The organism is Paenibacillus sp. MSJ-34 (assembly GCF_018918005.1).
In the GTDB taxonomy this organism is placed as follows: Bacteria; Bacillota; Bacilli; order Paenibacillales; family Paenibacillaceae; genus MSJ-34.
Window position 1 is genome coordinate 1 of record NZ_JAHLPR010000030.1, and the last position, 85,340, is coordinate 85,340.

General features: G+C 51.5%; 79 protein-coding genes and 1 riboswitch. Of the genes, 58 read left to right on the forward strand and 21 right to left on the reverse strand.

Annotated elements, in window-relative coordinates; all coding sequences use genetic code 11:
* The first annotated feature begins 183 nt into the window (after window positions 1-183).
* Both KQI79_RS15835 and KQI79_RS15840 read left to right on the forward strand, forming a co-directional pair.
* A complete protein-coding gene (locus tag KQI79_RS15835; RefSeq protein WP_216539210.1) occupies window positions 184-1,392 on the forward strand; it encodes a hypothetical protein in 1,209 nt (402 codons plus the stop codon).
* A gap of 67 nt (window positions 1,393-1,459) precedes the next feature.
* Window positions 1,460-2,089 (forward strand): SAP domain-containing protein, encoded by a 630-nt coding sequence (locus KQI79_RS15840; protein WP_216539211.1) that lies wholly within the window; start codon window positions 1,460-1,462, stop codon window positions 2,087-2,089.
* 180 nt (window positions 2,090-2,269) lie between these two features.
* On the opposite strand, the gene KQI79_RS15845 is transcribed toward KQI79_RS15840, so the two are convergent.
* On the reverse strand, window positions 2,270-3,292 hold the full coding sequence (locus KQI79_RS15845) for a hypothetical protein (protein ID WP_216539212.1): 1,023 nt from the start codon (window positions 3,290-3,292) through the stop codon (window positions 2,270-2,272).
* Window positions 3,293-3,676: 384 nt separating this feature from the next.
* On the opposite strand from KQI79_RS15845, the gene KQI79_RS15850 reads away from it, so the two are divergent.
* Window positions 3,677-4,114, forward strand: coding sequence for an NUDIX domain-containing protein (locus KQI79_RS15850; protein WP_216539213.1), 438 nt, complete (start codon window positions 3,677-3,679; stop codon window positions 4,112-4,114).
* A 76-nt stretch (window positions 4,115-4,190) separates the two neighbouring features.
* Here KQI79_RS15850 and KQI79_RS15855 read toward each other — a convergent pair whose 3' ends face one another.
* Complete coding sequence (locus KQI79_RS15855) at window positions 4,191-5,402, reverse strand: hypothetical protein (RefSeq protein ID WP_216539214.1); 1,212 nt, start codon at window positions 5,400-5,402, stop codon at window positions 4,191-4,193.
* A 160-nt stretch (window positions 5,403-5,562) separates the two neighbouring features.
* On the opposite strand from KQI79_RS15855, the gene pepT reads away from it, so the two are divergent.
* Entirely contained in the window at window positions 5,563-6,795 is a 1,233-nt protein-coding gene (gene pepT / locus KQI79_RS15860; RefSeq protein ID WP_216539215.1) for a peptidase T, read from the forward strand.
* Between the two features lie 736 nt (window positions 6,796-7,531).
* On the opposite strand, the gene KQI79_RS15865 is transcribed toward pepT, so the two are convergent.
* From KQI79_RS15865 to KQI79_RS15900, 8 genes are all read right to left on the reverse strand, one after another.
* Window positions 7,532-9,484 (reverse strand): GTP-binding protein, encoded by a 1,953-nt coding sequence (locus tag KQI79_RS15865; RefSeq protein WP_216539216.1) that lies wholly within the window; start codon window positions 9,482-9,484, stop codon window positions 7,532-7,534.
* A 42-nt stretch (window positions 9,485-9,526) separates the two neighbouring features.
* On the reverse strand, window positions 9,527-11,500 hold the full coding sequence (locus KQI79_RS15870; RefSeq protein WP_216539217.1) for a tetratricopeptide repeat protein: 1,974 nt from the start codon (window positions 11,498-11,500) through the stop codon (window positions 9,527-9,529).
* Between the two features lie 233 nt (window positions 11,501-11,733).
* On the reverse strand, window positions 11,734-13,380 hold the full coding sequence (locus KQI79_RS15875; protein WP_216539218.1) for a response regulator: 1,647 nt from the start codon (window positions 13,378-13,380) through the stop codon (window positions 11,734-11,736).
* Between the two features lie 37 nt (window positions 13,381-13,417).
* Window positions 13,418-14,743, reverse strand: coding sequence for an ABC transporter substrate-binding protein (locus KQI79_RS15880; RefSeq protein WP_216539219.1), 1,326 nt, complete (start codon window positions 14,741-14,743; stop codon window positions 13,418-13,420).
* Window positions 14,740-16,473 (reverse strand): cache domain-containing sensor histidine kinase, encoded by a 1,734-nt coding sequence (locus tag KQI79_RS15885; protein WP_216539220.1) that lies wholly within the window; start codon window positions 16,471-16,473, stop codon window positions 14,740-14,742. Before KQI79_RS15885 ends, KQI79_RS15880 begins: the two co-directional genes overlap by 4 nt.
* 79 nt (window positions 16,474-16,552) lie before the next feature.
* Window positions 16,553-17,404 carry a carbohydrate ABC transporter permease gene (locus KQI79_RS15890; protein ID WP_216539221.1) on the reverse strand — a complete coding sequence of 284 codons (852 nt, stop codon included), beginning with the start codon at window positions 17,402-17,404 and terminating at the stop codon, window positions 16,553-16,555.
* A complete protein-coding gene (locus KQI79_RS15895; RefSeq protein WP_216539222.1) occupies window positions 17,401-18,354 on the reverse strand; it encodes a carbohydrate ABC transporter permease in 954 nt (317 codons plus the stop codon). The genes KQI79_RS15890 and KQI79_RS15895 overlap by 4 nt, the downstream gene beginning before the upstream one ends.
* Window positions 18,355-18,476: 122 nt before the next feature.
* Entirely contained in the window at window positions 18,477-19,844 is a 1,368-nt protein-coding gene (locus KQI79_RS15900) for an ABC transporter substrate-binding protein (protein ID WP_216539223.1), read from the reverse strand.
* A gap of 216 nt (window positions 19,845-20,060) precedes the next feature.
* Between KQI79_RS15900 and KQI79_RS15905 the strand changes: the two genes are divergently transcribed.
* Both KQI79_RS15905 and KQI79_RS15910 read left to right on the forward strand, forming a co-directional pair.
* Complete coding sequence (locus KQI79_RS15905) at window positions 20,061-21,401, forward strand: GH1 family beta-glucosidase (RefSeq protein WP_216539224.1); 1,341 nt, start codon at window positions 20,061-20,063, stop codon at window positions 21,399-21,401.
* Between the two features lie 134 nt (window positions 21,402-21,535).
* Window positions 21,536-21,859 carry a hypothetical protein gene (locus tag KQI79_RS15910; RefSeq protein ID WP_216539225.1) on the forward strand — a complete coding sequence of 108 codons (324 nt, stop codon included), beginning with the start codon at window positions 21,536-21,538 and terminating at the stop codon, window positions 21,857-21,859.
* A 443-nt stretch (window positions 21,860-22,302) separates the two neighbouring features.
* Here the strand turns inward: KQI79_RS15910 and KQI79_RS15915 are convergent, their stop codons facing one another.
* Window positions 22,303-22,965, reverse strand: coding sequence for a DUF4097 family beta strand repeat-containing protein (locus tag KQI79_RS15915; protein ID WP_216539226.1), 663 nt, complete (start codon window positions 22,963-22,965; stop codon window positions 22,303-22,305).
* Window positions 22,966-23,158: 193 nt separating this feature from the next.
* Between KQI79_RS15915 and KQI79_RS15920 the strand changes: the two genes are divergently transcribed.
* The 16 genes from KQI79_RS15920 to purD all read left to right on the forward strand — a co-directional run bounded on the left by KQI79_RS15920 (window position 23,159) and on the right by purD (window position 42,622).
* On the forward strand, window positions 23,159-23,314 hold the full coding sequence (locus tag KQI79_RS15920; RefSeq protein ID WP_216539227.1) for a hypothetical protein: 156 nt from the start codon (window positions 23,159-23,161) through the stop codon (window positions 23,312-23,314).
* A 23-nt stretch (window positions 23,315-23,337) separates the two neighbouring features.
* Window positions 23,338-24,111, forward strand: a complete 774-nt coding sequence (locus KQI79_RS15925; RefSeq protein WP_216539228.1) for a MerR family transcriptional regulator — start codon at window positions 23,338-23,340, stop codon at window positions 24,109-24,111.
* The gene (locus tag KQI79_RS15930; RefSeq protein WP_216539229.1) at window positions 24,108-24,764 is read left to right on the forward strand and encodes a GAP family protein; all 657 of its coding nucleotides are present in this window, start codon (window positions 24,108-24,110) and stop codon (window positions 24,762-24,764) included. Before KQI79_RS15925 ends, KQI79_RS15930 begins: the two co-directional genes overlap by 4 nt.
* 65 nt (window positions 24,765-24,829) lie before the next feature.
* Window positions 24,830-26,971: a DNA topoisomerase III gene (locus KQI79_RS15935; RefSeq protein WP_216539230.1), complete on the forward strand. Its 2,142-nt coding sequence runs from the start codon at window positions 24,830-24,832 to the stop codon at window positions 26,969-26,971.
* Window positions 26,972-27,073: 102 nt separating this feature from the next.
* A riboswitch (purine riboswitch) is annotated at window positions 27,074-27,174 on the forward strand.
* Between the two features lie 556 nt (window positions 27,175-27,730).
* Window positions 27,731-28,216 carry a 5-(carboxyamino)imidazole ribonucleotide mutase gene (purE, locus tag KQI79_RS15940; RefSeq protein ID WP_216539231.1) on the forward strand — a complete coding sequence of 162 codons (486 nt, stop codon included), beginning with the start codon at window positions 27,731-27,733 and terminating at the stop codon, window positions 28,214-28,216.
* Window positions 28,213-29,388, forward strand: coding sequence for a 5-(carboxyamino)imidazole ribonucleotide synthase (purK, locus tag KQI79_RS15945; protein ID WP_216539232.1), 1,176 nt, complete (start codon window positions 28,213-28,215; stop codon window positions 29,386-29,388). The genes purE and purK overlap by 4 nt, the downstream gene beginning before the upstream one ends.
* Window positions 29,381-30,676 carry an adenylosuccinate lyase gene (gene purB / locus KQI79_RS15950; protein ID WP_216539233.1) on the forward strand — a complete coding sequence of 432 codons (1,296 nt, stop codon included), beginning with the start codon at window positions 29,381-29,383 and terminating at the stop codon, window positions 30,674-30,676. Before purK ends, purB begins: the two co-directional genes overlap by 8 nt.
* A gap of 30 nt (window positions 30,677-30,706) precedes the next feature.
* Window positions 30,707-31,585 carry a phosphoribosylaminoimidazolesuccinocarboxamide synthase gene (locus tag KQI79_RS15955; RefSeq protein WP_216539234.1) on the forward strand — a complete coding sequence of 293 codons (879 nt, stop codon included), beginning with the start codon at window positions 30,707-30,709 and terminating at the stop codon, window positions 31,583-31,585.
* A gap of 931 nt (window positions 31,586-32,516) precedes the next feature.
* On the forward strand, window positions 32,517-32,762 hold the full coding sequence (gene purS, locus KQI79_RS15960) for a phosphoribosylformylglycinamidine synthase subunit PurS (RefSeq protein WP_216539235.1): 246 nt from the start codon (window positions 32,517-32,519) through the stop codon (window positions 32,760-32,762).
* Between the two features lie 2 nt (window positions 32,763-32,764).
* Window positions 32,765-33,457 (forward strand): phosphoribosylformylglycinamidine synthase subunit PurQ, encoded by a 693-nt coding sequence (purQ, locus tag KQI79_RS15965; protein WP_216539236.1) that lies wholly within the window; start codon window positions 32,765-32,767, stop codon window positions 33,455-33,457.
* Entirely contained in the window at window positions 33,435-35,681 is a 2,247-nt protein-coding gene (gene purL, locus KQI79_RS15970) for a phosphoribosylformylglycinamidine synthase subunit PurL (RefSeq protein WP_216539237.1), read from the forward strand. The genes purQ and purL overlap by 23 nt, the downstream gene beginning before the upstream one ends.
* Window positions 35,666-37,144 carry an amidophosphoribosyltransferase gene (gene purF, locus KQI79_RS15975; protein ID WP_216539238.1) on the forward strand — a complete coding sequence of 493 codons (1,479 nt, stop codon included), beginning with the start codon at window positions 35,666-35,668 and terminating at the stop codon, window positions 37,142-37,144. The genes purL and purF overlap by 16 nt, the downstream gene beginning before the upstream one ends.
* A gap of 727 nt (window positions 37,145-37,871) precedes the next feature.
* The gene (gene purM / locus KQI79_RS15980) at window positions 37,872-38,915 is read left to right on the forward strand and encodes a phosphoribosylformylglycinamidine cyclo-ligase (protein WP_216539239.1); all 1,044 of its coding nucleotides are present in this window, start codon (window positions 37,872-37,874) and stop codon (window positions 38,913-38,915) included.
* The gene (purN, locus tag KQI79_RS15985) at window positions 38,915-39,562 is read left to right on the forward strand and encodes a phosphoribosylglycinamide formyltransferase (protein WP_216539240.1); all 648 of its coding nucleotides are present in this window, start codon (window positions 38,915-38,917) and stop codon (window positions 39,560-39,562) included. Before purM ends, purN begins: the two co-directional genes overlap by 1 nt.
* Window positions 39,563-39,785: 223 nt before the next feature.
* Window positions 39,786-41,333 carry a bifunctional phosphoribosylaminoimidazolecarboxamide formyltransferase/IMP cyclohydrolase gene (purH, locus tag KQI79_RS15990; protein WP_216539241.1) on the forward strand — a complete coding sequence of 516 codons (1,548 nt, stop codon included), beginning with the start codon at window positions 39,786-39,788 and terminating at the stop codon, window positions 41,331-41,333.
* Window positions 41,334-41,356: 23 nt separating this feature from the next.
* Window positions 41,357-42,622, forward strand: coding sequence for a phosphoribosylamine--glycine ligase (purD, locus tag KQI79_RS15995; protein ID WP_216539242.1), 1,266 nt, complete (start codon window positions 41,357-41,359; stop codon window positions 42,620-42,622).
* A gap of 38 nt (window positions 42,623-42,660) precedes the next feature.
* On the opposite strand, the gene KQI79_RS16000 is transcribed toward purD, so the two are convergent.
* The 5 genes from KQI79_RS16000 to KQI79_RS16020 are packed head-to-tail and all read right to left on the reverse strand — an operon-like array spanning window position 42,661 to window position 44,434.
* Window positions 42,661-43,068, reverse strand: coding sequence for a spore germination protein GerPE (locus KQI79_RS16000; protein ID WP_216539243.1), 408 nt, complete (start codon window positions 43,066-43,068; stop codon window positions 42,661-42,663).
* 13 nt (window positions 43,069-43,081) lie between these two features.
* Window positions 43,082-43,261 carry a spore gernimation protein GerPD gene (locus tag KQI79_RS16005; RefSeq protein WP_216539244.1) on the reverse strand — a complete coding sequence of 60 codons (180 nt, stop codon included), beginning with the start codon at window positions 43,259-43,261 and terminating at the stop codon, window positions 43,082-43,084.
* 6 nt (window positions 43,262-43,267) lie between these two features.
* A complete protein-coding gene (gene gerPC, locus KQI79_RS16010; protein ID WP_216539245.1) occupies window positions 43,268-43,918 on the reverse strand; it encodes a spore germination protein GerPC in 651 nt (216 codons plus the stop codon).
* Window positions 43,919-43,971: 53 nt separating this feature from the next.
* A complete protein-coding gene (locus tag KQI79_RS16015) occupies window positions 43,972-44,202 on the reverse strand; it encodes a spore germination protein GerPB (RefSeq protein WP_216539246.1) in 231 nt (76 codons plus the stop codon).
* 1 nt (window position 44,203) lies between these two features.
* Window positions 44,204-44,434, reverse strand: a complete 231-nt coding sequence (locus tag KQI79_RS16020) for a spore germination protein (protein ID WP_216539247.1) — start codon at window positions 44,432-44,434, stop codon at window positions 44,204-44,206.
* A gap of 178 nt (window positions 44,435-44,612) precedes the next feature.
* On the opposite strand from KQI79_RS16020, the gene KQI79_RS16025 reads away from it, so the two are divergent.
* Window positions 44,613-45,062, forward strand: a complete 450-nt coding sequence (locus KQI79_RS16025) for an alpha-crystallin domain-containing protein (RefSeq protein ID WP_216539248.1) — start codon at window positions 44,613-44,615, stop codon at window positions 45,060-45,062.
* 8 nt (window positions 45,063-45,070) lie between these two features.
* Here KQI79_RS16025 and KQI79_RS28035 read toward each other — a convergent pair whose 3' ends face one another.
* The gene (locus tag KQI79_RS28035) at window positions 45,071-45,193 is read right to left on the reverse strand and encodes a hypothetical protein (RefSeq protein ID WP_290370038.1); all 123 of its coding nucleotides are present in this window, start codon (window positions 45,191-45,193) and stop codon (window positions 45,071-45,073) included.
* Window positions 45,194-45,404: 211 nt separating this feature from the next.
* Between KQI79_RS28035 and KQI79_RS16030 the strand changes: the two genes are divergently transcribed.
* Together KQI79_RS16030 and KQI79_RS16035 are read left to right on the forward strand one after the other, a co-directional pair.
* Entirely contained in the window at window positions 45,405-46,232 is an 828-nt protein-coding gene (locus tag KQI79_RS16030) for an alpha/beta hydrolase (RefSeq protein WP_216539249.1), read from the forward strand.
* A 125-nt stretch (window positions 46,233-46,357) separates the two neighbouring features.
* On the forward strand, window positions 46,358-46,591 hold the full coding sequence (locus tag KQI79_RS16035; RefSeq protein WP_216539250.1) for a hypothetical protein: 234 nt from the start codon (window positions 46,358-46,360) through the stop codon (window positions 46,589-46,591).
* 79 nt (window positions 46,592-46,670) lie between these two features.
* Here KQI79_RS16035 and KQI79_RS16040 read toward each other — a convergent pair whose 3' ends face one another.
* Complete coding sequence (locus KQI79_RS16040) at window positions 46,671-47,198, reverse strand: DoxX family protein (RefSeq protein ID WP_216539251.1); 528 nt, start codon at window positions 47,196-47,198, stop codon at window positions 46,671-46,673.
* Between the two features lie 250 nt (window positions 47,199-47,448).
* Between KQI79_RS16040 and KQI79_RS16045 the strand changes: the two genes are divergently transcribed.
* From KQI79_RS16045 to KQI79_RS16055, 3 genes are all read left to right on the forward strand, one after another.
* Window positions 47,449-48,531: a DUF3048 domain-containing protein gene (locus tag KQI79_RS16045; RefSeq protein WP_216539252.1), complete on the forward strand. Its 1,083-nt coding sequence runs from the start codon at window positions 47,449-47,451 to the stop codon at window positions 48,529-48,531.
* 139 nt (window positions 48,532-48,670) lie between these two features.
* A complete protein-coding gene (locus KQI79_RS16050) occupies window positions 48,671-49,282 on the forward strand; it encodes a DUF47 domain-containing protein (RefSeq protein WP_216539253.1) in 612 nt (203 codons plus the stop codon).
* An 81-nt stretch (window positions 49,283-49,363) separates the two neighbouring features.
* On the forward strand, window positions 49,364-50,365 hold the full coding sequence (locus tag KQI79_RS16055) for an inorganic phosphate transporter (RefSeq protein ID WP_216539254.1): 1,002 nt from the start codon (window positions 49,364-49,366) through the stop codon (window positions 50,363-50,365).
* A gap of 118 nt (window positions 50,366-50,483) precedes the next feature.
* Here the strand turns inward: KQI79_RS16055 and KQI79_RS16060 are convergent, their stop codons facing one another.
* Window positions 50,484-51,020, reverse strand: a complete 537-nt coding sequence (locus KQI79_RS16060; protein WP_216539255.1) for a hypothetical protein — start codon at window positions 51,018-51,020, stop codon at window positions 50,484-50,486.
* A 224-nt stretch (window positions 51,021-51,244) separates the two neighbouring features.
* Between KQI79_RS16060 and KQI79_RS16065 the strand changes: the two genes are divergently transcribed.
* The 6 genes from KQI79_RS16065 to KQI79_RS16090 all read left to right on the forward strand — a co-directional run bounded on the left by KQI79_RS16065 (window position 51,245) and on the right by KQI79_RS16090 (window position 55,702).
* Window positions 51,245-51,535 (forward strand): YerC/YecD family TrpR-related protein, encoded by a 291-nt coding sequence (locus KQI79_RS16065; protein ID WP_216539256.1) that lies wholly within the window; start codon window positions 51,245-51,247, stop codon window positions 51,533-51,535.
* A gap of 2 nt (window positions 51,536-51,537) precedes the next feature.
* Window positions 51,538-52,383: a sirohydrochlorin chelatase gene (locus KQI79_RS16070; RefSeq protein ID WP_253298193.1), complete on the forward strand. Its 846-nt coding sequence runs from the start codon at window positions 51,538-51,540 to the stop codon at window positions 52,381-52,383.
* Between the two features lie 14 nt (window positions 52,384-52,397).
* Window positions 52,398-53,300 carry a diacylglycerol kinase gene (locus KQI79_RS16075; RefSeq protein WP_216539257.1) on the forward strand — a complete coding sequence of 301 codons (903 nt, stop codon included), beginning with the start codon at window positions 52,398-52,400 and terminating at the stop codon, window positions 53,298-53,300.
* Between the two features lie 78 nt (window positions 53,301-53,378).
* Window positions 53,379-54,923, forward strand: a complete 1,545-nt coding sequence (gene rlmD / locus KQI79_RS16080; RefSeq protein ID WP_216539258.1) for a 23S rRNA (uracil(1939)-C(5))-methyltransferase RlmD — start codon at window positions 53,379-53,381, stop codon at window positions 54,921-54,923.
* Window positions 54,924-55,052: 129 nt separating this feature from the next.
* Window positions 55,053-55,301 carry a hypothetical protein gene (locus tag KQI79_RS16085; protein WP_216539259.1) on the forward strand — a complete coding sequence of 83 codons (249 nt, stop codon included), beginning with the start codon at window positions 55,053-55,055 and terminating at the stop codon, window positions 55,299-55,301.
* Window positions 55,302-55,405: 104 nt separating this feature from the next.
* The gene (locus KQI79_RS16090) at window positions 55,406-55,702 is read left to right on the forward strand and encodes a hypothetical protein (protein WP_216539260.1); all 297 of its coding nucleotides are present in this window, start codon (window positions 55,406-55,408) and stop codon (window positions 55,700-55,702) included.
* A gap of 36 nt (window positions 55,703-55,738) precedes the next feature.
* Here KQI79_RS16090 and KQI79_RS16095 read toward each other — a convergent pair whose 3' ends face one another.
* The gene (locus tag KQI79_RS16095; protein ID WP_367398207.1) at window positions 55,739-56,434 is read right to left on the reverse strand and encodes a helix-turn-helix domain-containing protein; all 696 of its coding nucleotides are present in this window, start codon (window positions 56,432-56,434) and stop codon (window positions 55,739-55,741) included.
* A gap of 174 nt (window positions 56,435-56,608) precedes the next feature.
* Complete coding sequence (locus KQI79_RS16100; RefSeq protein ID WP_253298194.1) at window positions 56,609-56,878, reverse strand: helix-turn-helix domain-containing protein; 270 nt, start codon at window positions 56,876-56,878, stop codon at window positions 56,609-56,611.
* Between the two features lie 470 nt (window positions 56,879-57,348).
* Between KQI79_RS16100 and KQI79_RS16105 the strand changes: the two genes are divergently transcribed.
* The 24 genes from KQI79_RS16105 (at window position 57,349) to KQI79_RS16220 (ending at window position 85,250) form a co-directional block, all read left to right on the forward strand.
* Entirely contained in the window at window positions 57,349-58,485 is a 1,137-nt protein-coding gene (locus tag KQI79_RS16105) for a stalk domain-containing protein (protein WP_253298195.1), read from the forward strand.
* Between the two features lie 88 nt (window positions 58,486-58,573).
* A complete protein-coding gene (locus KQI79_RS16110) occupies window positions 58,574-60,520 on the forward strand; it encodes a stalk domain-containing protein (protein ID WP_253298196.1) in 1,947 nt (648 codons plus the stop codon).
* A 516-nt stretch (window positions 60,521-61,036) separates the two neighbouring features.
* On the forward strand, window positions 61,037-61,771 hold the full coding sequence (locus KQI79_RS16115) for a hypothetical protein (protein WP_216539263.1): 735 nt from the start codon (window positions 61,037-61,039) through the stop codon (window positions 61,769-61,771).
* A gap of 17 nt (window positions 61,772-61,788) precedes the next feature.
* On the forward strand, window positions 61,789-62,739 hold the full coding sequence (locus tag KQI79_RS16120; protein ID WP_216539264.1) for a DNA adenine methylase: 951 nt from the start codon (window positions 61,789-61,791) through the stop codon (window positions 62,737-62,739).
* Window positions 62,740-63,797: 1,058 nt separating this feature from the next.
* Window positions 63,798-64,487 (forward strand): hypothetical protein, encoded by a 690-nt coding sequence (locus KQI79_RS16125; RefSeq protein WP_216539265.1) that lies wholly within the window; start codon window positions 63,798-63,800, stop codon window positions 64,485-64,487.
* A 209-nt stretch (window positions 64,488-64,696) separates the two neighbouring features.
* The gene (locus tag KQI79_RS16130) at window positions 64,697-65,389 is read left to right on the forward strand and encodes a hypothetical protein (RefSeq protein ID WP_216539266.1); all 693 of its coding nucleotides are present in this window, start codon (window positions 64,697-64,699) and stop codon (window positions 65,387-65,389) included.
* Window positions 65,390-65,693: 304 nt separating this feature from the next.
* Window positions 65,694-66,290: a recombinase family protein gene (locus KQI79_RS16135; protein WP_216539267.1), complete on the forward strand. Its 597-nt coding sequence runs from the start codon at window positions 65,694-65,696 to the stop codon at window positions 66,288-66,290.
* Window positions 66,291-66,679: 389 nt separating this feature from the next.
* On the forward strand, window positions 66,680-66,922 hold the full coding sequence (locus tag KQI79_RS16140) for a hypothetical protein (RefSeq protein WP_216539268.1): 243 nt from the start codon (window positions 66,680-66,682) through the stop codon (window positions 66,920-66,922).
* Window positions 66,922-68,460: a recombinase family protein gene (locus tag KQI79_RS16145; protein ID WP_216539269.1), complete on the forward strand. Its 1,539-nt coding sequence runs from the start codon at window positions 66,922-66,924 to the stop codon at window positions 68,458-68,460. Before KQI79_RS16140 ends, KQI79_RS16145 begins: the two co-directional genes overlap by 1 nt.
* A 353-nt stretch (window positions 68,461-68,813) precedes the next feature.
* A complete protein-coding gene (locus KQI79_RS16150) occupies window positions 68,814-69,641 on the forward strand; it encodes a ParA family protein (protein ID WP_213411716.1) in 828 nt (275 codons plus the stop codon).
* Window positions 69,589-70,533, forward strand: a complete 945-nt coding sequence (locus tag KQI79_RS16155) for a ParB/RepB/Spo0J family partition protein (protein WP_216539270.1) — start codon at window positions 69,589-69,591, stop codon at window positions 70,531-70,533. The genes KQI79_RS16150 and KQI79_RS16155 overlap by 53 nt, the downstream gene beginning before the upstream one ends.
* An 83-nt stretch (window positions 70,534-70,616) precedes the next feature.
* Complete coding sequence (locus tag KQI79_RS16160; protein ID WP_213594294.1) at window positions 70,617-70,787, forward strand: hypothetical protein; 171 nt, start codon at window positions 70,617-70,619, stop codon at window positions 70,785-70,787.
* A gap of 30 nt (window positions 70,788-70,817) precedes the next feature.
* On the forward strand, window positions 70,818-71,909 hold the full coding sequence (locus KQI79_RS16165; RefSeq protein WP_216539271.1) for an SAF domain-containing protein: 1,092 nt from the start codon (window positions 70,818-70,820) through the stop codon (window positions 71,907-71,909).
* A gap of 9 nt (window positions 71,910-71,918) precedes the next feature.
* Window positions 71,919-72,641, forward strand: coding sequence for a hypothetical protein (locus KQI79_RS16170; RefSeq protein ID WP_216539272.1), 723 nt, complete (start codon window positions 71,919-71,921; stop codon window positions 72,639-72,641).
* Window positions 72,642-72,680: 39 nt separating this feature from the next.
* Window positions 72,681-73,529 (forward strand): CpaE/TadZ family protein, encoded by an 849-nt coding sequence (locus KQI79_RS16175; RefSeq protein ID WP_216539274.1) that lies wholly within the window; start codon window positions 72,681-72,683, stop codon window positions 73,527-73,529.
* Complete coding sequence (locus KQI79_RS16180; RefSeq protein ID WP_216539275.1) at window positions 73,526-75,394, forward strand: P-loop NTPase family protein; 1,869 nt, start codon at window positions 73,526-73,528, stop codon at window positions 75,392-75,394. Before KQI79_RS16175 ends, KQI79_RS16180 begins: the two co-directional genes overlap by 4 nt.
* Complete coding sequence (locus KQI79_RS16185; protein ID WP_216539276.1) at window positions 75,384-77,447, forward strand: hypothetical protein; 2,064 nt, start codon at window positions 75,384-75,386, stop codon at window positions 77,445-77,447. The genes KQI79_RS16180 and KQI79_RS16185 overlap by 11 nt, the downstream gene beginning before the upstream one ends.
* A 72-nt stretch (window positions 77,448-77,519) precedes the next feature.
* Window positions 77,520-77,999 (forward strand): hypothetical protein, encoded by a 480-nt coding sequence (locus KQI79_RS16190; protein WP_054819771.1) that lies wholly within the window; start codon window positions 77,520-77,522, stop codon window positions 77,997-77,999.
* 72 nt (window positions 78,000-78,071) lie between these two features.
* Window positions 78,072-78,461 (forward strand): hypothetical protein, encoded by a 390-nt coding sequence (locus KQI79_RS16195; protein WP_216539277.1) that lies wholly within the window; start codon window positions 78,072-78,074, stop codon window positions 78,459-78,461.
* 10 nt (window positions 78,462-78,471) lie between these two features.
* The gene (locus KQI79_RS16200) at window positions 78,472-79,020 is read left to right on the forward strand and encodes a hypothetical protein (RefSeq protein WP_216539278.1); all 549 of its coding nucleotides are present in this window, start codon (window positions 78,472-78,474) and stop codon (window positions 79,018-79,020) included.
* A complete protein-coding gene (locus tag KQI79_RS16205; protein ID WP_216539279.1) occupies window positions 79,007-79,984 on the forward strand; it encodes a hypothetical protein in 978 nt (325 codons plus the stop codon). The genes KQI79_RS16200 and KQI79_RS16205 overlap by 14 nt, the downstream gene beginning before the upstream one ends.
* Before the next feature lie 101 nt (window positions 79,985-80,085).
* Window positions 80,086-81,177 (forward strand): copper amine oxidase N-terminal domain-containing protein, encoded by a 1,092-nt coding sequence (locus KQI79_RS16210; RefSeq protein WP_253298197.1) that lies wholly within the window; start codon window positions 80,086-80,088, stop codon window positions 81,175-81,177.
* A gap of 3 nt (window positions 81,178-81,180) precedes the next feature.
* Window positions 81,181-84,693, forward strand: coding sequence for a DUF5704 domain-containing protein (locus KQI79_RS16215; RefSeq protein ID WP_216539281.1), 3,513 nt, complete (start codon window positions 81,181-81,183; stop codon window positions 84,691-84,693).
* A 62-nt stretch (window positions 84,694-84,755) separates the two neighbouring features.
* Window positions 84,756-85,250 carry a hypothetical protein gene (locus KQI79_RS16220; RefSeq protein ID WP_216539282.1) on the forward strand — a complete coding sequence of 165 codons (495 nt, stop codon included), beginning with the start codon at window positions 84,756-84,758 and terminating at the stop codon, window positions 85,248-85,250.
* Window positions 85,251-85,340 lie beyond the last annotated feature (90 nt).

The window sequence follows — 85,340 nt, forward strand, 5'->3', positions numbered from 1 at the left end:
ACGTTGTCGACAAACATAACGATAGGATGATAGTGGGATGCTGACAAGTGTCTCTTTTTTGCATCTTAATTCGGCATTTTTACGCTGCAATATTAGGCATTTCTATTATGCAATAAACAAGCGGTTAGTCAAACTTTCGATGTGATGGGGGACAAACCATTTCATGTCAGTGGAATTTTTCAAGTGGAGTACCTTCAAAACGCAAAAGTCCAATTGTATGTAGATTTTATTAATGAAAATGGAGGATTTATTGGGGCTGATATTACAGAATGGAAAAGCACAGACGGTGGAAATATAACATTGTCTAGCCACGGAAAGGTTCCTTCCGCTGCGACCAAAGCAATAATTTACGCAATTCTGCGAGCCACGGAAGAGCAAGGAGCAGGAACTATCTTTGTCGATTCCATTCGATTTAGCTATGAAACCGATACAAATCTTTTATATAATCCGTATTTTGACTCGGATTTTAATCACGATATTTCAAGAGGGTGGAACAAAGCGGTTTGGACTACCGGCACTTCTCAATTTGAAGTCGCTCGCTTCGGCAACAACAACGCGCAAAAAATCGTCGCCTCCGCAATGAAAAGGAACGAGATGGTAGCTATTAGTCAAACCATTAAAGCGGAAAAAGAAAAAGATTATACTATAAGCGGGTTATTTAAAATCGATCAGTTGCAAGGATCGAAGGTTCAACTATACGTTGACTTTATTAATGAAACAGGGGAATTTGTGGGAGCCGACATAACGGAATATGAACATCTAACGTATGGACAGTTTATCGTATTGTCCAATTCCGGAAAAGTTCCTGAAGATGCAGAGAAGGCTATTGTGTATGCAATCATTCGCGGAATTAACGACCAAGCCTCTGGAAGTATTTATGTCGATTCGCTTCATTTCCAATATACCGTCGAACCGAATCTGTTATCAAATTCCGAGTTCAATATTTATCCGGGTGGTGACGAAATTGCCGACGCTTGGGATAAAGGAACATGGGGGGCTGACAATAGCGAGTTTCAAGTCCAGTTGGTTGACGGACAGCATTTACAAAAGATAATAGGCACCGGAATTGACAAAGACGGGGTGGTGGCCGTTTATCAACAGCTTAAAGTAAATGAGTTGGAAAATTTTAAAGTTGGGGGCTCATTTCATATACCTCATTTGGAGCGCTCGAAACTGCAATTATATGTGGATTTCTATGATGCAAATAATCAGTTCATTGGGGCAAATATTACCGAACATCTACATCCTACTCTTGATTATATTCGTTTGCAAAATCAAGGACAAGTACCGGAACATGCGGTAAGAGCCACTGTCTATGTCATAATTCGTGGGGTGGAGGATAAGGCTTCTGGAACTGTAAATGTTCATCAGGTTAGCTTTAGATATGTATGAGTAATCTAGAGGGATTCGTTTTGCTTAGAAGGTTAAGTTCTTTTTGGGTATATGGAGGTATACAGTAATGAACGACAGCAATCGTCCTGTTTTTTCGCTGAATATAACGGTACAAGAGTTCGACAATCACTATTGGTACAAGACGGAATTGATTGATATTTGTCGCCGCTGCCGTCTCCATGTTTCGGGAACAAAGGGAGAGCTGGAAGCGAGAATTCGCAATTTGCTGAAGGGGGAACGAGTCGACGATGCCCGCCGAGCGGCCGCAACCCGACGGCAAAGCCGGCAATTGCAAGAAATCACGCCGGAGACCAGGCTCATTCCCGAAGGATTCAAGTTTAATCGTCAGGCGAGGGAGTTTTTTGCCGCTTATTTCAAGCGGGACAAGTTTTCGTTTACGAAAGAAATGGCGGCAGCGCTGCGTGAAGCCGAACGCAATGACGATCACGACATGACGGTTGCCGATCTGATCGCGGTCTATGAAGGAAAGAGGCGCGTCGACAATCCTGACGAGTCAAGCTACCAATGGAACCGTTTCGTGCAGGATTTCAATCGGGATCCGCAGTCGAGACAGATCGGCCATAACCGGATGCGGATTGCGGCGGAATTATGGAAGCACGTACGGGACAACCCGGGGGACAAACGGTATTCCCCGGAGCTTTTGACCGAATATTTGAACCGCTCGCGCCAGACATGAGGACTTGATCCAAGGAAGCCATTACATCCGATTGAGTTCCCTTCGCATGATAACCATAGAGTTTTAGACTAACATTTGAGTTAGCGCGGCAAAAAACAACCGTCCGAGACGGTTGTTCTCTTCAACCACGAGGGGAATAGCTTGATTTAAATCATAGTTTGCAATCGATGCTCTCCTTTCTTATTTTAATTTCCAGGATAGGACTATTTTCTCGAATTCATTTTCGTTTAGTTCATCAGACTGATCGGCTTCGATGAAAATAACGGTTTCGTCTAAAAAAATGTAGCAATATTGTTTGATTACCGATTTCGATGTTTCTGTTTCGATACCGGATACATACGAGATGTTGGCGGGATGGCCATGTATCTCAACATCCTTCGAATCTATAACCTTTAATTCGGAATAATAATTTCGCTGCAAATTCATCTTGTCCAAGAACGCCTGCCTATCTTCGGCAAGAACGGTTTGTTGAAGATTCGTGACACCTAGAGCAGGTTCGCCTGCAGGAACAGGGAACACACCGCCTTTACTGTATAGCTCCAATAAGCCGTATTGTTTTGACAGCTTCCAATCGGTTGGCAAGTCAAGCGAATAGTATGTATCCGATTCGGAGGATGTACCCACCCATCGGAAGGAGGCCAGCATGTTAGTAATTTGATCTTCAATGAGGGTAAATTGCTCTTCCGGAGCGGCTACCTGGATTTGTCCTATTTTTTGCTCCTCACTTTCCAGTAGATAAATCCATTGCGTATACGAGAACCCATCCTTAACGAGACTGCATTTGAGGAGAAGCGCCCGGGCTTTCTTGGCAGTATGTAATATCTCTTTTGAAACGAGCTCTAACCCTTTGGTTTGCAGCGTGTCTGCGGTGAACAGATTGTCAAAATAGTTAATGGCTTGCGTTCCATCAGGTACGGGAAGTTCCATGACCAAAATACTGGTTTGGTGGGTTAGGCTCTCATAACTGACAAATCCGCTTGCTTGCTGAAAATCACCCACTGGAGCAAAGCTCAAGGATGTTCCCGGAATGGTCACATATCCGTCTTCTGGTTCAGCCTTCGTTTCTTCCATCTGGACAAGCGTTACGGGTTTTTCCGAAGCAGCCGAACCGGAATTGCTGCTGTCGCCGGTAGTGGCGGGAGATGAGCCACAGCCTACTAATAAAGATAATAAAGCAATAAGTGTCATTACCTTGTTGTACACGAGATTCCGCCTTTCATAATCATCATCATATTTGGATGGTAAAGATGCTTCTACAATATATCGGAAAGTAACAGTCGACTTTTGATACTTGTACCAGGCGGGTAGAGTGAAAGAAAGTAGAGGGTTTTAAAATGGTTTACCGGGTATTCATGCCATAGGTTGAATTTCGGTTGCCTTTTCGGTAATATAAAACATGAACTGGAAAACTGCAGCTAGGGTTCCGCCGTTGTTGCTTGCGGGTCTGCGACCGAGGGCTGCATCTTTTGCGCCATGCAAAAGGCACCTATTGACATAAAAGGTCCGAGGGGAAAGGTTCAGCGTATTTGTGATGCGTTGAAATCTTTCTTCTCGGATTTTTGTTATTTTAGAGGAGGCAGGAGAGGTATGAAAATCGATGAAATTCGGCCGGGCGTGGCCGTGATCGTGATGGACGGGAACAATCGGGTATTGCTGCAAAAACGTTCCGACGTTGGGTTATGGGGAATCCCGTCGGGTCATGTGGAGCCGGGAGAAACGGTGGCCGAAGCCGCGGTGCGGGAAGTCCGCGAAGAAACGAATTTGCATATACGTATTTTGAAGCTAATAGGCGTTTACTCCGAACCGAGTTCTCAAGTGTTTGTTTATCCGAACGGGAGAACGGTACATTTTGTAACGACATGTTTTTTAGCCGATATCGTAGGGGGAGAGCTTCGCTGCAACTCTGCGGAATCGCTGGACGTCGCATTTTTCCCTGTAACCGATTTGCCTTCAGGGCTGCTGAATATGCATCCTAGATGGTTGGAGGATGCGCTTGCGCATTGTGAACGAGCCTTTATTCGTTAAGTATCGGCGGTCATGGCGAGGCAAAAAAAGGGAGGCTCATCGGCCTCCCGCATGCCGCTAATACTAGCGGCTTCTCTTATTCATTCCATTCGATCGTTTGCAATTCCTTCGTTGTGCCGTTGAAAACCGCTAAACGGCCGTTCCCCAACCATAATGCCCGGATATCTTGGAGACCCGACACGCCAACGATCCACTCCAGCGGATCGGCAGCGGCGATCCGGAATCCGTTGTTTTTGTCCAACCAGGAATAGAAATAGCCGTCGGCCTCCAGACTCATATACCGCTGGTCCCGATCGACAAGCGATTGAACTTTTTTGCCGTTCTCGATTTTATATACCGCTTGTTGCTTGTAATCGTAGTCGAACAGATGGCTTCCCGTCGCCTTATAAGGCGTGAAACCTTCGGATTTCGCCACCCACTGCTGCTTGCCTTGCGGGGAGTAAGAATAGAGCTTGAACCATTCCGCGCCGTTCAACCGTTTGGACATCATCACCGCATACGAGCCGTCCTCTAGGAAGAACGTGTCCCAATACGACTCGTTCGGATATTTGGCTTGGGCGATCAATTTGTTCTGTTCGTTTTTCAAGCTGACAGTGACTTCGAATCCGCCTTTTGCGTTTTTGGAAGTAACGTAGACGTATTTGTTATGGCCGAATTGCTGCAATGTCCCGGAAGCGGTTTTGGACTGGGCGAGCTTTCCTTCCGAATCGTAATAGCTCAGCTTGGAAGAACCGCCAGTACTGTAAGCGACGAGCAGCGTTCCGTTCGGCATGATCCAATAGTTCCATGCGAAGAAGGTGCCTTTGGTGGGCAAGGGGTGAGTAACATGCCGCGTAATGGCGCCGGTCTGCGCGTCGACGGTATGCAGACTCATCGTCTTCTTGTCTTTCGTTTCCGTTTCCAGCAAAATTTCGCCGTTCGCCTCCACTTTTACGGGCGTTCTCTTGATATTATATTTGGTACCGAACGAGGTACGCCATTTCGTTTGGCCTGTGTCGATCTCCACCGCTTTGAAGAGGAGCTCCTCCGCTTCGGTTTCATAGGCAACGATGAGCAGCTTGCCGGACGGGTCTTTAAACCAGCCCAATAAATAATAGATTTCCGATTGCTGCAAGTTCCATAACTGCGAGTAGGATGCAGGCTGCCATTGCCCCGATGAAGCCGGCACTTCGATGGCGATCTCTTCCGTATCTCCGGGTAGGGTGGCGTGAACGGTTTGACCGGCGGCTGGCAGAACCAACAGTATAGATAGCGCCAAGGCAAAACATTGTGATATCCATTTGTTCATTTTCGATCAATCTCCTTCCGTATCAGCTATGCTTACATATCGGCATGACGCAGGTCTAATTGAATAGATCGAAATGGTTCCGCTTAGGATCCGGTGGAGTATTGCAGCATCGTTCGTGTTAATATATAAAGAGATAAAAAGCGACTGGAGTGATGATGCATTGAAAAACGAGATCATTCAACGGTTTACGACCTATGTCAAAGTCGACACGCAGTCCAATGACGAGAGCGATGCTTGTCCGACTACGCTCGGGCAGCTTGAACTGGCGCGCATGCTTGTGGATGAATTGCAAGAGATCGGCATGGAAGAGGTGACAATGGACGAGAACGGATACGTTATGGCCACCTTGCCCTCGAATACGGAGAAAGATGTGCCTACGATCGGGTTTCTGGCCCATATGGATACGGCGACCGATTTTACCGGGGCGGGCGTGAATCCGCAAATCGTCGAGAACTATGACGGAAACGATATCGTTCTGAACAAGGCGCTCAATGTGGTGCTGTCGCCGCAAGATTTCCCGGAATTGGCAGGGTACATAGGCCATACGCTCATTACGACCGACGGAACAACGCTGCTCGGAGCGGACGATAAAGCGGGGATCGCCGAGATTATGACCGCGATGGCGCATCTGATACGGCATCCCGAGATCAAGCATGGCAAGATTAGGGTCGGCTTCACGCCGGACGAGGAGATCGGAAGAGGTCCGCATCGCTTCGACGTGGCCGCTTTCGGCGCCCGTTACGCCTATACGATGGACGGGGGACCGCTCGGGGAACTGGAATATGAAAGCTTCAATGCCGCCGAAGCCAAAATTACGGTCAAAGGGAAAAACGTGCATCCCGGAACGGCGAAAGGCAAAATGGTAAACGCCGCCAAAATCGCCATGGAACTGCACGGCAAATTGCCTGCGCAGGAAGCGCCGGAATATACGGAAGGCTATGAAGGCTTCTATCATCTAGTCTCCATTAGCGGGAATGTAGAAGTGACGCAGATGCGCTATATTATTCGCGACTTCGACAGGGAAAAGTTCAACGGCCGCAAATCTTTTATGGAAAAGATCGTCGCAGACCTGCAAACGGCTTACGGTGCGGAAAATATCATCTTGGACATGAAAGATCAATATTATAACATGCGGGAAAAGATAGAACCGGTCAAGGAAATCGTCGACATCGCTTATGAAGCGATGCAAAATCTGGGCATTCGCCCGATCGTTAACCCGATTCGCGGCGGCACGGACGGTTCGCAGCTTTCGTATATGGGGCTGCCGACACCGAATATTTTCACCGGCGGCGAAAATTATCACGGCAAGTTCGAATATGTGTCGGTCGATAATATGGTCAAGGCGACGAATGTCATTATCGAAATCGCGAAACTGTTCGAACAGAAGGCTTGAGCGCTGTTTGCCGCAAGAGGCGAGCGCCGTGACGGCGAAGGGAGGGGCTGTTCCTTTTAGGGGGCAGCCTCTTTGCTATGGGCGGTCTGTGCCGCGAGGGCATGTGGCACGGGATGTTGTGCGTGGGGGGAACTGCGTGGCGGGTTGAAGGCTCAGCGCGTAGGCGTGCGTGTGATACGTGGATCGCAGGCTGGCAGGACTAGCGGCGAGGTGTGGTGCGGGACGTTGGACGCGTGGGCAGAGTGCCGCGAAGCGCCGCAGGTTCGAGCTCTCGTTCGGGAGTAGCTGCAATTATCCATTTAAATTTATAAAAATAGGGGGCCAACGTGGTAGTAACTGCAAAAATCCAGTTATTTCCGGGCGTTTGTGCCATTTTGTCGATTTAGCGAGGGTAGCAAATGGATATTTGCAGTAATTTCGCTCGAAATTGTCCCGATCCGGAAAAATAGATGGAAAATTGCAGCTACTGGGTGTGGTGCGACCAATAGTGCTGGCGTCGAGCATAATGTATATTAGAGTAACGTCGAACGTGTACGTCCATTATCGTAACACCGAGCATGTGCGTGGATTAACAATTATAGCGAACATGTGTACATTAGAGCAACACTGAGCATGTGCATACATTAGCGTAACATCGAGTATGTGAGCGCATTAGCATAACATCGAGCAAGTGCCTCCTATAAGCGGCAATGGTGCCTCCACCCTTGCCGCAACGCCGCCCGCTCCCCGAAGCGCGCTAACAGTGCATATGGCGCTCCGCTTCGTCCCACGGCACGACATACCCTTGTCCCTTCGAGCAGAAGATGGACGAGGACGTGTACGCCGGGTCGGCGTCTTTGTTGTACGCTTTCCTCGCGATCACTTCCTCCGGGTTATGGCACTTGCCGTAACCTCCGAACGCCAGCCGGATCGAGCCCTTCCCTTGCGTAAACGAAGCGAGCTCGGCGCTATAACGGATAAACGTGGCGACCGGAACTTTCCCGGTAATGACGGCTTTGCCGCCGGAGAACTCGGGCGGATCGAACGTGCCGTGCGCCTTCTGCATATCTGTCATGACCCTTCCCATATCGTCGGCGTCGACTCGTATTTTCACATCGTAATAGGGTTCGAGCAGTACGTTGTCCGCTTGCTCCAGCCCTTGCCGCAGCGCGCGGAACGTCGCCTCCCGGAAATCGCCCCCGCTCGTGTGCTTGTTATGCGCCCGGCCTTTCAACAACGTAATGCGCATGTCCGTGACCGGCGCTCCCGTAAGCAGCCCGTGATGATCGCGCTCATGCACATGCTGCTCGACCGCATGCTGATAATTGACCGTTAACACGTCGGGGTGGCAGTTGTTCTCGAATACGATTCCGCTGCCGGGCGGAGCGGGCTCCAGCCTTAGATGCACCTCGGCGTAATGGCCCAGCGGTTCGAAATGGCCGCAGCCGGTCACAGCGGATGCGATCGTTTCCTTATACAATATTTCCGGCGTATCGAACGACACGTCGATATGAAACCGCTCCTTGACCACCTGCTCCAGCACCTCGAGCTGAATGACGCCCATGACATGAAGGTGAATTTCCTGCAAATGCTCGTCCCATACGACACGGAGGGAAGGATCCTCGGCATCCAGCAGACGGAAGCATCGCAGCACTTCCTTCGGGTGCAAGGAAGGAGGATAGACGACTTTCGAGACAAGCGTCGGTACGATCTCGTACACCGCCTGTTGCCGCAGCGCGCCAATCCCGTCGCCGATCGAGACGGCCGACAATCCGGTGACCGCGAATAGCTGTCCGGCTTCCACCCGATCCGTGTTGTCATATTTATGGCCGTTATAGATTCGAATGGATGTCACTTTCTCCGCGATCGCCTGCTCCGTTCCTGCGGCGCTGACGATTTCATCCCGGATGTGCAGCGTGCCGCGCAGCGCTTTAATAAAAGCAATGCGGGCGCCTTGTTCGTCGTGGCGGATTTTGTAGACCAAGCCCGCAAAATCGCCCTGATTCGAATAATGGCATACCGTCCAACGGTCGAGCTGCTCCAGAAACTCCGCAATGCCGATATCCAGCAAAGCGGAGCCGCAGGCGCAAGGAAACAGCCGCCGTTCGTTTACCATGCTCTTCATCGCTTCCAACCAGGCATCCCGGTCATAAGCCTCTTCCATATATAGCTCCAGCAGCTTGTCGTCGCGCTCGGCGATGAATGCGATCAATTCGTCGTCCATGCGTCCATCATCGTTCAAGGAGGCGACATCGCACACATCCGGGGTCAAGTTCAACCGGATCTCATCCGTCACCCGCCGGACATCCGCCCCGATCCGATCCGTCTTGTTAATAAAGAACAAAGTCGGCACCTTATGCTTGCTTAACAAATGCCAAACCGTCTCCGTATGGCCCTGCACGCCTTCGACCGCGCTTACGACAACGATCGCGTAATCCATCACTTGGACGGCCCGCTCCATTTCCGCGGAGAAGTCGACATGTCCCGGCGTGTCGATCAGCGTATAGGTTTTGCCTTTATAGCGCATTTCGGCCTGATCCGCAAAGATCGTAATGCCGCGTTCCTTCTCGAGTTCGTGTCCGTCCAGGAAAGATTGGCGGTCGTCTACCCGTCCCCGGGTTCGAATGCTGTTCGTATGAAAGAGCAACTGCTCGGCCAACGTCGTTTTGCCTGCGTCCACATGGGCGAACATGCCGATCGTAATGTTCATGGGAGACACCTCGTACCTCGTAGTGAATGATGATGTATAAAACTAGTTCAAATACCGTCCGGTTTGGCTGTACATTTCGGATAACCGGACCGAGGCCGTCTCAATGACGTCTTCGTCCAGCCCGTTCAACTCGCGCAACTGCTCCAGCTTCCGCTCAAGCGGCGTTGCGGCGTCGAGGTATAGCCCCCATTGCACGAGACAATCGATGCACGCTTCGAATTCGATCCGGTTGAAATGGATATAAGCTTTATAGAGATATGTCCGGGCATGGAAGGAATCGATAGACAGTACGCGATTGAACATTTTGAGCGCAAGATCTTCTTCCGCCATGCTGTAATAAATGAGCCCCAAGTTATAATAGCCGCCGATCGAATCGGGATGCATGCGAATGAAGTCTTCGGCGTCCGACTTCGCTTCCTCGTACCGGTCCGACAAGTAGTGAATATATCCTCGAAGACTGTACAGAATCGAATAGGAAGGATCCGCCTTCAAGCCGGCGGTGCAATCTTCGGCCGCCTGGTCAAGCTCGTTCAATTCAAGACGGCATTCGGCGCGTGCTTCATAGAGAGCCGGATCGCCGGGATTCAGCTCGATCGCTTTCGTAAACGCCTCTGCGGCAAAATCCCATCGCTCCATCGCTTTCAATACGTATCCCATCGCCTTCCGGTAATAAGCCGTCTCCGGCAATTCGGCATCCGCCGCGGCGGCTTCCTGCAAGTCGACCCAGGCTTCGTCATATTTATCGAGCTTATAATACAGATAGCTTCTTTTCATGAAAACTTCCGCATCGGCCGATAGCTCCAATGCCCGCGTATAGGAGGCGACGGCTTGAGATTCCCGTTCCAACGCATGATAGATTTCGCCTTGCTGGACATAATTCAGCGGGTCGTCATCCTCCAGTTCCAGCAGCCTTTGGTTCACAGGCAAGGCTTCTTCGTATCGCTCCAAGCGGCAATACGAATCCGCCAGCCAGTAGCAGGCGACCGGGGATTCCTCGAATTTGCCGTTCAATTCGAGCAACACCTGCAAGGAACGCTCCTCTTGCTCCTGTCGACGGTATAGCAGCGCTTTTTCATAGTAAGCCTTGAGCAAGCCGGGGTCCGCTTCCAGCGCCCGATTCAAGTCCTGCTCGGCCTCGTTCCATTTGTCGCTCAGCCGATGGAAAATTCCACGCTTCAAGTACAACTCCGCCACGCCCGGGTAAAGCCGGAGCGCTTGGCTGATCGCGTCGGCCGCCAGATCGAATTCCTTCTTTTGCGCGTATAGATCGGATAAATCCATGCGGAATGAATAGGAATTGCGGATTTGCTGCCGAAAAGTTTGGAACGCGCCGTAGCTGTAATTCGTTTTTTGGATGAGCAAGGAGAGGCCGTGATCGGGCTTGGATTCGAATACATCCGCCATTTCGATTCCTTGGAGCAAATAGCGGATCGCTTCGTCCACTTCTCCGGCGGCGTCAAGCGCTCTGGCCATCCCCAAATAATAAACGGGAATATCCCTTCCGGCATACGACAAGGTTTGGCGGAAGGCGTCGACCGCTTCATGAAACTTGCCGCTCTCGTAATAGACCATCGCCAATTCGTAGTACGTCGTGACGACCGTATCCTCGTCTTCCCGCTTGATGCTTTCGTGCAAATCGCGGACCGCTTCGTCGTATCTGGCCAAATCGCGGTACGTAATGCCGCGGGTATACCAGGGCAAATACGAATCCGGTTCCCGCTTGATCACTTCGTCCAAATCGAGCAGCGCTTCCTCTTTCCGCCCCATTTCGCGGAGAATATGCGCTCTTCTCTCGTAAGCCGATATGGCGTTCGTTTGCTCGATGACGGCTCCGATTCTTTGCAGCGCCTCTTCGGGGCGATCGAGATTATGCAAAATTTCCGCGATCTCAAGCTTTTGCCAAAGGGCTGTCGCCTCCGATTCCCCCTTCAAGTAATATTTTGCGGCCAATTCGATCTTCTTTTTGCGAAAATAACGCTGTCCCAACCGGACATACCATTTTTTGACGAATCCCATGTTGAACACTCCTATGTATTGGTGGGAATCCTTTCCCAAGGTCAATTTTGCGGCATACTTGCTTGAACAGCCTCATCAGTTCGTTTTACATCATAATATGCTAACAGATCATAATGATAATATCGACAACTATGTTGTAATTTTTTTGCGCATAGGAGATGTTCGTGCAGATTCGAAATCAACCGAAGCAAAAGAACCGCCCTGCAGCGCGCGCTGCCTGACGGTTCTTTGTTTCAAGCGCCCGGGCGGTTCGGCCCGGTTTCGCTGCCGTTCGAACGTTTCGCCCCCGCATGCTTCTCCCGATATTCGGAGGGCGTCATGCCGACGAGCTTCTTGAACACTTGGGTGAAATAGCGCGGGTCTTGATACCCGACGAGCGGTGCGACCTGAAACACCTTCACTTCCGAATGGAGCAAAATAAAACAAGCTTTGTCCATGCGAACCCGCGTTACATATTCCAGGAAGGTGCAGCCTGTCGCCTGTTTGAATAAGGTGCAAAAATAACTGCAGCTCATCTGCGCCAGTTCGGCCACCTCTTCGATGCCGATATCCTGCTGGTAATGGGTCTCGATATACCGCTTGGCTTTCCCGATCATGGCGGCTCCGTCTTCCTTGGAGCGGGATGCCGCCGCAAGGCCGATCCAAACGGAGAGGCTCTTCTCCAAGATGCGAATCATCTCTTGCAGCGTTGACGCCTGTTCCAAGTCGATATAAGCTTCGTACAATACGTCGTTGGGGACGGATGGAATGAGCGCGAACTGCCGCTGCGCGATGACGGCTATTTCGAACAATATTCGTTTCGCCGTTTCCTTCGTCGCTTCCGAGCGGATCAAATGATCGTACACATTGTGCAACGCGCGTTTGGCTCCGGCTTCGTCCAATAGTTTGACCGCATCGGTTAAACGCTTCTCCTCGGCCGCCGGATAGGCCGGCGCGATCGCCCCGCCCGGGTTGTCGGCCTCATGGACGAAAACCTGCTGCATACCGTCGATAAATTGCCGGTATAATGCGTGTACGGCTTGCCGGTAGCAAGTTCGCAATTGTTGGAAACCGGTATGGGCGCGGCTCATGCCGACGGAGCAGGTTAATTTGGCATTGGTCTGCATCGCCTGGACGATATCCCGCCCCAGCTCGCGCTTTTCGTTCAACGGCATCTCCGGAAACAACAGCACCCATTCCCCGCTATAATACGGAAATACGGTGAAACAACCTTTTTGCGACCCCAATTCCTTCAAAATGTTGTCCGCCGCGAAATACCATAACCGCTTTTCTTCCGCTTTCCATCGGCCCGATACCGATTGCATCCGGTCCAACTGCACCAACGCGAGAAAGAAAGGGGTCTCCAGCATATCCAGGTTCGCCCCTTCCTCCAAAATCGGCGAAGGCGCCTGGCCGTCCATCATTTCCGTATACAGCCGCTCCTGGGCGATGGCGGACAGCCGTTTTAAGGAATGGCGAAGCTGTTCTTGCCGCATCCTGTGGATATGGTATTCGTCCAACTCGAGCTTCGCTTTCCGAACGATATTCTCCAACTCTTCATGGTCGATCGGCTTGAGGATATAATCGAACGCGCCGAAGCGCAAAGCCTCCCTGGCATATTCGAATTCCCCGTAGCCGCTCACCACGATGAAAATCGGTTCTTTCCCTTTATGATTCTTCATCGTCTCTCGCATAAAGGCGATGCCGTCGACGATCGGCATCCGGATATCGCTAACGATCAGATCAGGCGCAAGTTGCCGCGCCGCGTCCAATGCTTCCTTGCCGTTGCGCGCTTCGCCGACGATTTCCATTCCCCAGTCCGCCCAAGGGATCGCGATCTTCAAACTTTCGATAATGATCGGCTCGTCGTCCACGAGCAGTACGCGATACGTACGCTCCATGCCGCACCCTCCTTTCTCTTCCGCAAGCCGCCTTGCCTTACCGGCTGCTCCTCAATCTCCAGTAATTTTGCGCCGCTTGCTCAAGCTTCTTTAGTCCTTCGTCCGGCTGCAATCGCCGATCGACGATATCGGCAACGATATGCAGAAACTTCTGTTTCACTTCCGGCGGCAGCATATTGTCGTAAGGAACGAATTTGGCTTCGGTTTGTTCCGTCAGCCGGATGACCTGGCTGAAGACGGGACCCGCCGTTTGCATATCCGCAAGGCCCGACATCGCCGGAATCCGGTATGCTTCGTTCATCAGCCTTCGCTGAACGTCCGGGCGATACATTTCGGCGAGGAAGGCGAGCGCCGCTTCTTGCTTGCTCTCGTTCAAAGCGGAGGACAGTCCGATGCCGACCGTATATCCTCCCGCGAGCGCTTGCGGATCTCCAGGCCGGATGACGGGGAAGGGGATCACGCCCACGTCGTCCATGAAATGTTGCGGAAACAGCGTAATATCCCAATTTCCGTTTACATACATCGCCGCCTTGCCTTCGGTAAACAAATCGACGGCTTCCTCCGTATCGATGAGATTGGGATTGGCCGGAAAGGCTCCCAATCCGGCCATTTCGTACAAGGATTCCAGTGCGAGCAGATAGTCCGGGTTATCGAAGGAAGCTTCCCCTTTCAGAACGCTTTCGAACCGTTTCGAACCTACCTGCCGATCCATCAAATAATGCGCATAAATGCCGGCGGGCCATTGCGCTTCGTTGCCGAGCGCAAACGGAATGATCCGCTGCCGTTTCAGGGCGGGAATCAGTTCCATCAGTTCGTCGACGGTGCGCGGCGGGGACAGCCCGAATCTTTCGAACATCGTTTTGTTGTAAAACAGCGGTTCGGCATTCCCTTCGAACGGCAGCCCGTATACTTTTCCGTCAAACGTCCATAAGCTTAAATCCGAAAATTGATCCTTCATTCCCCGTTCCTCGATAAATCCGGTCAAATCCAGCAGGCGCCCGGCTCGGACATAAGGCTCGATTTCGGCGCCGCCGAACAGGGAGAAAATATCGGGCGGACGCCCGGTAACCATCTCGCTCTTCAATTTCTGCTCCCGGTGAATCGTCTGATCCAGACCTTCAAAGTCGATCTTGATCCAAGGATGCTCGGCTTCGAATTCGTCGATGACTTGACGGAAAATCCGCTCCACCGGTTTATCGTGCTCCCCGACCCAGAAATGCCGGAAAGTTAGCGTTACTTTCTCCTCGACGGCCGACGTCTGGGAGCTGCCGGGCAATACGCCGCATCCCGCCAACGCGAGCAGCGCCATGACCACGCCCGACAAGATCGCGATAAGCCTGATTCGAATACGGCGGCGGTTCATACTTGATCCCTCCCCGCGTGCTCGACCTTCGGAATCCGGATGCGGATGACCGTCCCGCACCCTTCGGCCGAACATACGATCAATCCGTAAGGCGGACCGTATTGCATGCGGATTCGTTCGTAAACGTTCTTCAGGCCGACGCCGCTATTTTTATATTTCGTTCCCGCAGCCGGAGAGAACCGGTCGCGCTCGAATTGCGCAAGATCGAATCCGAGCCCGGTATCGGCTACTTCGATAGCGAGATCCTGTCCGAGATCAAACGCTTCGATGCGGATGAAACCGGAATGCTCCATCGTTTCGATGCCGTGATATAAGGCGTTCTCCACAAGCGGCTGAACGATCAGCCGCAGCGTTAACAGATGTTCGAGAGACGGCGGGCACGCGATCGTATAATCGAATTTATCGCGAAACCGCATCTTTTGAATATTCAAGTAATGCTTGACATGCTCCAACTCCATCTTGAGCGGAATGCTCTCCACATTCTCGCTAATGCTGATCCGCAGCAGCTTGCCGAGCGATATGACCATGCGGCTAATATCGCGGTTGCCCGCCAGCACCGCCATCGAATTGATCGATTCCAGCGAGTTGTAGATGAAATGCGGGTTGATCTGGGCGACCAGAGCCTGCATTTCCGCTTCCTTCTTGCGCCGCTGCTCCGTCTCGACCTCGCGCAGCAAGTCGTGGATTTGCACGATCATTTGATTGAACCCGTCGATCAGCAATTTGCTCTCGTCTTTCCAGCGGGTCGGGGAGCGCAGTTGGATAAAATGGCCCTGCTCCACTTTCTTCATGCCTCTGGCGCTAATAATTATCGTATTGATTAACGGCCGGATAAATTTCCGTTCGAACAAGAAGCCCGTCAGCAAAGAAAACAAAATCAGCCCGACGGCGATATTGCGGATCGTCCGCGGTTCGCGCTGCAGTTCCTTCAGCGGAGTTACCGCCGCAAGCACCCAGTTCTCATGGGCGGAGGGAACGGTCGTGAGCATCGATTTCTCTCCGTCGAAGCCGGTAATGATATCGCTATGCCCGACGAAAGGGCTTGCCAAGGAGGCCGAAATGACGCTGCCGGTATTGTTGCCCGACTTGTCGAATACGACGTGCCCAGTCCGGTTCAACAGCAAAATATCGCTGCCCGCCACCGTATTCGTCCCCCATAGCGCCTGCTCCAACACATCCGGCTTGACCGTAATGACGATCGCTCCGATATCTTCGAGCGAATAAAATTCTTTGACGACGCGGGCATGGATCAATACCGGGCTGCCTGTCCGGTACGTTCCGTTCTCGCCGGGGCCGAGCCATAACGGCCGGCCTTGGAGATCGAGCATCCGCGGGTACCACGGGGCGTCCGAGAGGGGAGAGGGATCGGTATGGCCGGTCGTGCTGTATATGAGCCGTTTGTTGGAATACAGCTGAAAGGAGGTGATTTTCGGATGCGCCATAATCAGATTGTTCAGTTTCTGGGCGAGTTCGCTTTCGACGCGGTCCGGCGGCTGCTTCAGCAATTGCTGCAAATCCGGCTGAATGATCGCCATATCCGAGACCGCGCTAATCTCGTTCAGTGCGTAGTCAAGCTTGCGGTCGGTATCCTGCAGCGATACCGTATAGAAATTGTCCGTTTTGTTCTCGATCGTGCGCGAGTAAATGGAATAGGAAACGGTCCCCATAATAATGACCGGTATGAAGACGAGCAATATAATCGCGATTCGGAATTTCAGCTGCAAATGCATACCGGCCACCCTTTCGTTAGCGCTTTCCTAATCATTTCGCGATTCGTCAATCGATTTCCTACATGGCGGCCGCCCAAAACTAGCTTTTAATCGCTCCGCTCGTGAGTCCGGAAATAAACCAGCGGCTGAAGAAAAGAAATACGATCAAAAGCGGCAGCGTCGCGCAGAACGTAGCGGACATGATCATCCCGTAATCGAGGCCGTCCCGGTTCGAGAAAAGCTGCTGCAGCACGATTTGAATCGTGAAATGTTCCGCATTCTTGAGTACGACGAGCGGCCAGAAGAAATCGTTCCATACGTTCATGAACGTAAAGATGCCGAGCGTAGCCAGGGCCGGCAGCACGAGCGGGACGACGACGCTGCGGAAGGTGCGGAAATGCCCGCTGCCGTCGATCCGCGCCGCTTCCAGCAATTCTTTATGAATAGCGGACGATATATATTGCCTCATCCAGAAAATGCCGAACGCGCTCACCATCCCGGGCACGATGATGGCCTGGTACGTATCGATCCATTTCAGCTTTGCCATAATGACGTAATTCGGCAATACGCTAAGCTGCTGCGGCACGAACAACGTGGCGAGCACGAAGACGAACAACACTCTTTTGCCCGGAAAATCGTATTTGGCGAAGGCGTATCCCGCCAGCGTGCAGAAGAACAAGACAAGCACCGTCGTGACGGTCGAGACGAAAAACGAATTGAACAATGCCTGGAAAAATTCGATCCGGTCCAGCACCCGCCGGAAATTGACGAAAAACTGATCCCCGAACGCGAGGGTGGGCGGAACGCGAAAGACGGCGCTCCGGTCATTGGTCGAGATGACGAACATCCAGAGGAAAGGGAAGATCGAGATGAGCGCCCCCGCGATCAACAGCAAATAGGAAACGGTCTTTAACAGGTACCCCGGCTTGCGCGAGGCGAATGTTTTGCTCATATGCCGCTTTCCTCCTCTCCGCCCAAGCGATTGCTGAAAATATAATTGCCGATAGAGAACAATATGGTGAAAATAAACAGGATGACGGCCGACGCGGCAGCCGTTCCGAAGAACGAATTGCGGAACGCTTCGCTGTACAAGTAAATGACCATCGTAATCCCTTCCAGGCGCGTAGAACCGGTCCCGGACTGGCCGAGGAATACGAACGGTTCCGTAAACAACTGCAAGCTGCCGATGGTGGACATAAGCACCGTAAAGATGACGAACGGTTTCAGGAGCGGCAACGTAATATGCAGCAATTGCTGTCTGCGGTTCGCCCCGTCGATGAGCGCGGCTTCGTACAAGTCGGCGGGAATGCTTTGCATCCCTGCCAAATAGATGACGGTGTTGTATCCGAGCCAGCGCCAGAAAATCATAAGCGAAATGGCGATCTTGACGCCCCACCATCCCGTGTTCCATGGGACCGGATCAAGCCCTAACAAGCCGACCATCCAGTTCGCGATCCCTTCGCTGCCGAAGAACGAGCTGAATACGAGCGTTACGGCGACGATGGACGTAATGTTGGGCAGAAAATACAGAATCCGGAAGCCCTGTTTAAACCGGATCATGGAAGAGTTGAGCACGACCGCGAGCAGCAAGGCGGCAATCAATTGCGGCACTGTGCCCATCAATCCCATAATGAGCGTATTGGCGAACGAGGTCCAGAAGGCGGAGTCTTCGAGCACGAATTGATAATTTTGAACTCCGACGTATTGCATCGGCCCTAGCGCGTCCCATTTAAAGAACGATAGATAAAATGTGAAAAAGATCGGATAAATGCCGAATATCGCGAACAACAGGAAAAAGGGAGAGATGAACAGATAGGCGATGCCGTTGCTTCGTCTTTTCTCCGTCCAGTACGTTCGCGGCGTTTTGTTGCGGCTCCGTATGGCGACATTCGGTTGGTTCATGCCGCACCTCCTTATCAATATGTCATGCGTTGCCATAACCGGTTGCGGCAAGCCAAAGTCCACGGACGCATAACTTCCATGGACTTTGACGTTTGCCCCGCCCCGGTGCGGACGGCTGCGTTTTAGCTGCGTTTGGCCAGATCCTTCGCTTGCTTGATGACGGAATCCCATTCCGCTTGCGGATCCGCTTTTCTCTCTAAAATGTTGCGCAGCGCGTTCTTGTAATAGGAGTCCGTCGTGTCATGCAGCGGTCCGTAATATACCGGTTTGACATTTTGCGCCGCTTTGGCGTATTCGGCCGCGATCGCTTGACCGCTGAAGAACTCGTCCGGCTCATTGAACGCTTCGTCGGTATACAGCGCCGGAATGGAAGGCATCAGCCCGTTGGTTTTGAAGGATTTTAACTGATTTTCCTTACTTACGAGCCAACTGATAAATTGATAGGCTTCCTTCGGATGCTTGCCTTCCTTCGGCAAGGTGATGAAGGAACCGCCCCAGTTGCCCGATCCTTCCGGCACTTGGGTCACTTTCCACTTGCCTGCGGTATCGGGCGCATTGCCGGTAATCGTTCCTTTCATCCAGGCGGGAGCCAGCATGACCGCGAACTTCCCTTCGTTCGTCGCGGCGCCCCATTCGGGCGACCAGAGCGCCGTTTTGCCCATCCAGCCTTCCTGAATCGCCTTGACGGTCATATCGTACGCTTTCTTGATTTGCGGATTTTGGTCGCCGATGAAGGAATTGTCCGCTTTGCTGAAGTATATTTCGTCTTTGCTTTGGTCGCGCAACGCATTGAAGAGCAGGTCGGTCAGATCGACGAACGCGATGCCCGTTTTGTCCGTGAACTGTTTGCCTACGGCGGCGAATTTATCCCAAGTGCTGATCGCTTCGCCGAATTCGGCCGGATCGGTCGGCAAACCGGCCTGTTCCAACAAGTCGGTGCGGTAATAAGTGACCAAGGGTCCGATATCGGTCGGCAATCCGATTTGGAACGAACCGTCTTTGGACGACGCTTGCTTCCATTTCCAATCGAGATAATCGCCCTCGATATCTTTGGCGCCTAAATCGTATAAATTTTGAAACTTGTCTTCATGCACGATAAATTTCTCCATAAACGCGATTTCCAGCATGAAAATGTCCGGCGCTCCCGATCCGGCCGACAGAGCGGTAAGCAAGTTGTTGTGATGCTCCGTTTGATCGCCCGTATTTTGGATTTTGACCTGGATGTCGGGATGGGCGGCGTTCCATTCCTCCGCCAGCTTGTCATAACCGTTATTGCCGAGCGTCCAGAAGTTGAGCGAGACCTTCTCGGCGGGCTTCTGCGTTTCCTCGCCGCCGCCGGAGCCGGACGTCGTACCGCCTCCCGATTCGTTGCCGCCGCTTTCCGCATTGCCGCTGCTGCCGTTTCCGCTTGTGCCGCTGCTCCCGCCTCCGCACGCCGCCAAGGAAATGACGAGTACAACGGACAGCAGCACTGTGAGCCATTTTTTCATGTTGTAACCCCTTTCGTTTTTATTGATTTTTGCTACATTTTTACTGTAAAAGACGGCAGAGATTTTTTTGAGGAGGCAAATCTTCGATTTCAGGTTGAAATTTTTTCGAAACGCAAATTGCGTCTTGATAAGCTGAGCCGGGATCGCGTAAAGTTAGGTACGAACATCATGGCGGATCGCATAAATCATCGATATTTTGCGAGAGGGGAATTTGAAATGGCATTGGTTCAATTTCCGAAAGATTTTGTATGGGGAGCGGCGACGGCCGCCTACCAAATCGAAGGCGCCCACAATGAAGACGGCAGAGGCATGTCCATATGGGACACATTCTCAGGCACGCCCGGCAAAGTATATAACGGAGATAACGGGAATATCGCTTGCGACAGTTACCATAGGTATGAGGAGGATGTGGAACTGCTGAAGGATTTAGGGGTCCGCGCTTACCGCTTCTCCGTCGCTTGGCCGCGTATTTATCCGCAAGGGAGAGGAGAGATCAACCCGAAAGGGCTGGAGTTCTACCATAAGTTTGTCGATCAGCTGCTTGCGAACGGCATCGAACCGATGTGCACCTTGTACCATTGGGACTTGCCGCAGGCGCTGCAGGATGAGGGCGGTTGGGACAACCGGGCGACGATTGACGCCTATGTGGACTATGCGGAGACGATGTTCCGGTCGTTTGCGGGCAAAATCAAAAAGTGGATTACGTTCAACGAGCCTTGGTGCATTTCGATTCTATCGAATCTGCTCGGGGAACACGCGCCCGGCTATCGGGATTTTCAGCTGGCTTTGAATGTGGGCCATCACGTGCTTGTCGCGCATGGGGAGACGGTGAAGCGGTTCCGGGCATTGGGAGTGGAAGGCGAGATCGGCATTGCGCCGAATACCGAATGGTTCGAGCCGTACAGCGCGAAGCCGGAAGATGCGGCGGCATGCGACAGGCGCAACGCGTATTTCAACGGATGGTTTATCGAGCCGTTGTTCAAAGGGGAATACCCGGCGATCGCCTCGGACTGGTACAAGAAGGCGGGCTTCGAGCCGCCGGTCCGGGATGGCGATATGGAAACGATTCGGCAGCCGATCGACTTCCTGGGCATCAATTATTATACCGGGGGCGTCGGGCGCAAGGGCGACGACGATCCGCTCGGCTTCGAAGCGGTGGACGTCGGATTCGACAAAACCGATATCGGATGGAACATATATCCTCAAGGTTTGTTGAACGTGCTGAACTGGATTCGGAACGAGTACGGCGGCATTCCGATCTATATTACGGAGAACGGCGCCTGCTACGACGATGTTAAAGCGGAAGGCGGCATCCGCGACGCGAAACGGATCGAGTACATCAAGAAGCATCTCATCCAATTGAACCGGGCGATCGAATCCGGCGTCAACGTCAAAGGCTATATGCTGTGGTCGCTGATGGACAATTTCGAATGGGCGTGGGGCTACAGCAAACGGTTCGGGCTCGTTCACGTCGACTTCCGGACACTCGAACGAACGAAGAAGGACAGCTATTATTGGTATAAGAAAATAGCGGAAGTCGGCTGGTTGGAAGTGTAGGGAAGAGCGTGGCCCGCAACGTAAGTTTGCCGGGCGGGCTTGATGCCCGGCAAGTGTGGGGATAGGGGGCGGCATGCGATGTAAGCTTGCCGGACGAACGGACGCCCGGCAAAGTAGGAGTGGAGTTGTCATCCGTGCGTGGATGGGAGTGGCGCAGCCGTCGGGTGGCATGCGGTGTGTGGACGGGAGTGGCGCAGCCGTCGGGTGGCATGCGGTGTGTGGACGGGAGTGGCACAGGCATCGGGTCGGGCATGCGTCCTACATGCGGTAAGCAGGCCGGTACGGCGGTTGTAGGCATACGGCGCGTAGACGCGAACGCTCGCGCCGTCCCGCCCCGTTATGTAACTGCAAAAATCCAGTTGCATCGCTCGATTTGGCGCAATTTTGCCCTACTAACTGCAATTATCCAGTTGCTCCCGCCCGAATGGCCGCAAAATGAGGAAAACGAGCTTGAATAGATGGATTTTCGCAGTTACTTCGCTTCAAAAGGCGGTTTGGCCAAGAAATAGATGGATTTTTGCAGTTGCTGTTGAATAAGATCGGCGCTGAACCTATGGTGATGCATTGAGAAATTGCTATCCGGACCGTACGGCCGTTATTTTGCGTCAAAATCGCTTTTTCACTGTTTAAGCGGACATTGGTTCCGTTATCCGTTCGTCGGAGGGCTTATTTTTACGCGTTTGCCACGAATAAAGGATCGTATGTCCGCGAACTGTCCGAAATTGGGCGTTTTGTCACAATTAGCGGCTCCTGTGTCCGCGAACTTGAGGAGCAGGGCGGTAGAAATGTGTAGGAATAGCACGGTGAGAACTCGTCCCAACCCCCAGCGGTTTCGTGCATTCTAGGCCTCCGTCAGGGAGGCGGCCGCCCTTCAGCTTCTTGAAAAGCTTGTGCCATTCGTTTAATCGTTCTTAACGGTTATACTTCCGGAAGTGGTTCGGATCCGCACTTGAAACGAGCCGTCTCCCGTTTGTCCCTGCGTCTTTTTGCCGCTCTGCCGGCTATTGTTCAGAGGGAGAGCGATCGAACGTCTGCCGCTGCCGGATTCGAGCAGCCACCGGATATCCGGTTCCTTGTCCTCCAAATTCAGCACAACGTTGCCGCTGTTGACAGACACATTCACGTCGCTGTTTATTCTCGCATAATCAAGCGACACATTTCCGCTGTTGCCTTGAATGTCGACAGATTGCGCTTGCAGATTGCTTACGTTGACGTTGCCGGAATTGCCGTTAATCGTTACACTCCCCTTATAATCGGTTGGAACGCGAACGACGAGCCGAGGCTGCTTGCCGAGCTTAAAGATGCGCATGTTATCGCTTTTTAGCCGAATATCGACTCTTTGTTTCCTCTTATCGATTACGATTCCCGATCCGAAGCTATACATCATCGCCGCTTCAAGCTCCTCGATATCCGCCGATTCGACATGGACGGTCGTGCTGCGATGGTCAATGCGGACGTTCTCTATCCCCTCGAGCGATACCATTTGCAAATCTTCTTCGCCAAAACTGCAGGCGCTTAATACAAGCATCCCCAGCATAAGAAGACAAACGCAGACTTTCTTCATTTCATCACCTCTTAACGATTGTGAAACCGATTATATTCGATGACGTTGCGTCAGTTTCAAGTCCTTGCCGAAACAAAGCTTGAAAGTGACGTAGCGTTATTTTGTATAATGGAGCCGATGTTGAAGTCCGTCGTGAGGGATGCCCGTCAAATCGGCCGAATAGAGGAAATTTTGCATAAAGGGGATGTTGGTTATGAAACAAGGGGATATCATTATTTACGGATGCGTTATTATAGGAGCGGGGATTGGACTCACGCTCGATCAAGCATTGCCCGGAGTGTTGGTCGGGCTGGGGCTAGGATATTTAATTAAACACGCATTATATAAAGATAAGGAAAAAGAACGCTGATGAACGTGGGAGGTGTCACACGCTTGATCCATATAAAAGAAGTTGCGAAACAGACTAAAATCACGGTCCGAACGCTGCGGTACTACGATCAGATCGGACTGTTGGCGTCCTCGTCCAAAACGGAAGGAGGGCATCGCCTCTATTCGGAAGAAGATTTGAAGAAGCTGCAGCAAATTCAATTTTTGAAAGGCATGGGCTATCGTTTGCAAGATATTAAAGAAATGCTGTCCGACGCGAAATGGAACTGGTCGGATAGTTTGAAGAGCCAGTTGGTTTACATCATGGAGGAGCAGGAAAGGTTGAAAAGCATGGAATTGTCGCTGCGGGAACTGATCAACGGCATCGCGTTCGAGGGCGGGAACGACCGTCTGGCAATACAGAAACTGATTCAACTGTCGAATCAAAATAAAAAAAGGTTGCAGCGCTTTACGGAAAGCGGATTTACGGCGAAGGACCGGGAGCTTTGGGCCAAGCTTCCCAAGTTGGGGGGAGAAGACCCTAGTTCTTTGGAGTGGATAGCCTTGCTAGGTCAAATCAAACGGCTTATGACGGAGGATCCCGCGTCCCCGAAAGTGCAGAACATCATCCGGCGCATGATGGAAAAGCTGACGGAACAGTTCGAAGGCGAAGACGAGTTTCTGGATAAATTATGGGACGCAAGGAAGTCTTCGGCGCAATCCGAAGAGCTCGGGCTCTATCCTATAGAAAAAGAAGTTCTTGATTACATGGAGCGGGGGTATGAAATTTACAATTCTTCCGTACAGGGCGCTTCCGCCGCGCAAGGGGGAGAATCGTGAGTCTCGAATTGCTGCTTTCGGTAGGGGGATTGGCCCTGCTGGATACGCTCAGCCCGGCGACGCTGGGGGTCACGGTATATTTGCTGTTAACGGAAAAAGAGCGGCTAAGCTCGCGCTTGCTCGTTTATTTATCGACCGTCGCGGCGTTTTACTTTTTGGTGGGCGTCGCTTTCATGTTCGGCCTGGATGCGATACTGTCCGCATTCTCTTCCCTCTTCCAAAATCGGACCGTCAGTTGGATCATGCTGATCGTCGGCGGGATACTGTTTGTAGCAAGCTTTTACTATCCGAAAAGTAAACAATCGGAATTGCCGAGGCCGAAGTCCAAAAGTAAAGCCTCCATGGTTGCGCTCGGGTTTACGACATCGTTGATTGAGGTGGGCACGACGTTTCCTTATTTCGCTGCGATCGGCCTCATGACCGCTTCGAATTTGGCGTTATATCAGTGGCTTCCGATGTTGGCCGGATATAACTTGATTATGGTGCTGCCGCCGCTGATCGTATTTCTGTTGCATTTGCTGCTGGGCCGGGCGATGCGCAGACCGTTGGAAAAGCTGCGCGGCAAGCTGGCGAAACATTCGGGATCGGCGATTTCATGGATCATGTGCATCGTTGGACTCATTTTGATATTTCACAGTTTAGATTATTTGTAAATTCGGAAGCCAACCAGCGAACATGGTATAATGAAGAAACGACATTGATAGCAAAGGAGCATACCATGAAATCGTTAGTGCTAGCGGAGAAACCTTCGGTGGCGAAAGAGATCGCCCGCGTGATGGGCAGCCACCACAAACATAAAAGCCATTATGAAGGTCCTAAATATGTGGTTACATGGGCGCTTGGCCATCTGGTAGGGCTGGCGGAGCCGGAGGATTACGATCAGCAATATAAAACGTGGAAGCTGGAAGATTTGCCGATTATGCCGGGGCGGATGAAGCTGAAAGTGCTGCGCGAAACGTCGCATCAGTTCAAGGCGGTGCAGCATTTGATGAAACGCGACGATATCGGGGAACTGATCATCGCCACCGACGCGGCGCGGGAAGGCGAATTGCTCGCGCGTTGGGTGATGGAGATGGTGAAATGGAAGAAGCCGTTCCAACGGCTATGGATTTCTTCCCAGACCGACAAAGCGATTCGCGAAGGATTCGCGAATTTGAAGCCGGGGTCGCATTACAACCGGCTGTACGAATCGGCCCGCTGCCGCGCCGAAGCGGACTGGCTAATCGGCCTGAATGTGACGCGCGCCCTGACATGCAAATTTAATGCGCAATTGTCCGCGGGACGGGTGCAAACGCCGACGCTCGGCATGATTATGGATCGGGAGCGGGAAATTCGCGATTTCCGTTCCGTGGAATTTTATACGATGCAGGGCGACTTCGGCTCGTTCCAGGCGATGTGGCGCGAGGCGGGCAAGAACGACGGCCGCGTGTTCGAAGAGAGCCGGCTGCAGACGCTCCGTTCGAAGCTGGAGGGGAAGAGCGGCAAAGTCGTATCGGTGAAAAAGACGGAGAAATCCGAACCGCATCCGCTCGCTTACGATTTGACGGAGCTGCAGCGGGACGCCAACAAACGGTACGGCTTCTCGGCGAAACAGACGTCGAACGTGCTGCAGCGGCTGTACGAGCAGCATAAGCTTGTCACGTATCCGCGCACGGATTCCCGTTACTTGTCGTCCGATATGACCGGCACGCTCAAGGAACGGCTCAAGTCGGTGGCGATCGGCCCGTATGCGCCGCTCGTCCGGCCGCTGCTCGGCGCGTCGCTGCCGATTACGAAGCGGATCGTGGACGACTCGAAGGTAAGCGATCATCATGCGATTATTCCGACCGACGAGCGGGTGAACCTGTCGGCGTTGTCGAACGAAGAACGGAAGCTGTACGATTTGATCGTGCGCCGTTTCATCGCCTTGTTCTACCCGGCGGCTCAATACGCGCTTACCGCTCTGACCGTCGAAGTCGAAGGGGAGTCGTTTCACGCCAAAGGCAAGACGGTGCGCAAGCTCGGCTGGCGCGAAGTGTACGGCCAGGAATCGCTCATGGATGACGATGACGACGAGCGGGAAGACGACTTCGAGTCCCGCGATACGGGGCAAACGTTGCCCGACCTGAATCAGGGGGATCGGGTGGCGTTGAAACGCTGCGCGATCAAGAACGACCGCACGCAGCCGCCGAAACGTTATACGGAAGCGGCGCTGCTGGCGAAGATGGAGAAGTACGGCCTCGGCACGCCGGCCACGCGCGCCGATATCATCGAGAAGCTGATCAGCACCGATACGATTGAGCGCCAGGGCGCCTCCCTGCATCCGACAGGCAAAGGCAAGCAACTGATCGAGCTGGTCGCCGACGAATTGAAGACGCCGGATTTGACCGCCGAGTGGGAGCGGGAGCTGGAGAAAATCGCGCGGGGACAAGGACGCACCGAGCCGTTTATGCAAGGCATTCGCAATATGGCGGCGCAGCTGGTGCAAACGGTCAAGGGCAGCGACGCCGAATATAGACCGCATAATTTGACGAACAGCCATTGCCCGGAATGCGGCGAGCGGCTAATGGAACGGAAAGGGAAACAGGGCAAAGTGCTCGTCTGCTCCGGGAAGGAGTGCGGATACCGCCGTTCCGCGGAGAAACAATTGTCGAACCGCCGCTGTCCGCAATGCCATAAAAAGATGGAGCTCAAGACCGGCAAAGCGGGGAAATATGTGCAATGCTTGGGCTGCAACGTGATTGAAATGCTGGAAGACGGCAAGGGGCGGATCAATAAACGCGAACAACAGCAGCTCGTGAAAAAATACGAAAAGAAAGAGCCGGCCGGCACGAATTTGGGCGACTTGCTCAGGGCCGCGATGGAACAGAAGGAAAAATGACGAAAAACGAACTTTATATTATTTTTCCGGATATAATGTTCGTCTTTACGAGTTGACATCCGTTATTAGAGCCTGTTAAACTAAGAATAGGAATTACAAATGACGAAATATAATAGATTGCCTCGTATAATTCCGGGAATATGGCCGGAAGTTTCTACCCGAAGACCGTAAATTTTCGGACTACGAGAAAATGCCTTGCTCGAAACGGCCCAATGTCGCCAGTTCGACGGTTCGTGGGACATGGACGAACATGGGGCTGCGCTGCGGCGAACAGGATGCGTTTGTGCCGGATTCGAATATTCGGATTCCGCATCTAGTTTGCTCTGCGATCTTTGGGGTCGAATGATTTTTCTTGAACGGCCTCCCTGGTAGGGCATTTTCATGAATCGTTGAATGGATGATGCGAAGGTAGAAGCGAATAGCGGCTGCCTTTGTTTTTTTTCTCCGAATATTGTATGTTTGTGGAAAAAGAGTTCTATATTAATGTGAGTTCAAAAAGTCAACTTTTCAGCACTAGAAGGTTGCGAGAACCCTTGGCCCATGCTTCCGAAGCGAGTTTTGCGCAGCAAAACTTACAGGAGGAGCGGAGTGTAGGCAAAACCTACATGAGCACCTGAAATGTTTCCGGAGGAAATATACTTCGTAAGCATATGCTCTTCGAGGGTGAACGCAAGATTCGATGCCGACTCTGCTTCTAGATATACTTCGTGATCAAAAGAGGACTTTTTGAACAACCTCTATTAGAAAGTAGGTTGAAGGATGTCGGCGAGAGTAGGCGTCATTATGGGTAGTCAATCCGATTGGGAGACGATGAAGCTGGCTTGCGACGTTTTGGACGAGCTGCAAATTCCTTATGAGAAGAAAGTGGTATCGGCGCATCGTACGCCGGACTTGATGTTTGAATACGCGGAAAGCGCGGCGGAGCGCGGGCTTGCCGTCATTATCGCAGGCGCCGGCGGCGCGGCGCATTTGCCGGGCATGGTAGCGGCCAAAACGGTGCTGCCCGTGATCGGCGTGCCGGTGAAATCGTCCAACTTGAACGGGTTGGACTCTTTGTTGTCCATTGTGCAAATGCCGGGCGGAGTCCCGGTTGCGACGGTGGCGATCGGCAAGGCGGGCGCGACGAACGCGGGCCTGCTCGCGGCGCAAATCATCGGAGCGTTTGATCCGGAGGTGCGGGCGCGCGTACAAAGCCGCCGCGACGCGATCCGCGATCAAGTGCTGGAAAGCAGTGAGCGGTTATGAGCGGCGCGAGAACGATTCTGCCCGGCGCGACGATCGGCGTGCTCGGCGGCGGGCAATTGGGGCGCATGATGGCGCTGGCTGGCACGAACCTCGGTTACCGGTTCGTCACGCTTGACCCGACGCCGGATGCGCCATGCGGCCAAGTAGCGCGACAGATTACGGCCGGCTACGGCGATATCGAGGCGGCGCGGCAATTGGCCGCGCAAGCCGACGTGATCACGTACGAGTTCGAGAACGTCGACGCCGGGGTGGCGGCGGCGCTCGCAAGCGAATCGTACGTGCCGCAAGGGAGCGAGCTGCTGTATACGACGCAGCATCGCCTGCGCGAGAAGCGCGCCGTCGAAGCGGCCGGCGCCCGGGTGGCGCCGTACGCCGCCATCGGCAGCGAGGCCGACCTGCGGGCGGCGGCCAGCCGGTTCGGCGTGCCGTGCGTCTTGAAGACGGCCACCGGCGGATACGACGGCAAAGGCCAATGGGTCGTTCGCTCCGGCAGCGACGAGGAGTTGGCCGAAGCGTACAAGACGCTTAGCGCGGCGGGAACGGAGCTTGTGCTCGAGCAGTTCATTCACTTCGACAAGGAACTGTCGGTCATTGCCGCCCGCAGTCCGCGCGGGGAAGTGAAGGCATTCCCGGTGAGCGAGAACGTTCATGCGGACAACATCCTGCATCTGTCGATCGTACCGGCGCGCATTCCACAGGAGGTGCAGGCGGAGGCGGAGCGGCTGGCGATTCGCATCGCCGAATCGCTGCAGGTCGTCGGCTTGATTGCGGTGGAGATGTTCATGGCGAAGGACGGCGAACTGTTCGTCAACGAACTGGCGCCGCGTCCGCACAATTCGGGGCATTATACGATGGAGGCGTGCCTCACTTCGCAATTCGAACAGCATGTGCGCGCGATATGCAACCTGCCTTTGGGCGATACGGAGCTGCTGACGCCGGTCGTCATGGTCAACGTGCTCGGAGAGCATGTGGAGCCGCTGCTTGCGCGCATGGGCGGGGACGACGAAGCGGCGAAGAAGCTGGGCGTAACGCCGAAAGTTCATTTATACGGCAAACACGAAGCGAAATCGAAACGGAAAATGGGACATATCAACTTGTTGACGAAAGACGTCCAGGCAGCGCTCGCCTGGGTGGAGCAAACGAATATTTGGAGGAGCCAAAACGATGATTGAACGATACAGCAGACCGGAAATGACGGCGATTTGGACGGAGGAAAACAAATTCAAAGCTTGGCTGGAAGTGGAGCTTTGCGCATGCGAGGCATGGGCGGAGCTTGGCGTCATTCCGAAGGAAGATGCGGCCGAACTGCGCAAAAACGCAGGGTTCGATATCGATCGCATCTATGAAATCGAACAGGAAACGCGCCATGATGTCATCGCATTTACGCGCGCTGTGTCGGAGACGCTCGGGCCGGAGCGCAAATGGGTGCATTACGGGCTGACGTCAACCGATGTGGTGGATACGGCGCTCGGCTATTTGTTGCGTCAGGCGAACGAAATTTTGGAGCGGGACATCGTTAATTTCATCGACATCTTGAAGGAGAAAGCGATCGCGTATAAAGATACGCCGATGATGGGGCGTACGCACGGGGTTCATGCCGAACCGACGACATTCGGTTTGAAAATGGCGCTATGGTACGAGGAAATGAAGCGGAATTTGGAGCGTTTCCGGAATGCGGCCGACCGCGTGCAATACGGCAAAATTTCCGGCGCGGTCGGAACGTACGCCAACATCGATCCTTTCGTGGAAGAGTTCGTTTGCCGCAAGCTCGGCACGAAGCCTGCGCCGATCTCCACGCAGACGCTGCAGCGCGACCGCCACGCGGAATATATGGCGACGCTGGCGCTGATCGCGACATCGCTCGACAAGTTCGCGACGGAAATTCGCGCCTTGCAAAAGAGCGAATTCCGCGAAGTCGAGGAAGCGTTCCGCAAAGGGCAGAAAGGCTCCTCGGCGATGCCGCATAAGCGCAATCCGATCGGCTGCGAGAATATTTCCGGTCTCGCCCGCGTCGTGCGCGGCTTTATGGTATCGGCTTACGAGAACGTGCCGCTATGGCATGAGCGCGATATTTCGCATTCTTCGGTGGAACGCGTTATTTTGCCGGATGCGACGATGCTGCTTAACTATATGTTGAACCGTTTCGGCAATATCGTGAAAAACTTGACGGTATTCCCAGACAATATGAAGCGCAACATGGAAAGAACGTATGGCGTGCCGTTCTCCGGCCGCGTCATGACGAAGCTGATCGACAAAGGCTACAGCCGCGAACAGGCGTACGATACGGTGCAGCCGCGCGCGATGCAGGCATGGGAGGAGCAGCGCAGCTTCCGCGAAATTATCGAAGCGACGCCGGAAATTGCCAATGTGCTCGGCGCGGAGGAAATTGCGGACGCGTTCAACCCGAGCTGGCATTTGAAGCATGTGGATACGATTTTCAAACGTTTGGGATTGATATAAGAACTTAACGCATAGAGAGGGAGGACGAACGTGGGCAAAGCGATTTCATCCGCTGTGGAGCTAGTAAAGGCGCCGCTGCTGTACAAAGGCAAAGTGCGCGAATTGTACGATCTTGGCGAGCATTATTTGATCGTCGTGACCGACCGGATTTCCGCCTTCGATTATGTGCTGGAACCCGCGGTGCCGGAGAAAGGAAACGTCCTGAACCGGCTGAGCGCGTTCTGGTTCGAGCGGACGGCCGGGATGCTGCCGAACCATATGGTGCATACCGATGTGGAGCGGCTCGGCGAGATCGTGACGGACAAGGAAGCGCTCAAGGACCGGATCATGGTCGTGCGCAAGGCGGAACGCATCGATATCGAGTGCGTCGTGCGCGGTTATATTACCGGCGGCGGTTGGAGACAGTACGAGAAGACGCAGGAAATTAACGGCATCAAGCTGCCGGCGGGCATGCGCAAGAACGAGCGTTTTGCAGCGCCGTTGTTCACCCCCGCGTCCAAGAACGATGTCGGCCATGACGAGGATATCTCGATCGAGCGGATGCGCGAGCTGGTCGGTGCGGAACTGACGGCAGAGCTGCAGGAGCTGAGCGTGAAGCTGTACGAATACGCGCATGCGTATTGCGCGGAGCGCGGCATTATTTTGGCGGATTGCAAGTTCGAGTTCGGCCTCCTGGACGGCCGGGTCATTGGGATTGACGAGATGTTCACGCCGGATTGCTCCAGATTCTGGGCCCGGGAAAATTACGCGCTGGATATCGAAATCGACAGCATGGACAAAGAGCCGGTGCGCACGTACTTGGCGGGCTCCGATTGGGACCGCGACAGCAAGCCCGATCCGCTGCCGCAAGAAGTTGTGGCGGAAACGACCCGCCGTTATCGGGATATTTACGCGCGGCTGACCGAGTGAAAGCCCGGCGATCCGGAGAGGGGGCGCGGTCGGCGGGCGGTCCTTTGCTCGGGGCGTTAACGGCTGGGCGGGGGATTGATTGCAGGCTCGGCCTTGGGCTAGGTGAGAGTTTTCAAGCGAGGGGTAGGCGAGTGATTGGCCATGGCCGGTTTGGCACGAGTGGCTGGAATAGGAACTAAAGTACCTTAATTAACCCCTTTTGGAGCACCGGCGTTGCATTAAATCTTCTAGCTGGGATGCGGTACCATGGAAATATAACGGATTTCCGAGGTCTTATTTTTTGAATTCCAGTCGAATATTTGGAATTAACGGATTTTCGAACCGTTAACATGTCGCGATCGGCTGAGGATCCTTGGTTTTGTGAAGTTTCGACAAAAATAGAGCCCTCAAAATCCGCTAACACCGCCAAAATTGCGTTATTGGATCAAATAAGGCCTCCAAAATCCGTTAACCTTGTTCATCCCTATCGCAATCATCGGTTTGAAACGCAGTAAAACATTCGGTGCAACGCTAGTGCTTTTGGAGTCAAGTTTTGGGTTATATTTTGTTAAAAGCAGGCTTTTGCGAACGCAAATAAGGTAAAGTCGTTCCATAAACCTTGAAATCTTCGTTTGCCGGGTGGATTAAGGCACAAGAGGTCCTTACTAAGGCATTCTTGTTCCTTAAGTTCCCGGGCCGCAACGATTGTAGGTTGTTCGAAGGAGTATCGCTCACAAAACGAAGCGCATGCTTTCGAGGCAAGTTTTGTTCGTAGCTCGTTCAGTGAAGTAAAGCTCACAAAACGGAGTGTATGCTTTCGAAGCGAGTTTTGTTCGTAGATAGTTCAAAGAAGTAACGCTCACAAAACGGAGCGTATGCTTTCGAAGCAAGTTTTGTTCGTAGATAGTTCAAAGAAGTAACGCTCACAAAACTTTTAGGAGGATCACAAATCATGTTTAAGGCGACGGTGTACGTAACGGTAAAGCAAAACGTATTGGACCCGCAGGGCGTAGCGGTGCAAGGAGCGCTGCATTCGATGGGGTTCGGCGAAGTTGGGAAAGTGCGAATCGGCAAATATATGGAGCTTGAACTGGATACGGCGGATCGTGCGGAAGCGGAACAGCGCGTGAAAGAAATGTGCGAAAAACTGCTCGCGAATACGGTCGTCGAAGACTATCGTTACGAGTTGGAGGGTTAAGCATGAATTTTGCGGTTCTCGTTTTTCCGGGCTCGAACTGTGACATTGACTGCTACAAAGCGGTGGAAGATACGGTCGGGCAACCGGTCGACTACGTTTGGCATACGGCTACGGATTTGTCCAAGTACGATTGCATCATCGTTCCCGGCGGATTCTCCTACGGCGACTACTTGCGCAGCGGCGCGATCGCGCGTTTCGCTCCGGTAATGGCCGAAGTGGCGAAGGCGGCCGCGGCGGGCAAATATGTGATCGGCATCTGCAACGGGTTTCAAATTTTGACGGAAGCCGGATTGCTGCCGGGCGCGCTGCGCCGGAATACGACGCTCAAATTCCGCTGCCATCCCGCAACGCTGCGGGTGGAGAACAACGGCACGCCTTTTACGAACCAATACGAACAGGGCGAACTGATCGATATTCCGATTGCGCATGGGGAAGGCAATTATTATTGCGACGAAGAGACGTTAAACCGGATGAAAAAGAACAATCAAATCGTATTCCGTTACGCGGGCGAGAATCCGAACGGATCGATCGACGATATCGCGGGCGTGTGCAACGAACAGGGCAACGTCGTCGGCATGATGCCTCATCCGGAGCGCGCAGTGCATCAACTGCTCGGCTCCGAGGACGGCAAAAAAATGTTCACATCGATTTTGAATGCATGGAGGGAACGGCATGGCGCAGCAAGTATCGGCTAAAGAACCGACGGCGGAACAAATCGCCGAACAGCAAATTTACAAGCAAATGGGCGTTTCGGACAGCGAGTACGAATTGATCTGCGGATTTCTGGGTCGGAAGCCGAATTATACGGAAATCGGCGTATTTAGCGTCATGTGGTCGGAGCATTGCGCGTACAAAAACTCGAAGCCGCTGCTGCGCCGTTTTCCGACGACGGGCGAGCGGGTACTGATGGGGCCGGGCGAAGGCGCCGGCATCGTCGATATCGGCGACAATCAGGCGGTCGTGTTCAAAATCGAAAGCCATAACCATCCTTCGGCGATCGAGCCGTACCAAGGGGCGGCGACGGGCGTGGGCGGCATTATCCGCGATATTTTCTCGATGGGCGCGCGGCCTGTGGCTCTGCTTAACTCCCTTCGTTTCGGCAAGCTGGAAAGCGACCGCGTTCGTTACTTGTTCGAGCATGTCGTATCCGGCATTGCGGGCTACGGCAACTGCATCGGCATCCCGACGGTCGGCGGCGAAGTGATGTTTGACGAGAGCTATGAGGGCAATCCGCTCGTCAATGCGATGTGCGTCGGCTTGATCGACCACGACAAAATTCAGCGCGGCGTAGCCAAAGGCGTAGGCAACCCGGTATTCTACGCGGGACCGCCGACAGGCCGCGACGGCATTCACGGCGCGACGTTCGCGTCGGAAGAATTGACGGAGGAATCGGAATCGAAGCGTCCGGCGGTGCAAGTCGGCGATCCGTTCATGGAGAAACTGGTAATGGAAGCTTGCCTCGAGCTCATCGATTCGGGCATCGTTCTCGGCATTCAAGATATGGGCGCGGCGGGGCTTACTTGCTCCAGCGCCGAGATGGCGAGCAAAGCCGGCAACGGGCTGGAATTGTATTTGGACGAAGTTCCGCAGCGCGAAGAAGGCATGACGCCGTACGAGATGATGCTGTCCGAATCGCAGGAGCGCATGCTGTTCGTCGTCGAGCCGCAGCATGAAGCGCAGGCGCGGGAAATTTTCGAACGTTGGGGCGTCGTCTGCGCCAAAGTGGGCAAAGTGACCGACGACGGGCGTCTGCGCTTGTTCCATAAAGGCGAAATTGTCGGCGATATGCCGGTCACGGCGCTCGTGGACGAATGTCCGGTCTACAACAAGCCTTCGGCGGAACCGGCTTATTATGCGGAACATGCGGCTATCGATTTCGCATCGTATCCGGAAGTGACGGATTTGAACGGCGCTTTGCAGAAGGTGCTTGCATCGCCGACGGTGGCGAGCAAGGAATGGGTCTACAACCAATACGACTATATGGTTCGTACGAGCACGGCGGTGCAGCCGGGTTCGGATGCGGCCGTCGTCACGATCCGCGGCACGCGCAAGGCGCTGGCGATGACGACCGATTGCAACGGGCGCTTCGTGTATCTCGATCCCGAAGTGGGCGGACGGATCGCGGTCGCCGAAGCGGCGCGGAACATCGTATGTTCCGGCGGAGAACCGCTCGCCATAACGGATAACCTTAACTTCGGCAGTCCGGAGAAGCCGGATATTTTCTGGCAAATGGAAAGGGCGGTCGACGGCATGGCGGAAGCTTGCCGCGTCTTGAACACGCCGGTCATCGGCGGCAACGTCAGCTTGTACAACGAGAACGCGAAAGGCGCGATCTACCCGACGCCGGTTGTCGGCATGGTAGGGCTCGTGCAGGATACGGATCATATTACGACGCAAGGGTTCAAAAAGGAAGGCGACGTTATTTTGCTGCTCGGCGAGACGAAAGCGGAGCTTGGCGGCAGCGAATTTCAATATGTGATGCATGGCGTCACGGAAGGCAGACCGCCGCAGCTGGATTTGGCGGAGGAGAATAAATTGCTCGGCACGGTGCTCGGCGCGATCCGGCAAGGCCTGGTCGCTTCGGCGCATGATTTGTCGGAAGGCGGTTTGGCGGTCGCGCTTGCCGAAGCTTGCATAAGCGGGGAAGCGGGCGCGGACGTGAACTTTGCCGCAGGGGATTTGCGCCCGGACTTGGCGCTGTTCAGCGAAAGCCAATCGCGCATTTTGCTGTCGGCGTCGCCGGAGAAGGCCGAAGCATTGATGGATTATGTGCGCGGCCAAGGCATTGCCGCGCAGCGATTGGGCGAAGTGAAAGGCCGAGAGCTTAAGGTTGCCGTGAACGGCGTTCCGGCCGTTCGCGCATCCGTCGAAGAACTTGAGAAGGTGTGGAAGGATGCGATCCCATGTCTCATGAAATAAAGGGACGGCTATGGACGGGCGACTACTATAACGAAGGCATGGGACGGGACGACGTCTTTGATAAATTAAAAGAAGAATGCGGTATCTTCGGGGTGTTCGGTCATCCCGAAGCGGCCACATTATCGTATTACGGCCTGCATGCGCTGCAGCATCGGGGCGAAGAGAGCGCCGGCATTTGCGTGACGGACGGAACCCAGTTCCGTTATCACCGCGAGATGGGCTTGGTGAAGGAAGTGTTCGACAAGGACCGCCTCGCCTCGCTCTCTGGCTCATGCGCGATCGGCCACGTCCGCTATTCGACCTCGGGCGACAGCAGGCTTGCGAATGCGCAGCCGCTCGTGTTCAAATATCGCGACGGCGATTTGGCGATCGCGACGAACGGCAACATCGTCAACGAACCGTCCATTCGCCGCGAGTTGGAACAGTCGGGCTCGATCTTTCAAACGACGAGCGATACGGAAGTGATCGCGCATCTGATCGCGCGGTCGCCGCATGATTTTGTCACGGCGGCCAAAGAAGCGCTGCGCCGCTTGGTCGGCGGATTCGCGTTCCTCATGATGACGAACGACAAAATGCTCGTCGCGACCGACCCGCACGGATTGCGCCCGCTAACGATGGGACGGCTCGGGGACGCGTATTTATTCGCTTCGGAAACATGCGCGTTCGAAACGGTAGGAGCGGAATTGATCCGGGATATCCAGCCGGGCGAATTGCTCGTGCTGGACGAGAACGGATTGACGGAAGACCGTTATACGGATATGAAACGGCGCGCGATTTGCGCGATGGAATACGTTTATTTCTCCCGGCCGGATTCGGATTATAACGGATCAAACTTGCACTCCGCCCGCAAACGGATGGGCCGCAAGATGGCGCAAGAATCGTTCGTGGACGCGGACGTCGTGACAGGCGTGCCCGATTCCAGCATATCGGCGGCGATCGGATACGCGGAGGAAACGGGAATCCCGTACGAGCTCGGGTTGATTAAGAATAAATATACCGGACGGACATTTATCCAGCCGAGCCAGGAACTGCGCGAACAGGGCGTGAAGATGAAGCTGAGCGCGGTGCGAGGCGTCGTCGAAGGGAAGCGTGTCGTTATGATCGACGATTCGATCGTGCGCGGCACGACTTCGCGCCGCATCGTCAATTTGCTGCGCGAAGCCGGAGCGACGGAAGTGCATGTGCGCATCACGTCGCCGCCATTCGCGAACCCGTGCTTTTACGGGATCGATACGCCGAGCCGCAAAGAGCTGATCGCCTCGTCCAAAACGATGGAGGAGATTTGCAAGGAGATTAACGCGGACTCGCTATCCTTCTTGAGCAGAGAAGGCTTGATCGAGGCGATCGGCGGCCATGCGGCGCACGAGCCGAACGGCGGCATGTGCCTCGCCTGCTTCGACAACGATTACCCGACGGTGGTCGAGTTTGAAGACGATGCGAAGCCGGGCTGCGGCGGTTGCTAAAGGGCGGTCAGCGCGGCGAAGAGGGTTTGCCGGGTCTTGCAAAATTGCTGTAGAATCGCAATAGCGTTGCAACGAGAAATTGTTATCCGGACCGTACGGCCGTTATTTTGCGTTAAAATCGCTTATTTGCTGTTTAGGCGGACATTGGTTCCGTTATCCGCTCGTTGGAAGGCTTGTTTTTACGCTTTTTCCACGAATAAAGGATCGTGTGTCCGCGAAATGTCCGAAATCGGGCTGTTTGTCACAATTAGCGGTCTCCTGTGTCCGCGAATTGGGGAGCCAGGGCGGCGGAGCATCCCGTTTCGGCGGAGAAAGATGCGGAAGCGAGCCAATCTCACAATACCGCAGCGGCTGACGACCGGGCGGGCTAACGAAACGTAGACACGCTAATTGCCTGTAAATTGCCTTGTTGCCGGTGTAACGAAACTACAACACGCTATTGAGGGGGAAAAGGCGATAAAACTGCCGATTTCCAATGAATAACGATATGTGCTTTCGTTAAAATGGGACCCGTCTTCATTTTGAGCCCAATAAGGATTGTCAGTTTCGTTAGCGTCAAACAAGAGCGCCATCCGCAATCAAGCCGGTTTCATCAACGGTGGCGAATTATGAAGTTGACTCGAATAGCAGGAATTCGCTTCCCAGAGCCAAAGGCGAAGGGATAGAGAAAGGTGTCAAACAGCGGGTAAGCGCTATAAATACTATTGTTGATTAGGAGTGTGCCAGGATGTCAGAAGCGTACAAAAACGCCGGCGTCGACATTGCCGCGGGGAACGAAGCGGTGGAACGCATGAAGCGGCATGTAAAAACGACGTTCAGGCCGGAAGTGCTCACCGATCTGGGCGGTTTCGGCGCATTGTTCGGCTTGAACAAAGACAAGTACGAGGAGCCGGTGCTCGTATCGGGGACGGACGGCGTCGGCACGAAGCTGAAAATTGCGTTCGCGATGGATAAGCACGATACGATCGGGATCGACGCGGTAGCGATGTGCGTGAACGATATTGTCGTTCAAGGGGCGGAGCCGCTGTTTTTCCTCGATTACTTGGCCTGCGACAAAGTCGTGCCGGAGAAAATCGAAGCGATCGTGGCGGGCATCGCCGACGGATGCCGCCAGTCGGGCTGCGCGCTGATCGGCGGGGAGACGGCGGAAATGCCGGGCATGTACGCGGACGGCGAGTACGATATCGCCGGCTTTACCGTCGGCATCGTGGACCGCGCCAAAATCATCGACGGCTCGACGATTCAAGCCGGCGACGCTGTCATCGGGCTGGCATCCAGCGGCGTACACAGCAACGGGTTTTCGCTCGTGCGCAAGCTCTTGCTGGAACAGCATGGCTATAAGCTCGCGGACGAACTCCCGGAACTGGACGGGCTAACGCTCGGAGCCGCATTGCTTGAACCGACGAAAATTTACGTGAAAACGGCGCTCAAGCTGATCGAGAGCGTCAATGTGAAAGGAATGGCCCATATTACCGGCGGCGGTTTTATCGAGAATATTCCGCGCATGCTTCCGGCGAACGTCAACGTCGAGATCGAATACGGATCTTGGCCGATTTTGCCGATCTTTGCGCTTATGCAATCGAAAGGCGGCATTTCGCATCGCGATATGTTCACCACCTTCAATATGGGGATCGGAATGGTCGTCGTCGTGCCTGCCGAGCAAGCGGACGAAGCGCTGCGCATTGCCGAAGAATGCGGGGAGAAGGCGTATCGTCTCGGCACCGTGACGCCTGGCGGTAAAGCCGTTACGTTCGCGGGGGCGGACGTATAATGGGCGGCTGCCGCATCGCCGTGTTCGCGTCCGGGAACGGCAGCAATTTTCAAGCGATCGCCGATGCGGCGCAGGCAGGCAAGCTCGATGGAACGATCGAGCTTCTTGTTTGCGACAAACCGCAGGCAAAGGTGACGGAACGCGCGCGCGGCGCAGGCGTACCGGTCTTTGCGTTCGTGCCCAAGGAGTACGAATCGCGCGAAGCGTACGAAGAGGAAATATTGGCGCTGCTTCGGGAGAAACGGATCGATCTGATCGTGCTCGCAGGCTATATGCGCCTTATTACGGATACGCTTGTGAAACCTTACTACGGCAAAATGATCAACATCCACCCGTCGCTCCTCCCGGCGTTCCCGGGCAAGGACGCCATCGGACAAGCATTGGATTACGGAGTGAAAATAACGGGCGTTACCGTGCATTTCGTGGACGGAGGCATGGATACGGGACCGATTATCGCGCAGCGCCCGGTTGCGGTCGAGGAGGGCGATACGGCGGAATCGCTCGCCGCGCGCATCCAACGTACCGAGCAGGAGGTTTATCCGCAAGTCGTGCAATGGTATTGCGAAGGCAAAATAAAGTTGACGGACCGGAAAGTAACGATCTTCAAGAGGTTGTTCAAAAAATCAACTTTTGATCACGAAGCGTGACTGGTGGCAGATTCGACATCGAATCTCGCGTTCACCCTCGAAGAGCATATGCTTACGTAGTATGTTTCCTCCGGAAACATTTCAGGTGCTCATGTAGGTTTTGCCTACACTGCGCTCCTCTTTCTTCGGGTTCTCGCAACCTTCTCGGTGCTGAAAAGCCGACTTTTTGAACACGCATTTAAAATAAATCATGATTTGAGCAAATAAGGAGGAACAAACCATTATGGCAATACGCAGAGCATTAATCAGCGTGTCCGACAAATCGGGGATCGTGGAGTTTTCGCGCGAACTGGCAAACCTTGGCGTAGAGCTCATCTCTACCGGCGGCACGAAAAGCTTGCTGGAATCCGAGAACGTACCGGTCATCGGAATATCCGAGGTGACGGGCTTTCCGGAAATTTTGGACGGGCGCGTCAAGACGCTCCACCCCGCCGTTCACAGCGGACTGCTCGCCGTGCGCGACAGCGCGGAGCATCAAGCGCAAATGAAGGAACTCGGCCTGGATTATATCGATCTGGTCATCGTCAACCTGTATCCGTTCAAACAAACGATTGCGAAACCGGATGTAGCGTATGAAGACGCGATCGAGAATATCGATATCGGCGGCCCGACCATGCTCCGTTCGGCGGCGAAAAACCATGCGTTCGTGTCCGTCGTCGTCGACGCGGCCGATTATGCGCATGTGCTTGAAGAGATTCGCGCAGGCGGGGATACGACGCTGGAAACGCGCAAACGGCTCGCAGCCAAAGTGTTCCGCCATACCGCGGCATACGATGCGCTCATCTCCGATTATTTGTCCAAGCAAACCGGAGAGCCGCTACCGGAAACGTACACCGTTACTTATGAGAAGGTGCAAGACCTTCGCTACGGCGAAAATCCTCATCAGAAAGCCGCATTCTACCGCAAGCCGCTCGCTTCCGCGGGCAATATTACGACGGCGGAGCAGTTGCACGGCAAAGAGCTGTCCTATAACAATATTAACGACGCGAACGCGGCGCTTGCCATCGTGAAAGAATTCGACGAGCCGGCCGTCGTCGCGGTCAAACATATGAATCCATGCGGCGTCGGCATCGGCACTACGATCCACGAAGCTTACCGGAAGGCGTACGCAGCCGATCCGACATCGATCTTCGGCGGGATCGTCGCCGCAAATCGCCCGATTGGCGAGGAAACGGCCAAACTGTTGAACGGCATTTTTCTCGAAATCGTCTTGGCGCCGGAGTTTACGCAAGAAGCGCTGGATATTTTGACGAAGAAGAAAAACATCCGTTTGCTGAAGCTGGGCGAGCTTGCCGCGGCGGCGGAACGCAAACCGGATTTCGCCGTCACTTCCGTGGACGGGGGCATGCTGATCCAGGAAACGGATGTGCACAGCCTCGACGTCTCGAAATTGAAAGTCGCGACAAATCGCAAACCGACCGAAGAGGAACTGAAACAGCTGCTGTTCGGCTGGAAAGTCGTCAAGCATGTCAAATCGAATGCGATCGTGCTGGCGAAGGACAATATGACGATCGGCGTCGGCGCCGGCCAAATGAACCGCGTCGGCGCGGCGCGAATCGCGATCGAGCAGGCCGGCGGCAAAGCCAAAGGCTCGGTGCTTGCTTCGGACGCGTACTTCCCGATGGGCGATACGCTTGAGCTTGCGGTGCAAGCCGGCGTGACCGCGGTCATTCAGCCGGGCGGTTCGATCCGGGACGAGGAGTCGATTCAAGTAGCGAACGAACATGGAATCGCGATGGTATTTACGGGCGTCCGCCATTTCAAACATTAAGGAAGCATTGGGAGGCATAGCAGATGCGTATTTTGGTCGTCGGTCGCGGCGGAAGAGAGCATGCGATCGTATGGTCGCTCTCCAAAAGCGACAAAGTGAAGCAACTCTATTGCGCGCCGGGGAATGCGGGCATTGCGCAAATCGCCGAATGCGTCGATATTGCGGAACATCGGTTTGAAGAGCTGGCGCAGTTTGCCTCGGATCATGCGATCGATCTGGTGGTCGTCGGTCCGGACGATCCGCTTGCGGACGGAATTGTGGATTACCTTGAAGCCAAGGATCTCAAGGTGTTCGGGCCCCGCAAAAATGCGGCCCTGATCGAAGGCAGCAAAACGTTTATGAAAGATTTGCTTCAGAAATACGGCATTCCGACAGCAGCCTACGAGAAGTTCGACAATTACGAAGAAGCGCTCGCTTATTTGCGGAAGCAGCAGGTTCCGATCGTGATTAAAGCGGACGGCCTCGCGGCAGGCAAAGGGGTTGCCGTCGCTTATTCGATGGAAGAAGCTGAGCGGGCGCTGCATGATACGATGGTCGGCAAAGTGTTCGGCTCGGCGGGCAATCAAGTTGTGATCGAGGAATTTTTGCAAGGGCAGGAAATGTCCATCCTGTCTTTCGTCGATGGGGAAGTCGTACGCCCGATGGTCGCGGCGCAAGACCATAAGCCGGTCTATGACGGCGACAAAGGTCCGAATACCGGCGGCATGGGCACGTATACGCCGCTGCCGCATATTCCGCAATCGGTAATCGACGAAGCGGTGGAGACGATCGTCAAGCCGACGGCCAAAGCGATGGCAGCCGAAGGCCGCCCGTTTCGCGGCGTTCTCTTCGCGGGATTGATGATCGCGCCTGACGGCAAGCCGAAAACGATCGAGTTCAACGCGCGCTTCGGCGATCCGGAGACGCAGGTCGTGCTGCCGCGGCTAAGGACCGATCTCGCCGATATTTTCCTCGCGGTCGCCGAAGGCCGTCTCGACCAGTTGAAAATCGAATGGAGCGACGAAGCGGCCGTTTGCGTCATTCTCGCTTCCGGGGGCTATCCGGCTTCCTATCCGAAAGGGCTTCCGATCGACGGACTCGATGAAGTGCAGGATAGCCTCGTGTTCCATGCGGGAACGGCCCGCGACGGGGAAGGGCGTTACGTCACGAACGGCGGACGCGTGCTGGGTGTCGTCGGGCTTGGCAAAGATATTGCCGAAGCGAGAGCGAAGGCGTATGCCGATGCGGAACGGATTCGCTTCGAAGGCAAGCATCAACGGTCGGATATTGCCAATAAAGCGTTGGTATAATCAATCATAATACGGCATAACAAAGAGACGATTCGTCGTTAAATGACGATCGTCTCTTTGCGCCTTTTTGCCTCCTCCGGGACGCCTGTGACGAAATGCCGGATATGTTTGCGCCTGGATTCCAAATCCATTCGCGCATTCGACCCCACCTGAAACGCCGAGGCGGTTGACACGGCCGTCAGCTTGATCGCGCCGACCTTAATCAACGGGCATTCGTCATATATCGTAAGATTTAGATCTTCTTCGATCCCCGGTTGCGGAATCGGTCTTGTAAAGGCGGGCCAATCCGCGAAATTGCCTTCATCCTCGAAGAAGACGGACACTTCCCGCTGAATCGCCAAAGCGTTGGTCTGCGCGCGAAGCGCAATCGCATCCCCGCCGAGAAAGGTCGATGCGTCCGAGACGGTTCCGATATAAATATTGGCGACACAAGAGATTCTGCCCATGAGCGCCACCTGCTTAACGAGTCGGTGACAGCGGAACCAACGGCCCGGTTAGAACGGCTTCCGGCGGAGTGTCGAATACGGTGGATGAAGTAATGACTTTCGTATCCCCGATCAAAAAAACGGAAGAAGCAGCCACGCCGATCACCCGAATCTGTTTGACGCAAATTTCTTTGTTTACTACCGTCATATTCATCAATCGTCAACCTTTCCGATCTAATAGTGACTGAATGTGCCGGGACAATCCTTCGTCAATGTCGCGCTTGACTTTCTCGGCGATCATCGACATCTCTTCGTCCGGATTGCCGCCCTCCGCTTCATAATCCGATCCGGATATATAATAACGGATGCGCCCGTCAATCTGTTTGCGAATATCTTCAATGACCGTATCGGCATAGTTCGCTTCAAGCGCAAGAGCGTGTTGCTGCTGAGCCAAGGCGAGTTGTCTCGGCACTTCCTCGTGCAAATATCGAACAACTTGTTGTTGAACGCCGTCGAATAGGTCCGTTTGTTGCGGCCCCGTCAGTTGATCCAGCGATTGGCCGTTTACTTCGAACTCTTCGATCGATTTTCCGCCTTCCGGCGCAATGCCGATGTTTAACGTTCCTTCCAGCGTTTCGATTTTCAATTGATCGAATTTGTATTCGATTCGTTCGATCGTCGTATGGCTGCGCTGTTTCAACGAATCGATATCCGCCTGCGATTGCCGTACCGTCTGTTCCAAGTTCGAAACGGTCTCATTCAACTGTTTGACCGTACGTTCCAAATGTTGAACCCTTTGCTCCATCCGGCGGAGCTGTTCCGTCTGCCAATGGAGATGATTTGCCATTTGTCCGTAGAGATGCGGGTGCATCGTGTCGCCCCCTTTCCCTTCCAATCCTATGCAGGGCAGGGCTTGTTAATGCGTTATGCCGTTTTTTGCGATCTTACTACAGGGGACGGCAATGGCACCAGAGGCTCGCCCGACGGCGGCGGCTGGCCAAGTTGCGGGGCGGGACCGGGAAATCCTCCGGTATTATACAAATTGGATAATGATTTGATGACGCCTGCCGTGCCGATTTGAAAGTGAGACGAATTCGTAATGGAGTCGATGCGAATCTGCTGTATGGTGATACATTGATGCACGGTTAAATTCATGTCAGACACCCTTCGCAGTAGAGTTGTCAACTACATCCGGATCGTTCGTATTCGTGCCGCTGCCTTGGTTATTGGCGATGTTGGTTCCGATGGAATCGCCGGTTGTAAAGGAGTTGGCGCCCGCATATGATTTGGAATTGCTTGTGAGTACAATCGCAGCCGTATCTCCCATTTGAACGTTGGAACTGGGGCCGACGTTAACGATTTTTATATTTCCGATAATTGCCGGCATTGTTAACATCCCACCCGTCGTCTGCGTAGTCAATGTTTATTGTATGAGGATATCCGCCCATTTGTCACTTCAAAAGGTTGTTCAAAATCTCCTTTACAAAAGTTGATGTTTTGAACATTCACTTCAAATGCCTCCTTTCCATATCATATATGGATGACGAAACAGGGAGATGAACGGAATGAAGCGGCGAAAATCGGACGGTTTCGAGTGGGCGGGCCAAGATCCGTTTTTTAAAAACAACGTCCCCTTCAACGGGCTTGGCGATAATTTTTCATTGGATATGTCCTCTATCGAAAATTATGTGAAGGATGTGTTGAACCGCGTATCAACGATGAATATCGGGAGCGGCGAAACGCAGCTGTCTTGCGAAGTATTTGAAACGCATCATTTTGTATTCGTCCGGATTCGGATTCCCAAGCAGATCAATCCCAAAAGCTTGCGCATCTTTCTCAATACGTTTCAGGTCAAAATCGAAGGATTGCCGGGGGGCAGGGAGCAAATGATTAAACTGCCCGCCCCTGTCGTATCGATGGAGAGCAGAGCGCTGTATAAAGAGCCGTATTTGCAAATCAAAATTCCGAAGCTGCCCGGCGAAAGCTACGACGAAGTATATGTCCGGTATTCGTAACCGAATCGCTATTCCTTGTAAAAAATCCGCTCGCGCTTCACATAGACATAAATCATTGCAACCGCAACGCCGCATATCAATACAATAGGCAGCCAATACGTCTTAAGCAATTGCAGCGCATTTTGGAGCATGGAATTTCCCCTCCGTGTCCGGATCGAAGTCCGGTATTTTGTGCTTACTTTTCCCTTGCGCGAATCTGTTCATACCGATTGTTATTTTTGCTTAACCGCTCTATTGACTCCGACGGGTAAAATGATGTATAAATAAAACATAGTAAATTTATAGGAATTATCAGATTAAGGGCGAACGAGTTAAAATAGATGCAATCAGGAGGGATGGGCGATGGAACGGCAAATCGTAATTCGCCATGAAACGTTGGAGCTTGCGGCTGCAATCCATTATCCGAAAGGGGCGGCATCGCAGGATGGACAGGCGTCGCGCGTTCCGCTTACGATTATTTGCCACGGGTTCGCGGGCAACCGCATCGGAGTAGACCGTCTGTTCGTCAAGACGGCGCGCGCATTGGCCGAAGCCGGGCATTTGACGATACGGTTCGACTATGCGGGCTGCGGGGAAAGTACGGGGGAATACGGCTATCTCGGCTTGGATTCGATGATCGCCCAAACGCGTGCGGTAATCGACTATGCGCTTAGCTGCGGCAACGTCGATGCGACTCGCGTCACGTTGATCGGGCACAGCTTGGGCGGCGCGATAGCGCTGTTGACTGCGGTGAAGGATAAAAGGGTAAAACGGCTGGCCCTCTGGTCGGCGGTTGCGTATCCGTTCAACGATATCGTCAAAATTATCGGCCGGGAAAATTACGATCAAGCGACGATGCAAGGCGTGGCGGATTATTTGGGGTATTCGTTCGGCGCAGGATTCTTCGAATCGCTGGCGCGGCATCAACCGTTCGTCGAGGCGCGGAAGTTCGGCGGAGACGTCCTGCTCGCGCACGGAACTTCCGACGACGTCATTCCCGTCGACTACTGCCATTTGTATCAAAAAATATTCTGGCAATACAGCGAAGGGCATTGCGATCAGGAAATTATTTTTCAAGCGGATCATACGTATTCTTCCGGTCCCCACCAGCGCCTATTGATCGAGAAGACGAAGTCGTGGCTCAACCGGCTCGAGCAGCGCCAGGAAGATTGGCAGCATTGGACGATATAGGTCCGCTCGGCGCTGCATAAAAAACGGCCGTATGTCCCTACACTAACGGTAATGTAAAATCGACGAGGAACAGACTCTTAGCGAGAGTCGGGTTTTACGGTACCAATCAGGTTAGGAGGGTGCATATGCCGCAAGACGACGAGCATGGAAACGCATTGACCAAAGCTCTATTGTTCAACAGCCATTCTCCCGGTTACGTGGACGATCTTGAACCGGGCGATATCGCAGTGCCGAATGCGGGGAAGTCCGTGGCGGATGCCGGCCATGAAGGGGAAAATTACATGACGCGCAAATTGTTCTTGCAGAGCTACGGGTTGTACGACATTCGGGAAGACGATCCCGACGATTTTCCTTCATGAGGTGAACAGGCAACGAGCCGGTCGTGACGACCGGCTCGTTGCGGGGGGAACAGCGAATATTCGATGGTCTGCCGGCAAATTACATTTGACCGGCAGGGGTATGATTGACGAATGGGTCGCCCTTCTCGCCTTTCTTGCCGAATAAGCGGCGAAGATAAGGGATAAGGTAGCGGTCGAGACCGATGCGGCCTGCATTCGTACCGGCGACGACGATGAAAATTTCAAGCGCGAGCATTAAGGCGTTCGTGCTGACTGTGCCCGAGAACAAGAAGGCGAAGTTCATAACCATGCCCATCAATACTGCGAACCAAGTGAATGTGCCTAGAATCAATCCTAGCCCGACCAGGAATTCGCCCCAAGGAACGAGGAAGTTAAAGAGACCTACGTTCGGCATGGCGAAGTTTTCCAGGAAGGCCGCCCACCACCCTTGTACTGCCGGATGGTCGCCGCCCGCCTTGGCGATCGCTCCCGTCAAGAATCCGCCGGCGTCGAACCCGCCCGTAATTTTCCCCCAACCTGCCGTCATCCATTCGTATCCAAGATATAATCGAAGCACCAACAGTAACCACGATGCTACAACGTTCTCTCTCAGCCATTTTACGATCATCTCGCTCATCTCCGTTTCTTTTAATCTTTGGTGTTTCTTTATGTCTTTATTGTATGACGAAGATCATACTTACAATGTGATTTTTATCACAAAGTCGCCCGAGTTTTGATGTTTTGCGGACGGTTTCCATACAATGTTCACATTTTCACAAAGTCCCGCCTTCCCGCGTTTGCTCAAGTCCCTTCTGCAAATCTATCATTTCGTGGTATAATTTTCTTTGGATTTACTAGACGCTTGAGGGAGGCATTCCATGAAGAAAACAAGTGCGCGGTATCACGCCACTCTGCTTATTATGATCGTAACGATTCTACTAACGGCTTGCGGACAAGGGAAGACGCTGCAGGAAGAGGTTCCTGTCGCGCCTGAATTGCCTGAAATCGAACAGCAGGTCGAGAAGCCGGAGCATGTCGCGCCGTTGACGGGAATGCCGCTCGAGGAACCCGCAACCGGCCGTCCGTTCGCCGTTATGATCAACAATATGTCCAAGGCAAGGCCGCAGTCCGGATTGACGCATGCGGATATCGTTTACGAAGTGTTGGCTGAAGGCGGCATTACCCGTCTTATCGCGATTTATCAAAGCGAGGAGCAATTCGAAGGCAAGATCGGTCCGATTCGCAGCATCCGCCCGTATTTGATCGATATCGGAGAGAGCTACAACGGCGTATTGGTGCACGCGGGGGGCAGCCCCGACGCTTATGCGATATTGCAGAAGCAGCGCAAAGATTATATGGATGAAATTACGAATGCCGGGAATTATTATTGGCGGGATAAATCCCGCAAAGCGCCGCATAACTTATATTCCGATCTCGCGAAACTGAAAGAAGGGGCGGAGAAGAAGAAATACGCACAAGACGCAGCGATCCCCGCCTATCCGTTCCTAGAAGAAGATTCGTTGCCGTCAGGCGAGGAAGCAAAGCGGATCGAACTGCAATTTCTATTGAAAAACTACCGCGTTTCCTATGAATACGACGAGGAGACGAAGCTGTACAAACGTTATATCGACGGCAAGCCGCATATCGATTTGGAGACGGAGGAGCAGTTGACGGCGACGAATTTGGTCGTTCTCGGCGCGGATCATAAAACGTTGGACGATATCGGGCGACTGGCTATTAATTTGGAGCAAGGCGGCGAAGCCGTTCTGTTCCAGCGCGGCAAAATGATCGAATGCCGGTGGTCGCGCGCTCCGGGCGATATAATTCGCATTAGCAGAGACGGCAGGGAACTGCCTTTCTATCCGGGCAAAACGTACTATCACATCGTTCCCAATTCGCCGACATTCGACAGCCATATCGTTATTCCGTCATCCGACAATGAGGAACAATCGGGTACATAGATCGGTTCGTTTTACGGCAAACTTTATAAGAAATTCAAAAAAAGCATTACATTTCCTTTACACAACTTTCGGCAATTGTGATAAGATAACTAAGGGAAAAAATCAGGCATAAAGGCATTTTGAGCGAAGGGGACAAACTATGTTCAAGAGAAACGATATCTTTTTTGAAACGTTGCAAAATATGTCGGACACCATTGTGCAAGCGATCGATCATTTTGCGAAAGGCGTCGCAAATCCGGGCGATTTGCCGACATTCGCCAAAGTGATGAAAGAATACGAATCCAAATGCGACGGATACGTTCATAAGATCGTAACCGAACTGAACAAAACGTTTATTACGCCGATCGAACGGGACGATATTATGGAGCTCGCCACATCGCTGGACGATGTGATGGACGGCGTGGAAGCATGCGTGTCCCGTTTCGATATGTATCAAATGAAAGATCACGATAAGCAAGTCGTCGTTTTTGCCGGTATTTTGCAGCGTTGCGCCGTCGAGATTCAGGATTCGATCCGCCTTTTGTCGCAAAAAAAATTGCTGGCCATCCGCGAGCATACGATTCGCGTCAACGAGCTGGAGAACGAAGGCGACGAAATTTTGCGCACATGCATTAAAAGCCTGTTCGCCACGGTAACCGATCCGATCGAATTGATCAAGCGGAAGGAAATTTACGAACGTTTGGAACAAACGACCGACTACTGCGAAGATGTTGCCAATACGTTGGAGTCCATCATAATGCGTAATTCGTAAGGAAACCCAAGGAATGCTTTGAAGCGAGGAGGATAGAATTGCGCGGAAAGACCTGACAACGTTCTGTGCAATACATACATTATGGATTCGATGATGATCGTTTTAGGTATCGTTATATTTTTGGCGTTAGCTTTCGACTTTATAAACGGATTTCACGATACGGCCAATGCCATTGCGACATCGGTCTCGACCCGGGCCCTTCCGCCGCGCGTAGCCGTACTGCTGGCCGCCGTGATGAACTTTGTCGGCGCGTTGACCTTTACCGGGGTTGCCAAAACGATAGGGGGAAGCGTCGCCGACCCGGCCAAGCTCGACAACGGGGTCGAGATCGTCATCGCGACTTTGATCGCCGCGATTATATGGAATTTGGTCACTTGGTGGTTCGGCATTCCGTCATCTTCGTCGCATGCGTTGATCGGCGCGCTCGCCGGCGCGGTATTTGCGGGAGCGGGCATGTCGGGTTTGAATTTGGGCGGCTTTAAGACGATCGTGCAGGGGCTTATTTTTTCGCCGCTCATCGCGTTTGCCGTCGGCTTTATCGTCATGACGACATTCAAGTGGACATTCGGACGGCATAGTCCGCATACGGTGAATAAAGGCTTTCGTACGGGGCAAATCATAACGGCTGCGTTCCAATCGTTTACGCATGGAACGAACGACGCGCAGAAGGCGATGGGGATTATTACGTTCGCCTTGGTGGCGGCGGAAGTGCAGGACCATCTGGAAGTGCCTTTATGGGTCAAGTTATCCGCAGCTACTGCCATGGCGCTCGGAACGTCGCTCGGAGGCTGGAAAATTATTAAAACGATGGGGACGAAAATATTCAAAATCGAGCCGATTAACGGATTTGCGGCCGATATCAGCGCGGCTTCCGTTATTTTGACCGCAACGCTCACCCATTTGCCTGTCAGTACAACGCATGCGATTACTTCGGCCATCTTGGGGGTCGGTTCGGCGAAGCGCTTCTCGGCGGTACGGTGGTCGATGGCAGGGAAAATCGTCGCCTCATGGATCATTACGATTCCTATTTCCGCCGCGTTGGCCATGATTATATTTAAATTGATCGACGTGTTTTTCATATAGATAAGGATGAAGCTTCGCCGAAGGGCGGGCTTTTTTTGTGAGCGAACGCAAAACATAAAAACACGCCGCATTGGCTTTATGCCATATACGACGTGCTGCAATGCCGGTATGCGGCCGCTTATTTGCGGCGCCGCACACCGGCGTTTTTTGTCGGTTTCCGGCTTGCGCCGTTCGTTTTCTTCACGCTCGTGCCATGGTATTTCGCGCCCTGTCCTTGTCTGCCGTTGCGTCCGGCCGTGCGGCGGCGCGTCGAACTGCCGGCGCGGCGGCGTCTGCGGCGGCGCGGCCTCCATTTGTCCACTTCGGGATCTATCGTTTTTTTGACTTTGGCTTTGCCGGGGAGAAACATATCCATCATCAGTCGCATTACGGGAGCCATTTGTTGTACGCTGGACATAATTTTTTGCACTTTGCCCATCGTGGAGACGATTCCTTCGATTCCTCCCATCCGGTCGATAATGCCCTTCAAGTCCCCCAGATTGGGGAAACCTCCGGCTTTCGGAGCAGCCGCAGCGGGAGCCTGAACGGGAGCGGGGTTCGCATATGGCACAAGCCCCAACTCCTGGGGTGGAGCATAGGGAACGAGACCGGTCGTATTCACTGCATTATATGGATTGTAAACGCCCTGATAAGGCGTTTCGCGATAATGATTCATCGCATTTCCTTCTTGGGGCATGGGATCACTTTCCTTCCCGATTAGTTTTCTTGCTCTATCCTATGTGGTAGGCTAACATAAGGATTGGACGTATGCCCGGTTCGCTGCGGTGAAGTTCACCTTTCAATTCTGTAAAGCATGAAAACTTTACAGCTTGAAAAGGGCTTGTAAACTAAGTACAATTAAATTACAAGTGATAGTAGAATCGGCAGGGGGCTAAGACGATGCAATTGAAAAAATTAAACGATAAAACGGTCGATCAATTGTTTGAAGCGATATTGACATTGCAAAGCGTTGAGGAATGCTACATATTTTTTGACGATTTATGTACGGTGAACGAAATCCAATCTTTGTCCCAACGGCTCGAAGTGGCCCGCATGCTCGGGAAAGGCTGCACGTATAACCAGATCGAGGCGGAGACCGGCGCGAGCACGGCAACGATTTCCCGCGTGAAGCGTTGTTTGAATTACGGCAACGACGGGTATAGAATGGCATTAGAACGATTGGAGCAGTAATCATGAAAGCGGGCTTCCTTATTATCGCTCACGGCTCCCGCGATCCGGGCTGGGTTCGGCTCGTCGACGAGGCTGTGCGCCAGGTGAATTGGGCAGCGATAACGCGCAACGTCCGTCTATCTGAAGCTATGGCGGATGCGGAGCGCCGGGAGGAAGCGGGGAATTCTTCGTTTGAAGTACCCTTCGAAGTTTCTTTTCTTGAGATCGTGGAAGGCCGCTTCATTCAGGACGGCATCGATCGGTTGGAAGCGCAAGGCGTTACCGACTTGTTCGTCATTCCGTTCTTCGTCTCCTCCGGCAGCACGCATGTCGATGAAATTGCATACGCTCTCGGGGCGAAGGAAGCTCCGGACGCGCCGACGGATTTGCCGCCGTTTCGGGTGGACGCGAACGTTCATTTCGGGCAGCCGATGGACGGGGATCCGGATTTGCTCGCGAACATTATCGTCGATAAGGCGCGGGCGTTGTCGGTGCATGCCGAACGGGAGGAGATACTGATCGTTGCGCATGGCAGCGATCTGCCTCTGTTCCGGGCAAGATGGGAGGAAGGACTGCGGCGCGTGGCGGCCTATGTTGCCGAACGCGGCGGATTCGCCGCGGCCGGGTATGCGCTGCTGCTGCCCGATCAAGTCAGGGAGAAAGCGCGGTTGTGGAAGGAGAGTACGGCCCTTGCGCCCATTGTTATGCCGCTTTTTTTAAGTCCGGGATATTTTACGGGCCATGTCATTCCGGAGCGGCTGCAAGGCGCGGCTTATCGATACGACGGCAACGCGCTGCTGCCCCATCCGCTCATACCGCGGTGGATCGAACGGCAGGCGGCGGCTTTGTTGAAGTTGAATAATATGTAAACGGAGACGTTCGGATGATCAAAAGAGCACGGTTCATTTATAATCCAACTTCCGGCAGGGAAGAAATAAAAAGACGGCTCGCCGATATTTTGCAACGGCTCGATATGGCCGGGATTGAGACGTCCTGCTTCGCGACGATGGGCGAAGGCGATGCGACCCGCGCGGCCGCCGATGCGGTGGACCGCGGCTTCGATTTGATACTCGCCGGAGGCGGAGACGGAACGTTATATGAAGTGATCAACGGGATGGCGGAACGGGAGAACCGGCCGCCGCTCGGCATTTTTCCGCTCGGGACGACGAACGATTTCGCGCGTGCGCTCGGGATTCCGCGCCATTGGAGCGATGCTTGCGATCTCATTATTCGCCAGGAGACGCGGGCGATCGATCTCGGCAAGGCGAACGACAAATATTTTATTAATATTGCCGGGGGCGGGTCGCTCACGGAATTGACGTACGAGGTGCCGAGCAAGCTGAAAACGATGATCGGCCAGTTGGCTTATTATATGAAAGGCTTGGAGAAAATGACGCATCTGCGTCCGTTCGAGCTGAAAGTGCGCGCTGCCGGCGTAGGGGAATTCGAGGAAGAGTTTATGATCTTCCTGATCGCCAACACGAACTCGGTCGGCGGTTTCGAGCGGCTTGCGCCCGAGGCGCGGGTGGACGACGGCATGTTCGACGTATTAATGCTCAAGAAATGCAATTTGGCCGAGTTTATCCGCATCGCCGGCATGGCGCTGCGCGGAGAGCATTTCAGCGATCCGAATTTGCTTTATTTTCAGACGAATCGGTTGGAAGTCTCGACGCCGGGCCATGTCCAGTTGAATTTGGACGGCGAGATGGGCGGCACGCTGCCTTGCACGTTCACGATGCTGCCTTCGCATATTCGGATCTATGCGGACAGAGCTTCCGAGGATTAATTCATGTGTCGCTGCATGGCGACAGTATGATCGTGATTGATATTAGCTTACGAGAGCAGTTGGAGCGGATATAAACGTATGAACGGGAAGAATGGAAAGCAAGGCGCGCGCGGGAAGCGCCAACGAGGCGGGGCTGCGGATTTGTCCGGGGTGCCTGTCGCCAAAAACGAGGAAGTGACGGTCGACATTGTCGGCCTCACGCATGACGGGGAAGGGGTAGGCCGTACGGACGGCTATACCCTTTTTATTCAGGGCGCGCTGCCGGGCGAACAGGTGCGCGCGAAAGTGTTGAAGGTGAAGAAGCAGTACGGCTACGCCAAGCTGCTTGAAGTGCTGCGGGCAAGCGCGGACCGGGTCGAAGCTCCATGCCCGATATACCGCCAATGCGGCGGATGCCAGCTGCAGCATATGTCGTACGAGGCGCAGCTGGATTGGAAGCGGCAGCATGTCGTCGATACGCTGGAGCGGATTGGGAAGTTCGCGACGGTGATGCCGGAAGTTGCGGCATCGGAGCGGCGACCGGCCGATCTGCAGGAGATCGGCGGCCCTGGCGGGAATGCGGCATTCAGGACGGATCGGGACACGGCTCCGGATGCCGTTGTCGTGCATCCGACGATCGGCATGAGCGATCCGTGGCGTTACCGCAATAAGGCGCAAGTGCCGGTGGGCGTCGTGGACGGCGGTCTGGTGGGCGGTTTCTACGCGCGCGGCAGCCATCGGATTATCGATATGGAAGCATGCTTGATTCAACACGAACATAACGACGAGGTCGTGCGTCAGGTGAAGGCGATCGGGCGCGAGCTCGGGATTGCGGCGTACGACGAGGAGTCCGGAACCGGGCTGCTGCGCCATGTCGTCGTCAAGATCGGCTTCCGCACCGGCGAGCTGATGATCGTGCTCGTCACGAACGGAGAGCGCATCCCGCGCGCCGACGAGTGGGTGGCGCGAATTCGGGAGCGGGTGCCGGGCGTGGCCAGCATCTGCCAGAACGTCAATACGAAGCGGACGAATGTCATCTTCGGCGATACGACGAAAGTGCTGTGGGGGCGCGACGTGATCTACGATTCGATCGGGGACGTGCGTTTCGCGATCTCGGCGCGTTCGTTCTACCAGGTCAATCCGGTGCAAACGGAGATCCTATACCGCAAGGCGGTCGAATACGCCGGATTGACCGGCGCGGAAACCGTCATCGATGCCTATTGCGGCATCGGGACGATATCGCTCTTCCTCGCGCGGTACGCGGGGAAGGTGTACGGCGTCGAGATCGTGCCGGAGGCGATCGAGGACGCGCGCGCGAATGCGGCGTTGAACGGCATCGTCAACGCCGAGTTCGCGGCGGGCGCGGCGGAGGACGTCATGCCGCGCTGGCAGGCGCAGGGCGTGTCGCCCGACGTCGTCGTCGTCGACCCGCCGCGCAAAGGCTGCGACGCGCGCCTGCTCGAGACGCTGCTCGCGATGCGCCCGGAGCGCATCGTGTACGTCTCGTGCAACCCCGCGACGCTCGCGCGCGACCTGCGCGCCCTCGCCGACGGCGGCTACCGCGTCGCCGAGGCGCAGCCGGTGGATATGTTTCCGCATACGGTGCATGTGGAATGCCTAATATTGATGGTACGCAAAGAATAGATGAGATGTGACAGGTTGGCTCAAAGGAAGTATTGAAGAACACCAAGCAATATAAGCTTTATTAAGACTTGCGGATACCTCCCAATCAAGTTACAACAAACAACAACTTGTTCCTTGGGAGGTTTTTACATGACCACTATTTCTCATTTATGTAATGATACACGTGAATCGTGCCGCAGTTCACTGGTCGGCATCGAACTAGACGACACACAGACACAAATGCTACTATCCATCGTTCGAAAGCATTGCAAGCTCGCTCTTGAGCATAGCCATGCGAATACGACCCGAGAGCGGCGGCAGGAAATCATCGAAGAAATTCAGAGTTTACGTTCGATCCGTGACGATCTAATTGAGAAATGGCGAGAACAGGTAAATTGACTAGATTAAATCCAGAGCACGAAGACGAACCGAAACTCGTCATTGAAAACTATCCCCTTCTACGGTAAGATCAACGAACTTTTACCTCAGGAGGGGATTTTATTTTGGAACAACAGCCTTTACCAGAATGGATCAAAGCAGCGTTTGATGGGCGCTTTAACGAACAGGCAAATATTATCGGGAAAATGCCTGAGATTGAACCTTTAAGACTGAAACAAGTTGAACTGGAGAATCAGTTGAAAGAGGTACTAAGTCCTCAACTTTATCAACTCATTCTTGGATGGGAAGAAATTTTAAACTACCGCCATACACTTGAAAAGGAAAGTCTATATTATGCTGGGATCACTGATGGGCTGCAGATATGGAAGCATCTTTTGAATGGCATCTCGAAACGACTATGATAGCAGATGAGCCGCCAAAGAATGAAGCTGGCGGCTCTACTGTTTCTTCTCTTTTATCAGTTCGTTTCCGTTAATGCCAAGAAGCTCATAAGCTTGTTGTACCATGTCTTTGTCTTTCCCAAACAGCGGATTGGAATGTTCGTATATGCCGCTCTCCATTGTCACGTGCCGAAGATTATGAACCATGAACTCCGAGTTGCAAAGTACAGCGACTTTCTTAGTTGACCTTAAGAGCTTCTGCTGAAACGCAACTGCTTTCTCAGCAACCTCAGGAGAATAGACTACAGGTTCCCCGTCTGCGGCTAGCATGTCGCGATGATCCACTAGAAGATTCATTTCCCCTTTGCCAAAACTGTTGCAAATCCCGATCAACGTTCTATCCATGTAATCAACATCTTGTGGAGTCAGAAGACCTTTTACTGAAAAAGCTAATACTCGAGTCTCAGGATCAACGTGGTATTGAAATCGCTTTAGAAATGGCTCGGTGAAATCCCTCTGTTGGTATGCAGTAGTTGCTGAAAAACGTTCACCAGAGAACATATATTCAACCGAAACCTTTAGTGCAGCCGCGATCTTTTGAATATTTAAGATGCTGATGTTCCGTTCGCCGCGCTCTACACCGCTGATATAGCTCCGATCAAGCCCAGAACGATAGGCTAATATTTCTTGAGACATGCCCGACCGAGCCCTTAATTCTTTACAACGTTGACCAAAATCATGACGTATATCCACAACCAAAATCCTCCCAAACATAACCAATTCCTATTAAAAAATATATCGGCAATTTGGGACTAAAGTTGTATATCAATTTGCGAATGGTACTCATCGTCAACTGAAAATTAGTTCAACCTTAGATAAAATTAAAGAAATAGAGCTATCAGCGATTGGCTGATAGCTACTAAGACTTTAGTCAGCATTGGTACTAGATTCTTTAAGATTTTCATACTCTGCTTCGATAATTTTGAAAAAGGCTGAAGGTTTTATTTGAAGCCCTTCGCAAAGTTCAAATATCTTGCTGACGGATGGTTCGTTCTTGCCAACTTCTATAAGTGATATGTAGGCACGGTCGACTTCGGTAAACCCTGCGAGATCCTCTTGACTTAATCCCTGCTTTAATCGAATTGCTTTAATGGTCTTGCCAATGACTTGTTTTATGATTAAGGAATGGTCATTCAAGGGAGAAAACTCCTTTTACAACCATTGTCAGTACGCTATAATAGAAACACCAGATCGAGTATCCAACAAAAAGTAAATTATTGTAAATTAAATTAAATAGGAATGTGCGTTCGTATTGGTTGTGATCCTACGTAATGGTTTGAGAAGCCTATCCGAACCACTGAAAACCATCGAATGCCATCAATGCCTATGGAAAAATGCAAAGTTTGGCTTTCTAAATTGGGATAAATATGAGGGTTTTTTTCAGAAACAACTAGAAACATCGATCAATTTGGGAGTCATCGGGGGATATAAGACAAATTGGTTTAGTGGAGTCTCGGAAAAATCGATGATGCTCAAGAGGGGAAGAGTTGGACAACTGGACACCACGTAGATTTAGGTCGGACTCTCCCCTTCCCATAGTCACATAGTCACTCGGCTCGCCGCAGTCTTGAGCTGCTTATCACAGTATACATATTGGAGGTATGTTCATGGTCATCCGAAACAGTAAGATAGTTTCCACAGCCCTCGGCGCAGCTTTAATCGCGTCCATGTTGGCTACAGGCGGCACAGTCGCCGCGCAGGGTAAATCAGGCGAGGTAAGTATTCAATCCGCCACACAGCAATACAAGGCGGTCACCGTCATCATTGACGGAAAAGTTCAGCAATTCCCGCAGTCAGCGGTCGTAAAGGATGGTAGCACTTTAGTGCCGCTCAGGGGTATCTTCGAAGCATTAGGAGCTAAGGTTCTTTGGAACGAGGCTTCGCACTCGGTAACAGCAACAAAGGGCGATACAGTTATCAAGCTAACAGTCGATCAAAGAACAGCTTACATAAATGATCGCGCTATTGAGCTATCCGCTCAGGCGCAAACACTCAACGGTTCAACGATGGTGCCGCTTCGTTTTGTCAGTGAAGCACTTGGGGCGGACGTAAAATGGAACGGAGATACATACACAGCGACCATCACAAGCAAGGGCGGAAGTGGTCAAGCTAATCAAGGTTCAGGACAAGTCGTTTTCGGAATCAAAGTGAAATATGGCAAGCATCATTACGGCTCTAAGAATCAAGCTGAATACGATGAAGTAATGGCGGTGTTAGAGCAGGAAGTGACTAGTCGCCTAAAGACCGTTAAGGTTGGCGGAGATCGTTACGCTGAATATTACGAAAGTTACTGGGATGGAGATAGGGCTTCGAATTACGAGAGAAATACGATAGAGAGCATGGGATTAACTAGCGCTGAAAAGAACTTTAAAACTTTAGTCGATTTAGGGCTGGAAAAAGAGAAAATCATGGATTTGATGAAACTCTCCATCGTAGGAGTAGATTTGATAGGTACTTCTAAAGTTATAGATGACGGCTCGCCTAACTCACTTGCTGATCTTCTTATAAGGGGAGTACGTGATTGTGATCCCGAAGCCTATCTTTACTCTGCAATCTTCGATATGTATGGCTATAACACTGCTGTTATAGCCGGGGATAATCATGCTTCTGCTTTCGTCCAAATTAATGGTGAATGGGTAGCCCCCATGAATGGAACGTTTGCTAAGTCGGATGTAGCGTATCTTCTTTCGCAGCCGGGTTTCTATTTTCTATCTCCCCCGACATTCGGCGGCACCATAAAATAAGATGATTTTCTTTTTTAGAAGGAGCAGACGGATGCAGTATTCCTTCTGCTTCTTCTATTTTACCGAGATGGATCTACGGAGGGGTAACATGAAAACGAAAAAATTAACAGCAGCTTTGCTTGCATTCTCATTGGTGCTTGGAGGCAACAGTGTTTTTGCAGCATCGAGCAATAATCCAGTTCAAATCGCTTCTTCTGACATTGAATATTCAAAGGAAGCGACTGAAGCTTTGGATTACATTAACAAAATTCGTAAGGATGCGGGACTCGGTGAAGTTAAGTTGAACCCGTTCCTTACGAAAGCGGCTGAAAACCATGCGAACTACTTGAATGCGGGGAATCCTTACGATCACGATGAGATCGAGGGAAAGAAAGGTTTTACTGGTGTGACTCCTAAAGATAGAGTTTTGGCTGTCGGTGGTGATGATACGCTTGCTAGACGAGCAGGAGAGGTTATGCTGATTGATGGATCATCAGTAAAAGACTCTATTGACCGCATGCTTGATGCAGCTTACCACAGACGTCCATTCCTGATTCCTTCTGCTGATCAAATCGGTGTAGCTTTTGTAAATAAAAGATTTGTAATGGTCGATGTGGGCTTTAAGGAAAACGGGGATTCCTCACTTTACCCTTATGATGGGCAGAAGGACGTACCTACAACGTTCCTTGGTGCTAGTGAAGATCCAAACCCGTTAAGACAATTTGGTTTGACGAAGTCGGGTTATGTTATTTCGATGTATGTACCGTACACGTTAGACACTAAAAAAATCGATGCGACTATCAAGGACAGCAAGGGAAATAATGTTCCTTATTACGCTGAGTGGTATTACGGTTTCTGGTTCTTCTACACTAAAGAGCCATTCAGAAGCAACGAAAAGTACACAGTTTCGGTAGACTATAAACCACTATATAACCCTGAATTTGAAGGTAAAACTCTCAACAAGACTTGGTCTTTCTCGACTATTGCGAACGTTTCTTCCGGCGGCTCCAAGAGTGAAACAACTTCGCCTAAGCCTGAAACGCAATCCAATAATAAAGAGGTCACTGTCCTTATTGACGGGGTCAAGCAGACGTTTGACCAGCCCGCAGTCGTAAAGAATGGAAGCACACTTGTACCGCTTAGGGGCGTGTTCGAGGCGTTGAAGGCAGATGTTAAATGGGATCAACCTTCTCAAACGGTCACCGCCAACAAGGGTGATACGACCATCAAGCTCACCGTTGGTCAGTCTACGGCGATAGTCAATGGCAAGAAGGTGACTTTGGCAGCGAAAGCTGAGGTCATCAATGGCTCGACTATGGTTCCTCTCCGCTTTGTGTCAGAGGCATTGGGTGCTGATGTGAAGTGGGATAACGCTACTTCAACAGCGACTATCACAAGCCCTGCAGGTAATGTGGGTGGCGGTAATGGTGGAGGTCAAGTCGATCAAGGTGGTTCCCAAGTTGTCAACGGAATCAAGGTTTCCTACGGCAAGCATACCTATGCAAGTGCTAACCAATCCCAATACGATCAAGTAATGAAGATCGTTAATAGTGCTGTTGCCGAAACAAAATCCAGTGGTACGTTGGTGGATTATTACATTCGTTATATTGATGGGGATAGAGCTAGTAACTATGCTCCTAATACTGACGAATTTATGGAATTAAAGATCGCTGAGAATTCCATTGGTCAGCTTGTTTCAGCGGGAGCTACAAAGGAAGAAATAACACAGGTTTACTTAGGGGCAAAAACAGGAAGTAATCTTCTTAAAGGAGTGAAAGATGTTGGCGTTGGTGATCCGATCTCTGCGTATGATGCCTTAGTAGGAGGGGTCACAGATTGCGATGCAACGGCACAAACATACTCTGCAACTTTCGACTCCTTTGGTTTCAGTTCTGCTGTTCTAGGTGGAAGTAACCATGCGGATGTGTATGTAAAAGTACACGACACATGGTTCAAGTACACTTCAGGAACGTTTACAAAAGTTAATCTTAGCAAGATTCCTTCCACTATGACTATCTTCTCTCAACCTACTTTCGGACCAGAACTTACTAAGTAAGTAGCTCAGAGTTTGGGGATAAAGAGGTGGTGTTCTTCGGAGCATCACCTCTTTCTTATTGAACAGACTGGATGTTCAGATGGGTTGTTGATTCCTTGGGCGGGATTTGTAATTTAAAATGTCGCAGCACGTTACGTTCATGGGTGATCATCTAGTAAAATCTTGAGTTATATTTGCTCGGTTTGTATATTTTATCTACGCCGACAGTTAGGTTTTGAAAATAGCAGTCTTTTATAGGAAATCGGGCATTTTTCATGGAGTTACTGTGGGGCACATGTTTCCAAACCCTCCGATCCGTATTCTCTATTTGGGGTACTTTTTGACGCAGTTTGACCGACTCTCTCGCGACATTTTTATGCTTGGTAGCAATTAGGATGTATCGGCTCATTTAGTCGGCTATCTTAATTATGGATTCCCCTTCTCAGAAATATTTGATACAATTTACCTAGAGAGATAGTCGACAAGCTTCACGTTCTCTGCTTTAGGTGCGATAAATTCAACGAGAGGAGAATCTTTATGTTACAGTTGGTCAAGGAGCGCAGCAGTGCCGCAGCAAGCGCTCAAGGCAAGGAAATGGCGAATCCAGTAGCTGATCTATGGGAGATCGAGCTTTTATATGGCAAGCATCCATCATATACGGAAAGTACGTATGCTGTAAGGTTTACCACAAAGCTCGAGGGTGGGGCTTCGAAGTGCTTTTTGGTCATCGATTTGCGTGATCGGTTCGATGAATATCTCAGAGACTTAAATGTTTTTGGGAGCATGGAGAAGAATGAGCTACATAAAACCATCGACTATGTGAAGCATCTTAAAATAAACGGTATTTTCAGGAGAGTGCCGAACCTATTGGCTGAGATGGAAGGCTCGGCAAGCATGGACGAGAGCTTGGAACTGTTCGAGATGATATCAGATGCGGTTCTTAGCGATCCAGATGCTTTCCCCACGATCAGTTCGGATGCTTATAAGCATGGTGTGTCATCGGGGGTACGACTTGACACGGAGCAGTACGCAGAAAAGTATGGCAGCAATGTGGTTGGTATTACGACAGAGGCGCTAATGGAGATTCTGAATCTGGAGGGCAGTACAAAGAGCGTTCGTTTTATGGAGATCACTCGGGGCTGGCGTGAAGGTGGTTATTTACTCAAGCTGAGTCGTCAGCCGCGCTTACAGGAGCCTGTAAAGCCTAATATTAGCTCCAAAGAGGTCAAGCGCTTCTACATCTTCAGGATCGATGCGCTCGGTCAAGAATAGCTCTTGGAGGGGGTACAATGGGCGCTGTTAGGCGTGAGCGCAGTTTAGCAAATAATAACGGGCATCCACACTCGGTTATCAGTTATATTGGTGGAAAATCCGCTTTAATCCCCAACATCGTGCCTATAATCACCTATGCGGCGCAGGCTTATGGGCTAACTCATTACTACGAGATGTGCGGCGGTGGCGCGAGAATGCTGTTGAATCTTCCAATAAATCTTTTTGAGCATCGTTTGTTCAATGATCTTGATCGTGGTTTAAGCGCACTTTTTTGTTGCCTTGGGTCTAAGGAATATCTCTATGATCTAATGGCTTTGTTGGAGGACTTGGGGGTTGGAGAAGAGGTTTTTCTTCGTGCCAAACATGCAAGGGAGTACGAGGCGCGTATGCTGTCGCAGGGGTCGGACTTCAGGCTTGATAACGTCACATCGGCAGCTTATGTTTTCATTCTCGCCATGCAGTCGAGGGCGGCGGATATGGAAACCTTCGATTTCTCGCGGGTGAAGGATCAGAAACGGCTCCGTTCGTATTTCAAAAGAGTGCGGGAACTGGACTTGTTCTATTCGACCTTAGCGGATATTGAGGTTACTCATGGAGACTGCCGCGAACTGTTGAAATTGTTGAATGGCAGGGATGATGCATTCGCCTACCTTGATCCTCCGTACACCCCTGACCAGATGGTCTTAAAAGATCACTACGGTGCAAGATCTTGGACTCTGGTCGCTCATGAGCAACTGGTCGATCTGTTGCTCGACACGAGTGGATTAAAGGTGGCACTTAGCGGCTATGACAATCCTTGCTATGACAGACTAGTATCTGCGGGCTGGCAGAAACTGTACCTCAAGAATGTTTTTGTAGCGTCTAGCTCCGAAGCGCGGCGCCGGAATGATGAATATCTCTGGATTAACTTTGACATTCCTGCTTCCCTTCTAGACCAGATATCCGAGTTTGATTATACATCGTGGTAGTGTAATGGTTCTGAAACCATTCAAATGGTTTGTAAAACCTATGAATCCATTCTAAAACCATCAAAGCCATTAAAACCTATCGAAATGTGCTTCCTGTTTGTGCTCATGTTGGAGGCACATTTTTTTTATTTCCCTGTAAGAAGGCTTAACTTTAGGGAAAGTAAAACCGAGTTAGAATATATAAGAGGGCATAGGAACGCGGAAGATCGAGCAAAGAGGCAACATTAAAATGAGTGCAACACAAATCGGTTAGGTCACCTCAATGAAGCAATTCCCCTCCCCTCTCACATTAGCGTCCTCCCCGCGACTTCCCTATAATTTCGCCAATATCGGTTGCGCGGCGCAATAATAGCGCTGGTAGAGTTTAAACGTGGTAGGCGTAGTTCGCCCGCCGCGCCTTCGCATACATGCAGTCATCACCTTTTTCGCCAGTTAACTGTGCTTCAGTGATGGTTTGGCGGCGGTCGCCATACATAATTCGCAGTTTCGATGGTTTTGTAGGCAGTTCGGCGGATCGCTTTCCTTCCTTATCCCCTGAGGGGTACCGTTTAAAGCCGAACTTGGCTTGGCAGCTAGGCGCGTGAAGGCAAGTCATCGCCCAATCATGATCGTATGCGGCTGATAGCTCGTTCTGATCGCCAGTTTTATAGGGAATTAGTTGAAAAATACAATCTGGATGCAGATCGAGCGTGTCTGCACTCAGATTGTATTTTTGTTTTCAGGGGTAACGCTTTTTTACGGAAACTTTTCGCCGCCGCGCATCTGAAAGGACAGTAGCAGCTACGTTACTCTGAAAGCGTACTCCTACAAAAATCTCGGTTTCGCTCTTGTTGTATTTCCGCGAACGCCGAACGCCTTGGTAGCACTGCATTACCTCCTGCACTAATGAATGTAAACAAATATTAGGGCTGATTTATAGGAGTACGCTTTCACTTTTTGTCGGAGTCCTCCCCCTCTCGCCAATCAAAGCGGTCAGGGGTACGGATTATGCTTTTTCGTTTGGAGTTTGTCTTTTGCACTACCAGAATTTCGCCAGAGGCGAGAAGGAGGAATTAGGTATGTTGATTTTCAAAGAGCTAGCCGAAGAGGTTAGCGAAGTACAGAATCGGCTGGCAGTATGGGATGAGGGGCTAGATCGAACCCAAGATGAGAAGAAGCTGGACTTGCTCTTGCGGCTGGTCGCCTTTACCAACAGCTACGTATGGTTATCACATGGGAAGTCGCGGGAGAAGCTCGCTTATTTCTTGAAAAACGGGTACGACTACCGCGAGACGGCGGAAAAATTCGGAGTATCGGTCAAGTCCGTGCATGCATCCGTCTCCTATGCAGCTAATCGCCTGAAAAAGCGTATTGGGGTAGCATTGGAATTGTTGCGTTCGGGTGATCTTGTCGCGGCGGAACGGGAGTTTGCCTTGGGAACAGGTGCTTATAACACGAATCTGTTTATCAGTGCGATCCATGATAGGTTCGCCCCTGTAAAGCAATCGGGGGTAGACCTTAGCACTTGCGACAAGGAACTTGGACTTTTGTATCGCTTTACGCATCACCACTTCGGTCGGGTTCTGGATGCTTTAGATCAGCAGAAGCTGGAGCATCTGCTGTTCGTTCTATCGCATAATGATCGCAGCTATGTGACAGAGCGCTCTATTCTTTTCCGCTGTTTGGAAGGCGAGTTTTCTCCTGATGAGGCGCTAGCTCTGTTGCGTGATTTTAACATCTACTCTGCGCCATCTCTATTTGAGGATTGAGGTGGGGTATGGTTATGGACATGGATATAAGTTCTCATCCGTCTTGCTTTGAGTACAGGGGCATAGATGTATTCATGCCTGGAGCATGCGTTAATAATCGGTTGCACGCCTATTTGTTCAGGTTAGGTCAACAGCGGAAGCGACTCTATAAGTTTAACTGCCCACATCCACAGCCGATAATCGGTTCGGATGATGTGAGGGGTATCAGCTTGGATGGTTTGCCGCTAGATACATGGATTGCAAAATGCCAAGCCTTATTCTTGGCTCAAGGCGGCATCCAGTTGCCCGCTGGCTTTGTAAATGACCATCGGGAATCGCTGGTTAGCTCCTATTTGCTGGGCAGTTCCCTTTGCGTAGCGGAGTCAAAATCGGGTGGGCTTTGGGAGTATAGTTTCGTGACCAAGAGTCCTGAGATTCTACGGGCGCATGAAGATCAATTGGCTCCAACTGATCGTAAAAAAGGGTTCGACCGTTTTTCCGAGCAGCTTTCGACCAGTTACAAAGAGCTAAGTAGCGGTTCATATACCACAGTCAGGCTTTTCGCGGATGTAGATGGGGTTCGCCTTAGCAAGCGAACTTTAGGCGTAAGCAGTTCGCGTTTCCTATTCCCTTATTACGGGGTGAACAGCTTTGCTATGCGGTTGAAAAATACTTTGGAGCGACAAAAAGTACGGTTGACCTATCGTGATACAGGAGGCTTGCGCCCGCCGCTGGTGACTACGCTCGATACTGGCGTAGTTGCTAGCTGGCTTGGTACGACTCCGACAAAGGCTGAACTGACAAAGTGGGCGGATTGGCTCAATCCATCCTCTATGGGGTACATGTCGCTTCCCGATCTTTCACATCGCGGTCAGTTTGTATCAGTGCCGATTCTTCATATAGAGAAGGTGGAACGTTGCTAACGTTTCATAAATAGAGGTTATTGGCTTCTTCCTATTTGCTTGCCCTTGAGGGGATTCGGGAATCCCTTTAAGGGTATTTTCTTTTGCTTTGGGAGGTTCAAAAACTATTGATACTGCTCCCGCTAAAAAAAGCGAGTTATTCGGGTTCCAAATGGGTTGTAGGTGTTTCAAAAATATTCCCGTTAGCATTTTCCCACAAATCCTGCAATTTGTTTGGGACAAATCTTCCCGATTTCCTTGAGATTAAGTTTTGGTATCGGATATATTTCTAGTCTCCTTATAACCGTAAGGAGGCTGATAAAGTATGGCGAGTAAGGTTTGGGGGTACGTGAGAATCAGCAAGGCAGTTGGACAGGTAGAGGATCGACAGGTTGATCTGCTCATGCAGGAGTATGGTATTCCTGAATCCGATATTTTCATCGATAAGATGAGCGGCGTACGCTTGGATCGGTCGGCTCTGGCGGAACTTCAGCGTATCGTTCGCGGGGGTGATGTCATTGTGGTGGAATCGTTGAGCCGCATATCGAGAAGCTCAAAAGATTTATTGACTTTGCTTTCCGATTGGGAACTAAGGGGAATCACATTTATTAGCCATAAGGAGAAACTAGATTTCAGTTCAACGACAGGCAAGCTTATGCTCACATTGCTTGCCGCTCTTTCCGAGTTTGAAAGAGAAACATTGCGTGATCGTGTTCGAGAAGGGCTTGCTTCCGCTAGAGCCAGAGGTCGAATTGGAGGTCGTCCAAAAACCGATAAGAAGGCTTTGGAAAAAGCGGTAAAGCTTTATGAGGCGAAGTCACACTCGATTTCTGAGATCGTTTCGATCACCGCTGTGTCCAAGTCAGTTCTGTATCGGGAGTTGAAGCGGCTACGGCAACAGGAACTGATTGAGAATACGTAGAAAATTGCAGTTACATCTTCCGAGATCATTCATTATTCGGTCTTGAAGATGCTATAGGCTGAAAATTAACAGCTAGCAATATAGTTTTCGCCTAGAAAGTATGGTGTTGCGCGAATAATTGGTGGTTCTGGTCGGTGATAAGGCAGGTAAGCGGAAGACACTTCATTGAGGTGTTCTGACGCAGACCTGTCTTTTTACGTGGGCTTATTGCTCTGTTGGGGGTAGCAGAGACGTGGCGGGGGCAATATCCCTGCAGCTTAAGTAATTATTTGGTGGAAAATGCCTTTAGATCACTGTGAGAAGCCGAATTTCAAGAGTTTTTCGCTGATATTTCCCATAGCACTCAGGTGAGCGGTTGGCTCCCCAATCCAATGTTGAGGTGAGTGCAGATGGAGAAGAAATCAAAGAGCAATATGGAAAATAATGTAATAGGAACTGATGTTCCTATAGTGGCTGTTGATGTATCGAAAATAAAAGTTTCACGCAAGTTTGTCGGTGATGAGCCGCTTGAGGAAATTCTTACTTCTGTATTCGAGAATCAAGTTGACAATTTAGTTTACAAGTATTACCATTCAACACGAGCTAAAACTGTCGCATCTCATACAACTCACTCCGAAGGGAATGAATTGTGATGAGCCATGTGAGAGCTAGAAAATATTTGAGATATGTGATCTATGCAAGGGTAAGCACCAAGTTAGACAGCCAAAAAGATAGTCTTGAAAGTCAAGTATCGTTCTTTGAAAACTATATAAGGGAAATGGGCGGGGAACTCGTAGGTGTATATGCCGATGATGGGATTACGGGAAAAAGTACTGCACGTCGTAAGGAATTAAAGAGACTCTTGAAAGATGTTGAACGTGGAACAATTGATGTTGTCCTCATTAAATCTTTATCTAGACTGTCAAGAGACACCTCTGACACGCTAAACATTGTTAGAAAACTTCATAGCAACAATGTTGAACTGTTTTCCTCTAGAGAAGGATTAATTAAAGATGAGATGATGTTGTCCGTTATTTCAGCGGTCAATCAGCGGCAGAGCGAAGATACATCGTATAATGTCAGTTGGGGGATCGCTGTAAAATCAAATGCAGGTATTTTTCATGGGACTGCTCCTTTCGGTTACGATAAGGTCAAAGGCGGAAAGCTTGTTCCAAATACTGAGCAGGCTCTCACGGTAAAATTGATATTTGATCTGTACCTGAATAAAAATATGGGATATCTGGCAATAGCCAACTATCTAAACGAAAAGGGAATTCCGTCTTCGAGAAAGAATGGGCAGAAATGGCATGATTCATCAGTGCGAATATTACTTTCGAACCGACATTACACAGGAGAACTGGTTCATGGGCGTTCGAAGGTTGATGGAAAGGATAAAATTCACCTTCAGGAAAAAGGTTATAATAAAAGACAGATTATTGATGAGGGCGACTGGATTGTTATTCCTAACCATCATGAACCAATAATTACTAGAGAACAGTTTAAGGCAGTTCAAGAAAAGAGACATGAAAAGGCTGAACGGCGTTTTCGTGGCAAAGGGAAGAAGTCTTTATTTGCTAGAGTGGCATTTTGTGCTGATTGTGGCAGTGGTATGAATTATATCAAGGGGAGCCAAGGCTATGTATGCGGTTCGAAACATAGACCTGCAGATAAGGAATGTACTCGTCATTTCATTAAGCACGCTGTGCTGAAAGAAGCGGTTTTAAATGATTTGCGCAAACTGTCTGGCAATACAGTAGATCGGAATTCTCTGGTTCACAATGCTTTAAAACAAGTAAATGTGAAAATTACCCAAGCTAAAGAAGAATTAAATGAGGTAAATAAGCAGTTGAGGCATTTGCAAAAAGATCGTATGGAGCTTGTTGATAAACTGTTGAACAAGACGCTGGATGATGAAATATTCAAAATGTATAATTCAGGTCTAAAGACGAAACAAGAAACACTTGAATTAAGGGTAAAGGAATTGGAAAACATCATTTCTCAGGAACAGGAAAACGAAGGCTCCATACATGCCTTCCAATTAGAAGTTCAGCGTTTTACTCAACTGGAAATTTCGGATGAAGAGATCCTTCGAGAAGTGTTTCATCGATTAATTCACAAGGTCGAAGTATTTGAGGATGGTAGTATAGAAATCCACTATAATTTCAAAAATCCGTTGTCGCTGGGGGCGTAGATTGCCCCCTTCCATTATATCAATAATAAGCATTCGACACATGTGGAGTGCGTAATAGGAATATGTCGAGACGATACGTAGAAGTGCTGAATTATCAGTATTCTGCAAAGTATGCTTCGTTTACGACTAATGGAAAGGACTACAGGAATAAGGTGTTAAACGATAAAATCGAGGTTTCTATTGTTATCGACTTGGAATGGATAGATACACCTAGTGATTTTTAATTGAAAACAAGAATATCCAAGAGAGCGTCCTTATCGGGCGTTCTCTTTTTATATAGATATTTCTTCAAAGAGCCAGTTGTCCTGAATCTCTCAGGCAGCCGGCTTTTTTCATGAAAGGAGGAACAGCGAATGACGAAGGTGATTGCTCTTGCCAATCAGAAAGGCGGTGTCGGCAAAACGACTACGGCTGTTAATTTGGGTATTGGCTTGGCGACTGAAGGTAAAAAGGTTCTTCTAGTGGATGCGGATGCACAAGGCAATTTGACAGATGCGTTGGGTTACCGCGAACCGGATAATTTGTCAATTTCTTTGGCTACACTGCTCGTTAAAAATATGTTGGAAGAATCGTATCCGCCCCAAAAAGGCATTTTGCACCATCCCGAAGGGATTGACCTAATGCCCGGTAACATCGAATTGTCTGCTGTTGAAGTCTCGCTTGTCAATACAATGAGCAGGGAAACGATCTTGCGCTCCTATATAGACAAGGTGAAAAAGGACTATGATTATGTCCTTATTGACTGTATGCCCAGCTTGGGCATGTTGACCATCAATGCACTGGCGGCCGCTGATAGCGTCATCATTCCGGTTCAGGCGCATTATTTACCGGCGAAAGGAATGACGCAGCTTTTGCAAACCGTTTCCCGTGTCCGACGCCAAATCAACCCGAAGTTGCTGGTAGATGGCGTGCTGCTGACGATGGTGGACAACCGGACCAACTTTGCCAAGGATATTTCCTTTGTTCTTCGGCGTGATTATGGAGACAAGCTGCGTGTGTTTCAAACGGAAATTCCGCTTTCCATCCGTGCGGCGGAAACGAGCGCCAAGGGGAAGAGCATTTATAAGCATGATCCGAACGGACAAGTAGCCGAAGCGTATGCGGCATTTACAAAGGAGGTGAAGGGTATTGGCAAAGAAAGACGACAGACGCGCCAGCATCAAGCTGACCACAGTCGATGATTTGTTTTCGACCGATGAGAGCCGCGCCGATGCACAGCGGGAAAAAGTGATGGACATCCCGTTGTCAGAGATCAGCGATTCCCCCGATCATCCATTCAAAGTAAAAGCGGATGAAGCGATGCTGGAAATGGCAGATAGTGTGAAGCAATACGGCGTATTGGTTCCTGGATTAGTACGTCCGAAGACAGAGGGCGGTTATGAGATGGTCGCCGGACATCGGCGGAAAAAGGCGAGCGAGCTGGCGGGTATGGAAACGATGCCTTGCATCGTCCGCGAACTGGACGACGATCAAGCGACCATTATTATGGTGGACAGCAACCTGCAAAGGGAGCATATAGCGCCTAGCGAGAAGGCGTTTGCTTATAAGATGAAGCTGGAGGCGATGAATCGTCAGGGGCAACGTACTGACTTAACTTGTTCCCAATTTGGGAACAAGTTTGAAGGAAAGAAATCAAGCGAGATATTAGCAGAACAAATGGGAGAAAGCAAAAATCAAATATTTAGATACATTCGCTTGACTCATTTGATCCCTTCCATTCTTGAAATGGTAGATGAAAAACGGATCGCGTTTAATCCGGCTGTCGAGTTGTCTTACTTGGCCGAAAAAGAGCAGCAAGACCTTTATGAAACGATGCAGTCCGAAGACTGTACGCCTTCTTTGTCACAAGCGCTGCGTATGAAGAAACTGAGTCAGGGCGGACGGCTCAATATGGATGTTATCTTCTCGATTTTGACGGAGGAAAAGCCCAATCAGAGGGGAAAAATGCACATTCAGCGGGAGCGCATTGATCGCTTTTTTCCTAAGAATTTTACTGAAAAACAAAAGGAGGACCTTATTGTCCAATTGCTTGAAAGCTGGCATCGCAAGCGGCAGCGCGAACATGAACGATAATCTTAAGCAACATGCACAAAAATAGCCATTCCTTCCTCTCCATAGCCGGGGAGTTTTTTTGTGCCTACGAGGAGGTGACTGAGATGCTCTTTACGGAAGGGAAATGGCGGAAATACGAACGGTTAATGAAAGAAAGGCCCGGCTTCGACCGCAGAGAACCGGAAGATGAATCGGAACGTTCCAACACAGCTAAAGGGGAACGGAGAAAACGAAGGCGAGACAAGCGGAAAAGCAATAAGAACGAAGGAAGTTGAAATTCATTGGTATAGAAAGGAGTCGTGAGCATGTCTTGGACCTATCGTCATCGCAAGATGTTGGTGATCGCTGCCATTTTGATCGGCATTCTTTTGCTCGTGTCGGCTGCCATTTTTCACTTGATGAGACAAGCTGAACAACAGCAGGAACATCAGGAAGTGATCGCCCATTATGAGAGGCAAATAGAACAGTTAACAGCGATTAAAGAAGAATCGCTGCAAACGGTATGGACCGTGGCTCGAACCATTCCGGCCGGTGACCAGATCGAACCTGAAGACGTCACAGCAATGACCCTGCCGACCGCATTGGTTTCGCCCGAAATGATCGTTAAGGAAGAAGAGGCGGTCGGTAAACATGCCAAAGTTGAACTTCGCCCGGGAATGCCGCTTCTTGCTTCTGTGTTGTATGAGGGCAACCCAATTGCCAAGGATGTGCGGACACAAGAGTTTCAAATCATCCAGCTTCCGTCGCATCTCGGAAAATCACAGTATATCGATGTGAGGATCAACTTCCCGACTGGCGAAGATTTCGTTGTGCTTGCCAAAAAGCAGGTGCTTGATCGCGAGGGAACCGTCATTTGGCTGGAGATGAATGAAACCGACCTGCTGCTCACATCAAGCGCGATCATCGATGCCTATTTGCAAGGCGCAAGATTATACGCAGTGCCCTATATCGAACCGGGACTGCAAGAGGCAGCGACGGCGACTTATCCGGCCAATCCGATGGTGTTGGATTTATTGGAGCAAAACCCGAACCTAGTTGAGCAGGTTTCTACTGAACTGGCTCGTCAGCAACGCGAAAGGTTGGAAAGTAACTTAAATGAAATGAGTGAAGCGGACAAGATGCGGGTGATGTACGGCAATGTCACCGTTCAGCAACAACTCATGAATGAACGGGCCGCAACACAGCAAAGCAATGCCGCTCAGCAAATGCCGCAGCCCCCTAGTTTCCCGGAGCAGGATGACCAAGAGTCGGTGCAAGGAGAAGATGAACAGCCGCCTTCTTCCCTTCCGGTCGTGGTAGAAGAAGAATCGCCCGAAGCGACGTTGCCCGATCCACCGCCAGCGTCCGAGCCAGAGTCAGAAACGGACCCGGATTATTCAGAAATCTTCAATCAATAAGGAGGAACCATGAAAAAGATTGTGTTTTTAGGAGCGCCGGATAAAAGCCATGTGCTGTTATTGCTAGGCAAACTCCTGGCCGCAATGGATTACAAGGTGCTGGTGGTGGACTCTACTCTCGCGCAAACGACACAGGGATATTTGCCGCAGGAAGAATTACGCGCTCCGCTCTACGAGTTTGAAGGCATAGACGTGGCCTGTGGTTTTATCTTGTTTTCGCAGTTGGAACGATACTTGTATCAAAAAGCAAGTGGCATGGATTACGATGTGATGCTGATGGACACCGACCATACCGAAATGGTCAAAGGGTGGGAGTTACCCCATTACGACAAGCGGATCTGGTGCAGCAATTTCAACCGATTGACCATGCAGCGAAATGTCGAATTGATGCAGCGGTTATGCTTGCATGAAGCACAGAATCAACCGGTATCGTTTTACAAGATGATGCTATCCGTTGTTCCTCTGACTGTCACCGAGGCGTATCTCGATTCCGCCTTTGCTCAGCAGACCATTCGCTGGGAGGAAGCGGTTTTTCGTTTTCCGCTGGATGAGCGTGATGTATCCGCCGAGCTGGAAAACCAGCATCATGGCCGCATCGATGTGAAGGGACTATCGGGAACGTACCGCCGCACGATATGGGAGATGGCACAACAGTTGTTTGATTGGGACGACAAAACCGTTCGCAAGGCATGGAAGCGACTTCGCCAAGAACGCGCTGCCTTCCGTCGCTAATCAAGCTGATCAAAATGATTGAGAAAAGGAGGGGACACGGTGACGGGACATACAATCGTGTTTTGGAGTCCGGTATCGGGAACCGGGACAACGAGCAATCTGGCAGCGACTGCCTCGGTCATGGGACTGGAGTGTTCGGCACATATGTTGCTGCTGGGTCATTGTGAAAGTCACGATATCGCCTTGAAGCAATGCTTTTATCAAACGCATGCCTCTCGGGAGATGGACATGGATGTCTCAGTCAATATGGGTGTAGATGCGTTATTGCGACTGCTGCAAAACCGAAAATTGCAACCCAACATGATTCGGGATTACACGCTGCCTTTGTTAAAGGACAGGCTCGACTTGCTGCCGGGTTCAAGCAAGCCGGATGATCGTTTTATTGACATGGCCACGCCTTGGATGGAACCGCTGCTAAGCATGGCGAAACGGATGTATGATCTTGTGTTTGTGGATGGCGGCAGCGGAAATTCATCGGAATGGACCAACGGTTTACTGCGGCTGGCGGATGTGCTGGTGGTGTGCCTCCCGCAAAATCGGTTGGCTGTCCATCGTTTTTTTCGGATGGATGAACTTCAAGCGATGCTCGCAACTAAAAAGCATGTGCTCGTGTTCGGAAAATATGATCGGTACTCATCTTTGACCCATAAAAATTTGTTGCGTCCTTATGGACGGCATTTGCGAGTATATTTGGTCAGTTACAATACACGGTGGTTGGATGATGGACAAAACGGGCAGGCGATTTCTTACATGTATCGCAATCGGCAAGTGCCGCGGGAACATGAAAACTATCTGTTCATGCGAGACGTGCGGGCGTTGGCACTTGCGTTGATTGAACAAACGGGCTTGCACAATGCCTTTTTCGGCGGGAAGGAGACCCCGATATGATGGGCGCGTTACATGGTCTGTTGATCGGAGGCATTGTCTTAATAGGCGTATTGTTCCTGTATTTGCGCATGAGCCGAACCTTGCCGGAACGCCAGCAGGAAGCGCCAGTGTACACGTTGAAGGCGATGGAAGAATACGTCAAAAGAGCACTGCATGGCGTGATAAGCGCCAACCTGACGGATTACGGTCTATCAGAAGAAGAGTACCGGCGACGGAAAAACAAGCGGGCCGAGATGAAAAAAGCGCTGCGTGGATGCACGTCTGGCGATCTGCGTGACAAAATGTATGTCAAGCAATATATAACCGATTTGCTTGCACAGCACTATACGTTGGATCATGAACATCTGAACCGGTTGATCCCGTTTGATTGCCCTGAATCGTTGTCGCATCAGGATCGGTTTGACATCTTGCTTCATGTATACAAAAAACGTCACGGCTATCATGCGCTTAGCGAACTCATACGCCGCTATGATCTGGATCGGCCCAAGCCGGATGCCCATGAAGAACAGGAGCTGTCTTACCGTATTACGTCTGAGGAGATCGGCGAGATTTATGAACAAGAGGACGTCCGGCTATCGGAAGAGGATAAACTGCAAATCGTGGTGCAGCGCATTTACCAGCACTACAAAGGCTTTAGTGTCGTGGACGAACTGCGCGATATGCGCATTGACGGCGTGTCCGGCGGAGTTTCCGGTTTGCCGCCTTCCGTATGGGAAGAAACTTGGGATTGGGACGGGGATGTTCAACTCGGCGAAGTGCCGCGCGCGCATGACAGTGTGTGGGTTTTTTATGAAGGGAAATCCATCCACCTTAGTTTCCTCTCCTTTGGATCGGAACTGGAACTGCGGCGCGTATGCCAAAACATCTACAAGCATAATTTTCCCGGCCAGTTGTCCGAAACGACCGGATACAAGGTGAATGAAATGGCCGACGGTTCTCGTGTCGTGGTGCTGCGCCCCCGATTTGCCGAGTCGTGGGCTTTTTTTGTGCGCAAGTTTGATGTGCAAAATGCCACTTTGGAACAGCTGATTCGCGATGAACATGCGGAACTGCCGATTGCCCTGATTCGCTATCTTGTGATGGGAGAGCGCATTACGGCGATAACTGGCGCGCAAGGCAGCGGGAAAACGACGCTGCTTATGGCCATGGTGCGTCATATATCCGCCCTGCTCCCGATTCGCGTTCAGGAGATGAGCTTTGAACTGCAACTGCGTAAAATTTATCCGAATCGCAATATTCTCAGCCTTCGGGAAACCGAAACGATCTCCGGTCAGGCTGGGCTGGACATACAGAAAAAAACGGACGGCTCGGTCAACATTTTGGGTGAGGTGGCGACCGATCCGGTAGCGGCCTGGATGATCCAAATGGCGCAAGTGGCTTCGTTTTTTACATTGTTTACCCACCACGCCAAAACGTTTCGCGATTTGGTGTTGTCCTTGCGCAATTCATTGCTCAAAACCGGCGTGTTTACCAATGAACAGGTGGCAGAACAGCAAGTGGTCAGCGTCATCAACTTTGATATTCATTTAAAACGGGATGCGGACGGTCGCCGCTATATCGAGCGCATCACGGAATGCGTACCGCTTGCACAGGAAATGCCTTACCGGACAGACTTTCGCGAGAAAAAGACGCTGGATGAGAAGATGGATGCGTTTATGGAGACGGTGACGGACTACTTCCATCGCTCCACGGATCGGAAACTGTATGAAGCGCGAAATGTCATTGAATATCGGGACGGCCGTTATGTTGCGGTTCATCCGTTGTCCGAACAAAGCCGCAAAGAGATTGCCGAGCGGCTTGCCGGTCCGGACCAGGCAGCTTTCGAGGCGTTTTTGTGTAATTGGGGGGATAGCGATGAATCTTGAGTGGCTTTCCCTGTTGCTTGGCGGAGTGACGCTGTTGTTTCTAGCAGCGGTCATAGCGTTTCAATTTTTGTCCCGCTATGGGGAAGCCGGGGCAGCACGAAAATATGAAGCCTTGCGTCAACCTGCCAAAACGAGCAACAAGCAGGCATTGCACAACGGCATGCAGCAACTCTATACCCTCTGCTCTCGTGTGCCGCTCTTGCGTACCTACCTGCACTTCATCCGCCGTCGCATGGTCATTCTCCACTTGGGCGATGAGTGGAAGCTGCGTCTGGAGACGATGCGGACGGCGCTTTGGCTCTGGGGCATGTTGCTTGCAGCGGCTGTGCCGATCACGCTTTGGGTGCGCGATGTATTTACACTTGTCATGCTGATGATTGGCGGTTGGGTTTGCCACGGCATGTTAACAGACGTATTCGTACAACGGTTGGAAATGCGATTGTTGCGTCAGCTACGCCAGTTTTTCGGGGATGTCCGTCATCATTATCACCGACACGGAATGGTAGAAGAAGCGATTTACGAAGCGACGGATGAAGCGCCGTATGAAATGACTTTGCACGGCCAGGAAATCGTTGAAGTGTTGACCGACAGCCACGCGGAAGAACGACTGGAACAATACTTGGAAGCGGCTCCGAACCGTTATTTGAAAGGTTTGGCCGGATTGTCGTATCTGGTGAAGGAATACGGAGACAAACAAACGGATAGCGGATCATTGTATTTGAAGGCATTGGGAAAATTGGCCGGTGAATTAAACTTTGAACTGTTGCGCCGGGAACGCCTTGGTTTTTTGTTGCATGGGCTGTCCGTTATTGCCCTGCTTCCGCTCTTGTTTACCCGTCCGATTGAAGCATGGGCCAGCTATTATTTTTCGGCGATGGACGCCTTTTACAGCAGTGTGATGGGTTGGAGCATAAAGCTCGCCTTGATGGGGGTCGTTTGGCTCTCCTATGTTCTGCTTCGTCATATTCAGAGCTTGGAGACCTCGCCGAAAATCACCAACCGAAAGAGATGGGAGAAATGGGCGCACGGCCGGGGCTGGATGCGTTGGCTCGTTCACCGTTTGGGTCCTGCTCCTGGCTCAAGGGAAGCGGAACGGATGGTGAAGCTGCTGAAAGAAACGGCTTCTCCTTTGCGGTTGGAATGGTTTTATGTCCAGCGAATCGTGGCGGGAAGCATGGCTTTTCTTGCAGCAATGGGACTATTCATAGCTTTGCCTTATGCGGATCGGCATCAAGTGCTGTACGCGCCAATGTATGCTGATACGCTGTTTGGTCAAGCGACGCCTGAGGAGCAGGAAAAAGCGCTGGAAGCAGCCGTGCTGGATCGGAGAATCATCGATCAAGTAAAGGGGGTGAGGCCTACAGAGGAGTCGCTCTTGGAGCTGTTGAGAATGGAGACTGGAGGAGAACGTTTGGATGAAGCGCTTCGCGCGGATACACAGCGCATTATGGGCAAGTTGGAGAAACTCGACAGGCAATACGTCAAATGGTGGCAAGCACTATTGACCGTTTTGGCGGGCTGGGTCGGCTACTGGGCGCCGGTCGGCATTCGCCTGTTCCAGCGCAAGATGCGGCAAATGGAAATGAAGCATGAAGTGGATCAATTGCAGGCGGTCATTGCGATACTGGCCGATATGGATCGCATGTCGGTAGAGCATTTGCTGATTTGGATGGAGCAGTTCGCCCGCGTGTTCGAAGAGCCGCTGCAAACATGCCTGCTCCATTTTGATCAAGGCGCTGAACAGGCGCTGGAGCAGCTCAAGGAGGATGCGCCTTTTCAGCCATTCGTGCGCATGGTGGAAAAGCTGGAACTGGCGGCAAGCACGCTGCCGATTCGAAAAGCGTTTGATGATTTGGAGTCCGAGTACGTGTATGCACAGGAAGAACGCAAGCAGGAGTACGAACGATTGATTGAGCACAAGGCGGGCTGGGGCAGAATGATCGGGTTCGCACCAATGATGGCGCTCATTTTCGGTTATCTGGTCATTCCGCTCATTGTTGTCAGCTTGAACCAAATGTCGGTGTACTACGAGCAATTGCAACGCATTCAATGATTCACCCTTAGCGGTGCTTTCCATGTTGGAAAGGACCGTTTTTTATTTCTACATTTAAAGGAGAGATCGACCATGTCCAATGCACAAAAGGCGCTGGTAATGGCGGCGGGCATTTTCCTCGCAATTGCGCTCATTACCCTCGCCGTCGTGTTGTTTATTTCCGCACAAGATTCAACAAAAGCAGCTCAAAGCAATTTTAGCAATATCCAAACGGAATTATCTCAGACGGCCTTTACGGTGTATGACAACACCACACTTTCGGGCAGCCAAGTCGTCAATGCTCTGCGCAAGTTTTCGGATCAGGAGCAGTTTGGCATTCAAATTATCACCGGGAAAAACCCGACCGGACAGTGGTATGGCAAAGTCATCAACATTGGCGTTCCAATGGACAGCATCACATATGGATCGGTCGTTGGCGATGCGCCTGGACGTCTGGAGCATACCGTCGATGAAGCCAATGTGAACTATGTCAATCCAAGCGGAAAGTTTCAGGCGAAATTGGTGCTGGATCGCAGCAACGTCATTCGCGGGATCGTGTTCCGCCAACAATAAGGCACGAAAACGAAATGAAGCCAAGGGGTGTCCGTCTAGCTGGCGCCCCCTTTTGCTGAAAGGAGGAAGCCATTGGATTACACGACTCGAACGATGTTGGAGATGAGTGCATCCTGTCTCCTGTTTTTGATCGCCGTGGTTAGCGGGCTATGGCTGTTTCAAAACGGCGCGACGCTTGCCGATTCGGCTTATTTCTCCGGTATGACGCAGGACCGGACCATCCGGCAAACGTTGTCTCCCTTGTCCGGTGATGGCAGTATGTCGGGAACCGAAATGTTTCAGGCCATCGCGCGGTTGGAAGAAGGAGAAGCGGAAATCGTGGTGGATGGCGTCCGATACGCATCACCGGTGAACCGGGAGCAATGGTTTTCAGACAGAATCCAACTCCATGGCCGCTACAGCGTCTCGTACGAACGTGACACGGACGGGCGGCTGTTGCGCCTGGTAGTCGTCACACGTTGAGGAGAATGCCATGAACAGTTATATCAAAGTGTTTGCGATACTGCTTGCCGTACTGCTGCTTTACATCTACCCGATTTACACAGCGTTCCAGCAGCAGGATGATATTTCAGAATTAGTCGTCCTGCGGGCGACAACGGCTTTTGTGGATGCGGTACGTGACAAAGGATATATTTCACCGACCATGTACACCGATTTCAGACAGGCCATTGAGGCGACGGGCCTTGATTTCGATGTGCAGATGGAACATGAAAGCAAGAAATATGTGCCGGTATATGACGATCCGACCAGGCCGGAAACGTTCCAGGGCACGTATGAAGTGCATTACGATGCGTTTTACAACGCTCAAATCTTGCCGGTGCTGTTTCCCGGTAGCTCTGCCCCCAGAGACGACCCGTCAAGAAGGTACAAACTGCGGGTGGGCGATACGTTCACCGTCACGGTCAATAACGTGAGCCGTACGCCCGGCACGGTCTTGTTTGATTTTCTGAACAGCACCGTCAGCCCGAACGATAAAATATTCATTCCTTATGGCGGGGTGGTACGCAATGAAGTGGATTGAATGGGCTGTCGTCGGCGTGCTGATCTTTTTCCCGTTTGCCACGATCAATCAGATTGACGTGGAACTAATGCGTCAAACGATGCTGCTCGAGCTGCGTTATGACGCTGCCTTGGATGCAGCGGTGGATGCGGCGGCACAAGCACTCATCACCAATGCTGATCAGCAGCATGAGTCACGCTACGAGTCGGTCAAGCGAGTGGCGGTCAACAGGGAGGAAGCGCTCACGGCGTTTTACCGGACGTTGTACGCCAATTTCGGCATATCCGGCGATCCGGTTGCGCAAGGGGTTTTGAACCGTTACATTCCGGTGATTGTCGTCATTGGATACGATGGGTTTTATGTTTATGCCGAGGATGAATGGACAGATCGTAACGGCCAAACGGTCATGGCACCGGCTTGGGGAACCAAACGGCCGTATGCGTATACCGATTCAAGCGGCAACAGCTATTCCTTTACGTTGGACGAACAAGTGCTGGTGTATGCCGCGGCGACTCGCAGTTGGCATGAAGGTTTTCGCAGGGACATTCAGGCGGAGGCCAACATTCCGTTGTTACGAGATGCGGCGTTATTTAATGAAGTGCGGCGCAGCACCATCGTGGGCGCAATACAAGATGAGCTGTCCTATCGGATCAACAAGCATAACGAGGTCGCCCTTCGAAATGGTCTTTCCTATACGTTTACACTGCCGTCCATCCCGCTAGAGGAATGGCACAACACGATTGCCGATGTGGGCGTTGTGGCTTTTATGCAGGGAATTCCGATGGGACGCAAGGAATATAACAACTACGCACTGGGCGGCAGCCGCGTAATGAAGCAAACGGAGATTGTAGGAGCGATGAAAGACAATATGAAAGTATATTATCGCAGAAGCTGTCCGTACTCCTATCCGATAGAAGAAACGTTCGCAAGCGAAAAAACGGCGGCGCAACAGGGATATATGCCGCTTTCTTGTTCTTCTTTCTAAGGGTGGACAGTCTGATTCATGCACATTATGCTAGTAGTAACGTACAACCAGTCCAGTCAGGATTACTTGAATAAGAGGTGAAATGAGTGAAGAAATGATTTATGGCCATGACGATTGCCGTCCTGGTTAGCAGCTTGTTCGGGGTTACGGCAAGTGCTGCCAGTCTTCCTCCTGCGTTTGTAAGCGTGGTGCTGGACGGCAAGAAAATATGGTTTCCCGATGCCCAAGCTTATGTTGATGAGAACCAGCGGACATTAGTGCCGGTTCGCTTTGTCACAGAGTCGCTCGGTGCCAAGGTTGGCTGGGAAGCTCCGAGCCAATCGGTACCGATTGAACGGGACGGCCAGCAGATTCGACTGCAAATCGGTTCAAATATTGCGCTTGTCAATGGACAAGAGGTCGCTTTAGATACGCAAGTGGTAACCAAGGACGGCCGGACGTTTGTGCCGCTGCGTTTTGTCAGCGAGGTGCTGGGCGCAGAGGTGGAATGGGACGGCAGTACGTCAACGGTGACAATTCACACGAAGGACATCTCTGAGAGCGACACGGATAAATGGGGCCGCTTGCTCCGCACGACGGATCTTCCGAAAAATGCGGCGGACTATCCCTACATTTTGGCCGATGTTCCTAATGAGATGTACGAGATGAAATATCCTTATGCGCGTCCAGATGGCAGCAAAGTGTCTTCCGAACTATACGCAACGATTCCCGAATACAACAAGAAGAACGTAGACATCTGGATGGGACACTTAAAAGCGTTTGGCGCTTTGTTGTTAAATGTGGATTACCGCACGATTGATGATACGTGGGCGCAGGGGATGTTTGCAACGAAGATGCAAAACTCGAACGCAGAATTGAGATATATTCGTGAATACGTGGATTGGGTGAAGGAAAACCAAATTCACATTATGGGTTATCTGGACCCGGAACCGTCCATGATTTTTTATGACGGGTTTGGAGCGGATTATATTCGCGTCAAGTTTCGGGTTCAATTCCTCTCGTTTAAACAACATGAACGGTTGATTTATGATAACTGGTTTCCGCAGGAAACAGATTTTGAGAAGAATGTGTGGTATGAAGGGTACGCCGACATCAAAATGGTCACCAATGTCGGCGGCAATTGGGGAAGCACGTTGAAAGTCTCGCCAACGGCCAGCTTGTTTTTCAACCACACGATTTCAAAGGTGGAATGATCGGTGAACAATAGAAAACTTTATCAACGAGTACTGTGCATGCTGCTGGCATGCATTTTTTTTATGCCTATATTTGCAGTTCAGGAAGCGAAGGCTGGACCGCCTCAAGTGATTATCCGTGACGGCAAGATTCAATTCGAAATTACCAGCACGGCGGCGAGCACTTCGATTCGGTATCGGACGGTGGGCTGGGTGGTGACCCGGGAGCAAGTTTGCAGCACAACATCGCCCAAACAATGCGCTGACTCGCGCAGCAGGCCGCATGCCTTGTTTATGAATCAGGAAGTACGACAAATCGGGCAGCATCCCGATCCTCCTGTACCGGGGCAACCGTTGACATCATACTACGAAATCCCCGAAGAAATCGTGACGCAGCGCCTCTGGCAAGCAGGAATGGAAGGCATTCAGAACAATGACGATCTTTACTTTTATGCTGTGATGGTATCGGTCAATGCGGACGGCTCGGTGCGGAAAGGTCCGTTTTATACGTTGTCCGGGATCAAACAAGCGGAAGGCTGGAGATTTCCGGACGATCTGGATGATTACTTTGGCTTGCATATTCCATATCGTAGTGCGGAATTCCCGGTGGACGTTATCGCTAAAACAGTAGACGGACGGGTGATTGACCGACCGGATGTGACATTTGAAAAAGGAAAGTTCGAGATCGGGGAAACGATCATTCATGAATTTCCGGCGGTGATCGAAGACAATGGAAAAACGTATACCATCGCTCGCTCCTATATATCACCGAAGCAAGACCCGTCACGAAAAACATGGGTGCAGGAAAACCCGGAAACGAACGAAAAAGTGCGCATTCGCAGCTTTACGGTCGCGCTGGGCGGAACGAATCTGATCGCCGAATACCATGAGGAAAATACGGTGAAGGCGATTTATATGACAGAAGGCGGCCAAGTTCTGAAAGAGGTGGATAAAGGCGAACATGCGACCGGAGATGAAGTGAATCACACGTTTGAAGCCACGCTCACCAAAGACGGGCAGACGTATGAAATCATCCGGTCTTATATCACGAACAATAACAAACCCGACGAAAAATTATTTATTCAGGAAAAAGGAGATAGCAAGTTGCTGGATCGGTCCATCTTTGTCGGTTCTGGAGGCTCCAATTTTATCGGGGTATACAAAGGGGGAAATGGCGATACGGATGACGAAACAGAGCCTGGAGCTGTCAAGGAAAACGAAGTGATGAATCCCGATGCTTCGGCTGTGATCCGGGCGGATACTCGCGGTGCGGAACGCTTCGACGTGCTTCAAGGCATCCCGACATCGGAGAGTCTTTATGTTCAAGCGAATGCCAAAGCGTATTTGTACCGAAACAAATTTACGGAAATCAAAGGGACGAAGACGTACCCGATTACCGTTAGTCGAACATACACGCTGCGCTGGACGGAATACGTTTCCGGTCCCCCGGACAGCGAAGGCAATCCAACCAGAGTGCCTGTTTCACGCTCGGATACGCAAACCGTAACGAAAAGCTATACCGTGGAGCGCAAGTACAGCTACTGGCTCATTGATCGTCTGGAGGTATACGGCTTGCAAAAAGCAGAGGTTTCCAACTACGCGTTACCCAGCGGACAAGTTACCTTGAAGCCGAACGGCTACGCGCAGCCAAGGGTCTCGGTTTCTCACGACGCTTCCCGTGAGGCCCACATCACCGATCCTTTCTATCAAAATGTGTCGTTGCCCGGTCAAACGATTCAAGGAGGTTCCAGTCGCCCGTCAGTTCCTAATGAGGATTGGACCAACGAAGCGGAACAGGCTGTCGGAAAAATCAAAGTGAAAAATGACTCACTGATCTTTAACGGGCAAACGATTATGGACAACCGGATCACGGAAGAAACCGCCCCGCCCCCAAGGGAGATACCGACTCCGCCCGAGATCGGACAAAATGTTCTGTATAGCAACGGTTTGTTGATCGATGCCAGCAAAAGCAACAAGGCCGAACAGCCAAGCTCCGGCACGATCTTCTATGCACTCATCGAAGGAATTGGAGGCGGCCAGAACCAAAGCTATCCCATTGATGGCATTAATCCGGTGACGGTGCATACGCCGGTCGTCAACCAGGCTTCCGTATCTGACGATCAGGCGCATAATCAAAAAACGCAGCCGACCGTAGGGAGAGCCGCGCTTATTCTGGATCGTCCATTTACGATCACCATCCCAACCAATGGAGCGCATCGGGATATAAAGGGTTACGGCAACCGCGACTATGCCCAATATATGCGCGACAAGCAAGTATGGTTTCCGTTTGACGTGTACAAAGCGGATCGGAAAACGCTGATCCCGAAAGAAACGTGGACGTCGATCCCGGTCGGTCAGATTCAGACAACGTTTTATTTACCTGTTTGGGTGGACGAGGGCAATTACGATGTACTATTCCGAACCATTGCTGAAAATAGTCCTCCCTCCTTTACGTCACAAATGAACGCCAACTTAGACTTGACGCACCATGTAGCCACACAGGTTGTGCCGGTTGAAGTGATCGGCCGTGTCTATGATTTCCGCATCACAGACATTGCCGACTTTAATTGGGAGACCGTATTTCGCAGAGAACGAGGAAGTGCAACGCCGACTGGCAACGCTTATTGGGTGGGTACGAAGGGCATCGACGGCGCAGCACGGGGTAATCAGCCTCCTTACGTGTTGCCGATTCGACCGGGGAGCCATCCGGATGCCGGTAAGAAAAACGTGGCTGTCAAAACCGGCTACCATATTAAATTTGAATTGAAGAGTATGGGCAATATGTTCGGTTCGGCCGATGGGATCAAGATTACGCCGACCTTCTTCTTTGTAGACAGCAAGGGCAAGAACCGGCAAGAGGTGGACTTGTACTATCATTCGGGGAATAAACGGTTTATTCGTATCGGCTCCAGTGCAGATGTGGAGCGGCGTCATGTGACGCTGGACACCCGCTTGCGCAATATGTCCCAACAGGAACTGACGAACACGGCATCTTCCCTTTGGTCGCTGAACGGTGCGTCTGTCAACCGGCAAACGTTTATTCAGCAGTTTTTGAAAGATGCACAGCAGCCCGTTTACGTGGGCGGATATGATGTCATGTTGCTCCCGCCACGGCTTCGGACATTTATCGGCAGTATGGAAGTTCCTTCCGGCATTGACGTTTCGCGTACCCATGCTTCGGTGCAGCGATGGGTTGGCGAATACAGTCTACCTGCCGCACCGTATGTCGTCCCCAAAGGATTCAACTTGGCCGAGTACGGACGCACCAATCGGCTGGACGATAAGTCGCCTATCTTTTTGCGGGACGGGTACATCATTGTCAATTTCAATATCGAAACGATTCGCAATCAGCAGGTGAATCAGCCGCATTTGCAGTATATCCACGCACCGCTCAGCAATCAATGGAGACGAGAAGGGTTTCAGCATCGCTTTGTCGACCCGCATGGAGCCACGTTTAGTTTGCAGGACGGCGATGTAGTGTTTTATCATGCCAACCTGTCTTCTTATGATGACTTTGGAACAGGAGGTACCCATTAAATTCACCAGCCGGGAGGAAGAAAAAACGGAACAGCAACGTTAGCGGAAACGGAGGTTCGGGGATGTTTGGCGAACTTCAACCGATAGCACCGGAAGAGACAGCTTACTTCTATTATTCAGTAACCGCGACTCAAAGCAAGGAACTCAGCTATATCGGTCATTTGCGAGGAGATTTCGGCACTGATGACGATCAGTTTTGGATGTCATGGTCGGATCATGCCGGGGAACGGAGGACGCTTGCCTTTCGCGAGGAATTGGCGGCACTTGTGCAACATTTGCAATGGCAAGGAATTTTGCTCAATTTGAATGAGATGCGAGCCTATTGCAGACGGCACCCGGAAGCACGTATCCCCGGCGCATGGCATTCCGATGTTTGTGGTTTCTGTTTACAAACCACTCACTATCGCTATTATATTCGCTGCGTCCCCCATCTTGGCGATTACAACTTCTATATCTACTGCTATCGCAAGAATCACTTGCTTGGACGATCTGTTCAGCAAAACCAGAACGGCGCGGTAAACCTTGTGAAGTCCAGCGGTAAGATGTCAAGCCCCTGATTCATGAGAATTGGAAATTTACTTTAAGGAACAGGTCAATGAGTCAGGAAAAAAGACAACACCAAACTAAACCCAGTTCAAAAATCGAGT

Excerpts from the sequence above, each read along its gene's own strand:
- KQI79_RS15840 (WP_216539211.1), top strand. The coding sequence starts at position 1,460 with ATGAACGACAGCAATCGTCCTGTTTTTTCGCTGAATATAACGGTACAA.
- KQI79_RS15850 (WP_216539213.1), top strand. The coding sequence starts at position 3,677 with ATGAAAATCGATGAAATTCGGCCGGGCGTGGCCGTGATCGTGATGGAC.
- KQI79_RS15855 (WP_216539214.1), bottom strand. The coding sequence starts at position 5,402 with ATGAACAAATGGATATCACAATGTTTTGCCTTGGCGCTATCTATACTG.
- KQI79_RS15865 (WP_216539216.1), bottom strand. The coding sequence starts at position 9,484 with ATGAACATTACGATCGGCATGTTCGCCCATGTGGACGCAGGCAAAACG.
- KQI79_RS15870 (WP_216539217.1), bottom strand. The coding sequence starts at position 11,500 with ATGGGATTCGTCAAAAAATGGTATGTCCGGTTGGGACAGCGTTATTTT.
- KQI79_RS15875 (WP_216539218.1), bottom strand. The coding sequence starts at position 13,380 with ATGGAGCGTACGTATCGCGTACTGCTCGTGGACGACGAGCCGATCATT.
- KQI79_RS15880 (WP_216539219.1), bottom strand. The coding sequence starts at position 14,743 with ATGAACCGCCGCCGTATTCGAATCAGGCTTATCGCGATCTTGTCGGGC.
- KQI79_RS15885 (WP_216539220.1), bottom strand. The coding sequence starts at position 16,473 with ATGCATTTGCAGCTGAAATTCCGAATCGCGATTATATTGCTCGTCTTC.
- KQI79_RS15890 (WP_216539221.1), bottom strand. The coding sequence starts at position 17,404 with ATGAGCAAAACATTCGCCTCGCGCAAGCCGGGGTACCTGTTAAAGACC.
- KQI79_RS15895 (WP_216539222.1), bottom strand. The coding sequence starts at position 18,354 with ATGAACCAACCGAATGTCGCCATACGGAGCCGCAACAAAACGCCGCGA.
- KQI79_RS15900 (WP_216539223.1), bottom strand. The coding sequence starts at position 19,844 with ATGAAAAAATGGCTCACAGTGCTGCTGTCCGTTGTACTCGTCATTTCC.
- KQI79_RS15905 (WP_216539224.1), top strand. The coding sequence starts at position 20,061 with ATGGCATTGGTTCAATTTCCGAAAGATTTTGTATGGGGAGCGGCGACG.
- KQI79_RS15915 (WP_216539226.1), bottom strand. The coding sequence starts at position 22,965 with ATGAAGAAAGTCTGCGTTTGTCTTCTTATGCTGGGGATGCTTGTATTA.
- KQI79_RS15920 (WP_216539227.1), top strand. The coding sequence starts at position 23,159 with ATGAAACAAGGGGATATCATTATTTACGGATGCGTTATTATAGGAGCG.
- KQI79_RS15935 (WP_216539230.1), top strand. The coding sequence starts at position 24,830 with ATGAAATCGTTAGTGCTAGCGGAGAAACCTTCGGTGGCGAAAGAGATC.
- purE (WP_216539231.1), top strand. The coding sequence starts at position 27,731 with ATGTCGGCGAGAGTAGGCGTCATTATGGGTAGTCAATCCGATTGGGAG.
- purK (WP_216539232.1), top strand. The coding sequence starts at position 28,213 with ATGAGCGGCGCGAGAACGATTCTGCCCGGCGCGACGATCGGCGTGCTC.
- purB (WP_216539233.1), top strand. The coding sequence starts at position 29,381 with ATGATTGAACGATACAGCAGACCGGAAATGACGGCGATTTGGACGGAG.
- purS (WP_216539235.1), top strand. The coding sequence starts at position 32,517 with ATGTTTAAGGCGACGGTGTACGTAACGGTAAAGCAAAACGTATTGGAC.
- purQ (WP_216539236.1), top strand. The coding sequence starts at position 32,765 with ATGAATTTTGCGGTTCTCGTTTTTCCGGGCTCGAACTGTGACATTGAC.
- purL (WP_216539237.1), top strand. The coding sequence starts at position 33,435 with ATGGCGCAGCAAGTATCGGCTAAAGAACCGACGGCGGAACAAATCGCC.
- purF (WP_216539238.1), top strand. The coding sequence starts at position 35,666 with ATGTCTCATGAAATAAAGGGACGGCTATGGACGGGCGACTACTATAAC.
- purM (WP_216539239.1), top strand. The coding sequence starts at position 37,872 with ATGTCAGAAGCGTACAAAAACGCCGGCGTCGACATTGCCGCGGGGAAC.
- purN (WP_216539240.1), top strand. The coding sequence starts at position 38,915 with ATGGGCGGCTGCCGCATCGCCGTGTTCGCGTCCGGGAACGGCAGCAAT.
- purH (WP_216539241.1), top strand. The coding sequence starts at position 39,786 with ATGGCAATACGCAGAGCATTAATCAGCGTGTCCGACAAATCGGGGATC.
- purD (WP_216539242.1), top strand. The coding sequence starts at position 41,357 with ATGCGTATTTTGGTCGTCGGTCGCGGCGGAAGAGAGCATGCGATCGTA.
- KQI79_RS16000 (WP_216539243.1), bottom strand. The coding sequence starts at position 43,068 with ATGGGCAGAATCTCTTGTGTCGCCAATATTTATATCGGAACCGTCTCG.
- KQI79_RS16005 (WP_216539244.1), bottom strand. The coding sequence starts at position 43,261 with ATGAATATGACGGTAGTAAACAAAGAAATTTGCGTCAAACAGATTCGG.
- gerPC (WP_216539245.1), bottom strand. The coding sequence starts at position 43,918 with ATGCACCCGCATCTCTACGGACAAATGGCAAATCATCTCCATTGGCAG.
- KQI79_RS16015 (WP_216539246.1), bottom strand. The coding sequence starts at position 44,202 with ATGAATTTAACCGTGCATCAATGTATCACCATACAGCAGATTCGCATC.
- KQI79_RS16020 (WP_216539247.1), bottom strand. The coding sequence starts at position 44,434 with ATGCCGGCAATTATCGGAAATATAAAAATCGTTAACGTCGGCCCCAGT.
- KQI79_RS16025 (WP_216539248.1), top strand. The coding sequence starts at position 44,613 with ATGAAGCGGCGAAAATCGGACGGTTTCGAGTGGGCGGGCCAAGATCCG.
- KQI79_RS28035 (WP_290370038.1), bottom strand. The coding sequence starts at position 45,193 with ATGCTCCAAAATGCGCTGCAATTGCTTAAGACGTATTGGCTGCCTATT.
- KQI79_RS16030 (WP_216539249.1), top strand. The coding sequence starts at position 45,405 with ATGGAACGGCAAATCGTAATTCGCCATGAAACGTTGGAGCTTGCGGCT.
- KQI79_RS16035 (WP_216539250.1), top strand. The coding sequence starts at position 46,358 with ATGCCGCAAGACGACGAGCATGGAAACGCATTGACCAAAGCTCTATTG.
- KQI79_RS16040 (WP_216539251.1), bottom strand. The coding sequence starts at position 47,198 with ATGATCGTAAAATGGCTGAGAGAGAACGTTGTAGCATCGTGGTTACTG.
- KQI79_RS16045 (WP_216539252.1), top strand. The coding sequence starts at position 47,449 with ATGAAGAAAACAAGTGCGCGGTATCACGCCACTCTGCTTATTATGATC.
- KQI79_RS16050 (WP_216539253.1), top strand. The coding sequence starts at position 48,671 with ATGTTCAAGAGAAACGATATCTTTTTTGAAACGTTGCAAAATATGTCG.
- KQI79_RS16055 (WP_216539254.1), top strand. The coding sequence starts at position 49,364 with ATGGATTCGATGATGATCGTTTTAGGTATCGTTATATTTTTGGCGTTA.
- KQI79_RS16060 (WP_216539255.1), bottom strand. The coding sequence starts at position 51,020 with ATGAATCATTATCGCGAAACGCCTTATCAGGGCGTTTACAATCCATAT.
- KQI79_RS16065 (WP_216539256.1), top strand. The coding sequence starts at position 51,245 with ATGCAATTGAAAAAATTAAACGATAAAACGGTCGATCAATTGTTTGAA.
- KQI79_RS16070 (WP_253298193.1), top strand. The coding sequence starts at position 51,538 with ATGAAAGCGGGCTTCCTTATTATCGCTCACGGCTCCCGCGATCCGGGC.
- KQI79_RS16075 (WP_216539257.1), top strand. The coding sequence starts at position 52,398 with ATGATCAAAAGAGCACGGTTCATTTATAATCCAACTTCCGGCAGGGAA.
- rlmD (WP_216539258.1), top strand. The coding sequence starts at position 53,379 with ATGAACGGGAAGAATGGAAAGCAAGGCGCGCGCGGGAAGCGCCAACGA.
- KQI79_RS16085 (WP_216539259.1), top strand. The coding sequence starts at position 55,053 with ATGACCACTATTTCTCATTTATGTAATGATACACGTGAATCGTGCCGC.
- KQI79_RS16105 (WP_253298195.1), top strand. The coding sequence starts at position 57,349 with ATGGTCATCCGAAACAGTAAGATAGTTTCCACAGCCCTCGGCGCAGCT.
- KQI79_RS16110 (WP_253298196.1), top strand. The coding sequence starts at position 58,574 with ATGAAAACGAAAAAATTAACAGCAGCTTTGCTTGCATTCTCATTGGTG.
- KQI79_RS16115 (WP_216539263.1), top strand. The coding sequence starts at position 61,037 with ATGTTACAGTTGGTCAAGGAGCGCAGCAGTGCCGCAGCAAGCGCTCAA.
- KQI79_RS16120 (WP_216539264.1), top strand. The coding sequence starts at position 61,789 with ATGGGCGCTGTTAGGCGTGAGCGCAGTTTAGCAAATAATAACGGGCAT.
- KQI79_RS16125 (WP_216539265.1), top strand. The coding sequence starts at position 63,798 with ATGTTGATTTTCAAAGAGCTAGCCGAAGAGGTTAGCGAAGTACAGAAT.
- KQI79_RS16135 (WP_216539267.1), top strand. The coding sequence starts at position 65,694 with ATGGCGAGTAAGGTTTGGGGGTACGTGAGAATCAGCAAGGCAGTTGGA.
- KQI79_RS16140 (WP_216539268.1), top strand. The coding sequence starts at position 66,680 with ATGGAGAAGAAATCAAAGAGCAATATGGAAAATAATGTAATAGGAACT.
- KQI79_RS16145 (WP_216539269.1), top strand. The coding sequence starts at position 66,922 with ATGAGCCATGTGAGAGCTAGAAAATATTTGAGATATGTGATCTATGCA.
- KQI79_RS16150 (WP_213411716.1), top strand. The coding sequence starts at position 68,814 with ATGACGAAGGTGATTGCTCTTGCCAATCAGAAAGGCGGTGTCGGCAAA.
- KQI79_RS16160 (WP_213594294.1), top strand. The coding sequence starts at position 70,617 with ATGCTCTTTACGGAAGGGAAATGGCGGAAATACGAACGGTTAATGAAA.
- KQI79_RS16165 (WP_216539271.1), top strand. The coding sequence starts at position 70,818 with ATGTCTTGGACCTATCGTCATCGCAAGATGTTGGTGATCGCTGCCATT.
- KQI79_RS16170 (WP_216539272.1), top strand. The coding sequence starts at position 71,919 with ATGAAAAAGATTGTGTTTTTAGGAGCGCCGGATAAAAGCCATGTGCTG.
- KQI79_RS16180 (WP_216539275.1), top strand. The coding sequence starts at position 73,526 with ATGATGGGCGCGTTACATGGTCTGTTGATCGGAGGCATTGTCTTAATA.
- KQI79_RS16185 (WP_216539276.1), top strand. The coding sequence starts at position 75,384 with ATGAATCTTGAGTGGCTTTCCCTGTTGCTTGGCGGAGTGACGCTGTTG.
- KQI79_RS16190 (WP_054819771.1), top strand. The coding sequence starts at position 77,520 with ATGTCCAATGCACAAAAGGCGCTGGTAATGGCGGCGGGCATTTTCCTC.
- KQI79_RS16200 (WP_216539278.1), top strand. The coding sequence starts at position 78,472 with ATGAACAGTTATATCAAAGTGTTTGCGATACTGCTTGCCGTACTGCTG.
- KQI79_RS16205 (WP_216539279.1), top strand. The coding sequence starts at position 79,007 with ATGAAGTGGATTGAATGGGCTGTCGTCGGCGTGCTGATCTTTTTCCCG.
- KQI79_RS16210 (WP_253298197.1), top strand. The coding sequence starts at position 80,086 with ATGGCCATGACGATTGCCGTCCTGGTTAGCAGCTTGTTCGGGGTTACG.
- KQI79_RS16220 (WP_216539282.1), top strand. The coding sequence starts at position 84,756 with ATGTTTGGCGAACTTCAACCGATAGCACCGGAAGAGACAGCTTACTTC.